Source organism: Streptomyces sp. NRRL F-525 (assembly GCF_000716605.1).
Classification (GTDB): domain Bacteria; phylum Actinomycetota; class Actinomycetes; order Streptomycetales; family Streptomycetaceae; genus Streptomyces.
This window is the reverse complement of record NZ_JNXE01000008.1, coordinates 113,393-226,533: the sequence shown is the minus strand read 5'-3', so window position 1 is coordinate 226,533 and position 113,141 is coordinate 113,393. Positions and strand designations below refer to the sequence as shown.

Here is a 113,141-nt window from a genome sequence, read left to right as displayed (position 1 = left end):
GATCGCCGCCGCGCGCTCCAGGCCCGAGGCCTCGGTCTTGCCGTCCCGCGCAGTGGGACTCTTCTCTTGTTCCCCGGGGGTCATGCCGGTCACGCTAAGGCTGTCCCCGCCCGGCGGACAAGGGGAGGGCTCGGCCACGCCCCTCCCCGCCGGCGGACAGGGGGCGGACTCTGGAGGATGCCAACATCATGCGGACAGCATTGGTCGGCGGCGGTGCGAGCGGTATCGGCCACGCGGTCGCCGAGCGCCTGGCGGGTTCGGGCGACCGGGTGGTGATCACCGGTCGGAGGGCCGACGCCCTCGAAGCGGCGGCCGCGCGGCTCGGCGGCGCGCCGCGCGAGGTGCACGCCCTGGTCAGCGACATGGCCGATCCGGACTCGGCCGTAGCCGCGATGGAGGAGATCGACGACCGGTACGGCGGCCTCGACGTGCTCGTGCTCAACGCCGGCGGTCCGCCGCCCGGCGGGATCCTCGACCTCGACGACGCGCGGTGGCGGGAGGCGTCCGAGCTGTTGCTGCTCGGCCCGCTGCGGCTGGCACGCCTCGCGATGCCGGGCATGGCGAAGCGGGGCTTCGGACGGGTGGTGTTCGTGACGTCCACGGCGGTACGGCAGCCCCAGCCCGACCTGGCCGCGTCGGTGGTGCTGCGCTCGGCGGTCACGGCCGCGGCCAAGCTGCTCTCCCGCGAGTTCGCGGCCCAGGGCGTGACCGTCAACTGCGTTGCCCCCGGCGCCACTTCGACCGAGCGGCGGACGCAGATCCTCACCAACCGGGCACGCGCCGCCCACCGCGGCTTCGACGAACTCGACGCGCAGGACCTCGCGCACATTCCGGCCGGGCGGGCCGCGCTGCCGGCGGAGATCGCGGCGGCCGTGGCGTTCCTGGCCTCCGACGAGGCGGCGTACATCAACGGGACCGTGCTCACGGTCGACGGCGGAAGGACGGAGACGATCTGATGGCGGACTCAGGATCCGGCTTCACCATGGGTGATTTCCTCGGCTCGATCCACGACACCGTGCAGCCCGGTGCGGCGCGTCCGGTGGTCGTGCACGCCGACGAACTCGCGCCCCTGCCGGCCGACCAGGTGCACAACCCGACCGTGCTGGCGATCGCCGGACTGCTGCCGACGGCCAGTTTCGAGCTCTTCCGCCAGACCATCCCGGCGGGTCTCAGCTCGGACATGCAGCGCCACCATCACGAGACGGTGCACTTCGTCATCAGCGGGAACGGCCACAGCGAGATCGAGGACGACACCGAACCCTGGGCCACCGGCGACTTCATCTACACCCCGCCCTGGACCTGGCACCGCCACTACAACGACTCCGACACCGAGCCGGTCGAGTTCCTCACCATCGAGAACTCCCGCCTGCTGAACCTGCTGGGCGTCGGACGCCGGCAGAGCGCGGGCCTGGTCACGGTCGCGGAGGCCCGCGCACGATTCAAGGAGGAGCAGGCATGAGCCCGCTGCCCGCCCACATCGGCATCTGGGGCGAACTGTCCGACGTGGAGCACGAGTTGCGCTTCGTCGACGTCGCCGGCGTCCGCACCCGCGTCCTGCGCGCGGGGTCAGGCCCCGACCTGATCCTGCTGCACGGCACCGGCGGACACCTGGAGGCCTACGCCCGGGACATCGCCGGGCTCGCCGCCGACTTCCGGGTCACCGCCTACGACATGGTCGGCCACGGCTGGTCCGACCTGCCGGACCGGCCGTACACGATCGACGTGCTCTCGGATCATCTCCTCGGCCTGATGGACGAGTTGGGGATCGACGCGGCGCACCTCTCCGGCGAATCGCTCGGCGGCTGGGTCACCGCGTGGACCGCGGCGTACCACCCCGACCGCGTCGAACGGCTCGTGCTCAACACCCCCGGGAACATCGCCAACAAGCCCGAGGTGATGGTCAAGATGCGCGAGAGCACCCTGGCCGCCGTCCGCGACCCGAGCGACGAAACCGTGCGCCGCCGCGTCGAGTTCCTCTTCCACGACACGTCGATGGTCACCGACGAGCTGGTGAACCTGCGCCGCGCGGTCTACGGCCGCCCCGGCTTCCTGCGCGCGATCGAGAACACCTTGGTGCTCCAAGACCCGGAGGTACGCAAGGAGTTCGCCTGGGACCCGGCCTGGGTCGGCCAAGTCACCGCACCCACCCTGCTGTTGTGGACCGACCACGACCCGACCGGCGGACTCGACGAGGCGGCGATGCTCCAGAGCTGGCTCCCCGACGCCCGCCTGCACGTCATCGAGGACGCGGGCCACTGGCCGCAGTGGGAGAAGCCCGCCCAATTCCTGCGCGCCCACCGCGACTTCCTCCTCCTCGGCAAGGACCCGGTATGAGCGACATCCTCGGCCTGGTCGCCCTGTCCCACTCCCCGTTCGCCACCCTGCTGCCGCCCGACGGCCCCGAACAGCCCGGCGGCCGCTTCCTCGCGGAGGCGGCCCGGCTCTCCCGCACGGTCGCCCGGCTCGCACCCGACGCGGTCGTGGTCATCGGCCCCGACCACTTCCACGCGAACTTCTACGACGCGATGCCGCCGTTCCTCATCGGCGTCGAACACGCCGTGGGATTCGGCGACTTCGGCAGCAGGCCGGGCCCGCTGCCCGTCGCGCGCGACCTGGCCTGGTCCGCCTACGACGGGCTCACCCGCGCGGGCTTCGACCTGTCGCTGTCGTACTCGCTGACCGTCGACCACGGGCTCGTGCAGAGTTACGAGATGGTGTGCGGCGGCGCCGACATCCCCATGGTGCCGCTCGTCGTCAACACCGCCGCTCCCCCACTGCCGACCATGGAGCGCTGCATCGGCTTCGGCCGGGCGCTCGGCGACGCCCTGCGCGACGACGGCGCCGCCGGCCGGGTCCTGCTCATCGCGAGCGGCGGACTCTCCCACTGGCTGCCCACCAACGACCCGCGCGATCCGGCGATGGCCGAGGACCGCCGCCACTCGGTGATCCACGGCCGCGAGGACGCCCAGGCCTTCGCGGCCGCCCGCGAACCCCGGGTCCGGGCGATGGGTGGCGACCCGCACGCGCACGTCAACAGCGCGTGGGACCGCTGGTTCCTGAAGCAGTTGGGGACCGGGGAGTCCGAGCCGATCGCGGCGCTCGGCGACGCGGGTCTTGAGGAGCAGGCGGGCAGCGGCGGGCACGAGATCCGTACGTGGCTGATCGGGCAGGCGGCGGTACGGGCGCCGCTGGTGTGGAGTGCGTACGAGCCGGTTCCGGAGTGGATCACCGGGATGGGGATCGGGGCGACCTTCGAGGTGGAGTGAGGTGCCCGGTTCGGCGGCGGCGTCGCGGGCTGGTCTCAACTGGGCTTCGCTCAGACCGAGTTGGACGTGCCCGGGCGTGGCGCCCGGCCTAAGATCGACACGACGGAAGTGGAGAAACGAAAGGAAACCGCGTGTCCGCGTTCCCCGACAACCTCCGGAAGGCGATCTCGACCCATGATCTCGAAGCGCTGGTCGCCTGCTTCACCGAGGACTACCGCTGCGACATGCCGACCCACCCGGCGCGGAGTTTCGTGGGACAGGAGGTCGTACGCAAGAACTGGACCGGCCTCTTCGCCCGCGTCCCGGACATCGAGGCGCGCGTGCTGCGGTCCGTGCGGGACGGGGACGTCGTCTGGAGCGAGCGGGAGATGTCGGGCACCGCTGTCGACGACACGCGTTTCCTGGTGAGGGGTGTGGTCGTCGCGCACACCGAGGGCTCCCGGGTCGCGCAGGCGAACTTCTATCTGGATCCGGTCGAGCGGGACGGTGCGTGAACTTCCCGCCGGTCAGCGGAAGATGGAGGGATCACGCTCCGAAAATCCGTGCCCGCATCCGTACCTCTCAGCGACCGCCGAGCCGTTCCGCCTGGCGCAACGGCCCTTCGCCGGAGTCCATGGAGAGGCCGCCGAATCGATACACCCTCGACGGCACTTCACTCCGTCGGCCACCACAACCGTCCGATCGAATTGTTGCCAACTCCGATCACTTGTGACCGTTTCCGATGAGGGGGTTTAGGCGCTCGTCCGGGCCGTGCAGGATGGGACCGTGTTAGGCAATCTCCCAGTGATGACGACCAGCTTTGTCGGCCGCGACAGCGAACTCGACACAGTCAAAACGGCGTTGACGCGGCAGCGATGCGTCACGCTCACCGGTGGCGGCGGGGTCGGGAAGAGCCGGCTGGCGCTGCGTGTCGCGGAGCAGGTCCGGGGGCAGTACGCCGACGGGGTCTGGTGGGTCGACCTGTCCAACCTCTACGACGACCGGCTGTTCACCGCGACGGTCTGCGACGCCGTAGATCTCCTGGACCACAATCCGCGCGCCCCGGTCGAGGCGCTGTGCGAGTGGCTGACCGGCCGGCAGATCCTTCTCGTCTTCGACTGCTGCGAACGCGTGTTGGCCTCCTGCCTGCTCCTGGTGAGCGAACTCCTCGCCGCGGCACCGCAGTTGACCGTGCTCGCCACCAGCAGACAGGCCATCGGGGTCCGGGGGGAGCACCGTGTCGAGGTGGCTCCGCTCTCCATGGAGGAGGGTGGCAGCGGAGACGCCGTACGGCTGTTCCGGGAGCGCTGTGCCACGGCCGCGCCCGCGCTGTCCCTCGACTCCCCCGGTTCCGCCGAAGCCGTCGATGCCATTTGCCGCCGGCTGGAGGGAATCCCGCTCGCCGTCGAACTCGCCTGCGCGCGCCTGCGGGAGAGCAGCCTCGCGGAGATCGCCGAGCGACTTGGCTCGCGGCTGGACACGCTCGTGGACGAGACGGTGTGGCCGCGGCGGCACCGGGCGCTGCGTACGGCGATCGGTTGGAGCCATGAACTGTGCTCGCCACTGGAGCGGTTGCTGTGGGCCAGGCTGTCCGTCTTCCGCGGCCCCCTCGACGTGGCCGACGCGCAGTCCGTCTGCGCGGGGGGTCCGCTCATCGCGGACGACATCCCGTGGCTCCTCGAGCGGCTGGTCGACCAGTCGGTGCTCCAACAGGTGGGCACCCGCTTCCGGATGCTCGACACACTGTGCGAGTACGGCGCCATGTGGCTCGCGGAACTCGGTGAGGAGGACGCCCTCGCCCGGCTCCACGCCGAGCACTTCGCCGCGATGCTGGCCGAGGCCGAGGCCGGCTGGCTCAGTGACCAGCAGGTCGCCTGGTACGCGCGGATCTCGGCGACCCACGCCGACGTACGCGCCGCACTCGACCACCTCATCGAGGCGGATCCCGACGCCGCCGTCGAGATGGCGGGCCGCACGGGCCTGTTCTGGCCCTGCTGCGGACACCTCCACGAATCCCGCGACTATCTCGAACGCGTCCTCGCCCTCGACACCCCCAAAGGCCCGTCCCGCACCCGCGCGCAGTGGGCCCTGGGCATCACGCTCACCCTCCAGGGCGACCACCGGACCGCCCTGCGCATCGGCGAGGAGTGCACCGAGGCGGCACGGGAGGACGGCACCCCGCAGTCCGAGCTCTTCGCCGCCCACACCCTCGGCCTCACCCACCTCATGGCGGGCCGCCCCGAGGCCGCTTACGACGTGTGCGACCAGGCGCTGATCAGCCACGGCACATCACCGCCGTCGGGCGCGCCGCAACTGTGCTGCATGGTGATCCGGACCTTCGCCCACTCCGCGCTGGGCCGCCTGGCCGAGGCCTACGAGGCGGCCATCGCCCTGCGCCGGCTCAGCGTCCGGTACGGCGAGCACTGGGCCCGGTCGTACGCGTTCCACCAACTCGCCTTCATAGACCTCCTCCAGGGCCGCGCGCACGACGCCGAACTCCATGCCCGGGCCATGCTCACCAGCAAGCACAACCTCAACGACAACCTCGGCATCGCCCTCGCGCTCGACCTCCTCACCGGGGCGAACGCGGTCCAGGGCAACGGCATCGCGGCCGCGCGCACGTCCGGCACCGGGAACACGTTCTGGCGCATGCTCGGCCACCCGAACCACGGCACCCCCGAACTCTCCGAGGTCCGCGACCAGTGGGAGCTGCAGGCCCGCAAGTCGGTCGGCGACGACGCCTACGACAAGGCCTTCACCAACGCCCTGAACGACGACGCGGAACAGGGCCTCGCCCTGGTGATGCAGGGGCCGCTCGCCTCCTGACCACGGGCTTCGCGGTCAGGAGGCGAGCGGGAGCCTGCCGTGCGCCACGCAGGAAGCCGAGGGGAGAGCATCTGCTCCTATGCCCTGTGCGGCTTCCGCGATGGGTCACACGCGGTTCAGGGGTAGCAGCGCGAGCGGATGTCGATACGGATACCGTTCACGTAGCCGTAGGGCGGGATGCTCAGATAAGCCCGGCGTCCCGGTTCGACGCAGCTGGTGTAGCCACGGCTGTAGTGGAAGTACGCGGCACCGTAGCGCCGGGCGTTGTAGGCGTACGTGACGTCGGTACGCCGGAAGGGCTGCCAGTAGCCCGCGTCTTTGTAGTTGCCCACCATGATCTGGCCCGAGTACACGCAGACGTACGGATGCCAGCATGGACTGAGCGACGAGGATGAGGCCTGAGCTGCCGGTCCGGCCACCAGACCTGCCCCTATGAGCAGAGTGGCCGACGCGCACAGCACGGCGAACCGTTGCGCAAGACGATGACGCATGTCGTTTTTCCCCCCCAGTTGTTCGGACGACGAGCTCATCAGTGCTCGGCCTCGAACAGGAGGGCGTGCGCGGGTGGTTCGGAGGTGTGCGTACGGGAGGCGGCCGCCCCCGCGCCCTGCTTCACGCCAGTGCCGTGCGGAAGGTGTTGACGGTTCGTCACGCCTGCGACTGGTCCGTCGCCAGCAGCAGGGCGAGCGTGCCGAGCGCGGCTCCCGTGACGTACCGCTGTATCCGCAGCCAGGCGGGGCGCGCCGCGAGGAAGTTCGAGAGGGTGCCCGCGGCCATGATGATGACCAGGTTCGCGCACACACTCACGGCGACCTGGATGCCGCCGAAGGCGAAGCCCTGGAGGAGGACGTGGCCCGCCCGGGTGTCCACGAACTGCGGCATCAGGGAGAGGTAGAGCAGGGCGATCTTGGGGTTGAGGAGGTTCGTGACGAGGCCCATGACGAAGAGGCGGCGGGTGGAGGTGTCCGCCATCTCTCGCGGGGCGAAGACGGATGCGCCGTCCGATCTGAAGGCCTGCCAGGCGAGCCAGCCCAGGTAGGCGGCGCCCGCGATCTTGAAGGACGTGTACAGCACGGGGACTGTTCTCAGCACGGCCATCAGGCCGAGGTTCGTCACCACCACGAAGACCAGGGCGCCGACCGCGACCCCGCCCAGCGACACCACCCCGGCCCGGCGGCCCTGGGCGATGCTCCGCGAGACCATGTACATCATGTTCGGCCCGGGAGTGATCACGACGCCGAGGGATATCGCGGCCACGCTGATCCCGTTGCCCAGGTTCACCGTCGGTGCTCCGCGCCGGCGTCGGAAGGCCGCGCTCCACCCCGGTGAACGGGCTTCCAGGCCAGTTTCCCGGAGTCGTGCACGACCGCGTTGCCGGTGATGCGAGCGGCCGTCGAGGGGAAGTCCTCGCGGTGGTGCGCTCCGCGCGACTCCTCGCGGAGCAGCGCGGCCTCGACGATCAGCCGGGAGGCCAGCAGGAGGTTCTCCAGGTCGAGACACGTCTGTACCTGGCCCGCGGCCCGGGGCCCGGAGGCGATGTCCAGCTTCTCCCGGCGCTCCTCCAGCGCCGCGACCGTGTCGGTCATCGCCAGGAGGTCACGGGCCGTACGGATCGGGCCGGCCTTCAAGTACATCTCCCGCCGCAGGAGTTGGAGCAGGGCCTCGGGGCAGGCGCCGTCCGGCGAGACGTCCATGCGGTAGGGCCCGGTGACCCGGATGTGTTCTTCCTTCCGCCCCGTACCACCTCCGAGGGCCGCCGCGTGCCGACCGGCGATGCGACCGAAGACGAGGGCTTCCGACAGACCGTTCCCGCCGAGGCGGTTGGCACCGTGGACGCCGCCCGCGGTCTCGCCCGCCGCATACAAGCCGGGGATCGTGGTGCGGGCCGAACTGTCGGTCCGGAGTCCGCCCATCAGGAAATGCGCGGTGGGACGGACGGCGAGTACCGACGCGTCCGCCGAACCGAATCCGGGGTTGATCAGGCAGAGACGTTCGTACAGGGCCGGATAGCGCTCCGGGATCAGATGCGCGCAGGCACCGAGATCCAGCCGGACCGTTCCATCCGCGAAACCGCGCCCCTCCATGATCTCGCGGTACGCACCGCGCGACACCTTGTCCCGGGTGGCCTGTTCGCCCAGCGGGTCGTAGCGCAGCATGAACCGCTCGCCGTCACGGTTGAGCAGGGTCGCGCCGTCGAACCGTACGGCTTCCTCGACCGGCATTCCGTCGTACGTCGGTACGTCCGACGCGAGCCCGGTGGGATGGAACTGGACGTACTCCATGTCGATGGCCTCGGCGCCGGCCCGCAGGCCGAGGGCGAGACCGTCGCAGGTCTTGTCCGTGGAGGCGGCCGACGGCGCGTACATCGAGGTGCCCCCGCCACTCAGCACTCAGCACTCAGCCGAGAGAAGCGAGATACCCCTGAACCCGCCCGAGCGCCCACACCTCGCCGATCTTGTGTCTGATGTCGAAGAGGTTCGCCGCGTGGATGTCGGGATCCCGGTCGCCCACGGCCTCCTCGACCACGACCGGCACGAACCCGTACTGCATGGCGTCCAGCGCGGTGGCCCGGACACAGCCGCTCGTCGACAGTCCGCCGATGAGCAGGGTGTCGATGCCGTTGGCCGTGAGATGCGCGGCGAGTCCGGTGTCGAAGAAGGCGCTCGGGCACTGCTTCGTCACGGTCAGTTCGTGCGGCTCCGGCGCCAACCCGTCGATGAACTCGCCGAAGGGGCTGCCCTCCGCGAACACCCCCAGGACCGGCACCTTGCGTAGGAACAGGCCGCCGTCGCTCCCGTCCGCCCGCAGCAGCACCCGCGTCACGATCACCGGGATCCCGGCCCGGCGTGCGTCGGCCAGGAGGAGCCTCATCGCGTCGGCCGCCGGTTCGACGCCGGCGTAGAGCGGGCAGTCCGGGTCGACGTAGGCGCGGGCGGGGTCCACCAGGATCAGGGCCGGGGACGTGCCCGGGGTGAGCCGGCCGTCGAAGCCGGCGCGCTCATAGTCCTCCTGTGCGGAACCGGTCATGTCGATGCCCTTCGTGAAGTGGCGGACTCCGGTGGGGAGTTGACGACGGCCGCGTCGGCAGTACGGGGTGCCCGCAGCGATGTGGGAAACGCCAGGCAGATCACTCCCCCGACCACGACGATGCCCGTGAGGACGAACCCCGTGGCGCGGATGTTGGCGACGAAACGGTCCAACTCGCCCGAGCCGAGGACGTTCAGCGTGTTCAGTGTCCCGTCGTACGCGGCCTGCCGGGCCGGTTCGCTCAGCCCGGTCGTCGTGAACGCGAGCGCGAGGGCCGTACTCAGGAGGTAGCCCACGTTCTGCGTGGTCGACCGCAGGCCGTTGGCCATGCCACGCCGGTCGGCCGGCGCGGACAGCATCAGCGCGCTCGTGCTCGGCGTCATGAACAACCCGGTGCCGGCCCCGACGAGGAAGAGGAACGGGGCAACGGCCAGGAACGGCACGGTCGTCGTCGAGAGTGTCAGCGAGAAGCCCAGCAGTCCGCACGCCGTCACCGCCATGCCCGTTGTCGTCAGGGCGCGCGGGGTGAAGCGGTCGAACAGCGAACCCGCGGCGGCCGAGGTGAGCAACGTGCCCACCGCGACCGGTGTCACCAGCACCCCCGCCTCCAGGGAGGTGGCGCCACCGACCGCCTGTTCGTGCAGGGACGCCAGGAGGACGACGGCGTAGCTGCCGACGGCGTTGGCGAGGACGGCCGCGAGCACAAGGGCGATCGCGCGGGTGCGCAGCAGCGCCACGTCGACCAGGGGATGCGCGCGGCGCGTCTGGACCGCGACGAAAGCCGTGAACAGGGCGAGGGTCGCGGCGCCGCAGGCCCACGGCAGCCAGGAGGCGACAGTGGACGTGACACCGGGTGTGAGGGTGAGGACGAGGGCGGTCAGCATGGCCGTGGACAGCAGGGCGCCCGGCAGGTCGAACGGTTCACGGGCCCTGCCGACCCGCTCCACACCCGCCGGAACCGACAGGACCGACGCGCCGATCGCGACCAGCCCGATCGGTACGCAGACGACGAACAGCCCACGCCAGCCGAGGAGTTGGGTCGCCGCGCCGCCGACGACGGGTCCGGCGACCTGGGCCGTGGCGGCCACGGTGACGTTCCAGCCGAGGGCCCGGCCCAACGTGCGTGCTGGGAACACGTCGGTCAGCAGGGCCGTGTTGTTGGTGATCACGGCGGCGGCGCCCACGCCCTGCACGACCCGGGCCGCGATCAGGAACCCCGCCGACGGGGAGAGCGCCGCGAGCCCGGTCCCGGCGGTGAAGACGACGAGCCCGGCGAGATACAGGCTGCGGCGGCCGACGATGTCGGCGAGCCGGCCGAAGACGAGGATCAGGGCGGTGGTGACCAGCATGTAGCCGAGCAGGATCCAGTCGGCCTGCCCGGGGTCGGCACCCAGCTCCCGGGTGATGGTGGGCAGCGCGACGGCGAGACCGCTCATGTTGAGGAACACGGCCACCACCCCCACGGCGGTGGCCGCGAACACCCGCCACGGACTGCGGCCGACGGTCACGACCGCCCGCCCGGACCGTCCGGAGCGACGGTCACCCGGCCTGCGACCGTGACTTCATCAGCGGCTGGATGCGCGTGCCGAAGTTCTCCAGGCCCACGAGGAAGTCGTCGAAGACGAGCATGATCCCCTTGGTGCCCTCGACCTCGGCGACCTCGTCGAGCAGCTTCGCGACGGTCTCGTACGAGCCGACCAGCGTGCCCATGTTGAAGTTGACCGCGCCCTCGGGCAGCACGATGGTCCGGGCGGTGGAGGTGTCGTCGGCGGTGGTGTCAGTGGCGGATTCGCCGGCCATGTACGCCAGCGCCGCGTGGTCGGCGTTGTCGTGGTAGTCCTGCCACTTCGCCCGGGCGGCCTCGTCGGTCTCGTCGGCGATGATCATGAAGAGGGAGAGCGCGCCGACGTCACGGCCGGTCCCCTCCGCCGCGTCCACGAGCGAGGCCACGGTGTCCGACAGGGCAACGGGGGTGTTGACCCCGCTGCCCAGGATGAAGTTGTACTCGGCGTGCTCGGCGGCGAACCGGATGCCCGTGGGGCTCTGCCCGGCCGCGACGATGTCGATGTGCCCGTCCGTCGGGCGCGGCGAGAGCACGCAGTCGTCCATCTCGTAGAACTCGCCCTTGAAGTTGCTGACGCCCTCGCTCCACAGCTCCTTCATCACCGTGACGTACTCGGCGGCGCGGGCGTAGCGGTTGCCGAAGTGTTCGTCGCCCGGCCACAGGTCCATCTGGGAGTACTCGCCGGGTGCCCAGCCGGTGACGATGTTGATGCCGAAGCGGCCGGGGGCGATGGAGTCGATCGTGGTGGCCATGCGCGCGACGATCGCCGGGGGCAGGACGAGGATCGGGGTGGAGGCGTACAGCTTGATCCGTTCCGTCACGGCGGCCAGGCCCGCCATCAGCGTGAACGACTCCAGGTTGTGGTCCCAGAACTCGGTCTCGCCGCCGAAGCCCTTGAGTTTGATCATCGACAGCGCGAAGTCGAGCCCGTGCTCCTCGGCCTTCTGCACGATGGCCTTGTTGAGCTCGAAGCTCGGCAGGTACTGGGGTGAACTCTTCGATATGAGCCAGCCGTTGTTGCCGATGGGGATGAATACGCCGATGTCCATGCCGCTCCTGTGTGACGGGTGGGCGGGGGTGAGTCTGACGGGGTGACAACGTCCGGACATGATCAAGGGGTTCCATACCCCGTTCACGACACCCCGTTCCCCCGGATGCCGAGTATTGTCACCCGAGCGAACACGGGTGGACGACCGGGGCAACTCGGTCTGGACCGCTGCCTGTTGAGAGCCGTGTGCGAGAGCGGGAGTCAAAGGTGAGAGTCCTGCGCAGCACCGCGTTATGTGAGGCGGGAACGGTAAAATTTACGGTATGAACGCACGTCTGGCCCTGCTCGGCACCGTGGACCCCGGCGTCACCGAGAGCGAGGTCTTCCGGCTGGCACTGCAGCACGCGGTGGGCGAGCTGGGCGCGCTTGGGGGAGCGATTCATCTGCGCGGCCCGATGTCCGCGCTGCGGCTGGTGTCGTCGACCGGTCTGCCGCCCGCCCTCACCCGCCCGTGGGAGATCATCGACCAGGAGGGCCCGACGGCCCCGGCCCGGGCCCTGCACCAGGGCAGCGGGGTGTGGGAGCCCGTGTCGTCCGCGCCCACGGGGCGCGATCTGACCTGGCCCGGTACCGGTCTGGCCGCCGTACCGGTGTCCGGCGGGGACCGCAGCATCGGCACGCTCACGGTCCTCATGGGGGACCAGGGCGAGCCCACCCCGCGGCAGTGGAACTTCCTGCGGGACCTGGTCGCCTGGACCGAAGAGCGCATGCGCCAGGCACCACCGCCCTCGCGGCCCTTCCAGCCGGAGCTCAGCGGCCACCGTGACCGGCTTCGCCAGGCGCTGAAGGAGGTCAGCGTCGGCTCGTGGGACTGGGACATCCAGGGCGGCGAGCTGATCTGGGACGAGGCGGCCCTGGAGCTGTACGGCACCAGGCCCGAGGACTACACGGCCCGGGTCGAGAACTGGATGGCGTGCGTCCACCCCGACGACCTGGCGCCGACGCTGGACGCGGTGGACCGGGCGATCCGCGAGCACGGCGTGTTCGAGGCCGAGTACCGGGTACGGCGCCTGGACGGCACGTACGGCTGGACGCAGGCCCGCGGCCGGGCGACCTACGACGAGCAGGGCGAGCCCCTCCGGATGATCGGCGTGGGCTGGGAGAGCAACGAGTCCCGCACCGCCCGGGACGCGCTCAGCCGGGCCCTGCGCCACATGAGCGACGGCTTCCTCGCCGTGGACGACGAGTGGCGGATCACCTTCGCCAACCTGGAGGCGGAGCGCACGCTGGGCCTCTCCGAGGAGGAGCTGTTCGGGCGCCTGCTGTGGGAGCTGCCCACCGTACGGAACGTCCCGGGTCTGGAGGACCGCTGCCGGAAGGCCGCAGCCGAGGAGACGCCCGTCGGCTTCGACGCGCAGTTGGAGGGCACCGGCCGCCGTCACCACCTGCGGCTGGTCCCGGGTCCCGACGGAGTCACCCTCTACCTCACCGACGTGACCGAGAAGCGGCAGCACGAGGAGGAGCGCCGGGCGTCCGAGCTGGCGGTGGCCCGACGGGCGGTCCGGATGGGCGAGTTGACGGCCGCCCTCGCCAAGGCGACGACCTCGCAGGACGTGGTGGCCGCGGTCGCCCGCCGCGTGCTGCCGCCGTTCGCCGCCGCCGGGCTCCTGGTGCAGGCCGTCGAGGGCGACCGGCTGCACACCGTGGGCGCGGACGGTTACCCGGACGACTTCCTGGCCACCGTCGACGGCCGTGTCCGGACACCCGGTGAGCCGGGCTGGGACGTGATCGCGACCGGTCTGCCGATGTTCCTCTCCTCGACCTCGGAGTACGCGGCCCACTACCCCGAGCTGGCCGCCAGACCGGAGCGGGCGGGCAAGGAGGCGTGGGCGTTCCTCCCGCTGACCGCGTCCGGCAAGACCTTCGGCGTCTGCGTCGTCGCCTTCGACCGCGCCCGCCGCCTCACCGACGAGGAACGCACCCTGCTGACCACGATCAGCGCCCTCGTCGCCCAGGCCCTGGAACGAGCCCGGCTCTACGACGCCGAGCACACCCGGTCCCGCGAACTCCAGCGCAGTCTGCTCCCCCGGGCCCTGCCCGAGCTCCCGGCGTGCACCGCGGCCGCCCGCTACCTTCCCGCGGGCCAGGGCATGGACGTCGGCGGCGACTGGTACGACATCATCCCGCTCTCCGGCGGCCAGGTGGCCCTCGTGGTGGGCGACGTCATGGGCCACGGCCTCCCGGAGGCGGCGACGATGGGCCGCCTGCGCACCGCGCTGCACACCCTCGCCGACCTGGAGCTGCCGCCCGACGAGATCATGAGCCACCTCAACGAACTCGTCGCCGGCATGGGCGAGGAGTCGTACGTGACCTGTCTGTACGCGCTCTACGACTCGACGACCCAGATCTGTTCCATCGCCGGGGCCGGTCATCCGCCACCGGCGGTGGTCCACCCGGACGGCACCGTGCACTTCCCGCAGCTGTCGGCCGACCCGCCGCTCGGCGCGGCTGAACCCCCTTTCGAGACAGTCGAGTTGAAGGTCCCCGAGGGAAGTCTCCTCGTGCTCTACACCGACGGTCTGGTGGAGTCGTCGAAGCGCGAGATGGACGAGGGCATGGCGGACCTGGCCCGCCTTCTGAGTACGGCGATCCGGTCCGAGTCCGGCGCGGAGGCGGACCTGGAGGACCTCTGCGACACCCTCACCGCGGGCCTCCTCCCCGCCGAGCACTCGACGGCCGACGACGCCGCCCTCCTCGTCGCCCGCCTGCACGCCCTGACCAGCGACAAGATCGCCTCCTGGCCGCTCCCCCAGGACCCACGCGCGGCAGGCCAGGCCCGCCGTCACGTCCGGGAGCAGCTGCGCACCTGGGGTCTGGAGGACCTGACCCCGACCACGGAACTCCTGGCCAGCGAGCTGGTCGGCAACGTCGTACGCCATGCCAAGGGCCCGGTCAGCCTGCGCCTCCTGCACGGCGCCGAACTGATCTGCGAGGTCTTCGACGGCAGCCTGACGATGCCCCGTATCCGCCGCGCCACGGAGACGGACGAGGGCGGTCGCGGTCTGCAACTGGTCACCGCCCTCTCCCAGCGCTGGGGCACCCGCTACACGCCCACCGGCAAATGCATCTGGACGGAACAGACGCTGGCCGCTCCCGGAGCCCGGCAGGAACTCCCCGACGACGCCCTGGAGTTGATGTTCCCGACCGCCGTGGACTTCACCGGGGACCTCGACTCGCTGCCGTTCGGGGACGAGGACTGACGCGGGTCAGGCATGCAGGCGGCTGCCGTTGACGGCGACCCGGCGGCCCTCGCGGGTGTGCGGGAAGTAGTCCCAGACGGCGTGGTGCTGGACGCTGCGGTTGTCCCAGAGGACGAGGGTGCGCTCCTGCCAGCGGACCCGGCAGTGCAGCAGCGGAGTGCGGGCTATGTGCGCGTACAGCATCTCCAGCAGGGCGTCGCTCTCGACGCGGGACAGCTGGGTGATGTGCGAGGTGTAGGGGGCGTTGACGAAGAGGAGCCTGCGGTCGGTCTCCGGGTGGCGCGCGATGACCGGCTGTTCGGTGCGCGGCACCTCGTACTCGGGCGGCGGGGTCTGTCCGGCGGCGGTCCAGGGCAGGGCTCCGTCGTGGACGGCGGTGAGGCTTTCGAGGAAGGTCCGCATCGCCGGTGAGAGCAGTTCGTAGGCGAGGTGCATGTTGGCGAAGACGGTGTCGCCGCCGCTGCCGCCCTCGGGGACGGTGGTGATGTACAGCAGCGAACCGAGGGAGGGTTCGGCGTCGGCGGTCCCGTCGGCGTGCCAGCCGTTGCCGGCCACGGCCTTGGACTCCTTGGTCGCCTTGATGTCCAGGATGTACGGGTCCGATCCCTCGGGCGCGAGGGCAACGGGGTGCAGTTCGCCGAAGACGCCCGCGAACCGCTTGTGTTCCTCGGGAGTGATGTCCTGGTCGCGGAAGACGAGCACGTGGTGGGTCTGGAACGCGTGCTTGAGTTCCTTCTCCTGCTGGGGTGTCAGCTCCTGGGAGAGGTCAAGGCCGGTGACCTCGGCGCCCAGCACCGGGGTGATCGGGGCGACGGACAGGGTGTCGTAGGGCTCGGCGGGGCGGGTGGTGATCCGCTCGACGGCCTTGAGTGCGTAGTCCTCCATGAGGGACCTCCGGGGCATCGGTGGGGGCGGGGGTGAGGGGGAACCGGTGCGGGGCTGCCGCACGGTGACCTCCTCAGGATCTTCCGGCGGGGTGGGGCAGGGCGGCGACGGCAGCTCGGGTGTGAGGTGGGGCCGCTGCTAGCGCGGCAGCAATCGCTTCCACGTGGGGTTGCGCGACCAGTTCGTAGTGGGTGGCGTCGACGTGGTGGAGGCGGACGGGGCGGGTCAGATGGGCGTCCCACGCGTCGGGGGCGGTCGGTTCCGGGGCCAACACCCCTTCTTCTACGGGGCGTTGGGCGAGCCATACCTCGGCGGGCGTCCGGTGCAGTCGCGGCAGCCGGTGTTCGGCCATGGCGGCGAGGTTGGTCCGGCAGCACTGCGCGAGGCGTTCGGCGTAGGCGCGGCCGGACTCGGACAGCTCTCCGCCGTCACCGCCGCCGTTGCCGCTCAACTCGCGGGCGAAGACGGCGTCCACCTGTTGTTCGTCGTACGCGGCGAGCCGTCGTCCGGCGCCGGGTGGCGGCGGGTCGAGGAGATGGACGGCGTCGATGGGTCGGCCGTCCGCCTCGGCAAGTGCCGCCATGGACAAGGCGGTCCAGGCACCGAACGACCAACCCGCAAGGCTCAGGCGGTGGTCGGGGTCCGGGAACGCGGCCCGGACGGCTTCCAGGTAGTGCGCGGCGCGGTCGGCGATCGAGCGGGCGGGCTGAGCCGGGTCGCGTAGTTTCGGGTCGGCGATGAGGCAGACGGTCAGCTCGTCGGGCAGGGCCGCCACCAGAGGCCGGTAGGCCTGGATGTCGCCACCGACCGGATGGACCAGGCACAGCACGTCCGGACCCGGTCCGCGCTGCCACACCTCGACGTCCACCGCGGCGGCGGACGCGCGGGTGCCGGTGTCGAGGTGGCCGAGGATCTCGGTGAGGCTCACCCGGTGGCTCAGCCGGGACAGGTCGATGTCGGTGCCGTAGCGGCGTTTCACCTCGTCGATGAGTTCCAGCAGGGCGAGCGAGTCGGCGCCGAGGTCGTACAGCGCGGCCTCCGGGTCGACGGTGTCCACGCCGAGCAAGTCGACCAGGATCTCGGTGAGTTCGGCCGTGGGGTCGCCCTGCACGGGGTGCGCGGAGGGCACCGGCTCGTGTCGGGAGTCGGGGTCCGGCTCGTAGAAGTAGCGAGCCTCAGTCAAAGGCGTGGTGTTGACCATCAGGTGCGGCAACTGCAGGTGCAGGGCCCGTTCGAAGATCGCGGCGCCGTCCTCGGGGGTGAGCGCCACCTTGAGGTGTTCCTGGTGGCGGGCGTCGGCGGTCAGGGCATGTTGCGCCATGCCGACGTCCCGCCAGGCGTCCCAGCCGATGCTCATACGGACGGTGGTGGCGTCGTCGCCGGGCGGAGCGTGGTGGGCGTAGGCGTCGAGGCAGGCGTTGGCCGCCGCGTAGTCGAACTGCCCAACTCCCCCGAACCGGGCCGCCATTGACGAACAGTAAGCCGCGTAGTCGGGATCGTGCTCGGCGATGAGCCGTTCGACGAGCAGGGCGCCACGCAGTTTCGCGGCCGTGGCGCGGCGGGCGGTGGCGGGGTCGCGGCGGGCGAGGAGTCCTCCGGCGGCCGTGCCCGCGGCGTGGACGATGCCGGCGAGGCCGTCCAGATGCGGGGCCAACCGGTCGGCAATCGTGGTCAGTTCGTCCGTTGCGAGGTCGGCGTGTACCAGTGTGACGCGGTCCTGGTACGGCCGTAGCGCGGGCGGTGTCTCGGTCCCTCTGGCGACGAGGACCACGTGGTTGCCGGGGTGCTCCAGGAGGCGTGCGGCCAGGGTGGCGCCGATGCCTCCGGTGCCGCCGAGCACCAGGTGGGTGCCGGGGGCGGCCGAACGGACGGCGGGTGGCGGGGAGTTGAGGACCGGGACCGGTTGAAGTGTGCGCTGCCACCAGAAGCCGTCGCGCAGCGCGGTCGCCGGTTCGGTGATCGTGTCGTCCAGGAGGAGGTCGGGCAGGTGGGCCGCCCAGTCGGCCGGGCGGGGTCCGGGCAGGTCGGTCCAGCGCAGGGTAACGCCCAGTTCCTGCCGGGGTACTTCGACAGCGGCGGCGAGCAGGCCCGCCTCAGGGGTGCGGACGGGGCCGGTGACCGGTTGCGCCCCGTGGGACAGCAGCCAGGCCCGTGGCCGTACGGTGTCCGGTACGTCGGCCAGGGCGCGGGCGAGCGCCGCGACGGTGTCGAGGCAGGCCAACTGGGCAGCTTCCAGGGCGTGTTCATCGAGGCTGCCGTCGAGAGCCAGCGGCAGCGCGTGCAGCCAGTCGACGCCGGGGCCGCCGGAACGGGTGACCCGCTCCAGCACAGCGGCGAGTTGCCCGGGGTCGGCGGGATCGGCCTCATAACGGTCCTCGTCGTGACGGGCGAAAGTCTCCCCGGCGCACACGGTCACCACCCGGGCGTAGTGCCGCTCCAGGAACCGCCACGACTCGGCCCTCGCATCCGTGACCACCACGGCGGTGCGGCGCGGTTCGTGCGCGCCGGTGCGGGCGCGGCGCAACCGCGTCCACTGCGGCTGGTGCAGCCACTGGTCGGCGGGCAGCCGCTGCGGTCCGGTCGGCGGCGCCAACACAGGCGTACGCGGGAAGTCGTACTCCGCCGTGTCGAAGGCGGGCGGCGGGAAGTCCCAGGGCGCGGACGCGGAACCCTCGGGCCATACGAGGGTGTGCCCGGCGGTCCATGCCTCGGCGAGGGCGTGCGGGTCCCGGTTCTCGGTCGGGCTGCCGGTCAGCGGGTGCGGGGCCGTGATGTCGGAGAGCGCCTCGAGCCACGCGACGGCGGAGTCTGCGTCCGGGCAGACCGCCGCCGCCCGGTGGCCGAGCGCGGGCCGTCCGGCCTGGAGGTGGCGCAGCACCTGCGGATAGGCGTCGGGCCGCGCCCTCAGGTAGGCGGCGATACGACGTCCGTCCGCGCGTACGGCGGCTTCGGAGCTGCCGGACAGCACCAGGCACGGCACCAACTCCTGCACGGTATGCGCGACTTGGGCCGCATCCGGGTGTTCGAGGAGCAGGTGGGCGTTGGTCCCGCCGATCCCGAAGCTGCTGACGGCGGCGACTCGCGGCCCGTCCTGCGGCCAGGCTTCGGCAGCGACCGGTATGCGGAACGGGCCGTCGTCGATCTCGGGGTTGAGCCGGTCGAAGTCCGCCGTCGGCGGGACGATCCCGTGGTGCACGGCGAGCACGGCCCGCACCATTCCCACGACTCCCGCGGCGGCGCCCAGGTGTCCGATCTGGCTCTTCACCGAGGACAGCGCCACGCGCGCGTCGTCCGCCAGTCCGTACGCCTGCCGCAGCGCGGCCGCCTCCACCGGGTCGCCGAGGCGGGTCCCGGTGCCGTGTGCCTCCACATAGCCGAGATCGGTGCCGCTACGGCCGCTGCGGTGCAGGGCGGTGCGGATCGCGGCGCGCTGTCCGGCCAGGGCGGGGGCGCTGTAACTGAGCTTGTCCGAGCCGTCGTTGTTGATGCCCGAGCCGGTGATGACGGCGTAGACGGTGTCCCCGTCCCGGCGGGCGGCGGCGAGGGGCTTGAGGACGACGACGCCGGTTCCGCTGGCCCCGACGGTGCCGGCGGCGTCCGCGCTGAAGGGTCGGCAGTGGCCGTCCGGGGAGAAGATGTGCTGCGGTCGGTAGGTGTAGCCGTCGGTCAGTTCGGTGTCGACGAGGACACCGCCGACGAGCATCACGTCCGCGTCGCCCTGCCGCAGCAGCCCGGCGGCGACGTGTACGCCGACGAGCGAACTGGAGCACGCCGACTGCACGGTGAAGGCGGGGCCGGTCAGGCCGAGGTGGTAGGCGGCCTTGGTGGCCAGGAAGTCCTTCTCGTGGTGCAGCGCGAGCCGGAAGGCGTCCGGCAGTTCGGCCGACTCCGCCTCGCGCAGCATGCGTTGGAAGTAGGTGTTCTCCCCGCAGGCGGCGAGAAGCCCGACCCGCTCGGCCGTCGGGTCTCCGATGCCGGCGTGGGCGAGCGCCTCGACGCAGTTCATCAGGAGGTGCCGTTGCTGGGGGTCCATCAGCCGGGCCTCGTGCGGGCTGATCGTGAAGCGGCCCGGGTCGAAGGCGAGCATCCCCGCCAACTGGCTGCGGGCGCCGACCCGGCCGTCCGTCGCCGGGAAGTGCTCGATGCCCCGGCGGCCGGAGACCACCAGGTCCCAGAAGGCGGCCAGGTCAGGGGCGCCAGGCAGTCGTACGGCCATCCCGATGACGGCGATGGGTTCCTCGGTCCGCTCCCCGGGCAGCTGTGGGGCATGCGGGACGACGACACCCTCCGTTGCGCGTCCCTCCACAAGGCGGGCCAGCGCGCGAAGGCTGACGTGCTCGAACAACTCCGGGACGGTGAAGGCGAGTTCACCCTCGCCCGCGCAGCGGAGCTGGAACCGCATCAGGTCCAGGCTGGTAGCGCCCGCGTCGAAGAACCGCTGTTCCACACCGATCGCCTTGCCGGTCACCGTCTCGAACAGCGTGGCCAGCCGTGCTTCCAGCGGTGAGACGGCCGGGGCGGTCATGCCGACAGAGCGCAGGTCACGGCCCGGCGCGGTGTAGGCCGCCCGGCGGTCCAGCTTGCCGCTGGGCGTACGCGGCAGCTCCGTCAGGCGGCGGAAACGGCTGATGCGCACGTAGGACGGCAGCAACCCGGCCAGGTGGTCCGCGAGTTCGGCCGGATCGGGGTCGCCGCCCCGGCATTGCAGGCAGGCCACCAGCTGCCCGCCCTCCACGGCCGCGACCGCGTGGGTCACACCGGGATACTGCAGCAACGCCGCCTCGACCTGCCCCAACTCCAGCCGGAACCCGCCGAGTTTGACCTGGCTGTCGTCGCGGCCCGCGTAGTGCAGCAGACCCTGCGCGTCGAACCGGGCCAGGTCGCCGGTGCGGTAGAAGGTCCCGAGGTCCGGGTCGTCGGTGAAGCGGTCACGGTTCGGCATGTCGTCGCCGTCACCTTCGCCGACGTAGCAGCGGTTGGCCATGACACCGCCGATCAGCAACTCGCCGGTGACGCCGGGCGGGACGGGGAGACCGCCCTCGTCGACGACGCGCAGGACGGCGTTGGCCACCGGACGCCCGATCGCGGGGCGCAGCGGCCAGTCGGCGGGGTCGCCGTCGAGGCACAGGCCGCTGACGACGTGGGTCTCGGTGGGGCCGTAGTGGTTGAACAGCCGGGCGTCCGGCAGTCGGGCGAACCAGCGGCGGATCGCGTCGGTGCACACCAACTGCTCGCCAGCGGTGACGACTTCGCGCAGCCTGGACGGGAACTGCCCGGTGCGTACTCCATGTTCGGCGAGGAGTTGCAGCGCGACATATGGCAGGAAGATCCGCTCCGCTCCCCCGGTCTCCAACTCTCGCAGCAGGGAGGGGACATCGTGCCGCCAGCCGGGTTCCACCAGGCGCAGCAGGCCGCCGGAGCACAGGGTCGTGAAGATCTCCTGGAAGGAGACGTCGAAGGAGAGCATGGAGAACTGCTGGGTGACGGCGGGCCCGTTCAGGCCGCCGTCGGTGCGCTGCCAGGTCAGCAGATTGCACAGGGTCCGGTCGGGGACCTGGACGCCTTTCGGGGTGCCGGTGGAGCCGGACGTGAACAGGGTGTAGAGCGGGCGCAGCCCCTGATGCGTGGGCAGTTGGGGTACCGCGGCGGGGGTGTCGGCGAGGGTGAGGACGTGCCGGGGCAGGGACGGTGGTGCGATCGCGGCGAGGAGGTGTTCGTCCTCGGGGGTCACGAGTACGCACAACGGGTCTGCCTGGTCGAGCACATGCTGTAGCAAGGGTGGCGGGTACGCGGGGTCGAGGGGTACGACGGTGAGGTTGAGGCGGGCCGCCGCCAGAAGCGCCACGACATGCTCGACGGAAGGCTGGAGGTAGAGCGCCACGGCGGCCGGGGCGGCGGGATCGGCCGGGAGGCGGGTGCCTAGTGCGGGCGCCAACTCGGCTGCCTGTGCGTCGAGTTCGGCATAGGTGAGGGTGGTCTCGCCGGTGGTGACGGCCGGGGCGTGCGGGGTGCGGGCCGCCTGGCTGGCGAAGCCGTCGGCGACTGTGGTGAAGTCCGGTGCCCGCGTGGGGCCTTGGCCGTGGTCGGGCAGGGTGCGGCGGTAGTCGGCGACCAATTCGTGCAGGGTGATGTCGGTGTCCGTGTCGCCGATCAGGTGGTCGAGGGTCTGGCGGAAGAGACGGGCCGCGGCCTGGGCGCGTTCGGCGCCGATGTCGTCGCGGTACTCCCACAGGCAGTCGAACCCGGCCGCGTGCTCCACCACCGACAGCGTCAGGGCGCACTTGGCACCCAGCGGCTCGGGCCACAGCGGCCGCACGTCGCAACCGTCCAGGCGCAGTGCCGAGAAGTCGGTGTTCTCCAGGACGAAGAGGTAGTCGAACAAGGGAGTTCGTTCGCGGAAGGCGGGGTCCGCGAGGAGGTCGGCGAGGGCGACCTCCTGGTCCTGGAGCACGGTGCGCACGGCGTCGGAGTGGGCCGAGAGCTGAGCGTCGAGTGAGCGGTGCGGCTCCAACGGCAGGTCCAGGAGGACGGTGTTGGCGAACATGCCGACCGTGTCCGCGAATTCGGGGCGGGGCCGGTTCACCACCGGCGTGGCGACCAGCGGACGCCCCTGACCCGTCACGCCGTACAGGCTCGCGGCGAACGCGGACACCAGCAACTGGAACCGCGTCAGGCCGAGTTGTGCGGCGCGTCGGTCCAGCGCGCTACGGCGGACCAGGTCGAGCGAGGTGCGCAGCAGGCGGGCTCGGGGCACCTCGGGGGCCGGCAGCGCGGGTGACGGTTCCCCGTCATGGCCGTAGTGGGAGCGCAGCCGGGCGCGGCGGTCCTCGTAGGTAGGGCTCGTGTGCCAACTCCGTTGCCAGCGGGCGAAGTCCAGGGGGGTGAGGGCGGAGTTCGGCCGGGCACCCTGGGCAGCACAGGCGTCGGTCAGGTCGCGGAGAAGGAGGTTGAGCGACCAGCCGTCCACGGCGACATGGTGCAGGTGCAGCAGGAGCAGCCCGCCGTCGGCCTGTGCCACCCAGGCAGCCCGCAGCATCCGGGCGTCGCCGAGGTCGAAGCGGTGGTCGAAGAACCGGTCGGCGGTGTCCTGCCACTGCTCCCCGGGACGGGCTTCGAGACGTTGCCAAGGGTCGTACGGATCGCTGGCCTCTTGGAGCAGCCCGTCCGGCGTGGGGACCAGCCGGGTGCGCAGGGCAACATGCCGTTCCACCAGCGTGCGCACGGCGCGGTGCAGGGCCTCCGCGTCGGCGCGGCCCTCGACGCGGAAGGCCAACGGCACGTCGTAGGAACGGTTTTCGGGCTCGCGTTGATGCAGGAGCCAGAGGCGTTCCTGCTCGCTGGTGGCCGGTGCGGTCGGTTCGGCGGAGGGGGCGGGCACGGGCGGGTGTTCTCCCGCCGCCGTCTCCGGGGCGTGTACGGCGTCGGCGAGGGCGGCGAAGTCGGCCCGCAGGACGAGGTCGTGCGGCAGGTCGACGGCGAAACGGTCGAGGATCTCGAAGCGGAAGCGCAGCGCCTTCAGCGAGTCACCGCCGCTCGCGGCCCAACGGTCACCGGGGCGAAGGCCGTTGACGGCGAGGATGTCCTCGGCGACCTCCAGCACCCGCCGCTGCTCGGCGCTCACGGGCACGTCGCTCTCCTGCGCACCGCGCCACGGGGTCCCGGCGTCGCGCAGAAGGGCAGCCTGGTCGACCTTGCCGTTGGCGTTTCGCGGCAACTCGGCGACGAGGTAGGTGTGGTGAGGGCGCATGTACGAGGGCAGGGCGGCGGCGAGGTGACGGTCGTAGGTGTCGTACGAGAGTTCGTCGCCCAGGACGAGGAAGGCGAGCAGTTCGCTGCGGTCCGCCGCGTCGCGTCGGGTGCCTATGTAAGCCTGGCGGACGGCGGGTTGGGCCAGGATCTGCCGCTCCACCTCGCCCGGTTCTATGCGGAAGCCGCGCACCTTGACCTGGCGGTCGGCCCGGCCGACGTAGGTGATCCGGCCTTCGCCGTCCTGGCGTACGAGGTCGCCGGTGCGGTACCAGCGGCGTTCGCCGTCGTCCTCGTGCGGCAGCCGTACGAAGCCCCGCTCCGTCTGTTCCGGGAGGTTGCGGTAGCCGAGGGCCAACGCCGGGCCGGACAGCAGCAGTTCGGCGACTTCGCCCGGCTCGGCTACGCGGTCGTCCTCAGTGCGGAGCAGTATGGCGGTACCGGGGAGCGGGGTGCCGATCGGGATGGTGTCGCCGGCGAAGTCGCGTGGGATGGGGCCGCAGAGGGCGAAGGTCGTCGCCTCCGTCGGCCCGTACACGTTGTGCAGGACGGTGCGGGACGCGGAGTTGGTCTCGTACCAGCGGCGGACGATGCGCGCGTTGAGCTGTTCACCGCCGACGAGTATCTGTCCGAGGCCGGCGAAGCAGTCGGGTACCTGCTCAACCACCGCGTTGAACAAGGCCGTTGTGATGAACAGCGTGTCGACGCGGCGCTCGCTGAGCACCCTGGCGAACCGGGGCGCACTGTGCACCTCTTCGTCGTCGAGTACGACGCAGACGCCGCCGGTCAGGAGGGGAACCCACACCTCGAAACTCAACGCGTCGAAGGCGGGGTTGGCCAGGCTGGCGAAGCGTGCGCCGGGCCGTAGGTCGAGGTAGCCGGGGCGGGCCAGGCGTAGCACTCCGCCATCGGTGACCTCGACACCCTTGGGGTTCCCCGTACTCCCGGAGGTGTAGAAGACGAAGCCCACGGCCGTGTCGCTGGGCTCCCCCGGAGGCACGGCGGGCGAGACGGGACCGTCACCGGTCAGGAGCAGGTGGGCGTCCAACCCGGCGGTGCACTCCGGCAGTTGGGGTATGTGCCCGCTGTCGTGGACTACGGCGACGGCGCCCGAGTCGTCGAGGATGTGCCGTTGCCGGTCGGGTGGGCTGAGTCGGTCGAGGGGGACGACGGTGGCTCCGGCGCGGCGGATGCCGAGCATGACGCAGACCAGTTGCCAGGAGCGGGGCAGGTGTACGGCGACCGCGTGGCCGGGGCGAACTCCGGCCGCGTGCAGGCGCGTTGCCACCCGAGCGCTGGCTCGTTCGAGTTCCGCGTAGTCGAGCACCCGGTTGCCGTCCTCGACGGCGATGGCGGTGGGAGTGCGGCGAGCCTGGCCCAGTACGGCCTCGGCGAGGGAGACGGACCGCGTAGGGCCCGGGGAAACTCTGTGGGCATGGCGGAGGTCCATCACGCCTCCCGTATCGGCAGAGCCAACTGGGCGCCGTGGTGGGCGAGTTCGGCGGCGAGCAGGGTGCCGACCTGAGCGGCTCCAACGCCCTCCAGGATCTCCCAGTGGTCGCATTCCATCGTCTCGACGCGGTAGTCGCCCTCGGCGCGGCGGCGCCAGAAGTCACGGACCTCGGCGTGAAAGGGGGTGTCGTCGCCGTCCGGTACGGCCTGGGCGAGAACGACGCGTGCCGGGGAGGCCGCCGGGAGGTGCTCGCGGGCGGTGAGGCGGTTGTGGTTGTAGAGGTGGAAGTAGCGGTCGACCTGGGCGTCGTCGATGCCGGGGTACATCCCGTTGAACCTCACGAGTTTGTCGCGGAACTCGGCCGCGTCGACGGCGCCGATCTCCGAGCGTGCGGATGCGTCGTCGGTGGCCTGGGTGTCGAGGAGCACGACGCTGACGGCCCGGTGTCCGGCGCGGGCCAGCAGGCGTCCCATCTCGTGGGCGACGAGGCCGCCGTAGGACAGGCCGGTCAGGACCAGGGGTGATGCGCTGTCGGGTCGGATCAGTCGGAGGTACTCCTCGGCCATGGCCTCCACACTCGGGAGGAGGTCCTCGTCGGGGTTCACTCCCGGGGACTGGATGCCGTACAGGCCGACGCTGTCGGGGAGGAGGGTGGCCAGGGGGAGGTAGCAGAAGGCGGTGCCGCCGGCGGGGTGGACGCAGACGACGCGCGGGCCGGTGCCGGGGCGGAACTCGATGAGGCTGCCGGGGGCGTCGGCTGTGCCGTCCTCGCGCAGCAGCGCGGCCAGTGACTCGATGGTGGGGCGGGTCATCACCTCGCCCACCGGCAGACGGCGGCCGAACGTCTCGGTGACGGCGTGGGCCATCTTGATGGCGGAGAGCGAAGTGCCGCCGATCTCGAAGAAGTTGTCGCTGACGCCTATGTCGGGGTGGAGCAGGATGCGCTGCCATATGCGGTACAGGCCGTGCTCTATGTGGTCGCGCGGGCTGGCGGTGTTGACCTGGGTGGAGGTCGACTCCTGGGCCAGGCGCAGGAGTTGGGGTCGGTCGAGCTTGCCGCTGCGGTTGAGCGGGAGGGTGTCGAGGTCGAGGAAGACGGCGGGGATCATGTAGTCGGGCAGGCGGCGGGCGAGGGCGGTGCGCCAGTCGTGGGTGGTGCGGGCCGGTGCGGTGCCGCGGCCGATGCCGGCGAGCAGGCGGGGCTGGCCGCTCGCGTCGTGGTCGACGAGGACGGCGGCTTCGCGGACGCCGGGCAGCGCCATGAGCGCGGCCTCGACCTCGGCGGGTTCGATCCGGAAGCCGCGGAGTTTGACCTGGTCGTCGGCGCGTCCCATGTAGTGCGCCTGGCCGTCGGGCAGGCGCCGGGCGAGGTCACCGGTGCGGTAGATCCGCTCGCCGGGCTCGAACGGGTCGGGCAGGAAGCGTTCCTTGGTGAGGTCCGGGCGGCCCAGATAGCCGCGGGCCAGCGAGGCTCCGCCGAGGTACACCTCTCCCACCACGCCGGGCGGGACAGGTTCCATGCGGCCGTCGAGGAGGTACATACGGGTGCCGGGCAGCGGGCGGCCGATGGGGCAGGGCCGGTCCAGCGGGCGGGGGTCGTAGTACGCGGTGCTGTAGAGGGTCGCCTCGGTGGGGCCGTAGCCGAAGCAGATCCGCAGGCCGGGGAGGTGCTGTGTCATGCGGTGCAGGGCGGCTTCGGTGAGCGACTCAACTCCCGTGAGCAGCGTGCGCAGTTGGAGTCCGCGCAGGCGTACGGCCGGGTCCTCGTCGATCCACTTGACGTAGGCGGGTGGCAGGAAAGCCTGGGTCACGGCGTGTTCGCGCATCCATGCCAGCAGCTCATCGGGGTCGCCGCGCAACTCCTCGGGGACGATGTGCAGTTCGCCGCCGGTGGTCAGGGGCAGCAGCAGTTCGTGGATCGAGGCGTCGAAGCCGATGCTGGACCAGGCGGAGCCGACCTCGCCGGGGGCGGTGCCCATGCGGGCGTACCAGGTGGCGAAGAGGTTGAGGACGCTGCGGTGCTCCACGGCGACGCCCTTGGGCCGTCCCGTGGATCCGGAGGTGAAGATCACGTAGGCGAGCCGGTCCGGTGCGGGATCGATGCCTGCGGGCGGTTCGTGGCGGGTTGCCCCCTCGGCTTCCACAGCCCTCAAGTCGAGCCATTCCGGGGCGCGTTCGGCGCTGTCGTGATCGCTCAGGACGACGGGGCAGGCCGCGTCCTCGACCATGTTCGCGAGGCGTTCGGCGGGCTGGCCCGGGTCGAGCGGGAGGTAGGCGGCGCCCGCCTTGAGGATGCCCAGGATGCCGACGGCCAGGTCACAGGACCGCTTCGCGTGGAGGCCGACGACGTCGCCGGGGCGGACGGAACGGGCGACGAGGGCGTGCGCGAGGTGGTTGGCGCGGCGGTCCAGGGCCGCGTAGTCCAGCGAGCTGTCGCGGTCGACGACGGCGGTGCGGGTCGGGCGCTCGCGGACCTGGGTCTCGAAGAGCTCGACGAGTCCGGAGGCCGCGTGCGGAGCGGGCCCGGAGGTCTCCGACCGCGTGGCGTCGCCGTCGAGCAGCTCGCGCAGGCGTTCCTGAGGGGCCATCAACTCCAGGGCGCGGACGTCCCGTTCGGGGTGGTGGGCCATGTCGGTGAGCAGGTTCCGCAGATGGCCGGCCCAGCGCTCGGCGGTGGTGTGGTCGAGGAGGGCTGTCGCGTAGTCCAGGTACCCGGTGATGCGGCCGTCGGACTCGGTCGCCGAGACGGCGAGGTCGAACTTGGCCGGGGCGTGGGCGATCGGCAGCGGCTGGGCGTCCACTCCGGGCAGGTGCAGCAGGTCCCGCCGTTCGGGCACCCAGGCCAGCATGGTCTGGAACAGCGGGGTGCGGGAGGCGCTGCGCGGCGGGTTGACCAGCTCGACGATGCGCTCGAACGGCAGGTTCTGGTGGGCGAGTGCCTCGCGCACGACGGCGCGGGTGCGGGCGAGGGCCTCGGACACGGTGAGGGAACCGGACAGATCGATGCGCAACGGGAGGGAGTTGACGAGGAAGCCGATGAGACCGGCCGCGCCCGGGCCGCGCCGGTTGGCGAAGGGGCTTCCGACAACGATGTCCTCCTGCCCGGAGAGCCGCGACAGGAGAATCGCCCAGCCGGCCAGCACGGCCACGAAGGGGGTGGCACCGTGCTGTCTCGCGAGGCCGCGGAGACCGGCGGTGACCTCGGCGTCGAGGCTGAACTCGGCCCGGCCGCCCCCGTATTGCTGTTCCGTCGGCCGTGGCCGGTCGGTGGGCAGGTCCAGGACGGGCGGCGCGTCGCGCAGCGCGCGGCGCCAGTAGTCCTCCTGGGCGGCGAGCCCACCGTCGAGGACGGCTTGTTCCCGGGTCTGCGTGTGGTCGGCGAACTGCACCGTGAGCGGGGGCAGCGGGTTCGGGGCACCGGCCGCGAACGCCTCGTAGAGCTTGCCGAGTTCGTCCATCATGACGTTCATCGAGACGCCGTCGTAGATGCTGTGATGGAACGTCAGCAGGAGGACGTGGCGGTCCGGTCCCAGGGCGAGGAGGCGTCCGCGTCCGAGGGGGCCGGTGTCGAGGTCGAACGGCCGTTGTTCCTCGTCGAGTTGGCGGGCTTCGACGCGCGCCTCGGGGTCATCGGCCCCGGTGAGGTCCTCGAAGGTCAGGGCGAATCCGCCGCCCGGTGGGTCGATGTGCTGGTGCACCTCCCCTTCGGTGGCCACCAGCCTTGTGCGCAGCGTCTCATGACGGTCGGTCAGCTCGTCGAAGGCTCGGGACAGCAGGTCGACGTCGAGCGGGCCGGTCAGGGAGAAGGCGATCGTCTCGTTGTACGCGGCGTTCGCGCCCGGGAGTTGGGCCAGGAACCACAGTCGCCGCTGGGCGAAGGAGGCCGGTCGGACGCGGGGCGCCGACTCGGTGCCGCCGGTGGCCGTTCCGGTGGACGCGCGTGGAGTGGGGACAGGGTGGGGGGTGTTGTGCACCGGCGATACCTGGCCTTCCCAACGATATGGGGCGGGGGTGACATCGAGCGCGACAGGCCGGGATCACCGGACTGCCGACGGGCCGGAAAGGACGCGCTCGCCGTCGAGCGGGCGTCGTGGGAGCGGAGCGCAAGGCCGGTGGGATGAAGGGGTCGGTCCACGGGGTGAGGCGGCCGAAAGCGGCCCGGTGATTCGATAATTCGATTCCCGAAATCGTCGGCCAATTACCTGGTCACGTCGTTTTCCTGCTCACTCGGATTCCCTTCCGGAGCTCCGTGACACAGCCGTAATCATCGATCACAGGCTCAGGACATGTCAATACTCGACATTCCGCAACACCTCACAGAACACCCACAGCGAAAAAGAGTCCCATGAAACTCCCATATAGGAATAAAGGCTCCACAACGTCGCACGTTTTCCCCCGGAGTGCGGCGAAACGCCATTACGGGCAAAGAAGGCCTCATGTTCCGGCGGGCGAACTCGTCCGCTCTTCCTCCTGCGGTACGGCGTATCCAGGCACGGAAGGCCAGCGCACGGTCAGTACCACGGACTCGTCCTCCGCGGTCCAGGAGTGGTCCACTCCCTGGCCCCAGACGACATAGTCGCCCTGTTCTTCCAACAGCACGCTTCGACCGGGGAACTCCATACGGAAGCGACCTGAGATCAGGACCAGGAGAGCCGCGCGCACTTCGCCCTTCACCCACTGCGCCCGCTGGTCGCCACGCGGGTGTACGCCCCATTTGACCTCCACAGCATCGCTGTGGAGAGGACTGCCTTCCTCTTTGAAGTGGCCGAGCAGCCACCCCCGGTCCAGTGCCGCGTCTTTGCCCGCATTACCCACGTACACGCTGTCTTCCATGCGCCGGAACGCTAGCAGCGGACCACCGCGGCAGTGACAGGGTGCGTCCCGGGCCTGCCTCGCTCAGCGGATGGCGTCGAGCAGCAGGTTCGCGGCCACCGCCGCTCCATCGGTGCGGATCCTGCTGCCCAGAGCCCTGGCCCGGGCCCGTGTCTCCGGTGCCAGGGCCGTCTTGAACGCGACGTTCAAGGACTCGGTCGTCGGCGCCGGACTGTCGAGTGCCGCCCCGAGATCCAGGGCTGCCACCTGGCCGGCCCAGTAGGGGTTGTCCGCCAACTGGAGAGGCACCACCACTTGCGGCGCACCCGCCCGGGCGGCCGTCAGCGTCGTGCCCGCACCGCCGTGGTGGACCACCGCGGCCACCCTCTCGAACAGCAGCTGATGGCTGACCTCGCCGATGGCGAGGCAGTCGTCACGGTCGTCGCCCAGGTCCAGATCCGCCCAGCCGCGGGAGACGAGTACGCGGTGATCCTGTGCGCGGATCGCCTCGACGGCCCTGCGGGCGATGTCCGGGGACGGGCGCACGCTGCCGAAACCCACGTAGACCGGCGGCGCGCCCGCGTCCAGGAACGTCAACAGGTCGGCCGGCAGCGGGCGTTCGTCCGGCAGCGTCCACGCGCCCGTCTGCGTCACGTCGAGGCCCGGGGTCTTCCGCCACGGTCCCAGGACCGGGTCCGCCGCCAGCCACGGCCGGTCGGTGAAGACGTGATCACGGACGTTGTCCACCGGCGGCAGACCGAGAAGCGCCCGGTGGCCGTTGAGCGGCTCGGCGAACTGCGCGTTCACCTGGCCGACGTCCAGCTCCCACAGCGTCGGATTGTCGTGCGCCTCCGGCTCCGGCCAGCCCGGCCGCGGTGGCGGCGCGTGGTACGGCGACGGCAGGTTGACCGCCGAATAGCTCGTGTACACGTAGCGGACGCCCGCGGCCTCGGCCACGGACCGCGCGGCGATCTGCGCCAGGCCCGCCGCCACCAGCGCGTCACATCCGTCGAGCGCCGCCGGGAAGATCTCGAACTGCGCGTCGAGCATCTCGGACCGGTACCGGGCCAGATCCGCCGCCGACGGCAGCGTCGACCCGCTCATCAACGCCCGTACCGGTGGCCCGACCGGCACAAGTTGCACCCCGAGACCTGCCAGCCGCCGCGCGAACTCCTCGTCAGGCGGGGCGCACATCCGCACCTCCACGCCGCGCTCCCGCAGCCGCACGGCGAGTGCCACCAGCGGTTCGACATCGCCCCGCGTCCCGTACGTGGACAACAGCACCCGCATTCCGCGTCCTCTTTCGCTCGGTCTTCCGGTGCGTCCCGGCCGGTGCCCGCCCCGGTTTCGAGCGGTTCACGTCGACGGCGAGGGGTCGGCGGCAGCAGTGTACGTCGCGTGATCCTCAACGCGGCAGTGGTCCTCGAACACCGGGAGCCGGTACCCGCGACGCCTCGTCCTCGCCCGGGTGCACACGCAAGTCGGCGCCGTCGTACCGGACTTGGAAGCGTCGGGCTCCGCCCGAGTTCGGCAACGGCGAATACCCAGCGGGCACCTTGGGGACACTCTCGTCGATCAACGTTCGCTCCCTCTCACATGGAGCCGTCGTCGGTGACACAGTCTGAGAGCCACTCCATGCATAGTTCGTCCGTGCCCGTTCCTGACGTTTCGATCATCTTGCCCTGCGCCGGGTTCGCGACGCGTTTCGGGGCGCCCTACTCGAAGGAGCTGCACTGCCTGGCTCCCGGGGTCACCGTGCTGGACCGCAGCCTGGAGACCGTTGTCGAGCTGGCCAAGAGCGGACTCAACGTGCGCCTGGTCGTCGTGTTCGGGGCACACAAGCTGGACACGGTGAGTTATCTCGCGCGGTACGCCGAGACCTTTCAGCTGGTCTTCGTCTACCAGGACCATTCGCTCGAACCGGATCTCGACGGCGCGATCCGGTCCGCCCTCCCGATGACGCAGGGGCCGGTGGCCCTTGTCCTGCCCGACATCGTTGTCTCCGGCGCGGGCAGTACCGGCAGTCTCCTCGCCGCACTGCGCCATGCAGAGGTCGCGGGTTGGAGCGTCGTGGCCGCCGAGGAGCGGAACCCCGACACCCTCCGGCAGATGGGCGCGCTGGCCGTGGTCGAAGGGGACGGCAACATGACCGTCCGGGCGGCCACCGACAAGCCGTCGGATCCGTCGGGCTACAACGCGTTCTGGGGCATGGTGGCAGTCGCCGAGGAGGAGGCACACCGGCTGCCCGACGTGGCGAGCAAGGGGGCGGACAGTCCACTGGCCGGTGCGGTCGCCCTCATCGTGGAGCGAATCGTCAACTACAACACCACCGCGGGCTGACTCCCGGGGCACCGACTTGAGCTCGATGGGAGAACCCGCCACCCCGGCGCCTTCAGCACCGATAGACCCGCGCGGGGTAGCGGGGTAATCGCACCCTCGGCCGGACCAGCCCGACCAACCCCACCGCCACGGCCACTGCGATCCGTCACGCCCTGGAGTCGTCCCGGCCCTCCGCCCGGATGAGCCGCTCGTCCGGGATCACCGCGACCCCCAGGATCTCGATCATCGCCTCCGGCTGCCAAAGCGCCGTCGTGCCGATCCCGGCCATCGCCGGATAGACCGGCCCCGCGAGCTCGCGCCAGACCTTCCCGATCTCCTTGCCGTGCGCCTGGTAGTCGGGGATGTCGGTGAGGTAGATCGTCAGGCTCACCAGGTCCTCGGGGACACCGCCGGCCGCCCGCAACGTGGTGAGCACGTTGCCGAACGCCTGCCGGAACTGCTCGACGATGCCCCCGGGGACGATCCGCATGTCCGCGTCCAGGGCCGTCTGTCCGCCCAGATAGAGCGTGTTGCCGCTCAGCGTGCCGTGCGAGTAGCCGCTCGGCGCGGGGAGCGAGGGCGGGTTCACCGGGATCGGAGTCATTGAGGGGTTCCTCCTCGGGGGGATCGGACGGGGCGACGCAAGCAGCGTAACTCATCTATTGACTGTTTTCGACGGTCGTGAAAATCTCGCTATAACGCACCCCGGACATCCCGACCACCCCGGTCGCTGCGCCCGCCGCCATCACCCCGAGGGAGAACGCCCATGAAGCTCGCCACCGTGACCCACGGAGGCCGCACCACGGCCGCCGTGCTCGACGGCGACCGCTGGCGGGCGCTGCCGGCCGACGACCTCTCGGCACTGCTGGCGACCACGGCGACCGACCGCATCGCGGATCTCGCCGGGGCCGAACTCCCCGGCGCCACCCCCGTGTTGCCGCTGCCCTCGCCCCGCAAGGTGATCTGCTGCGGCCTCAACTACGCGGACCACATAACCGAAATGGGACGCGAACTTCCCGCCCACCCCACGCTCTTCGCCAAGTACGCCGACACGCTCACCGGCCCCGACGACGACCTGGTCCTGCCGCCCGGCCTCGACGTGGACTGGGAGGCGGAACTCGCGGTCGTGGTCGGTGCCCGGATCCGGAACGCGGACCGGAACACATCCGAACGGGCCATCGCCGGATACACGGTCGCCAACGACATCAGCGTGCGCGACTGGCAGAAGCGCACGCTGCAGTGGTTCCAGGGCAAGGCGTGGGACCGTACGACTCCCCTCGGCCCGGTGGTCGTCACGCCCGACGAGCTCGACCCGGTCGCGGGCGTCGAGGTGATCTGCCGGGTCGACGGCGTCGAGCGGCAGCGCGGAAACACGAGCACGCTGGTGTTCGACGCCGCCGACCTGCTCGCCTACGTCTCCACCTTCACGGTCCTGCGCCCCGGCGACATCGTGCTCACCGGCACCCCCGGTGGCGTGGGCTCGGGCATGACCCCGCCGGTCTTCCTCGCCGACGGCGATCTCGTCGAGACCGAGATCCCCGGTATCGGCACCCTGCGCAACCGCTTCCGTCTCACCGACTACCGCCTCACCGACTCCAGGAGCTGATCATGGAACCCGATTTCTCCAAGTACGTCCTAGAGGGCGACAACTCGTCGTACGCCAACGAGTCCGGCCTGGTCGTACCGGTCGTGACGCGCGGTGGTCTGGAGGTCGGCGCGACCGGTCAGTCCGCCGGGGCGACCCGGATCTCCGGCGTCTCCGTACAGCACACGCCGGCCACCAAGCTGTGGTTCGGGAAGGTGAGCAACGAGTCGGGCTACCGCTCGGTGCCCCACCACCACGGCGAGGCCGAGACCGGCGGCTACGTCCTCTCCGGCCGGGCCCGGATCTACTTCGGCGAGCGCTTCGAGGACTACCTCGACCTGTCGGAGGGCGACTGGGTCTTCGTCCCGCCGTTCATGCCGCACGTCGAGTGCAACCTCGACCGCAACAACCCGCTGACCTGGATGACGACCCGCACCCCGGAGAACATCGTGGTCAACCTGGCCGAGGTGGCCGACGCCGACCTGCGCGACTGGCTGGACCGGCCGTGAACGACACCCAAAGCACCAACGCCGACTCCCGCGCCACCGGCGCCGACCTCCGCTCCGTCCCGACCTCGGCCGCCTTCACCGCCGCGATCGCCCTCACCCCCGTCGAGCCCGAGCACTTCGACCTCGCCTTCACCGCGACCACCCAGCCCTGTCCCTGGCCGAAGGCCTACGGCGGTGACATGGTCGCGCAGGCCACGGCCGCCGCGATGCGCTCGGTCGAGGGCAAGACGCTCCACTCGATGCACTCCTACTTCCTGCGGCCGGTCGACATCGGCGCCGAAGTCCGTTACGAGGTCGAGCTGTTGCGCGACGGGCGCGGCTACGCCACCCGGCAGGTCCGCGGCTTCCAGAACGGCAAGCCCGTCTACACCTGCCTCGCCAACTTCGCAGCGGGCGAGCCGGGCGCGACCTTCGCCGCCGAGCCCCCCGCCGGTGTACCGGATCCCACCGAACTCCCCAGCTCCGCCTCGTACTTGCGCGACATCACCGCCCCCCGGGGCACGATGACCGACACCTCCGAGGAGTACTGGAGCGGCGGCCGCAGCTTCGACATGCGGCACGTGCCCGGACCCGTCTACCTCACGGTCGAGGGCGAGCGCGTGCCCCAACAGGCGGTGTGGGTAAGGCCGTTCGACACATTGCGTCCCGTCGAGGGCCTGACCGACGAGCAGCGCGACCTCGCCGCGCTCGCCTACGTCTGCGACTACACGATCCTCGAACCCGTCCTGCGCGTGCTGGACCTGCCGTGGGCACTCCCGGGACTCATCACCGCGAGCCTCGACCACGCGATGTGGTTCCACCGGCCCGCCCCCATGGACGGCTGGCTCCTCTACGCCCAGGAAGCCTTCGCCGCCGACGCCGGTCGCGGCCTCGCCGTCGGCCGGTTCTTCACCCCCACCGGTACCCACCTGGCCACCGTCGTCCAGGAAGGCCTGATCCGCAGCTCTTGACTCCCACGCAGCTCCTGATCCCTGCACGGCCCGCCCCCGGCCTGCGGAAAGGACCCTCCCGATGGACCAGTTGGACCAGAAGGGCCTCTCGCCCTCCGCCTATCCGGACACGTTCGCCCGCGACCACCTCCCGCCGCGCGCGCAGTGGCCGGTCCTGGAGTTCACCACCGACGAGCTCCGCTACCCCGAACGCCTCAACGCCGGCGCCGAGTTGATCGACGTCCCCACCGCCACGTTCGGCCCCGACCGCCCGGCCCTGCGCACACCGGAGGGCGAGGTGTGGACCTACGGCGAACTCCTGCTCCGCGCCAACCAGATCGCCCACGTCCTGACCGAAGACCTGGGCCTGGTCCCCGGCAACCGCGTCCTGCTCCGCTCCCCCAACAACCCCTGGGTCGTGGCGTGTTGGCTCGGCGTCCTCAAGGCCGGCGGCATCGTCGTCACCACCATGGCGGCCCTGCGCGCCCGCGAACTCACCCCCGTCGTCGAGAAGACCCGCCCGACCGTCGCCCTGGTCGACCACCGCTTCACCGCGGACGTCGAGACCGTACGCGACACCGTGCTGCCGGACCTCACGATCGTGGCCTACGGCGGCGACGCGCCCGACGACCTGACACGCCAAGTGGCGTCGAAGTCAGGGGAGTTCACGGCCGTCGACACCGCCGCCGACGACGTCGCCCTCTTCGGACCCACCTCGGGCAGCACCGGCGTACCGAAGATCACCACCCACTTCCACCGCGACATCCTGTCGATCGACAACACCTTCGGCCGCCACACCCTCCGCCTGAAGCCGGACGATCTGGTGTCGTGCACGGCCCCGCTCGCGTTCACCTTCGGGCTCGGCATCCTGGTCGTCTGCGCCCTGCGTGCCGGTGCGTGCGCACTGCTGACGGAGGCCGTGGCGCCGGAGCCGCTCGCCGAGTTGGTCGCCGAGGCGGGAGTCACCGTGCTGGCGACCGCCCCGACGGCGTACCGGCAGATCCTCAAGGCCGGGAAGGCGGACCGGCTGCACGGTCTGCGCGGTGCGGTCAGCGCCGGGGAGCACATACCGGAGGAAGTGTGGGAGCAACTCCGCACCGAGACCGGCATCAAGGTCATCGACGGCATCGGCGCCACGGAGATGATCCACATCTTCATCTCCGCCGCCGGTGACGACATCCGGCCCGGTTCGACGGGACGGCCGGTCCCCGGGTACCGCGCCACGGTCCTCGACCTGGACGGCGAGGAGGTCGGCCCCGGTGTCGAGGGGCGGCTGGCCGTGATCGGCCCGGTGGGCTGCCGTTACCTCGACGACCCGCGCCAGGAGAACTACGTGGTGAACGGCTGGAACGTCACCGGCGACACCTTCGTCCGCGACGAGGACGGCTACTTCTACTACCGCACCCGCACGGACAACATGATCGTGTCCTCCGGCTACAACATCGGCGGCCCCGAGGTCGAGTCCGCGATCAACACCCACCCGGACGTCGTCGAATCGGCGGTGGTCGCCAAGCCCGATCCCGAACGCGGCTCTGTCGTCTGCGCGTTCGTCGTCCTGGCCGAGGGCGTCGTCGGCGACGAGGCCAAGGTCAAGGACATCCAGGACCACGTCAAGGCGCAGCTGGCGCCGTACAAGTACCCCCGGGCGGTGCGCTTCTGTGACGCGCTGCCCCGCAACACCAGCGGAAAGCTACAGCACTTCCTGCTGCGTCGGCTCGTAGAGAACGAGAAGGAGACCCAGGCATGAGGATCGCGATCGTCGGCGGTGGGCCTGGTGGGCTGTATCTCGCCGCGCTGATGAAGCAGCTCGACCCCGCGCACGAGATCACCGTGTGGGAACGCAACGCGCCCGACGACACCTTCGGCTTCGGCGTGGTCTTCTCCGACGAGACCCTCGGCGGCATCGAGAACGCGGACACCGTCGTCCATGACGCGATGGAGAGCCGGTTCGCCCGCTGGACCGACATCGACATCGAGTTCGACGGCCACCCCTTCACCGTCGGCGGCCAGGGCTTCGCGGCGATGGCCCGCAAGGACCTGCTGCACATCCTCCAGGAGCGGGCCGCCGAACTCGGCGTCACCGTGCACTACCGCACCCTCGCCCCGGAGGTCGACGAAATCCGCGGCTCCTACGACCTCGTGGTCGCGGCCGACGGCATCAACTCGGCGGTGCGCACCAAGTACGCCGACGCCTTCGTCCCCTCCCTCGACCAGCGCACCAACAAGTACATGTGGCTGGGCACCGACCGGGTCTTCGAGGCCTTCCAATTCCTGGTCAAGCAGACCGAGTTCGGGACCATGCAGATCCACGGCTACCCCTACTCCGACTCCGGTTCGACGTTCATCGTCGAGATGGCCGAGGACGTATGGCGGAAGGCCGGCCTCGACGCGACGGAGGGCACCCAGTTCCCGCCCGGAGTCAGCGACGAGCGGTCGGTGGCCCGGATCCGCGAGATCTTCGCCGACGAACTCGCCGGGCACAACCTCCTTACCAACAACTCCCGTTGGCTCAACTTCACCACCGTCCGCAACGAGCGCTGGCACCACCACAACGTGGTCCTGCTCGGCGACGCCGCCCACACCGCGCACTTCTCCATCGGCTCCGGCACCAAGCTGGCGATGGAGGACGCCCTCGCGCTCGCCGCGTGTCTGCACGAACACAGCACCGTGGGCGAGGCGTTGACGGCGTACGAGTCCGAGCGCCGCCCGGTGGTGGAGTCCACCCAGCGCGCCGCCCAGGCCTCGCTGGAGTGGTTCGAGAACATCGGCCGGTACGCCGACCAGGACCCCGCGCAGTTCTGCTTCAACCTGCTCACGCGCTCCCGCCGGATCACCTTCGACAACCTCAAGGACCGCGACCCCGGCTTCGCCGACCTCATCGAGCGCGGCTTCGCGGAAGCCCAAGGCCTCACCGAATCAGTCCCGGCGATGTTCCAGCCGTTCACCATCGGCGGCCTGGAGCTGAAGAACCGGATCATCGTCTCACCGATGGACATGTACTCCGCCGTCGACGGAGTGCCGGACGACTTCCACGTCGTCCACCTCGGTTCCAAGGCGCTCGGCGGCGCCGGCCTGGTCATGACCGAGATGGTCTGCGTCTCCCCCGAGGCCCGCATCACCCCGGGCTGCACGGGCCTGTGGAACGACACCCAGCGCGACGCGTGGACCCGGGTCACTGATTTCGTCCACGGCCGCAGCACCGCCAAGATCGGTCTCCAGCTGGGCCATTCGGGCCGCAAGGGCTCAACTCGCCTCATGTGGGAGGGCATTGACGAGCCCCTCACCGAGGGCAACTGGCAGGTCCTCGGCCCGTCCCCGCTGCCCTACGGCACGGGCTGCCACCTGCCCCGCGAAATGACCCGGGCCGACATGGACGCGGTCGTGGCCGACTTCGTGTCCGCGGCCCGCCGGGGCGCCGAAGCAGGCTTCGACCTCCTCGAAGTCCACGCCGCCCACGGCTACTTGCTCTCCTCCTTCCTCTCCCCCGTCGCCAACCACCGCACCGACGAGTACGGCGGCGACCTCACGAACCGGCTGCGCTTCCCGCTGGAGGTCTTCGACGCCGTACGGTCCGCGTTCCCCGCCGACCGCCCGGTGACGGTCCGGATCTCGGCCACCGACTGGGTGCCCGACGGCAACACCGAACACGACGCGATGGAGATCGCGCGGGCGTTCGTCGCGCATGGCGCGGCGGCCGTGGACGTGTCGTCCGGCCAGGTCACCAAGGACGAGAAGCCAGCGTACGGCCGCTCGTACCAGACCCCGTTCGCCGACCGCATCCGGCACGAGGTCGCCGCTCCGGCGGGCGCGGCCGTGATCGCCGTAGGAGCGATCTCGTCGTACGACGACGTCAACTCGATCCTGCTCGCCGGGCGGGCCGACCTGTGCGCGCTCGGCCGTACGCATCTCTACAACCCGCAGTGGACCCTCCAGGCGGCCGCCGAGCAGGAGTACCGGGGCCCGGGCGCCGACTGGCCGACGCAGTTCGCGGCCGGTCGCCGCAAGCCGCCCACCTCACGCACCGACGCGGTCCGTCCGCGGCTGGCGCTACTGCGCGAGACCCCACGGGATGCCGTGCACCTGCGGTGGACCCCGGGCAGGGCGGCGGAATGAGCGGGCCGTTCGGCGTTCACCGGGCCCGGGTGGAGTGGATCGACACCGACGCGGCCGGGATCTACCACAACACCACCGTCGTCCGGTTCGCCGAGGCGGCGGAGGCCGAGCTGATGCGCGCGTACGACATCCCGGGCTACTTCCCGGTCGCGCCTAGGGTGCGCTACGAGGTCGAGTTCGAGGCGTCGATCCGGTTCGGCGAGGAGGTCGAGACACGGGTCGAGCTGATCCGCCTCGGCCGGTCCTCGATGACCTTCGGCTTCGAGGTGTGGCGGAACAGCACGGACGGCAAGCCGAACTGCCGTGCCGCCCACGGCAGTTACGTCACCGTCCACGTCCCCGACAAGGCGACCGGCGGCAGCGCGCCCTGGCCGGACGAATGGCGTACCGCGCTGGGCGGCCGGGCGGAAGCGGACGCCGGACATGCGCACTGAAATACTACGATCGTGACGGCAAGCGATCTCGAAGACGACAGCCCGGGCCAGCCCGCCCCGCCGCGATCCCTGATCGTGACGGTGTACGGCCTCTACGCGCGCGAGGTCGGCGGCTGGATCGGCGTGAGCACCCTGATCCGGCTGCTCGCCGAACTCGACGTCGACGCCCAGGCGGTCCGCTCGTCCATCTCCCGGCTCAAGCGCCGCGAGATCCTGGTGTCCGAGCGCCGGGACGGCCGCGCGGGCTACGCGCTCTCGCCGTACGCCCGTTCCGTCCTGGAGACCGGTGACCGGCGCATCTTCGAACGGCACGCCGTCACCGACGACGGCTGGGTCATCGCCGTCTTCTCGGTGCCGGAGAGCGAACGCCAGCACCGGCACCAACTCCGGTCCCGGCTGGCCTGGTTGGGCTTCGGCACGGTCTCGTCCGGGATCTGGATCGCCCCGGCCCACGCCCTCGACGACACCCGCGACCACCTGCTCCGACACGGCCTGGACCAATACGTCGACCTCTTCCGCGGCGACTACGTGGCCTTCGGTGACCCCGCCGAACAGGTGGGCCGCTGGTGGGACTTGGAGGCACTCCAGAAGCTCTACGACGATTTCGTCGCCGAGTTCACGCCGATGGCCGCGCGCTGGGCCGGGCCCGGCAAGGGGTCCGACCGGGCGGCGTTCATCGACTACGTCCAAGTCCTCACCGCCTGGCGCCGGTTGCCCTATCTCGACCCGGGCCTGCCCAGCTCCCTCCTCCCCGCCACCTGGTCCGGCACGACGGCGGCGGACCTCTTCGCCGAACTCCGGCACACCCTGGCGGACCCGGCGCACGCCTTCGCCCGGAGCCTGCTGGACGACGACCCCTCGTGATCCAGCGAGGTCAACTCCCGAACGCCTGGCGGAACTTGGCGATGTCCTCCGGTGTGGCCTCGATCGCGGCGCACATCGGGACGAAGCCGTCCTCGGCGCCGATGATGTAGTGCCCGCCCTCCGTATACGTCAGCGTCTCCGAGACCTCGGTGTCGCTGCTGAGGACGACCGTCTCCGCGTCGCCGCCCTTGAACCACCGGTCCACGTGGAACGTGGCCGTCGAGCCCTTGACGGAAGTGGCCGTTCCTTCGAAGAGGGTCGGGTACTTGCCCAGGGTGTCGACGCCGGGCACCATGCACTTGCCGGACCCGCCCTCGGCGGTGAGCCGCAGCGCGCCGGCCGGGGCCACCGTCTTGGCCGAGGCCGAATGACCGTTGCCGTCACCACTGTTGGCCATGATTCCTCCGGCGACGCCGCCTCCCAGTACCAGTAGTCCGGCCGCCGCGAGTCCGAAGAGATGACGGCGTCCCCAGCTCGCGGTCGCGATGCCGGCGGCGGTGGTCGCGGACTGCAGCGCGGTGTCGGTGTTCAAGGTGTCCTCCACAAGGCGGTCGATGTCGGGCGGCGGAGCAACTCCGGTCAGTGCCGGGTCCGCGGACTTCAGCCGGGCCAGCAACTCGTCGTCGTTCACTGACTGCTCCTTCCTTCATCCCTCTTGTGTCCGGTCGGTTCGGCATCCTTTCGCCCCAGCCGGTCGGCGAGTCTCGCCTTCGCCCGGTGGAGCCGGATGCTCACCGCGTTGGACGTCAGCCCGGTCGCCTCCGCGATCTGCCGTGGCGCCAGCCCCTCCCACGCCCACAGCCGCACGACCTCGCGGTCCAACGCCCCGAGGTCACCGAGCGCGGCATGCAGCTCACTGTGATCGGCGGCCCCGGCCGGAGCCTCCTCCTGACTCCGGATCAGCCGCTCCACCAGCCGGAGCCTGCGTCCGTCGGCCCGGCGGGCGTTCGCCAGGCACCCCCGCGCCACCCCGTAGCACCACGGCAGCACGTCCCCGGGTTCGGGCTCGGCCCCCTCCTCCAGCCCAGGGACATCGTCGAGTCGACGCCACAGCACGAGCATCGTCTCCGACAGCACGTCATCGACCATGTCGGCGCCCGTCCTTCGCAGCAGATACCGGTGCAGCGGTTCCACCACCAGATGCGCCAGTCCTTCGAAGCGCGCCCGCCGCATCCGGCGCGCCTCCTGTTCCGTCATGGATTCCACACCCCGTACTGTCCGGCAGCCGCCGGTTCCTTTCCGCCGTCGACATTGATTCCAGCTACACGTAAGTGCATAATGTCGTTATGCATAAGCGGGTTATGGATCCAGCGACACCGGCGGTCCCCGAGGCCTCACACGAGACATCGCCCGAGGACCTGATCCTCGCCGTCGAGAGGATGGTCCGCTACGTCCGCCAGAGCGCCGTCACCGGCGGCCTGAGCATGGCCGCCTCCGCCGTACTCGGACGCCTGGGCCGCGAGGGTCCGTGCCGGCTGACCGATCTGGCCCGGGCCGAGGGCGCCACCCAGCCGAACATGACGCAGCTCGTCACCCGGCTGGAGCGCGCGGACCTGGTACGGCGCACCGCGGACCGCAGCGACGGCCGGGGCGTGCTGGTCGAGGTGACCGACACAGGCCTGGAGATCTCCCGACAGCGGCGCGCCGAACGCGCCCACGCCCTCGACCAGCTCATCGCGGAATTGAGCGAGCCGGAACAGCAGGCGGTGCGGGTCGCCCTACCGGCCCTGGCCCGCGCGATCCAGGACCGCCAGGACCGCTCCTGACGTCTCCGCATCCCCTTCAACTCCCTGGAGGACAAGCACACATGAGCGCACCACACGGAAATGCCGCCAGCCCGTTCCGGCAGCCCAGGGCCGTCTGGGCCGTCGCGTTCGCCTGCGTCATCTCCTTCATGGGCATCGGCCTCGTCGACCCGATCCTGCCCGCGCTGGCCGACAGCCTGCACGCCACGCCGAGCCAGGTCTCCCTGCTGTTCAGCAGCTACCTGATCGTGACGGCGGTGGCGATGCTGTTCGTCGGCTGGTTCTCCAGCCGCTTCGGCGCCAAGCGCACCCTCGTCATAGGCCTGGCGGTCATCGTGGTCTTCGCCGCGCTGGCCGGCACCTCCGGTTCCATCAACGGCATCGTCGGCTTCCGCGCGGGCTGGGGGCTGGGCAACGCCCTGTTCATCGCCACGTCCCTGGCCGTCATCGTGGCCTCGGCCAGCGGCGGGTTCGGCGGCGCGATCATCCTGTACGAGACGGCGCTGGGCCTCGGTATCGCCGTAGGGCCGCTGCTCGGGGGCGAGTTGGGCGGCATCAGCTGGCGCGGCCCGTTCTTCGGCGTCGCCGTCCTCATGGCCATCGCGCTCGTCGCCACGGCCGTGTTCGTCCCGGACCTGCCCAAGCCGGAGCGGGTCACCTCGCCCCTCGCGCCGTTGAAGGCGCTGCGCCACCGCGGTCTGCTGACGATGGGCATCATGGCGCTGCTCTACAACTGGGGCTTCTTCACCATGCTGGGCTACGCCCCCTACCCCATGGAACTCAGCGCCCACCAGCTCGGACTCGTGTTCACCGGGTGGGGCCTGCTCGTGGCCGCGTTCAGCGTCTTCTTCGCCCCACGCCTCCAGGCGCGCTACGGCACCGCGCCCGTCCTGTACGTCAATCTGGCCTGCCTCTCCGTGGTGATGGCCGTGATCGCCGCCGGGGTCGCCACGCCGACGGTGGTCATCGTGGCGGTCATTGTCAGCGGCGCGTTCATCGGCATCAACAACACCCTGACCACCCAGGCCGTCATGCTGGTCTCGCCGGTGGAACGGCCCGTCGCCTCGTCCGCGTACGGCTTCCTGCGTTTCATCGGCGGCGGTCTGGCCCCGTACGTGGCGGGCAAGCTCGCCGACGCCACCGATCTGAGCGTCCCGTTCTATCTGGGCGCCGCGACCTTCCTGCTCGCCATCCCGGTTCTCGCGAGCGGCCACAACCTGCTCCGCGAGGCCGAACAGCACGCCGACGAGGGCGAGTCGGTCGCGCCGACCCTCACCCCGGTCGGCAAGGTCGTGAGCGGGAGCACGCCCCGGATCATCGTCGCCGTATCCGCCCACGACCGGGCCCCCGCCATCGTCGACGCGGCGGCCCGGCTCGCCCACGACACCCGCAGCCCGCTGGAGGTCGTGCACGTCCAACTGACCGCCGTGGTCGAGGAATTGGCCGCCGAAACGGAGACACGCGACCAGGCCCGCGCGGCCGTGACCGCCCACCTCGACCGCCTCGCCGAGCAGGGCGTCCCGGCAACCGGCCAGATTCTCACCACCGTCGGCGACCACTCCGCGGCCGGGCGCGTACTGGCCCGGCACGCAGCCGACACGGGCGCCCGCGCCATCGCCGTGGGCCGCTCACCGCACGGTCCTCTCACCCAGTTCGCGGAAGGCAGCTTCACCACCGCCCTCACCCATGCGGCCACCTGCACCGTCGTCCTCGTCGAACCCGACAACGCGCCACGGCAACTGACCTCGGCCACCCTGCCGGCGCTGCGCGACGGAGCCGCCTGACCACCACCGCACACACCGACCTGTGGCGGGCCCGGCAACCGACGGGCCCGCCACAGACGTGTGCGGGCCCTCGCGACAAGCACCCGGGAGCCACCGGTACACGAAGCCGAGGTCAGGTCGCCGGTTCGCGATCTCCCTGACGGTTCGTCATGAAATAACCGTGTTAACTCGGCGCGCGAACCCTTGCCAAGCAGAGATAGTACGTGCTCGGATTATCTCTGTCGGGCGGTACCCCACCGTCCCGAATCCGCTGCTCAACCATGCACCGCGGGGCCTGTTCGCCCTGCCTCCGCTCCCTGACTCTCCCCCTCACCCCTCCCCTCTCCCTCCCTCGCTCCCCCTTTCCTTCACCGCGCCCGGAGCGTGTCCGCGGCATGCCCGCAGCCCTCCGAAGGGCGCGATCGGTACCCCCGGCGACACCTGGAGAAGCCCGTGTTCGATCTCTCGTCCGTCGACCTCCTCGACGCCTTCACCCGCGAGTTGAAGCTCTGCAAGCTGCGCAGCGACGAGCACGTCGTGGTGCTGTCCGAGCCCGGCAGCCGTGGTGACTACGTCGCCGCCGCCTTCGGCGCCGCCAAGGCATGCGGCGCTCACGTCATCTCCGCGACCGTGCCCGGCGGCAGCCCCGCGCCGATGCCGAGCACCCACACCGGTGCGGGTCCCGGCCTGGTCTCCGTGCTCAACGACCGCACCGCGCAGGACCTGTTGAAGTCGGCCGACCTGGTCGTCGACCTGACCCGCGAGGGCTTCATCCACGCGCCGGTCCAGCAGGAGATCCTGCGCGCCGGCACCCGCATCATCTTCGTCTGCGACGCCCCCGACGTGCTCATCCGCAACCTCCCCAAGGAAGGCGACAAAGCAGAGGTGTTGGAAGGCGTCGACCTGCTCAAGCGGTCATCCGTCATGCGGGTCACCTCGGACGCGGGAACCGACCTCACCGTCCAACTCGCCGGTTCCAAGCCGGAGTTCCAGTGCGGCTTCGCCGACGACCCGGGCCGCTGGGACCACTGGCCCAGCACGATGGTGCTGTGCTGGCCGGAGATCTCCGACGGCCAGATCGTGCTCGCCGAGGGCGACATCCTGCTCCCCTTCAAGGAGTACGTCCGCTCCCCCGTCACCCTCCAGATCGCGAGCGGGCACATCGAGAAGGTGTCCGGCGGCGCCGAGGCCGAACTGCTGTCCACGTTCTTCGAGGACGCCCGGGACCAGTGGGCACGCAGCCTCTCCCACATGGGCTGGGGCCTGATGCGCACGGCCGACTGGTTCGCCACCGCGATGTACGGCAAGGACGACCTGATGGGCATGGACGCCCGCGCCTTCGCCGGCAACTTCCTCTGGTCGACGGGCCCGCACCCGGTCCTCGGCCGTGAGTCGTACGCCCACCTCGACATCGCGATGCGCGGCTGCACGGTCACGGTCGACGACATCGAGGTCGTCACCGCCGGAAAGCTCACCGACGGCTGACCGCGTCACTCCTCTCCACCGAACCACCCATAACCGCACGCGAGTTGGAGGAAGTGTGGCGCCCAGCCAGTCGTACGAAGTCACCGTCGTCGGAGGAGGTCTCGGCGGGCTCACCACCGCGTTGGCCCTGCGGCAGCGCGGCCTGCGGGTCACCGTCCTGGAGCAGGCGTCCGAGCTCGGCGAGGCCGGCGCGGGCATCCAGACGGCGCCCAACGCGAGCCGCGTCCTGATGGGGCTCGGGCTGCGCCCGCAGATGGAGGCCATCCACACCGAACCGCTCGACCAGGTGCGGCGGCGGTGGAAGGACGGCCGGATCATCGGGCTGACCTCGCTCGGGCAGCGCTGCAAGGACCAGTTCAACGCCCCGTACTGGCACTACCACCGGGCCGATCTCCACCGCGTCCTGCTGGACGCGTGCGTCGACCCCACCGGCCCCGGCCCCGTCGTGGACGTACACACCGCGAGCAAGGTCGTCGAGTTGGACCGCACCGACCCCGAGCGTCCCATCGCCGTCACCGACGACGGCCGCCGGTACGCCGGTGACGTACTCGTCGGCGCCGACGGCATCCGCTCCCGCACCCGCGATCTGATGGGCGCCCCCGACACCCTGCAGTTTTCCGGCGAGATGGCCTACCGGGCTCTGATCCCAGGGGAGTTGATCGCCGCCGACCCGGCGACGCGCTGGCTCGTGGACCGCTTCCAGAGCACCATCTGGTACGGCCCCGACCGGCACCTCGTGCACTACATGATCCGCGGCGGCGAGTACCTCAACGTCGTGGCCTGCGTGCCCTGCACGGACGAGGTCGCCGAGAAGTGGAGCGTGTCCGCGACCGCGCAGGACCTCGTGGACGCCTTCCCCGGCTGGGACGACCGCGTACCGGCCATGCTCTCCAAGGCGAAGGAGGACGTCTCCGCCTTCGCGCTCCACCACCGGCGCCGCGACCCCGTGTGGACCGACGGCCGGGTCGCCCTCCTCGGCGACGCCTGCCACGCGATGCTCCCCTACCAGGCACAGGGCGCCTCGCAGGCCATGGAGGACGCCGCCGTACTGGCCGAGGAACTCGGCGCGGTCACGGCCGCCGGAGTCGAGGGAGCGCTGCGCCGCTACGTCGACCGGCGCGCCAAGCACGCCGGCATGGTCCAGGACGCCTCCCTGCGCAACAAGACCTTCTACCACCTGCCCGACGGCCCCGAACAGCGGGCCAGGGACGAGAAGTTGAGGAACTTCGACGGCGAGTCCGACCTCTCCTACGACTGGCTCTGGTCGGGCACGCCGCTCAACGACCCGGATCTCGGCGCGTTCTCGTACCAGTTCGCGCGCTGAGTCCCCTCCCCTCTGAAGAGTGCCCATCCGGTCCGCACGCCGGAGCCCCGCGAAAAAGCGCGCCCGCAATCGTGCGGCACGTACCAGACACGCGACACCGTGGAGCGAACGTGAAAACAGGCGATCAGATAGTTCAGGAACTCCCCTGGAAATGGCCCGTCCAGGGAAAGATCTTCATCATCGGCGGCCTCGGGTACCTCTTCGACGCCTACGACATCGCCCTGAACGGCTTCCTCATGCCGCTGGTGGGTGCGCACTTCGACCTCTCCCTGAGCGATCGCGGGTACGTGGCCACGGCCAACCTCGTCGGCATGGCCGTGGGCGCCATCGTCTGGGGCTCGGTCGCGGACCGGATCGGCCGGAAGAAGGCCTTCAGCGTCACGCTGCTGATCTTCGCCCTGTTCTCCGTCCTCGGCGCCCTCTCGCCCACGTACCCCGTCTTCCTCGCGCTGCGTTTCCTCGCGGGCATCGGCCTCGGCGGCTGCATCCCCGTGGACTACGCGCTGGTCAGCGAGTTCTCACCGCGCAAGTACCGGGGTCGGGTGCTGACCGGGCTCGATGTGTGGTGGCCGGTGGGCGTGACGCTGTGCGGGTTCGTGTCGACGGCTCTGCTGTCGGTCGACGGCAACTGGCGCTGGATGCTGACGACAATGGTCCTGCCCGCGCTGCTCCTGTTCTGGGCCCGCCGCGGCATCCCGGAGTCGCCGATCTACCTGGCGAAGAAGGGCCGCGAGGCGGAGGCCAGGCAGGTCATCGACGACCTGGTCGCCCGCACCGGAGCGCCCACCGTGCTGTACACGATCCCGGAACCTGTCGCCGAGACCGGCCCGCGCGGAGTGGCCGCCGCGGCCGAACAGCTGCGCCGCGTATGGCAGTTCAGCCCCCGCATCACCTCGGCCGCGTGGCTGCTGTTCGCCACGATCATGCTGGTCTACTACGCGGCTCTGAGCTGGATGCCGACCATCCTCAAGGACGAGGGCCTCGGCGACACGGCGGCCTTCATGAAGACCACATTGATGAGCGGGGTCGGCATCATCGGTGTGCTGGCGTCCACGGCCCTCGTCGACATCGTCGGCCGCAAGTGGCTCATCGGGATCTCGGCGCCGATCGCCTCCGCCGCGCTCGTCGTGTTCGCGCTGGTGATGAAGATGCCGACGGGGTCCGTCGTGGCCATCGGCGTCTTCGGCTTCCTGATCCAACTCACCATCCCCGCCCTCTACGCGTACGCCTCCGAGCTGTATCCCACCGAACTGCGGGCCAGCGGCTTCGGCTGGGCCTCGTCGGTCAGCCGGGCGCTCACCGGATTCGCCCCGATGCTGTTCGGCTCGCTCATGTGGCCCGCGCTGGGACTGGCAACAACCTTCGCGGTCCTGGGAGTTGCGGTCCTGTTGGCCGTCGTGTGGATGGCGTTCGCGGCACCGGAGACGAAGGGCCGGGTCCTGGACGCCGACGAGGAGGAGCCGTCGGCCCTACCCCGGCTGAGCGTCGCCGAGCAGCCCGCGCTCTGAGGCACGGCCCGCCCGACACCTTACGGAGGACCATGAAGCCCGCCCCCTTCCAGTACCACCGAGCCCGCGATGTCGACGGCGCCGCACGGCTGTTGGCCGAACTCGGCGACGAGGCCAAGGTCATCGCCGGCGGCCAGAGCCTCGTCGCGATGATGAACTACCGGCTGGCCCGCCCGCGCCACCTCGTCGACATAGGCGGCCTGCGCGAACTGGACCGCATGCACCGGACCGCCGACGGCGGACTGCGCATCGGGGCGCTCACCACCCACCACACGGTGGAGACCGACCCGGCCGGGGTGCTGGGGGCGGGCTTCGAGGTCCTACGGCAGGCCATGACCTGGATCGGACACCTCCCGATCCGCACCCGTGGCACGGTCGGCGGCAGCATGGCGCACGGCGACGCCACCGCCGAGTGGTGCCTGCTCGCGGTGACACTCGGCGCGCAGTTCGTGGCACGCGGTCCGCAGGGTGAACGGACCATCCCGGCCGGGGACTTCTTCCACGGCTACTACACGACAGCCCTCGACCCGGACGAGATCCTCGTCGAGATCGTGTTCGCCCGTCCCGCACCGCACGCCGCACTCACCGAATTCGCCGAGCGGCGCGGGGACTTCGCCCTCGTGGCCGCCGCCGTCGACCTCGATGTGGAGGACGGCGAGGTACGCGGGGGCCGGGTGGCACTCGGCGGGGTGGCGTCCGCCGCCGTCCAAGTGCCGCAGGCAGAGGCCGTGTTGGCGAACGGCGGCTCCTTCGAGGCATGCGCGTCGGCTGCGGCGGAGGCTGTGGAGCCACCCGCCGACGCGTCCGGCAGCACGCACTACCGCAAGCAACTCGTACGGACCCTGGTCCGGCGCGCCTGCGAGGAGGCGGTGTCCCGATGAGCAAAGCCCCGGCGCGCGAAGTCCCCTTGAACAAAGGCAAGTTGGTGGGCAAGGCGGTCCGCCGTCGCGAGGATCCCCGCCTGCTCGCCGGGCGCGGCCGTTTCGTCGATGACATCGCACTCCCCGGCATGCTGCACGCACAGTTCGTACGCAGCACGGTCGCCCACGCCGAGCTGGCTTCGGTGGACGTGTCGGCGGTTCGCGAAGTCCCGGGCGTCGTCGCGGTGTTCATGGCCGAGGACCTGTCGTTGGGTGACATCGTCGCCCAACTGGGGCGCCCCCTCTCGGAGTTCGTCCCGACCGCGATGCCGGTCCTGGCCCGCGACAAGGTCCGCTACGTCGGTGAGCCGATCGCGATCGTCGTGGCCCGGGACGCGTACGCGGCGGAGGACGGCCTGGAGGCGGCGAAGGTCTCGTACGCCACGCTGCCCCCGGTCATGTCCGAGGAGGCGGCGTTCGCGGACAGCGCCCCGCTCGTCCACGCCGAGGCCGCGCGCAACACCCTGGTGGACGTCTCCCTGTTCGCCACGGAGGGCATCGACGGGATCTTCGACTCCGCGCCCTGTGTCGTGGAGGTCAACACGAGGACCGGTCGCCAGAACGCGCTGCCGCTGGAGACCCGGGGCGCGGTGGCCCACTGGGACGACCGCGAGGAACAGCTCGTCATGCACACGTGCACCCAAATCCCGCACCAGGTAAGGACGGTGGCGTCCCGCTGTCTCCGTCTCGACGAGCGTGCCGTGCGGGTCGTGGTCCCCGACATGGGCGGCGGGTTCGGCCAGAAGTGCGTCGTCGGCCGCGAGGAGATCGCCGCAGCGGCGGCAGCCCTACGGCTACGGCGCCCGGTTAAGTGGATCGAGGACCGCAAGGACGCCCTGTCCGCGTCGTTCCTCGCCCGCGAGCAGCACTACCGGGCGCGGGCCGCCTTCGACGCCGAGGGCAGGATCCTCGCGCTCGACGCGGACGTGGTCTGCGACATGGGCGCCTACTCCTGCTACCCCTTCACTGCCGGCATCGAGCCGCTGATGGCGTCCGCCGAAATGCCCGGCGTCTACCAGCTCCCCGCGTACCGGGTGCGGGGCCGCGCGGTCACCACCAACAAGGCGCCCACCGGGCCTTATCGCGGGGTGAGCCGACCGCAGTACGTGATGGTCGTGGAGCGGCTCTTCGAGCGTGCCGCGCGCCAACTCGCCCTGGATCCGGTCGAGATCCGCCGCCGCAACGTCATCACGGAGTTCCCGTACAAGGGCGTCAACAGCATCACCTACGACCCGGGTTCCTACCTGGAATCGCTCAACCTCTGTGAGCGGTCGGTCCGGGAGGAGGGTTGGTACGAGCAGCAGGCCGCGGCGGCGGCCGAGGGCCGGCACATCGGCATCGGGTACTCGTGCTTCAGCGAGCGCACCGGCTACGGCTCGGCGGCCTTCGCGCAGCGCAAGATGCAGGTGGTGCCCGGCTTCGACATCTCCGAGGTGCGGATGGACACCAGCGGCGCGGTCACGTTCACCACCGGCACGATGAACCACGGCCAGAGCCACGAGACGACCATGGCCCAGATCGTCGCCGACGAACTCGCCCTGGACATCACCAAGGTGAGGCTCCATCAGGGCGACACCGACCGCATCACCTACGGCTTCGGCACCTTCGCCAGCCGCTCCATCACCATCGGCGGCAGCGCCGTGCGCCTGGCCGCCGCGAAACTCGGCGACAAGCTGCGCGCGATCGCCGCGTCCCGCTGGGGAGTTGCCCCCGAGGAGGTGGAACTGTCGGACGGCGCCGCCCGCCGCCGTGGCACCCAAGACGTCCTCACCTACGAGGAGATCGCCGATATCGCCTATCTCCGGGCCCACTTGCTGCCGAAGGACATCGAGCCGGGGCTGTCCGTCACCGCCACCTTCGACGTCTTCAACGACGGCACCTTCTCCAACGCCACGCACGCCTGCGTCGTCGAACTCCACGCAGGTACAGGGCAGGTGGAGATCCTGCGGTACGTGTGCGTCGAGGACTGCGGGGTGGCCATCAACCCGCAGGTAGTGGAGGGGCAGTGCCGGGGCGGTATCGCGCAGGGCATCGCGGGCGCGCTGTTCGAGCAGGTGACGTACGACGCCCAGGGCGAGCCGTCGGCGACCGGCTTCATGGACTACAAGGTGCCCACCGCGCACGAGATCCCCGACGTGCTGATCCACCACCTGGAAACGCCCTGCGCGTTCACCGAGACCGGCGCGAAGGGCGCCGGCGAGGGCGGCACGATCGGTGCGCCCGCCGCCGTACTCAACGCCGTCAACGACGCCCTGCGCCCGACCGGCGTCGAACTCGACCACACACCGATCACCCCCGAGACCGTGCACCGCGCCCTGAACGGCGCCCTGAGCCTGGAGTCGTCCCCATGAACACCGACCCCGTGGTGACCCACCCGGACCTCCAGCTCATCACCCTCGACGTCAACGGCGAGCGGCAGGACGTGATCACCGAACCCCGCCGCACCCTCGTCGACGTACTCCGCCACGAACTGCGCCTCACCGGTACCCACGTCGGATGCGAGCACGGCATCTGCGGCGCCTGCACGGTCCTGGTCGACGAACAGCCCGTCCGCGCGTGCCTGATGTTCGCGGCGCAGGCCGAGGGGAGTCGGATCCGTACGGTCGAGTCGCTGGCAGAGACCGGCGGGGGTGAACTCAGCGATTTGCAAAGGGCGTTCAGCGAACACCACGCGCTGCAGTGCGGGTTCTGCACGCCCGGGTTCCTGATGCTCGCCGAAGGGTTCCTCGCCGAGCGGCCCGAGGCGACGAAGGAACAGATCCGCGAGGTGGTCGCCTCGAACCTGTGCCGGTGCACCGGCTACCAGACCATCGTCGAGGCGATCGACGCCTGCGCGACGATCCGGCGCCAGACCTGCGCCAACCCCTGCAACAGCCCCATCGGCAAGGAGCACTGACGCATGCAGCTCACCAACACCGTGCCGGTCAAGGCCTCCCCCGACGACGTCTTCGCCCTGATGAACGACGTCGAACGGGTCGCGTCCTGCATGCCGGGCGCCGCGCTCGACGGGCAGGACGGCGACACCTGGCGGGGCCGGGTGAAGATCCGGGTGGGTCCCATCAGCGCCTCCTACGCGGGTACCGTCCGCTTCCTGGAGATCGACGCCGAGCGGCGCCGACTGCGGGTCCACGCGCGCGGTACGGACACCCACGGCAGCGGGGACGCGGAGGCCGAGGTCTCGCTCGACATCCTCGCGGCGCCCGAGGGAGCACTGCTCCAGCTCTCCACGGACCTGGTGATCCGCGGCAAGATCGTCCAGTTCGGCAAGGGCGCGATCGTCACGGTGTCGGACCGGATCATCCAGCAGTTCGCCCGGAACCTGGGGAGCCTGCTGGACCAGGACCGGGCCGTAGGAGCCACTCCTGCGACGCCCATGATCACTCCCGTCACGACGCCACCGGCCGTCGTACCGGACTCCGATCTCGACGGCCTGGCCATGCTGTTGGGCCCGCGAGCCGCGAAGTACGGCCTGGTGGCGGGGGCGTTCGCCGTCGGTGTCCTGGAGGGCTGGCTGCTCGGTCGACTCGGCGCCCAGGCACGGGAGTTGCGCACGCTTCGGAGGTCGTCATGAGCGACGCTCAGTACGGTCGGGAGACGCAACAGACCTACCGGCGGGCGGGGTTCGGCGCGCCGGTTCGCCGCGGCAGCCGACCCGCACTCGTCGTGGTCGACCTGACGCGCGGCTTCACCGAACCGGCCTTCCCCTCAGGGGCGGACCTCACCGAAGTCGTCGCGGCCACCGGCGAGTTGGTCGCGGCGGCACGCCCGGCTGCCGTACCGGTGGTGTTCACCGCGATCGCCTACACACCGGCCGAGGCGGCGGGCGACGCCGTCACCTGGCTGCAGAAGGCACAGGGCATGCGGAGCCTGGTCGAGGGCGGCGAGGAGGTCGCGCTCGACCCGCGGCTGCCTCGCTCACCGCAGGACCATCTGATCGTGAAGAAGGGCGCGTCGGCGTTCTTCGGGACGTCCCTGGCCGCCCTGTTGACCGGCCTCGGCTGCGACACGGTCCTGGTGTGCGGCGCGACGACGAGCGGCTGCGTACGGGCCACCGCCGTGGACGCCGTGCAGTCCGGTTTCCCGGTGCTGGTGCCGAGGGAGTGTGTCGGCGACCGCGCGCAGGGTCCGCACGAGGCCGGCCTCTTCGACATCCAGGCCAAGTACGGCGACGTGATCGACCTCAAGGACGCCGTCGGCTATCTCGACGGACTGCCGAGGACAGCCCCGTAACCCCTACTACTGCTCTGCCCCCTTGGAGAACCCATGCCCCCACCCACTCGCCTACTGGCCCAGTCCGCGCTCGCCGATCTCGCCGACGTCCCTGCCACCAGCCGCTGGATCCGCTCGGGCGGCACCCGCCTGCACGTCCTGGACTACGGCGGTGACGGCGTCCCGCTGGTCGTGCTGCCCGGCATCACCAGCCCAGCCGTGGCGATGGACTTCGTGGCCCGTGAACTGACGCCTCTGGTAAGGCCGTTGGTGGTCGATGTCCGTGGGCGCGGGCTGTCCGACGGCGGCGGTGCGTACGGTCTGGAGGAGTACGCCGAGGACACCGAGGCCGTCGTCGCGGGCCTCGGGCTGCACCGGCCGGTGCTCTTCGGGCACTCCATGGGCGCCCGGATCGCGGCTGTGACCGCCGTCCGGGCGAAGGTGGCACTGCGGGGCACCGTGCTCGGCGATCCGCCGATGAGCGGCCCCGGACGCGGGTCCTACCCCACGCCCCTCGACGCCTTCCTCGACCAACTGGCTCAAGCACGGCGCGGTACCGACGCCGACGAGGTGGCCCGGTCCTGGCCGCGCTGGCCGCGCCGCGAACAGGAACTGCGGGCACGCTGGCTGGCGAGCTGCGACACGGAGGCGGTCACCGCCACGCACCGCGGCTTCGAGAGCGAGGACTTCTTCGACTGGTGGCCCTCGGTTCCCGGGCCCACGGCGCTCCTCCACGGCGCGGACAGCCCGGTCGTCACCGCGCAGGGCGCCGCGGAGGCGGTCCGGCTGCTGCCGTCGGCCGTACTGGCGGAGATCCCGGACGCCGGTCACATGCTGTTCTGGGACAACCCGTCCGCCGGGCTCGCGGCCCTGCGGCAAGTGCTGCGGCCGATGCTGGTGTGACGCCGGCGCGCGGGTTCCCCAAGATCGCCGGTCCGGCTGCCGAGTCGGTCTAGTGCCGTGCTTAAGTGGGCTCCATGGGTGACGAAACCGCAACCCCGACGTCCACGCCCGCCGGACCGCCCCCGGCGCTCACCGCCGCGCCCGGCTACCAGGTCCGCCGTCTGTACCAGGCGTATCTCGCGGCCTGGATCCGTGCCGTCGACCCGACACTCACCGGGCCCCAGTTCGCGGTGCTCCAGGCAGTGGAGGCGGCGCCCGGGAGCGATCAGCGGTCCATGGCGGCCGCGGTCTCCCTGGACACGTCGACGATGGCGGACGTCGCGCGGCGGCTGGAGAACCGGGGTCTGATCGTGCGCAGGACGGCCGCGGACGACGGCCGGCGCAAGCTGCTCCATCTGACGGAGGAGGGCGAGCGGACCCTCCACGACGCGAACCTCCGCGCCCGCAGCCTCGACGAACGGCTCCTCGCGCCGTTCGGACCGGAGCGGCGCGAGGACATCATGCATCTGTTCACGTCCCTCGCCGATCACTGGGAGGGACTGGCCGAGGAGTCCTGACCCCGCGGTGGCGGTCGGCGGCCCCTCGGTCTCCGACAAGCGCGGGCAGCTCACCCGCGCCGCACTCCCCCGGAGGACTCCATGCCCGATCACCACATCGGCATGATCGTGCCCAGCTCGAACCTGACCATGGAGACGGAGCTGCCGCGCATGATGCGGCAGCGCGAGTCCCTGATCCCGGAGAACAGGTTCGTCTTCCACAGCAGCCGGATGCGCATGCGGCACGTGACGCCCGAGCAGCTGCGCGCGATGAACGCGCAGACCGGGCGCGCGGCACTGGAACTCGCCGACGCCCGGCCCGACGTGGTCGTCACGGCCTGCCTCGTCGCGATCATGGCGCAGGGGCCGGGCTACCACTGCACCGCCGAGGACGAGATCACCGGTGTGCTGCGCGCCGAGGGCTCCCGGGCCCCCGTGGCATCGAGCGCGGGCGCCCTCCTCGACGGCATCGAGGCCCTGGGCGCCCGGCGGGTCGCGATCGTCACGCCGTACATGAAGCCGCTCACGCGGTTGGTGGCGGACTACATCGAGGACGCGGGCGTCGAGGTGGTGGACGCGCTGAGTCTGGAGGTGCCGGACAACCTGGCCGTCGCCCGCCTCGACCCGGCCGACCTGCGCGAGCACTGGCGACGCCTGGACCTGTCCCGGGCCGACGCGCTCGTCCTGTCGGCCTGCGTCCAGATGCCTTCCCTGCCGTCGATCCAGCCGGTGGAGGACGCGTGCGGGCTGCCGGTGCTCTCGGCGGCGACCGCCACGACGTACCGCATCCTTGCCGAACTGGGCCTGTCCACGGTTGTTCCCGGCGCGGGCAGGCTGCTCAGTGGTGAGGTTGGGGCCTGAGGGCGGAGCGGGGAAGATCTGGGGCTGCCGCGAAGGACGACCGGACTGGAGACTACTCAAGAAGGCCCATGAGAGGTCAATCTCCAAGCTGAGACCACCGACAAGATCGTGCTACGAGCCTTACGTTCTCGGCAGCCTGCGCGGCTTGCGCGGTCTGCCCCAGCTGCCGTGTGGCCGGTTCCGCGACTGGGCCCTGTCGGTCACTGCTCGCGGTTCAGGTACGAGCACGGTCGCAGTCGACGTCCACGGCACCGCCGAGGCCCAGCCGACCAGCGGCATGGTCTCGTCGTAGTGCGGAGCGAACTCGGCGACGGTGATGGTGGGCATCTGATGGTTCAGGCCGCGGACGTGCTCGACGAACACGTCGGGCAGCGAGACGTGGTGTGTCTCCAGGTAGTGCGAGAAGTCCTGGCGCCACAGCCACGCCCCGTCGGTCACCAGGGAGGAGCATCCAGCGGAGTTCCGGTGGGCGTCGCCGGTGATGACGTCGTGTCCGGCTTCCATGACGTCGATCAGGACGTGCCCGGCGTCCAGGTAGGCCACCAAGTCCGCCTCGTCCGGCTCGCCGACGGGTCGGACGGCAGCGTGTATCGATCCGTTCGGTCGACCGGAACGGTTGTCGAACTCGTCGTAGAAGCCCAACAATCCCAGCACTGCGTCTCCTTCGGCGTCTTCGCGTCCTGCCGGCACTCGTGGATACGGCCACTATTGATCATCGGTGCACGAGGTCGGGCACTCACGCGATGATCGCAGGTCACAGCGTAGACATGATCCGGCCCCACAAGGTCGGGTCCAACTCCGGCCCGGCGATGGTCAGTTCGAGAGGCCGGACCGGCGGCCGTTCGGAGGGCGGGCTCAGAGGGGTGCCATCTCCAGTTCCCCGATGACCCGCAGGCCGACCTGTGCCGCCAGCCAAGGAGCCCGTTCGGCCTGGACCTGCGTCACGTGGACGTACAGCGTGTGGTCCGGTGTGGGTTCCTCGAGGTCGAGGTCGCGCGCGTTCACGCACACCGTCACGTAGGCGCCTCTGGAACCCCCGCAGCCGAGGCCCACCTCCGGAGCCTCGGGCCAGCCTCTGAAGTCCCAGCGGACCATGGCCGGGACATTCCCCGTCGCAGCCAAGAACGCGTCTACAGCTTCCGGGGCCATGCACCATCTGCGCATGAAGATCGGGAGGCACTCCGACGGAACGCCGCCATCCCTTGAGGAGCCGTGTCGGTCGGCTCCGTAGGACCACCACTCGGCATCGGGCATCACCCCGCTCAACCGCTCCAGCTCTCCGGGCGTGGAGACCCTTGCCTCGAAGTCGACTTCGAGTTCCGTGGTGTCGGCGAGTTCGAGCAGTCGCCCGGCGGCGCGCAGTGCCTCGGCAAGATCCGTTGTCCTCAGCACTGCCTGCGCATACGAGTTGGCCATGCCGAGCAGTCTGCCAAGTCGGGCACCCTGCCTGCCGATCATTAATGACCGGACTCCGGCGTCCGAAAGGCAACGCCAGAGCAGCGCCAACCTGTGCGCAACATGAGAATTTGTGTGATCCGCGCAGTCGTGGGCAGACGCCGCCGTTATGAGCACCCTCCATCGGAGCACGGTAGACGAGGCCACGGAACAGAGCCCTGACGTGCGGGCGGCGCCGCCGCTCGCGCCCGCGTCCGCGGAACGCGGCAGAGGTGGCGGGCGGGGATTCTCGTCGGCGCTGCGTGGTGGTGGGCGGGTCGCGGGGCTGGACGGACTGCGGACGGTCGCGGTGGTGCTGGTGATCGTCTACCACGTGGAGCCGGACCTGGTGCCGGGCGGCTCGGTGGGTGTGGACGTGTTCTTCACGATCAGCGGTTTCGTCATCACGCGGCTGCTGGTCGGCGAGTACGCCCGTACCGGTGGCATCGGGCTGTGGTCGTTCTACCGGCGCCGGTGGGTACGCCTCATGCCCGCCCTACTGGTGATGTGCGCGGTCACCGCGCTGCTGTCCGTGACGTTCGCGCTGCCGCTCTTCCGCGGGGCGTGGGTGGCCGCCGCCCTGGCCGCGGGATCGGTGGTGAATCTCGTGCGGGCCGGGAACGACGGGGCGTACTCCGATCTCACCGCACCCCTCAGCCACACCTGGTCCCTCGGCGTGGAGGAGCAGTTCTATCTCGCCTGGCCGCTGCTCCTGCTCGTACTGCTGCGGCACGCGACGGCACGCGCGGTGCTGGCCTGCGTGGCGGTGCTCTGCGTCCTGCCGGTGCTCTGGCGGACCATGCTCTGGGACCCGACAGCGGCACACCGTATCTACAACGGCCCCGACACCCGCGCCGACCAACTCCTCATCGGCGCCCTGCTCGCCCTCGTCCTGGCCCGGCTGCGCGCCGACGACCCCCGCCTGGCCTCGCTGCGCCGCTGGGCGAGCCGGCTCGTCTGGCCCGCGCTCGCGGTGCTCGGGCTGATCGCCTGGCAGATCCCGATCACCGAGGTCAGCGGGTGGAATCCCGTCTGGTACACGGTCGGTTTCCTGGCCGCCGCCCTGCTGACGGCCTGTGTGGTCGCCGCGCTGGCACTGTGCCCCGACTCGTGGCCCACCCGCCTGCTGTCGCTGTCCACGATGGTCTGGATCGGGCGCAACCTCAGTTACGGGATGTACCTCTGGCACTACCCCGTCATCCGGCTGCTGCACGACCTCGGCGTGCGCGGCGACGCCCTGCTCCAGACCGGCCTCGCGGCCACGTTCGCCGCGGCCCTCGCCTCGTACGCCCTCGTCGAACGGCCTCTGCTACGACGGGACCGGCCCCGCGCGAGCCGGGTGGAGCCGGTTGCCGCCTCGGGACCGCGTTCACCGGTCCTGTGACCGACGACCGGCTGCCCCCTGCACTACACCGGGTCCGCCGCCGCGGTGCTCGGCGCCTGCGTCCCCGTACCGCCGAACCGGATCCCCTTGGCCTCCTTGCCGACCGCGCTCAGCACAATCACCAGGACCAGAGCGGGAGTTACGGTCCACGCCATCGCCACCGGATAGCCGTGATGGTCGGCGATGGCCTCCTGGATCGGCAGGTTGAGGGCGGCGATCAGGTTGCCGAGTTGGTAGGTGACACCGGGATAGAAGCCCCGGATCGTGTCCGGGCTCATCTCGGTGAGGTGCGCGGGGATGACGCCCCAGGCTCCCTGTACGCACAGTTGCATCAGGAACGAGGACAGCATCAGCCAGCCCACGGCGGTGGACAGGACGAAGAAGGGCACCACGACCAGGCCCGCGGCCGCCGCGATCATGATCGTGCGGCGGCGCCCCAGCCGCTCGGAGTACGCCCCGAGCACCATGCCGCCGATGATGGCGCCGATGTTGTAGACCACGGCGATCGCGATCGCGGTGTCCGGGGACAGGCCCAGGCCCTTCTTCACGAAGGTCGGGTAGATGTCCTGGGTGCCGTGCGACATCCAGTTGAAGGCGGTCATCAGCGCGACCAGGTACACGAACCGCCGTAGGACAGCGGGGTTCTTGAACACCTGGTAGGCGGGCGTGCGGTTGAGTTTGACGCTCTTCTCCCACACCTCGCTCTCCTCCACCCGGGCGCGCACCCACAGCGAGACGAGGGCGGGCACCAGGCTGAAGGCGAACAACCCCCGCCAGCCGAAGGCGGGTTCGATGACGAAGAACGCCACCGCGGCGAGCAGATACCCCAGCGAGTAGCCGCTCTGCAGCAGCCCCGACCAGAAACCGCGCCGCTCGGCCGGGATCTTCTCCATGGCCAGCGCCGCGCCCAGGCCCCACTCGCCGCCCATGCCGATGCCGTAGAGCAGGCGAAGTACCAGCAGCACGGCGTAGTTCGGGGCGAAGGCGCAGGCGAATCCGATGACCGAGTAGAAGGCCACGTCGACCATGAGCGGGGTGCGGCGGCCTTTGCGGTCCGCCCACAGGCCGAAGAGGAGGGCGCCGACCGGCCGCATCACCAGGGTGGCCGTGGTGAGGAAGGCCATGTCGGTGAGGGAGACATGGAAGTCGTCGGCGATCTCGCTGTAGACGAGGACGACGAGGAAGTAGTCGAAGGCGTCCATCGCCCAGCCCAAGTAGGCGGCGACGAAGGCGTTGCGCTGATCCTTGGTGAGTCCCGCGGCCTGTTCCCGGACGGTGTTCAGCATCCCGACCCTCCCATGGTCCGCAGGTCAGGGTAGGTCGGAGTGGTGGAGTGGACAACGCAAGGACCGGCAAAACACCAGCCACAATTAGCCAAAGGGAACGCCGTGACACGCTCGCGCAAAGCGAATGCGTCACGGCATCACACGGGCGAGGTCAGTCGCCGCGCCGCTCGCTCACGAAACTGTGGTCGCCCGGGCCCAGGTTGGACACGGTGACCGTTCCGTCGGCCACGCTCACGTCACGGCTCGACGCCCGCCGCCCGTCCCACAGCGTCCGCCGGCCGACACTCACGCGCAGACCGCGCGCGTCACCGGGGAGGACGACCGAGCCCTGCGTGTGCCGGGGCACGTGAACCGTGAGGCGGAAGACACGGCTGCTGTTCTCCCACTCCACGCCCAACGGGCCGTGCGGGGTGGGGAGTTGACCTGTCGCCCAGTCGACGTCACCGGGTTGCGGACGTACCTCCCAGGTGGCGAACCCGGGTGAAGTCGGGCGTGCGCCCAGCAGGTTGTTGGTCAGCGCCGGCAGGACACCGGTGGACCAGCCGTGGGCCATGCTGGTGTAGGCGTCCTCGTACAGCGAGCCGCCCGGGCCGATGCCCTCCCAGTGGGTGATGCCGGGGTCGTTCTTGTCCATCCAGCCGTACATACGGCGGATCTGGTCCAGCGCGGACCCGGCCTGCCCGCTCAGGAAGCGGGCCTCGATCTCCGGGTACGAGGTGAAGGCGTAGACCCGCTGGGACGCCTGGTCGAAGATCGTGTCGTTGTCCATGAAGGCGTTCCCGTACGGCCGTTTCGTCGTCGCGTCGAGATGCGCGAGGGCCGAGGTGGCGCGGGCCGCGTCGGCGATCCCGGTGACGACGGCCAGGGAGTTGCCGTCCTGGGCGTGCCGTACCGCGCCCGTCCCGGAGTCGAGGTAGGCGCCCGCATCCGCGTCCCACAGAAGGGAGTTGACGGCCTGCGCCACTTTGTCGGCCCGCGTGCTCCAGCGTGCGGCGTCGGCCTGCTGCCCCAGCAGGCGCGCCAACTGGGCCGCGTTCTGCAGGGCTTGGACGTAGAGCGCGTTGTAGTAGGTGACGCGGCCCGTGCGGCCCAGGAAGGCGTAGTCGCCGTATCCGCCGGTGCCGTTGAGGCCCTTGCTCAGCAGGCCGGCGTCGTCCGTGACGCTCGGGTACCAGGTGTCCAGGACCTTCAGCAGGTTGGGGTAGTAGCGCGTCGCGTACTGCCGGTCGCCGGTGTAGAGGACGTAGTCCCAGCTGCAAGTCACCCAGTACAGCGGGTAGTCGAAGAGCGGGAGGGTGTAGTTGCCGATCGACGCGGGCGGGATCCAGCCGTCGGCGCGCTGGTGGTCGGCGAGGTCGGCGAGGACGTTGCGGGCCGCGGCGGCCGCGTCGTCGTGGGTCAGGTAGAGGGTGCGCGCGGAGACGGCGAGGTCGCCGACGTACGGGTCGCGGTCGCGCTTGGCACCGTCCTGGAGGACCAACTTCCCCTCCAGCGTGGCGCTCCACGCGTTGCGGGGGTCGACGTCGTCCTGGCGGAAGGTGTCGGTGACGAGTTCGTTGGTGTACGCGGCGCCGTACCAGTAACGATTCAACTCGTTGTCGGAGCACAGGAACCAGCCGCGGTAGGTGCTCGGCGTGCCCACGTACGCCGTGAACTGGAGCGCCACGGAGTCGATTTCGACCGTGCCCCAGGGCTGGGCGGCGGGGCTGTCCGAGGCGAGTGCGTCGAGGCTGATCTTGAGGTACCGGAATCCGTGCAGGCCGTCCGCGAAGACCTTGTCGCCGGCCTGGAACCCTTTGTGGTCGGTCCAGTTGGCACCCTTGGCGGGGACCGCGAACTGGTCCGTGCCCCCTCCGGCGCCGCCCGCCTGGTCGGCGCGGGTGAAGTCCGAGCGGTCGGTGAGGAATTGGCGGGTTTCGGAGAACGCCACCCGCACACCGGGCGAGTTGGCGGAGGCCGAGGTGAACTTGATCTGCGGGTATCCGACGACGACCTTGCCGAAGTCCACGGTGACGGTCGGTATCGGGATCGGCTCGACCGGTGCGGGCCAGACCTCGTTGATCCGGGTGAAGTTGCCGTGCGAGGTGTCCTGGGCGTGGGTCACCGTGATGCGGACGCGGTCGGTGCTGACCTTCTCGGTGAACGGAACGGCCTTCTGCACCGCGTCGTTGGCGGTGACCGTGGCGGCGGTGTGCCAGTCGCCGTCGCTCCACACGTCGACGGTGTAGTCGGTCGGCACGCCGTCGCTGTTGGAGATCACCGTGATGCCCTGCAAGGACGTGACCTGCGGCGCGGTGATGGTGAGGACGTCGGGGAAGACGCCCAGGGTGTCGTCGTTCCAGAACGTGTCCGGGTTTCCGTCGATCGCGTTGGAGGCGTCGTAGGTACGCGGCTGGCCGTCGTTGCCGTTGTTGCCCGCGTGGGCCGAGGACGCCTCGGCGGTGGTCCCGGCGGGCCAGGCCGGAGCCGCCGCGGGCTGTGGGCGCCGCAGGACGGATCTGGCTCCGCCGGGCTTGAGCAGCGCGCCGGGGTTCTTCACGTCTCCGGTCGACGTGGTGATCCGCACCGGGCGGACCGTGCGCGAGGACGGGCCCTGGACGTAGCGGTGCCAACTGCCGGAGCGGCGCGACGGGTTGCCGGTGAGGGAAGCGGAGGCGTCCGCCGCGGGGAGTGCCTCCGCCGAAGGGAGTCCGGTGGAGAGGGACACCGCGGTGAGTCCGACGGTGCCGGCTGCTGCGAGAGCCACGCGACGGGAAATGCCTTTGTCAGGTGTGTTGTTCGACGCCATGCTGTCCCCTTGAGCGCAGTGGATTGAATCGTTTCACTCAGCAGCTGCGTGGTGACGCTATCCCGAACAGCGGATGCCCGTACAGCGTTGGGACAGAAGTAGTCGGCGATGCGCACGGTCCGGAACGAGGTGCCGTGCAACGGGAGGGACACCAGACAGGACGCTGATCGGTCGCTGACAGGATCTTCATACGGGGACGGCACGTTGCCGGCATGTCCTCCTCCACCTCTTCCCTCCGCAACGGCGTCACCGCTCCCCTGCTGACCGTCGTCGCCTCGGGTGCGACCCTCGTGCTGCTCGGCGCCTGCGGTGGTGGCGGGGGCGGTATCCATGACGAAGGTGTCGCCGCCGTCGCGACCCCCTCCGCGCACGCGGCGACCACGGCCGGCCCGGACACCAGGCACCTACGGATCCGGCTCGACATGGGTCTGCCCAAGTTCGACGAAGACCGGGTCCAGTGCCGGGTCGAGTCCTTCAGGAACGGCGGCTGACGGACGAGGACGGTGCGGGGGCGAGCCCGCGTGAGGCGCGGACCGTACGACTTTGGTCGTTCGTGGATGCGACGAACGGATGCTGTGCGCGCGGGCATTGGTGCATACCGTTGGCGCGTGAACGCGAAGACGATGGCCCTCGATGTCCGGAGCCGACTGGGCGCGGCAGGTATGTGGTCCCGGCGGCAGATCGTCGGCGAGACGGTGCTGACAGTCGTCCTGGGCCTGGGCATGGCCATGACCCAGGTGAGCGAGGGCGCTCTGCGGATGGTCGCCGTCGGGGTGGTCTCCGCGGTGATCTCCCTGCTGCGGCGGGCGTTCCCCGCCGGCACCCTGCTCGCCACCGGCGCGATCTCCGGGGTGCTCGGCGGTCTCGGATTCGTGCTGATCGTGGTGAGCTGGTCGGCGGGCGCGCGGATCGAGGCGCCGCGTCGGGCACTCGCGTTCTTCACGTCCGCCTACGTCCTCTACGCCGGGCTGTCCCTCCTTCATCCGTCGCAGCCGCTGTTCGCCGCACAGACGCTGGTGTTCATCACGCTCGGGTTCCTGGTGACGGCGGTCGTGCCCGGCCTGGCCAGCCGCAACCGTGCCCAACGCCGCACGCTGCTGCGGGCGTTGCACGAGCACAACGCCCAACTCCTGCGCGAGCGCGAGATGATCGCGTCCCACTCACGCCTGCGCGAACGCCAGCGCATAGCGCAGGACATGCACGACAGCCTCGGCCACCAACTGGCCCTGATCGCCGTCCACACCGGCGCGTTGGAGGTCGACCGCGAGCTGACGAACCGACAGCGCGAGGTGGTCAGCGTGCTACGGGAGGCGTCCGTGTCCGCGATGCACGAACTGCGCGAGGCGGTCGGCATCCTGCGTGACGGCACCCCCGATCAACTGCGGGACAACGAGGGCGAGTTGGAGGCCCAGGCCAGGGGTGTGGCGGGGATCGACGGCCTGGTGGAGGCATCACGGGGCGCGGGGACGGTCGTAGCGCTGCGGCGTACGGGCCAGGCACGTCCGCTGGCTCCCGCGGCCGACCACGCGGCGTTCCGGATCGTGCAGGAGGCGCTGACCAACGCCCTGAAGCACGCGCAAGGTGCCGCGATAGCCGTCGAACTCCGTTACGAGCCGGACTCCTTGGTTGTCGAGGTCGCCAACGGGCCGGTACCCGCGCTGACTTCGGCCGTACGGCGGACCGTGGTGAGCGGCGGGCAGGGGCTGACGGGGCTGCAGGAACGGGCCCGGCTGGTCGGGGGCATGGTGCACGCGGGGCCCGGGGCGGACGGCGGGTTCCGTATCGCGGGCGTGCTGCCCTACGGTCCCGGGTCGCCGCGCGCGTCGGAGGGCGGCCGGTGGCCGGCGGACCCGGGGCCGGACGGAGCGACCTTCGTCGATGCGGCGAACGACTTCCGGGGGCAGAGCGAGGGGGCGGTGCCCGGCGACGGTGGTGCGGACATCGACTGGTCCGGTGCGCCGGACAGGCAGAAGGAGTTCGACATCGCCATGGGACGCAAGAAGAAGGGCTTCATGATCGGGTGCGGCAGCGCCGTGCTGGCCTTCGTGGTTCTCGGGGTGCTCGCCGTCGTGCTGGTCGTCAACCTGGTGGGGAAGGAGGGCGACAGGATCATGCTCGATCCGAAGGTCTACGAGTCGGTGAAGGTCGGGGACTCCGAGACGGCCGTACGGGACAAGCTGCCGCACGGGAAGGCGTACCTGGGGCCGGCCCTGGACGACCAGGCGCCCGCCAAGCCGCGGGGGGCGACCTGCTCGTCGTATCTCTCCAAGAAGGACTGGCCGGCCGAAGGAGGGCACATGCCCGCCTTCCGCTTCTGCTTCAAGGACGGCAGACTGATCGAGAAGCGGACCTTCGTGACCAAGTCCTAGTCCTGGGCCGCCCGTCGCCCCCGTCGCACGTCCTGCAGGAGAATCGTGATCAGAGTCCTCGTCGCGGATGACGAACCCCTCATCCGGGCGGGCATCAGGATGATTCTCACCTCCGCCGACGACATCGATGTCGTGGCGGAGGCGGCCAACGGCCGTGAGGCGGTCGATCTGGTCCGCGCCCACGCCGTCGACGTGGCCCTGCTCGACATCCAGATGCCCGTGCTGGACGGGCTGTCGGCACTGGCGGAGCTGCGGCGGGCGGCACCGTCCGTACGTCCGTTGATCCTGACGACGTTCGGCGAGCGGGAGAACGTCCTGCGGGCGCTGCGGCAGGGCGGCGCCGGATTCCTGCTGAAGGACTCGGCGCCGGCCGAACTGATCCAGGCGGTACGGGCGGCCGCGGCCGGGGACGCGTATCTGTCACCGGCCGCCACCCGTCACGTGGTCGACCAGCTCGCCTCGGGCCGGGCGGCGGCGCGCGGCGAGGAGGCGCGCCGGCGTCTGGAGTCGCTCAGCATCCGGGAGTTGGAGGTGCTCGCGCTGCTCGGCGAGGGCCTGTCGAACGCCGACGCGGGCGAGCGGATCCATGTGAGCGAGGCGACCGTGAAGACGTACGTCAGCCGGATCCTGACGAAGCTGCGCTGCGAGAACCGGGTCCAGGCGGCCCTGTTGGCGCGGGACGCGGGGCTGGGACCGAGCTGATCCGCGGGCCGTCAGCCGCCGGGCCTCGCTCCCAACTGCTCCATCAGGGAGAAGAGGTTGGCCACACCCCAGTGCTCGGTGATCCTCCCGTCGACCACGCGCATCGCGTCGACGGTCTCGAACTCGATCGCCTTGCCGGTGGGGGCGATTCCGAAGAACTCCCCTTCGTGCGTGCCGTGGTAGGTCTTGTACGTGGTCACGAGGTTGCCGTCGGCCGCCTGCCAGTGGATCACCGCGTGGAAGTCGGGGAACGCGGCCCGCAGCACCTTGTACAGCTCCAGGGCACCGGCCTTGTCGGGGGTACGGCCGGGCTGCGGGGTGTGGTCGACGAAGTCGTCGGCGAACAACTCGTCGTACAGCGCGTAGTCACCGCCTCCTTGGACCTCCTCGGTGTTGCGCCGGACCACTGCTTTGGCGGCCTCGCTCACGTCGGTCACGGTCATGGAGCTCTCCTGGTCGTGGGGGGGGGAGATGAGGGGGTGAGGTGCTACCGCTTGCCGACGGTGTACGTCAGGTGGGTCACCCGGGACGAGGCGTACGCGCGTGTCTGGTCCAGCGCGAGGCGGTCGGGGTCCACGTGGTCGAACAGGCGGATCCCGGTGCCGAACAGCACGGGCGCCAGCGCGATCGAGAACTCGTCGATCAGGCCGCCGTCCAGGTACTGCTGGATCGTCTCGGCGCCGCCGGCGATGCGCACGTCACGGTCACCGGCGGCCTCGCGGGCCTGGTCAAGGGCGCTCTCGATGCCGTCGTCGACGAAGTGGAAGGTGGTGCCGCCCGGCCGCTCCCACGGGTCACGCCCGGTGTGGGTGAGGACGAACACCGGGGTGTGGAACGGCGCTTCCTCCGGCCAGGCCAGCTCGCCTGCGTCGAACATGCGCCTGCCCATGACGCTCGCGCCGGTGCGCTCGAACGTCTCCCGCGCGATGTCGTTGTCGCGGCCCTCCTCGCCGCCGTCGCCCAGGTTCAGGTTCTCCCGGAAGAACCGCAGCGGGAACACCCACGCCTGCAGCTCCGACCACTTCGCCATCCAGCGCTGGACCCTGGGGTCGTTCTGGCCCCCGGGTGAGAAGACGTCCTCGACGGGCACGGCGTCCGGCGCCATGAAGCCGTCCAGGGACATCGTCACGCTGAAGAACACCTTTCCGGCCATCAGCTCTCAGATCCCTTCAAGTCGGTCTCGTTCCGGGTGAGTTCGGCGACGTAGGCCGCGAGGTTGCTCAGCGTCTGCTCGCCGCCCTCGATCGCGTGGTACTTCTCCACGGCCTCGTCGCGGAGTTCCTTGGTGGGGAAGAGGGTGCGCATCACGATCCGGGTCCCGTCGCCGGCCGGCTCGAAGGTCAGGAGCGACTCGAAGGCGTTGGGGTCGTCGCGGGACTCGCCGTGCAGGAGCGCGATCCGCTCCGGCGGGACGATCTCCCGATAGGTGATCCACTCCTGGTAGTCGGTGCCGTCGGGCCCGTGCATCACGAAGTCCCAGGCGCCGCCGACGCGGAACTCGAAGGACCGCGTCGTAGTGGTGAAGCCTTCCGGTCCCCACCACCGCGACAGGTGCCGGACTCGCGTGAACGCCTCGAACACCAGCTCCCGCGGGGCGCCGATCAGCCGGGAGATCACGATCTCGCGGTCCGCCGCCAGGGGTGCGGCCTCGCCGCCGCTACTGGTCGTCGCCATCGTCTGGTCCCTCCTGCTTCTCCCGCTTCAACTCCTGCACGTACTCGTCCAGCCGGTCGAAGCTCCCGCTCCAGAACCGCTCGAAGCCGCCCACCCATTCGTGGACCGGCCGCAGTCCGCGGGCGTCCAGGTCGTACAGCCGCTGCTTGCCCGCCCCGCGCACCCGCACCAGCCCGACCTCGCGGAGGACCCGCAGGTGTTTGGACGTCTGCGGCTGGGTCATCCCCAGGTCCCGCGCCAGGTCGTTCACCGGCCGCTCGCCGCCCCGCAGGAGCAGCAGGATCTCCCGCCGCTGCGGTTCGGCTATCGCGTTGAACGCGTCCGAGGTAGTCGCCGCTCGTGCCATGCCGTCATCGTATGCCTATATCGGAATGTGTCAACGCGCCACGGCACGACTACCTCAGAGAAAATGCACACTTGTGCATTTATTCCCACCTGTATAACGTGCTGGCATGCAGCTCGAACCACTCCAGGAATCCGGCACCCAGGACAGAAGGGTCCGCCGCTCCCGCGCGGCCCTGATGGCGGCCGCGGTGCGTCTCGTGTCCGAGCGCGGCACCACGGACATCCCGGTCACCGATCTCGCCGAGGCGGCGGACGTCAGCCGGCGCCTCGTCTACCTGCAGTTCGGGGACCGCGACACCCTCCTCACAGAAGCCGCGATCGACCTGGTGAGGCGGGAGCTGCTCCCCCGGGCCGGAGACGGTGGCGACACCTCCGAGGGGGTAGCGGCGCTGGCCCAGCACTTCGCCGCACACCGCTCCTTCTACCGCCCGATGCTGACCGGCTCCTGCGCCTTCGCCATGACCAGCACGCTCAACAAGCTCTTCGGCTCCCTCAACAGGCCCGCCGTCCGCGAGCTGTTCGGCGACCTGGACCGGCAGACGGCGGACGACCTCTCGGAGTTCATCGCGGGCGGGGCAGCCACGCTCGTCAACAACTGGGTGATCGACGGCACGGACCCCCTCGACCCCGAGGACTTGACGACCCGTCTGCTTCGCCTCGCGTCCACCCTCACCTTCAGCCACCGAGCCCCGGCGGACGGAGACCACCCCCGATGAACCTCCGCAGCCATCTCGCCCAGCGCCTCCTGCACCTGCCCCCGCCCTCCACCAGAGACCTCACCGTCGAGCACGAACTACGGGTCCCGATGCGCGACGGAGCCGTCCTCCTCGCCGACCGCTGGACCCCGGAATCCGGCCCCGCCGGCCTCCCGACCGCGCTCATCCGCATCCCCTACGGCAGGGCGGGCATGATCGCCGCGCAGCTGGCCAGGCCGCTGGCCGAGCGGGGATTCCAGGTGCTGATCCAGAGCACCCGCGGCACCTTCGGCTCCGGCGGCGACTTCGACCCCCTGCGCCACGAACGCGAGGACGGCCTCGACACGGTGCGCTGGCTCGTCGAGCAACCCTGGTGCGGCGAGGCGGTCGTGCTCTACGGCGGCAGCTACTTGGGGTTCGCCCAGTGGTCGATGGCAGGCCAACTCCCGCCGCAGGTCAAGGCGTTGATCCCCTCGGTCTCCGAATCCGCCTTCACCCTGGAGTTCCTCCGCAAGGATTCGTACGGCCTGGAGGCGACCTTCGGCTGGGGCCTCCAGGTCGCGGGCCAGGAAAAGCGGGGAGCGATGCTCCGCCAAGCGCTACGGCTCCGGAAGGAACGGCGCGCCTGGTACACGTTGCCGCTGAACGAGGCCGACACGGCGGTGATCGGCCGCCGCTCCGACTACTTCCAGAACACCCTCGACCACGACGCCGACTCACCGTTCTGGTCCGTGCTCGACCACAGCTCCCGGGTCGCCGGCCTCACCGTGCCGGTCAGTACGGTCGGCGGCTGGTACGACATCTTCCTGCCCGGCCAACTCCGCGACTTCCAGGCGCTGCAGGACGCGGGACGTGAGGCCCGGCTCACGGTCGGACCGTGGGCGCACATCTCCATGGGTGTCGGCGTGACCGCATCCGCCGAGGCCCTCGACTTCGGCCTGGCCCATGCCCGCGGCGAGAAACCGTCCGACCGCGCCCCAGTGCGTCTGTTCGTGATGGGCGAGGAGACCTGGCGCGACTTCCCGTCCTGGCCGCCGCCGGGCTACGCCCCGCAGCGCCTCCACCTCCACCCCGCCGGCGCCCTGGCCGCCGACCCGCCGGACGAGTCCGCCCCGGACACCTACCGCTACGACCCGGCCGACCCCACGCCTGCCGTCGGCGGCGTCCGCATGGCTGTCGGCGTCAAGTCGGGGCGCGTCGACAACACCGGTCTGGAAGCCCGCGCGGACGTCCTCACCTACTCAACTCCCGCCCTGGACAAGGACGTAGAGGTCGTCGGAGAGGTGAGCGCCGAGATCTGGTTCCGCTCCAGCCTGCCGTACGCCGATGTGTTCGTCCGTCTCTGCGACGTGGACGGGAAGGGCCGCTCCACGAACGTCTGCGACGGCCTGATCAGCCTCACCGACGCCGACGACACGACCTGCGCGAGGGTCCAACTCTGGCCCACGGCCTACCGTTTCCAGCGCGGCCACCGCATCCGCGTCCAGATCTCCAGCGGCGCCTTCCCCCGCTACAACCGCAACCTCGGCACCGGCGAACCCCGGGCGACCGCCACCACCCTCCGGGCCGCCGACCAACAGGTGCTGCACACCCCGGCCCACCCCTCCGCGGTGATCCTGCCGATCGGGCGACCGAACTGATCCAATCTGGTGGGCTGTTGGCGTGCTAGGGGAGATACCGGAGATACGTTCCGGGCATCCCTTACGACCTCAGGCCGATGTGGCTCGTGGGGCCGATGGGCTTCAATGGCCACCTCGTCAGAATGTGACCAACTCCCCGAACAGGTACGGAAGATGCCCGAACTACAGCCGCTCCGCGCCGAGCACGCCCCGGCGGTCCTCGCCTTCGAGGTGGCCAACCGCACCTACTTCGCCGGCACGATCTCCGACCGCGGCGACGCCTACTTCGACGAGTTCACCGCCCGGTTCGACGCGTTGCTGGCCGAACAGAAGGCCGGCGTCTGCGCCTTCTACGTGCTCGTCGCCGAGGACGGCTCGGTCCTCGGCAGGTTCAACCTGGTCGACATCACCGAGGAGCACATGGCGGTACTCGGCTACCGGGTGGCGCAGCACGTAACTGGTCAGGGCGTGGCGACCTCGACCGTCAAGGAACTGTGCCGACTGGCAGCCTCCCAGCACGGCCTGCGCACAATCAGAGCGGCCACCTCCCACGGGAACATCGCATCCCAAAGGGTGCTGACCAAGGCCGGCTTCAGCCCGGACGGCCCTGCCCACCCCTCGAACCTCGGCGGCAAGCAGGGCACTTGGTACCAGCGCGACCTCTAGACGACCGCGGTCAGCCCGCGGCGAGGAGTTCGAGCGTGTCGATCACACGGTTCGAGAAACCCCACTCGTTGTCGTACCAGGCGACGACCTTCACATGGCGGCCGTCGACACGGGTGAGGGCGGAGTCGAAGATCGACGACGCCGGGTTGCCGGTGATGTCCGAGGAGACGAGCGCGTCTTCGGAGTACTCGAGGACACCGGCAAGGGGGCCCTCGGCCGCGGTGCGGTAGGCGGCGAGCACGTCCTCGCGGGTCACGTCCCGGGAGACGGTGGTGTTGAGCTCGACGATCGAGCCCACCGGTACGGGCACGCGGATCGAGTCGCCCGACAACCTGCCGTCCAGGTTGGGCAGTACATGGCCGATCGCCTTCGCGGCGCCCGTCGTGGTCGGCACGATGTTGACCGCGGCGGCACGGGCACGGCGGGCGTCGCGGTGCGGGCCGTCCTGGAGGTTCTGCTCCTGCGTGTAGGCGTGCACCGTGGTCATGAAGCCGTGCTCGATACCGGCGAGTTCGTCGAGGACCGCGGCGAGGGGTGCCAGCGCGTTGGTCGTGCAGGAGGCGTTCGACACGATGGTGTGCGTGGCCGGGTCGTAGGCGTCGTTGTTGACCCCGAACGCGAGGGTGACGTCGGCGCCGTCCGAGGGCGCGCTGACGAGTACCTTGCGCGCGCCCGCGTCGAGGTGGGCGCGGGCGGCCTTGGCGGAGGTGAAACGGCCGGTGGCCTCCAGCACAAGGTCCACTTCGAGCTCGGCCCAGGGCAGGTCGGCCGGTTCGCGCTCGGCCAGGACCTTGATGCGCCGGCCGTCGACGACAAGGGTGTCCCCGTCGACGGTCACGGGGCGGCCGAGCCGCCCGGACGTCGTGTCGAAGGCGAGCAGCCGCGCCAAAGTGGCGGGCTCCGTAAGGTCGTTGACGGCGACGACCTCGAGGTCGGTGTCGCGTTCGAGCAGGGCGCGCAGCACATTGCGTCCGATGCGGCCGAATCCATTGATGGCAATGCGAGTCATGAGGTAAGTCCCTTCGGTTCCCCACCAGGCTCGCGCGCGGCGACCGTCGCGGACAGTGGCGCGATCGCCATGGTTCAAAAGGATCCCGCCACACCGCGGGACAGGGCCGGGCTACTCCCCCTGCGCGAAGGTCCGCCGGTATTCGCTCGGCGTCGTACCCAGAAGCCGGTGGAAGTGCAGCCGGAGGTTCGCGCCGGTGCCGAGACCGACGTCGGCGGCGATCTGCTCGACGCTGCGCTCGGATCGTTCGAGCAGCTCGCGGGCCATGTCGATACGGGCGCGCATGACCCACTGCATCGGCGTGTAGCCGGTCTCGTCGACGAAGCGCCGCGAGAAGGTGCGCGGCGACACCGCGGCCTGTCGCGCCAACGTCTCCAGGGTGAGGGGCTCGCCGAGCCGGTGCAGTGCCCACTCGCGGGTGGCGGCGAACCGTTCACCGAGCGGCTCGGGCACACTGCGCGGCACGTACTGCGCCTGACCGCCGCTGCGGTAGGGGGCCGCGACCAGGCGCCGGGCCGCGTGGTTGGACGCGGCCACTCCGAGGTCGCCGCGCAGGATGTGCAGGCACAGGTCGATGCCCGAGGCGGCGCCCGCCGACGTCAGCACGCTGCCCTCGTCGACGAACAGGACGTTCTCGTCGACCTGGACGAGCGGGTACTTCGTCGCGAGCGCCCGCGTGTAGTGCCAGTGCGTCGTGGCACGCTTCCCGTCGAGCAGCCCCGTCGCGGCGAGCGCGAAGGCCCCGGTCGAGATCGCGGCGAGCCGCGCGCCCCGGTCGTGCGCGGCGATCAGCGCGTCGAGGACGGCCGTCGGCGGATCCTCGCGGTCCGGAAAGCGATACCCGGGCAGGAAGACGATGTCGGCCCAGGTCACCGCGTCGAGACCGTCGGCGACGTGGTACGACAGCCCGTCGCCACCCGTCACCAGCCCGGGCGCCGCACCGCACAACCGCACCTCGTACGGCATGCTCGCCCGCGTGGTGAACACCTGCGCGGGGATCCCGACGTCGAGCGGCTTGGCGCCTTCGAGGACGAGGACGGCGACGCGACGCAGACGGGCGGTGGACACGGGGACAGCCTACGCAGGTGAACGAACGGCCCGCTGCAGGTCAGACCTTCCAGGAGCGCAACTGGTCGGCGACGGCGAGGACTCCGACACGGGTGTCGCGGATCTTGCGCACGAGGTCGGAGAGGGCGCCGTAGGGCGGGTCGATCCCCTCGCCGGACTGGCCCATGTACTGGGCGGCGACGAACGCGGCGTAGAGGCTGTTGCGGTGCGGCAGCGGCTCCAGGCGCACGATGGTGTGCATGAGCGCGGCAGCCCGCCACGCGGCGTCCGGGTCGGCCGCGGCGAGGGTCGGCAGTTTGGTCTTGTGCCGCGATACGGCGGCCACGAGCGCGGAGTAGTCGGAGACCGACATGTCCTCGCGGCCGAGGGCGGCCTCCTGGACGTCGAGCAGCCAGGAGACGTCGATGTACAGGTGCATCAGGCGGCCGCGGCCCCGTCACGCTCGGCGGGCGGCACCTCGTCGGGGAAGGCGTCGTCGAACTCCCCGCGCAGCCGCTCGGCCCACACGGAGGCCCCGGCGACGAACTGACCGCGCTGCATCTCACGCACACCGAGGTCGTGCAGATACTGCTTGAGACTCTTCCCCTCGGCGGCGGCGGCCGCGCGCACTCCCTCGAGTTCCTCTTCGGTGAAGGACACATTCAGTGATGGCATACCGCGATGGTACCTAGTTGGTGCCACCGGTGCGAGGGCCCTGCCGCCCGTAGCGGTCGCGCATGGCGTCGCTTGCCGCGGGGCCGGCCGTGAAGACGTACGTGTCGCTGTCGTCGAGCCGGCGGCCCGTCCTGGCATCGACCACGACGGGCTCGACCTCCTCGCCGCTCCGCGCGTCGACCAGGATCATGCTGCGATCCTCCGGCGCGAGGCGGGAATTGCCCCACGCGGCCAGGGCCACGACCACCGGCCGAAGGGAGTGTCCGAGCCCGGTCAGCACGTACTCGTGGCGGACGGGGTTGGTCTGGTACGGCCTGCGCTCCAGCAGCCCGTCCTCGACGAGGGTCCTCAGCCGGGTGGTGAGCATGCTGGAGGAGATGCCCAGGCTCTCCTGGAACTGGTCGAAGCGGCGGTAGCCGTCGAAGGCGTCGTGGAGGATCAGCAGCGTCCACCACTCGCCGACATGCTGCACCGTCGTGGACAGCGGGCACTCCCGGTCCTCCAGCCTGATCCGGCTTGCCACGGCGACCATCCCCTCAGTTACTGCTAAAGTCGAAGTCAGTAGCTTCTATTTTAGCAGTAACACCTGGGCCGACCCCACCGTCCGAACCCGCCACCACCGTAGGGACCGTCATGTACGACGACCGACTGCAGGACATCGCCCCGAACGCGCTGCCCCCGGCGATCACCCGCTACCTGAACGCACACCGCGCCCACGACACCGCCTCCGCCGTCACCGCGTTCACCCACGACGCCGTGGTGATCGACGACGGGAACACCTACGAGGGCATCGCGGCGATCGAGCGGTGGCTGGGGCGAGCCGCGTCCGAATTCACGTACACCATCCGTCTCACCGGCGCCCAGCAGGCCGACGCCGCCCACTACGTCGCCACACACCACCTCGAAGGCAACTTCCCCGGCGGCACCGTCGATCTGCACTACCGGTTCACGCTCCGCGACGACCTCGTCGAACGCCTCGTCATCGAGCCCTGAGCACGGCCGGAACAACAAGGTCGCCGATCGAGGAGCCACCTCCTAAGCTGCCGGAATGATCTCCAGCGACTACCTCTCCGAACTCTTCTCCCTGGACGGCCGGGTCGCCGTCGTCACAGGCGGCAGCTCCGGCATCGGCCGGGCCGCCGCCGGAGCGCTCGCGCGGGCGGGGGCCCAAGTGGTCGTTGTGGCACGCAGGGAGAAGGAACTGGCCGCCACGGTCGACGAGTTGACGGCGGAGGGCTGCCGAGCGGCGTGGGTGAGCGGCGATCTGGCCACCCGGGACGGCGTCCGAGCCGCGGCACAAGCGGCAGCCGAGGTCTTCGGCGAACCGGACATCCTCGTGAACAGCGCCGGCATCAACCTGCGCCCGCCGATGGGCGAGTTGAGCGACGAGGTGTGGGACACCACGATGGCCCTGAACCTGGAGGCGCCCCACCTCCTGGGCCGGCGCTTCGGCCCCGGCATGGCCGAGCGGGGCTTCGGCCGCATCATCCACATCACCTCCCAGCAGGCCCACCGAGCGTTCGCACAGAGCGGCGCCTACGGGGTCTCCAAGGGCGCGTTGGAGTCCCTGGCCCGCTCCCAGGCCGAAGCCTGGTCGCCGCACGGGGTCACCTGCAACACCCTGGTCCCGGGTTTCGTGATGACCCCGCTCAACGAACGGCTGTCCTCCGACCCGGAGATGGTGAGGGCCCTGGCCGCGCGCACCCTGATCGGCCGCAACGGCCTTGCCGAGGACTTCGCGGGCGCGGTGGTGTTCCTGGCGAGCCGCGCCTCCGCCTATGTCACCGGGCAGTCGGTGTTCGTGGACGGAGGATTCTCCGCCCACTAGCCCAACCCCGGCTCCGCGTCGGCAAGTTGGAGCCCGCCGCTACGGCGTTCCGCTCCCCCGCCGCAGGAACCGGATCACCGGATGCCCGGGGTCGTGGCCGACCTCGGCGCGGACCCCGTAGACGTCCTTGATGAGGGCCGGGGTGAGGACCTCGGTCGGGGTCCCCTCGGCCACCGTGCGGCCGGTGTCGAGGACGAGCAGGCGGTCGCAGTACATCGCGGCGAGGTTGAGGTCGTGCAGGGCGATCACGGTGGTGACCGGGAGGTCGGCGATCAGGTCGAGGAGGTCCAACTGGTGCTGGATGTCCAGGTGGTTGGTCGGTTCGTCGAGGAGCAGTTCGCGGGGTTCCTGGGCCAACGCGCGGGCGATCTGGGCGCGTTGGCGTTCTCCTCCGGAGAGGGTGTGCCAGGACTGGGCGGCTCGGTCGGCCAGTCCGGTGCGTTCCAGGGCCTCGGTGACGGCGCGGGCGTCGGCGGCCGACGCCGGTGACCAGGCGCGGCGGTGCGGGATGCGGCCGAGGGCGACGACCTCGCGGACGGTCAACTCGGTCTGGGTGTGGGTGTGTTGCTCGACGGTGGCGATACGGCGGGCGGTCGCGCGGCGCCCGACCTCGGGGAGTGGCCGCCCGTCCAGCGTGACGACTCCGGTGGAGGTCGGCAAGACACCGGCCAGCAGACGCAACAGTGTTGATTTTCCTGACCCGTTGGGGCCCAGGAGGCCGACGGTCTCTCCAGGGCGCAGGACGAGGGTGACGCCGTCGACGATGAGTCGGCCGTCGGTGCGGCGGGCCACCCGGTCCGCGTGCAGGCCGGTGTCCGGAGCGGGGGTGCTCATGCCTTCCTCCGGCCCCGGTGCAGCACAACTACGAACGCCGGTACGCCGATCAACGACGTCACCACCCCCACCGGCACCTCCTGGGGATCGACGACGGTACGGGCGAGGGTGTCCACCCACACCAGGAAGACGGCTCCGGTCAGCGCGGTGACCGGCAGCAGCCGCACATGCCCGGAACCGGTCAACGCCCGGGTCACGTGCGGCAGGACCAGGCCGACGAAGCCGATCGCCCCGGCGCAGCTGACCAGGACGGCGGTGAGCAGTGCCGTGGCGCAGAGCAGGATCAGCCGGGCGCGGGCGACATTCACGCCGAGCCCTGCTGCCGCCTCCTCGCCGAAGGCGAACGCGTCCAACGTGGTGGCATGGCCCAGGCAGACGACCAGCACGAGCGCCAACGCGCCCGCACACAGGGCCACTTGCCCCCAGTCGGCGCCCGACAACGAGCCGAGGAGCCAGAACAGCACACCCTTGGTGGTCTCGGCGTCAGCCGAGGTCAGCACCGTGAACGAGGTGAGCGCGGAGAAGAGTTGCATGGCCGCCACGCCGGACAGCACGACCCGGTCCATGCTCGCGCCGAGGCTGTGGCTGAGCAGCATCACCAGCCCGAAGGAGAGCAGGGCACCGACGAAGGCGCCCGCCGACAGCGACACGGCCCCGCCGCCCACCCCGAGCACGACGACAGCGACCGCCCCCGTGGATGCCCCGGAGGAGACGCCGAGCACGAACGGATCGGCGAGCGGATTGCGCAGCAGGGACTGCATGACCGCACCGCACAGCGCGAGCCCGGCGCCGCAGACGGCGGCGAGCAGCGTGCGGGGCATGCGCAGGTCCCAGACGATGCCGTCCCGCAGCGGGGCGAGCGAACTCTCACCGCCACCGAGGTGGGCCGCGACCGACGCCCACACGTCGGCCGTGGAGATGTCGGCGGGTCCGATGGTCACCGCGAAGGCCACGGAGACCAGCAGCGCGACCAGGCCGCCACCCGTCAACAGCAGGGTGCGGACGGTCACTTGGCGAGTCCGAAGTCGCGCAGGCCGGCGGCGACCTGCTCGATCCCTTCGACGGTGCGGATGGAGGGGTTCATCGCCTGGCCGCTGAGCAGGATGTACCGCTTCTTCTTGACGGCGGTGAGGTTGCGGGTCGCGGCGTTGGTCTCCAGGAAGTGGATCTTCGCCTCGGCTGTCTCGGCGGTCTGCGACTTGCGGGTCAGATCGCCGAGGACGATGACGTCGGGGTCGCGGTCGGCGACGGTCTCCCAGTTGATCTGGGGCCACTCGTCGTGGGTGTCGGAGAAGGCGTTCTCGGCGCCGACGGCGCGGGTGATGGCGCCGGGGGCGCCGCAGCAGCCGGCCAGGTAGGGCGACTGGGAGTTGGCGAACCAGTACATGAGGGAGGTGCCGGAGGCGTCAAGTCCCCTGGTGGCCTTGGTCACCCGCGCCTTCAACTGGGCCACGAGCCTGTCGCCGCGCGCCTTCACGCCCATCGCCCGGGACAGGTCGCGTATCTCGCCGTAGACGCTGTCGAGCGTGAGCGGTGTGCTGCGCGAGCCGTCGCCGCCGCTGTCGTTGTCCTTGCCCGCGCAGTCGGACGGCGAGACGTACGTCGGCACGCCCAGCTTCTCGAACTGTTCGCGGGTCGCGACCCCGCCCTTGCCGAGCGTCGAGACGAAGGAGGCCGTGACGAAGTCGGGTTCGGCGTCGAGGACCTTCTCGAAGGAAGGCGCGTTGTCGGCAAGGCGCGGCACCGTCGCATTCGCCTTCGCCAGGCCCTTGAGCACCGGGTCGGTCCAGGTGGCGGTACCGGCGATACGGTCGGCGAGGCCGAGCGAGAGCAGGATCTCGGTGGTGCCCTGGTTGAGGGAGACGACCCGCTCGGGGGCCGACTTCAACGTGACCTTCTGCCCGCAGTCGGTGAGGGTGAGCGGGAAGCCCGCGGCGGACTTCTCCGTCTCGCCGTCGGCACTGTCGCCGTCGGTTCCGCCGCACGCAGTGAGCAACAGGGCGGGCGCGACGAGGAGGGCCGCGGTACGGCGGCGCAGCGGGACGGGGGCGGTACGGATCACGGGCATGCCTTGCCTGTCGGGGCTCGAACGCGGAGCCTGGCCTACGAACTCCCCCTCGCCGAGGGCGAGAAGGCGCCAGCAGGTCTTCGGACTCGGGTTCGTCCGGACGGGGCGCCTTCCCGGCGCGTCACGCCCGGCTCCTTCGGCCGGCCCGTGTCGCCCCAGTGGCGTCTGATGCCCCGCCCGTCCCCCTCACCGCTGCGCGTCAGTTCCGGATTCCCACCGGATTCCCTGGCCTCGGTTGTGGCACGACTGGCCCGCACAACGTATCAAGATCGGCGCTCCGCTCCCGCTGCGGGGTGCGGCACGCAGGTGCTCCTGAGCCGCTGCCGCTCTGTACCGGTACCGCTGGACTTTCGTCCGGTTGTGTCCAACCCCTGTGCGGCACGCCCCGCACGGCGGATCGTGGAGGCCTCCACTCGCCCGCACGGAGGTCCAACGGCCATGCCCCAACTGATCGTTGTCGGTGTCGACGGTTCCGCGGACAGTCGCGTCGCGGCCGACTGGGCAGCGACGGAAGCCGAGTTGTGCGACCTTCCCCTGCGAGTCGTGCACGTCTCGACGCTCCCCGACGACCAACTCCTCACCACCTGGCCCTACTTCCGCGAGCCCTCGCCCGACGCCCTCCTCACGTCACTCACGAAGGACCACCCCGAACTCCGGGCCGAGGTGATCACCCTCACCGGAGAGGTCGTACCGGCCCTGCTCCCCCTGACCGCCGAGGCCGACCGCACGGTCCTCGGCCTGCGCGGTACGGGCGGTTTCGCGGGCCTGGCCCTCGGTTCCGTGGCGCACGGGGTCGCCGAGCGCTCCGAGGGGCCGGTGGTGCTGGTGCCGAGCGGGTTCGTCCACCATCACCGCGGGCGGTCACCGTACGGCGTGACACTGGGCGTCGACGGCGGTGAACTGCCCGGCGCCGTCGTCGGCTTCGCCTTCGACGCCGCCCGCCGACGCGACACCGGCCTGCACGTCGTACACGCCTGGCGACTGCCCTCGCCCGCCGAGCACTGGATGCCGTACGCACCGCCGGAGAAGGACCGGGGACGCTGGGAGGACCAGGAGACGCAACGCTTCTCGGACGCGTTGCGGCCCTGGCGGGAGAAGTACCCGCACGTGGGTGTCTACGAGGATCTCCGCCTCCAGAGCCCGGCGGCCGCCCTGGTCCAGGCGTCGGTCTCGGCGTCGGCGGAACTGCTGGTGACCGGCCGCGCGGGCCGGACACTCGGCCCCACCCTGCACGCCGTACTGGAACACACCGCGTGCCCGGTGGCCGTGGTCCCGCACCACCTGTGAGGACAGCTCCGCCCGTTACACTCGCGGGCCTGAACTCACCTCGTGACAAAGGCCGTTGGGCAACAGGAGAACCGAAGTGACGGACGCAGGATTCAGCGCGGACGACGTGGACACCGGCAAACCCCAGTCGGCCCGCATGTACGACTACTTCCTCGGCGGCAAGGACAACTACCCCGTCGACTGGGAGGCCGCCGAGAAGGTCATCTCCTTGTTCCCCGCCGTCAAGCAGATGGCGCGGGTGAACCGCGACTTCATGCACCGGGCCTCGCGGCTGCTGGCGGAGCGGGGAATCAGCCAGTTCCTGGACATCGGCACCGGAATACCCACCCGGCCGAACCTGCACCAGGTGGTCCAGGCGATCAACCCCCGTGCCCGCGTGGTCTACGCGGACAACGACCCGATAGTCCTCAGACATGCCGAGGCGCTTCTCCACAGCACGCCGGAGGGCAGCACCACCTACGTCCAGGCCGATGTGCGCGAGCCGGGAAAGATCCTCGCGGCGGCGAGGGAGCAGCTGGACTTCGAGCAGCCGATCGCCCTGTCCCTGGTGGCCCTGCTGCACCTGGTGGCGGACGAGGACGATCCCCATCGCATCGTGGGTGAACTGCTCGACTCCCTGACGTCCGGGAGTTACCTGGCCCTGTCCCACGCGACGGGAGACTTCGATCCGGAGACCTGGGCGCGCGTCGTCGAGGTCTACCGCAGGGGCGGCACACCCGCCCAAGTGCGCTCACGCGGCGAATTCACCAGTTTCTTCGAGGGACTTGAGCTGGTCGCCCCCGGCATCGAACTCGCCGCGGGCTGGCACCCCGAGCCCGGAACACAACCCGGCGAAGCCGACCGGATCCCGCTGTACGTCGGAGTCGCCCGCAAGCCGTGAAGCCCAACTCACGGACCGAGCGCGGTGATCGCATCGATCACCGCGCTCGCCGTGGAGGACGTGGAAGAACCAGTTACGCCGCGACGGGGTCCGGCTCCTGCGACGGTGTGGTGGCGTCGGGGCGCGCGGGGTTGAGGAGGCGTTCGGCGAGGGGGGCGAAGATCAGGCCGAGGGCCGTCCAGAGGACGAGCTGGGCCGCGACCGAGTAGAAGCGGAAGTTGAAGAGCACGTCGGCGGGGAAACCCGGGTAGACGATGGTGCCCTTGTCGTCCTTCAGCGGGAGCGGTGTCTCGGTGGCCTGGTTGCCGAAGTTGGCCTTGTTGTACGAGAGATGGCCCAGCTGCGGCAGGAGCAGCATGACGATCCCGATCGCGACGACGAACGCGGCGCCGGCGAGGAGGGTCGCGTTCCAGTTGCCGAAGCGTGCCTGGAGGTGCTTGCCGAGGTAGACGGCTCCCGCGAGGAAGGCGACGGAGCACACGACCATGATCAGGTACAGGGCGCTGCGCTGCTGGATGGTCTCTTCGTGACCGATCGCGGGCGGGTTGGCCGGGTACTTCAGGAACGGCACCAGGTACATGCCGAGGAAGCCCCCGCCGGCGACGAGCAGAGCCAGGTTGCGTGCCCGCAGCCCGCCGGTGCGGCCCAGGCAGACGGCGTAGGCGACGGCGAACAGGGCGCCCATCGCCATGCCGAAGAAGATCATGCCGACGCCGATACCGACGTTGGCCTGGATGGTGCGGCTGAAGAGTTCATGTTCGTGACCCTCGACGGGCAGGCCGGCCGCCTTGTCCAGGGCGTTCTGGGCGGCGTCACGGCCGCTCTCGTAGTCGATGGCCTTGGCGATCTGCGGCTCGGCGAAGATGCGCGCGAACACGAAGGCGAGCAGGCCCGCGACTGCGCCGGCGAGTATGCCGCGCAGTATGAGCTTCTTTTCCATGTCGAGTTGTCCGTACGTCCGGGTGCCGGCGGAGGGTCAGTGGCAGGGGAAGCCGAGGAAGTGGCGGGCGTCGTGGACGAACTCGTGGACGTGCATGTCGTTGCCGAACACCGACACGGCACCCTGGTCGACACCGACGAAGTAGTAGACGGCCAGCGCGATCAGCGCGGTGCCGACCAGCCAGACGATCGACTTCGAGACCGGCAGGACAACCGGCGTGGACACCGGACGGGTGGTGGAAATGCTGCTGCTCAAGGTGAGCCCTCCTTCGGGATCGTGCGTCCCTTGCGTGTACGGGCGAGTGAAGGTTCAGTGTCTGACTCGCCCTCCACCTTCCGGCGGCGGGCTCACAGTGGCGCGACCGTGCTGGAATTCCACCAGCTTCCTTATGCCATCACTACAGGGGGAGAGTACGGCGCGTCTCTCCGGGGCGTCAATCAGGCCCGTTGCCCGTACTGCTCCTGACAGGCCGTCCCCGCGTGGGGAGTTGCCCGGCAGCGCCCCTCTCGTCACCGCTTCGACGTGAGCCTCAGGTCGACCTCCTGTTCCTGGTCCCCGGACGCCGTGCCCTGCTCGTCCACGGCGAACGTGACGCCCAGCGCCTCACGCAGCTGGCCGACGGCGACGTAGCCGCCCTGGAGCGTGGCGGAGACCGAGCCCTCCAGGGGGATGGGGTCGGTCGGGATCCATTCCTGCGTCGGTTCGAACTCGGCGGTCCATACGGCGGCGCGGTCGCCCGGCTGTTCCTGGGGCACGTCGTCGGCGGGCCGGTCGGTGGGGAACGCGGTCCGCAGCACGCCGAAGACGGTGGCGGCGTCCTCCTTGGACGCTCCGGTGAGGGACACGGTGGCCATCGGGGTCACTCTCCTTGGGGTCATCGAGTAGGGCGACGGTCGGCCGGATTCAGTAGCCGAGCGCCTTCGCCAGTTGCTGCTTGTTCATCGACGAACGGCCGTCCACACCGCGCTTCTTGGCCTCCGCGTAGAGCTGGTCCCTCGTCGGTCCCCGCGCTCCGCTGTGGGAGCGCTCGCCGCCGCGCTGCGGGGCGGACTTCGGGTCCCGGGTGGACGTCCTGCTCGCGGTCGCGGACTCACCGGCGCGGGCGCGCTCCTTGTTCACGGTGCGGGCGGCGATCTCCTTCGCCCTGCTCTCGGAGACGCCTCGTTTCTCGGCGCCTTCCTTGATGTGCTCGTACTGACGCTCGCGCTTCGCGCTGGACCCTCGCGGCACGGCGCTCACCTTCCTTTCCTCGCGGGTGGGCCCGGCTCGGCCGTACCCGACCCGTTTTCCGGCGATTTCCCAGGTACCCGCCGCCCGGCGCTTCTCACGCGGCCCCCGCGACGCGCTGCTCCCATCAGATGTGCGGCCCGTGCGCGGTGCGAGCAGACGGCCACCGAACGGATGAGCGTGCGGGCCCCGGGCCGCGGGCCGGGGTCACACGGGTGGCGTACTCGCGTGGCGTGGTGGCGGGCGGCCGCCTAGTAATGGACTGGATCAGCTTGTTCATCGCGCATCGGGGGGCGATAGCAGCATCACCCTCTTCATGGAGCCGAGCATGACCATCCGCTCTTTCTCGCCCAGCCCGGACCAACCCGACATACCTCACGGCACTGCGGCCCACGGGTTCGAGCCCTCCGACGGAGGGCCGGCCGACCCAACGCCGCCGACGTCACGTCCGACGCAAGAGGGTCCCGCTCCAACCGGCCCCGAGGGCGAGAACGTCGATCCGATGCACCGCCTGGTGCATGCCGCCGTCGCCGACCGGCCGCTCGACGAGGTGCTCCAGCTCATCACCTTGCTGGAGCAGTCACCGAAGTACGCGCAGGCCACCGTCGACGCCCTGCGGGCGGTCGGTGAGGACCGGTCGGTGGAAGACGTCACGCGTCTTGTGACGCTGCTGACCCAGCCGCCGCGCAGTCCCGACTGCGCCGACGAGGCGATCCGCGCGGCCGCCGAGAACCGGCCCGTGGAGGACGTCACCCGGCTGATGGCCCTGCTGCAGCGGGCTCCGCTGGAGCCGCACTGCGGCGAGGAGGCGGTACGGGCCGCGGCCGGCCGGCCCGTCGAGGACCTCGTCCAGTTGATCGGCCGCCTGGCCGAGGAACAGGACGCGTCCGCCCGGGCCCCGGGACCGGCCGCCGACAGGTCTACGGCTCCGCTGCACGAGGCGTCCGGCCGGACCCCGGCGGACACGCACGAGCCGGAACCCGCGGGTGACCGCCCGGCCGCTCGTCAGCGCCGCGCGCGACGCCCGCGTACGACGACCCGCCGCGGCACTCCCCCGGTCTGGCCGAGGCTGATCGCGTCGGCGGCGCTCATCCTGTGCGGGCTGTCGTACTTCCCGCTGCACCGTGACGGAGCCTCCGCCACCGCCTACGGGTTCGCGCTCGGTGTCTCGATCCTGTGCGTCCTGCTGGCACCGGCGCTGGTCCTCCACGGCGGGCTGTTCGTGCTCGCGGTGTCCGTGGTGGTGCCGGCCGCGCTGGCCGCCCTCCAGTTGTTCGACGGGCGGTTCCACTCCTCACGCCTCTCGCAGGCGTTGCGGATCACGGCCGCGCCGCCCTGGTTCGCGGGGCTGATCGCCGTACTAGCCGCACTGGCGGCGCTCACGGCACTGCTCGCGCTCCTCGCCACGCGGAGGTTCGGCCGCCAGCTGGACCTTCCCGGCCCTCCCGATCACCGGGCGCTGGCCGACGCGAACCAGACGCCTCAGTAGGGTCGGCCCCGCTCAATTCGCGGTGGCGTCGGAGGTGTTCTCGACGTCACCGCTCGCGGACGGCACGCTCGACGCCGAGGCCACGGGGCTGGAAGCGGCACTGTGACTCGGTTTGGCACCGGAGCCGGCGCTGTTCTCCGGCTCCGCGCTCGCGGACGGCGAGGCGGTGCCGCCCGAGTACGACCCCGTGCTGCTGGACGTGAGCGGTGTAGGTGTCGGGCTGTGTGCGGGGGCGCTCTTTCCGGCCGAACCGCCGCCCAGCGACGTTCCGTTGCCGGACTCGTTCCTGACCGCGGCCGCTATCGGCTTGCCCAGGATGAGTTCGCCCGCGGTCACGGTGACCATCGCCAGGGCGAACACCAGGCCTGTGGCGAGGGCGTACCTCTTCCAGCCGATGGACCTCCAGAAAGATCCGGACGTGGTCCGGTAAGTGGTCACCGACTCGTCATCGGCGGGATCGTCGGAGGGGTCGTCCGCCGTTGTCGCCGCACCGGTCGAGGTGCCGTCCCGTAAGGCGAACGCCGCCCGGGCGTCCGCGCGTTGGACCTCCCGCTCCTCACTCGGCGTCAGGGCCATGGCCACCGACGGCACCCTTCTGCGGATCCCCTCCCCCGTCCGTCGGAAGGCGTGCTGGAAGACCGCGGCGCCGGTGGTGGCGCTGGCGCTGACCACCGCGGCGCCGATGATCGTCCCGGCCACCCCCAACAGGGACGCGATCACCGCGCCCACCACGGTGGCGAGCGCACTCGCCACCACCTGCACAGCGGTCAGATCGAGCACCTTGCGCTTCGGCTCCTGCTTCTTGTCATCCTTTTTGTGACTCTCCATCAATGTCCTTCAATATCCTTTGACAGTTCCGGAGCACGACAGCCATCGAAGAGGCATGTGCAAGGTGTCGACTGCCCTGTCGGCGGTGTTTCACCTCAACTGGAAGCAACAGGGCTGGACTTCGCCGGTGCCGTCAGTCCGACGACTGCCCCGTGAGCGCCTCGGTGAACGGTGTGACCGGGCGCTCCACGGCGTCTCCGTCCACGAAGATGTCGACCGCCTCGTTGTAGAAGGCGAGCAGATCCTTCACGGCACCGACCGCGGGCAGCGGCTCCGGGTAGCTCCAGACGATGTTCGGCGGGACACCGGGAACGCCGGTCCGGCCGCGCCACGACCAGTACGTGGCGGTGCCCTTGTAGGGGCACCCGGTGCTGTGGTCGGTCGGCTCGAACAGGTCGAGGCGGACGTCTTCGCGCGGGATGTAGTACCGGGTCGGCAGGCCGGTCTCGAAGAGCAGGACCGGACGGTGGGTGTCCGCGACGACCGTGCCGTCGATCTCGACCCGGACGTGGCGGCTGCTGGGGATGGCGTCGACCCGCTTGTGCGGGTCACGGGGGTGGATGAAGATCTCTTCCTCCTCCTCGTACCAGTGGTCCAGGCCCCGCCCGACCCGCCGGAACCACTCGAAGGCGATGTGCCCGGCCAGGTCGTCGGCGGGGTAGGTCCAGGCCGCGTTCTCCACCAACTGGCCGGCAATCTCGAGGTCGTAGAAGATCCGTGATCCGGTGTGCGCGCCGGTCGGCGGGTTCTTCGCCGGGCGGAGCAGGTCCTCGCGGACCTCGTCGTGCGGGAAGGCGTACGTCGGTACGGGTACGGCCGGTTCCCATACGAGGACGGGGTGCCTGCTGTCCACGACGGTGGTGTCGCCCTTGCGGCCGCGTACCCAGCGTGGGCACGGCTCCCAGAGGAGGCCTTCGGGGGTGGTCCTGACGTCTCGTGCGGTGGGGAAGGTGCTCATACCGTTGCTCCCTGATCCGTGGGTTGTGCGGCCGGCCGCTGCTTGCCAGTTTCCGGTGGCGGAGGGTTCACTGGTCGGGTGCCGACCTTCACCACCACGCTGACGGGCTTCTGGCCCTCGCGTCGTGTCCACGTCTTCGACGTGTTCTGTCGCCGTGCGCTGTCGTCCCCGACTCCCGCACCGCACCTCTGAGAACACACGAGACGAGAACCGAGGTCCACCATGTCCGTGACCGATGAACTGCTGGCCAACAACGCCCGTTACGCCGAGACCTTCGACGGCCCGCTGCCCCTGCCGCCCGCCAGCCACCTCGCCGTCGTGGCCTGCATGGACGCCCGCCTCAACGTGTACGCGATCCTCGGCCTGAACGAGGGCGAGGCCCACGTCATCCGCAACGCGGGCGGTGTCGTCACGCAGGACGAGATCCGCTCGCTAGCGATCAGCCAACGGCTCCTGGGCACCGAGGAGATCATCCTCATCCACCACACGGACTGCGGCATGCTGACCTTCACGGACGACGGCTTCAAGGCCGCGGTCGAGGAGGACACCGGTATCCGCCCGTCCTGGGCGGCGGAGGCCTTCACCGATCTGGACGCCGACGTACGGCAGTCGATCGCCCGCATCAAGGCCGACCCCTTCATCGTGCACAAGGACCGCATCAGGGGCTTCGTCTTCGACGTGGCGACCGGGAAGCTCAACGAGGTCGGCTGAGAACCGTCCAGCCGACCTGATCGAAAATGATCGAAGGGGAGATATGGCGCCCTTTTCGACCCTGAAAAGGATCGGCTCGCGACGGAATTAGGCGCCCCCTGACCGCGATGTTCAGTACGCAGAATGACTTTGCATGGAGGGCCGGGACAGCTCAACTGCCCGGCCCTGCGCGGTAGTTTCCTTTCGGGGCCACAGCGGACCCGTCCGGGAAAGTGCTCATTCACATCCCGGGGGACGAAGCAGATCGACAAGGAAACAACGAAATGGACCAGCCGATTCGTCGAGGGCGTGTCTTTCCCCCTTTCCGCACCCGAAATCGCGGCATTGCGCACCGGGATCGACTCCCCGTCATCGGCGGTTGATCCGGTGATCGCGGACCTCGGTTTCGCGGCCTTCGCCGAACGGAACCGCCCCCGCTACACGCTCTACACCCGGGCTCGGCTGTCCGCGGTGGCCCGTTCCACGGCTGTCGTGGAGGCCACGCTGGTGTCCGCCCACGAACGCTGGCAGTGGCTGATGTGGCAGCCCTGCCCCGCGGCCGAGGTCTGGGAAGAGCTCCGCCGTCAGGTAGAGCGGCGGGGCGAGCGTGCCGCGGCGCAGGACCCGGTTCTGGCCATGCTGTACCAGCGGCTCCCCAACGCCTGCGCGGACAGCGTGGTGTTGTGCCGCCGACTGGGCTTCTCTCTCGCCGAGGCCGCCGAGTTGATGGGTGTCGAGCCGTCCGCGGTCGAAGCTGCTCTCGCCGCCGCGCGGCGGACCTTCCCCCAACTCATCGGTGCGGAGGCGCCCTTGAGGCGTCTCTGACCCCGCCGGTATCCCTCCCGGCGTACGCGGTCTCCTCGCGGACGCTCCGATCCGCCACCTTCCGCCAACCTGCGCCACGGTTCACCCGAACCAGCGGTGGTGCGGCCGTATGCCGCCCTCCTAGGATGGGCAACTCCACTTCGGATGGGGCGGATTCGGCGAGGGGACGGGCCGTTGGTGGAGCACAATCATGTCGATCTGTCGTTGCCCAGCGCGGCGCGGATGTACGACTGGCTGCTGGGCGGCAGCAACAACTTCGAAGCAGACCGGAATGCCTGCGAGTTATTGCTGGAGGTGGCACCCACCTCGCGTGAGATCGCGCTGAACAACCGGTGGTTCCTCCAGCGCGTGGTCAGAGTGCTGGCCGAGCAGCACGGGATAAGGCAGTTCATCGATTTCGGCTCGGGCCTTCCCACGCAGCGCAATGTGCACCAGATCGCGCAGGAGGTCGATCCCGAGTCCCACGTCGTCTATATCGACAACGATCCCGTGGTCCTGTCGCTGGGCCAGTCCCTGCTGAACGAGAACGACAACACGGCGATCCTGTCGGTCGACATGACGGACACCGACACCATCTTCGGCCACCCGGACTTCACCCGGCTCATCGACTTCGCCGAGCCGGCGGCCGCCCTGTTCATCTCCGTACTGCACTGTCTGCCGGACAGCGCCGAACCAAAGGCCTTTGTGGAAAGGGTCGTTGACCAGCTCGTCCCGGGCAGCTTCGTCGTCCTGTGCCAGCTCGTGAGCGACGACGCCAAGGTCCGCGACGACGTCACCGAGCTCATGCGGGTCCAGACCGGGGGCAATTGGGGCAGGGTCCGGGAGAAGGCGGACGTCGACGAGATCTTCGAGAGGCTCGTCGTGGAGGACCCGGGACTCGTCGACGTGACCGACTGGCGGCCCGACTCCGAGCTCCAGCAGCGCCGGCGCAGCATCGAGTGGACGGAATACGGCGGGCTGGGGAAAGTGCCGCCCCGGCGATAGGGCCGGCCCAACTCAGGGACAGCGCCTAGGAGTACCGCGCGACGGCCTCGTCCAGCATGCGCCGGCTTTCCATGGGCGAGGCACACGCCTCGCCCTGGATGCGCAGCAGGAGCTGGAGGTGCCGCTCGAAGTCGTTCTCCTTCGTCGGCCAGGGCTTCGCCCGCTCCTCGGCGCTCAGCGCGGGCTTGTTGTAGTAGTCGGCCTTGCGGTAGCCCTCGACGTAGACGAGGTCGGGCAGGCCGCCGCGGCCGAACTGGAGGTGGGCCATGCCACCCGCCATCGACGCCTCGTTGCCCGCGATCATCCGGTCGAGGAGCACGAACCGGACGGTGATGTGCGGGAGTTGGGCCATCTCCCGGAGGTGGAGCATCTGCTCGCGCATCACCTGGTCCGAGCCGGCCCGACGCAGCAGGACGGACTCGTCCATGAGGAACACGCAGCGCGGCGGCTCGGCCTGGCCGAACACCCGCTCCTGCCGCTCCCGGCGCATGGCGACCCTGAGCTCCATCTCGGGACTGTCCCACTCTGTGAGGTGCAGGCCCGTGCGGAGGATGCAGCTCGCGTACTCGGGAGTCTGCAGCAGGCCCGACACCAGGCGTACGTCGTACGTGGTGAGCCCGATGGCGACGGATTCGAGGCCGAGGAGCCGCCGCAGGTAGTCGGGGGTGCAGTCGTCGAATCTGTTCTGGAACCATTCCGGTTCCTGGGCGCGGGAGAACAACATCGCCAAATTGTTCCGTGCCGACTCGTCGAGTTTCAGATATGTCATCACCGCTTCGACCGTGCGCCCCTCGGGCGTGGAATCGGCATTCTCCAGGCGGCTGATGGTCGAGTTCGAAACGTGGGTGGCCTTCGCGAGTTCTTTCTGTGTCAGACCGGCTTCGTCGCGCAAATCCCTGACGGCGAGGCCGAGCATGATGGTGGCCGCCGTCTTTGTCGTGTCCGGCCCGGCCGTATGCCGGGCCAGACGATTGATCGGAATCGGATCCGGGGACACGCCTTCTCCTCACAACGGGCAGTCACCTTCACATGATGACACGCCCGGGCCGGAGGCGTTGCCCGAACTTATGTACTCCGACGCCTAGTTGAGAGTACCGAGGCCGTCGAACTCCCCCTTCTTCGCACCGTCGAGGAATGCGCTCATCTCCTCGGCGGTAAAGATCAGCGCGGGTCCGCCGGGATCGGTCGAGTTACGTACGGCCACTCCGCCGCGGGGCAGCGCGGCCACCTCGACGCACATGCCGTTCGCTTCGGACATGCGGCTCTTCACCCATGTTCCCGGGATGTGGTTGGCGGACATTCCGTTCGTGAAGTTCTGCATCAGAGACGAACCCTCTCCGTTCGACAAAACCACTTTTCCGACCGTTTCCATCGCGGCCTCGAAACCGTACAGGTGGAAGCCCCATGAAATCCCGTCATGCAATTTCATGGATCGACGTGAAGGAAATGCTAGCGGCTGGAAATCGAACAATGCCGTCCCACGTACGGGTGGACGGTGGCCCGCCGGGTGGTACGGGGAGCGGAGGAGCGCGCGGTGGTCCGCACCCGGTGCGGCCCGACATGAAGCTGTCACACATGGACCGGAATCCCCCGCCGGGCGGCCGGGGTTGGCACTGGTACGACCCCGCTTCGAGGCCGGGCCCCGCACGACGAAGGAGCGACGACCATGACCGTTGACCTGACCACGACCGACCTCCAGGCCTTCACCCAGGACTGGCTGGAGTGGTACCGCGGGCAGGAGGAACGGCTCGCCGCTCCGCACGGATTCCTGGCGATCACCGGGCTGCACTGGCTCGACGACCGGCCGCAGCGCTTCCCGGACGCGCCCGGCGCCTGGTGGACCGACGCCGACGGGGTCGCCGTAGCCCTCGACGAAGGCGAGGAACTCGTCGTGGACGGAACGCCGGTGCGGGGTGAGCACCACTTCGGTGTGCTGCCCGAGCGCGGCGGGGTGAACGCGGTCTGGGGTGACGCCGTGATCGAGGTGGCCAGGCGGGGCGGGAACGACATCCTGCGGCCCCGGCATCCGGACGCGCCGCTGCGCACCGACTTCGCCGGTACGCCCGCCTACGCGCCGGATCCCCGCTGGGTGGTCCGGGGACGGTACACGGCCTTCGAGACGCCGCGTCCGACGACCGTGGGCGCGGCGGTCGAGGGGCTGGAGCACGTGTACGACGCGCCGGGCCGGGTCGAGTTCCAGTTGGACGGGCAGTCGCTGGCCCTGACCGCGTTCCCCGGACGGGGGCCGGGCGGACTGCTGGTGCTCTTCACCGACGCGACCTCCGGGGTGACCACGTACGCCGCGAACCGGGCCCTCGCGCTGGCCCCACCGGACGCCGACGGCACGGTCGTCCTGGACTTCAACCGTGCGACGAACCTGCCCTGCGCCTACACCGACCTGGCCACCTGCCCGCTGCCGCCGGCGGAGAACCGGCTGCAAGTGTCCATCGAGGCCGGGCAGAAGACACCCCGTGAGCGGGGAGGGCTGGCCTGACCGTCGCCCCGGCAGCAGCCGGGCTCATGGAACCCGGCTGCTCGCCGACACGCGGTACGTCCATCCCTTTCCCGTCGACAACCATGCGCACCCCTCAGTCGTCCCCATTAATGACGCGCTGGTTTCCGCGCGGCCGTACCCCCCACCGACACTGCGCACGGACGACGCGCGGGAAAGAGGCCGCATGCTCCGTATCCACTTCACCTCCGAGGACCTGCAGAGCATCCGGGTGGCCCGCCAGCCCCACGCTCTCTGGGAACTCGTGTGCGGTGTCTGCCGGTTGGACGCGCGGCAAGGGGCGCTGGAGTTCGGGCACTGGCGCCGGTCGGTGCGCGAGGGGCTGGCGAAGGATCCGCGGGCCAGGCGGGCTCTGTTGCCCTTACAGACGCTGATTCCTCCGGTGGGGTACATCCCCGACTTCCTCACGCCGTCGGTCACGGGCGGCGGGCTGGCCGTCGGCCTCGACCAGGTGCGGTCCACCTCCCGCACCCGGCTGACCCATGAGCTGTCCCGGCTCGCCGAGTCGCGTCCGCTGCCGTCCTGGGTGTCGACCCTCGACAGACCGGGACCGGGCGCCAAGGCCCTGGGGACGTTGGCGCGGGCCCTGGAGCTGTCCTGCGAGACGCTGCTGGAACCGTACTGGCCCCGCATCCAGACGGCCGTCGGCGACGACGTCGAGCTGCGGACGCGCGCGCTCCTCGACGGCGGCACCTCCGCGCTGCTCAACGCGCTGCGCCCGCACGCCCGTTGGCACGCTCCGGTCCTCGAGGTGGACTATCCGGTCGACCGCGAGCTGCACCTCGACGGGCGCGGCCTGCTGCTCATCCCGTCGTACTTCTGCTGGCGCAGGCCGACCGCCCTCGCGGACCCCACGCTCGGGCCGGTGCTCGTCTACCCGGTCGCCAAACAGCCCCTGGAGATCGTCCGGGCGAGCAGGGACGGGCTGGAGCGGCTGCTGGGCCGTACCCGGACGGTCGTCCTGGCGGATCTGGCCAGCCACGGAGCGCGGACGACGTCCGAAGTGGCCACGGCGGCCAACATCGCGCTGCCCAGCGCCAGTTACCAGCTCGGCGTGCTGCGCGACGGAGGCCTGGTCGCCAGCCACCGCCAGGGCCAGTTCGTACGGCACTCCGCAACTCCGCTGGGCCTGCGCCTGCTTGACGAGCGGTGACCGGGCAAACCTTCCCGGTGTCGATTAGAGGGGTTTCTAATTCATTGCCGCCATGTGCCCCTCGCCGCCATCGTTTGTGACGGTCGCCGTGGGGGTCACGGCGACGCCGGGCCGGGACGGCCGGGCGCGGTGGCCACCGGACACAGGGGGACGGTGGGCACCGCGTCCGCGGTGTCGGGGACTCAGCCCGTGGTGGTGCGGTGGGTGAGGGGTGCGCGCAGGTTCAGGTGCTCGCGCAGGGTCGTGCCGGTGTACTCGGTGCGGTAGACACCGCGTTCCTGGAGTGCGGGGACGAGGTGGTCGACGATGTCGTCGAGGCCGTCGGGGATCAGGTACGGCGTGACGTTGAAGCCGTCGACGGCGCCGTGCCGGACGAAGTGGGCGAACTTGTCGGCCAGGCCCTCCGGGGTGCCGACGTGGCCGCGCTGGGGGCCGAGCGCGATGACGGTCTCGCGCAGGGACCAGCGGTTGGCGTCGGCCTTCTCCCGCCATTCGGCGACGACTTGGCGGGGATCGGCGATCCGCCGCGCTCCGAAGGAACCGTCGTTCTCGGCGACGACCGGGTCCTCCTTGGGCAACGGCCCGTCGGCGTCGCGGCCGGAGAGATCGATGCCCCAGAGGAGTCCGGCGATGCCCAACGCGGTTGCCGGGGTGACCTGTTGGAGGCGGATCCAGCGCTTCTTCTCCAGGGCCTCCTCCTCCGTGGCGCCGATGATGATCTCGGTACCGGGGAGGATGCGCAGGTCGTCGTCGGGTCGGCCGACGGCCCTCAGACGGCGCCGCAGATCGTCGGCGAAGGCGAGCGCGTCGTCGAAGTCGTTGCCGTGCGCGGAGAAGATGACGTCGGCGTTGCGGGCCGCGAAGTCCCGGCCCTCGCCGGAGTCCCCGGCCTGGAAGATCACCGGGTGTCCCTGGGCGCTGCGCGGCAGGGTGGGTGCGAGGTCGACGTCGAACTGCGGTCCCTGGTGGCGGACTTGGCGTACGGCATCGGGTGCCGCCCAGGCCGGGGCGTCGGCCGAGCCGGACACGGCCGCGTCCGCCCAGCTGTCCCAGATCGCGCGGGCGACGGTGAGGAACTCCTCGGCGCGACGGTAGCGGTCGGCGTGGTCGAGGTAGCCGCCGCGACGGAAGTTGGCGCCGGTCCAGGCGTTGTCGGTCGTCACCACGTTCCAGCCGGCCCGCCCCTCGGAGAGCAGGTCGAGGCCGGAGAGACGGCGGGCGAGGTCGGCGGCTTCGTTGAAGGTGGTGTTGGACGTGCTGACGAGACCGATCCGGTCCGTCACCGCTGCCAGCGCGGCGAGTTGGGTGATGGCGTCGGGCCGCCCGGCGACGTCGAGGTCGTGGATCTGGCCGTCGACCTCGCGCAGCCGCAGCCCCTCCCCCAGGAAGAACGCGTCGAACAGGCCCCGCTCGGCGGTCTGCGCGACGCGTCGGAAGTTGGCGGGGTCGATCTGGGAACCGCTGGCCGGGTCCGACCAGACGGTCCAGTGGTTGACGCCCTGGAAGAAGACACCGAAGTGGAGTTGGGCGTCGGGGCGGGGGACGTCGAGGGGGTCGGTGCGGGTCATCGGACGTCCTCCTGCGCGGCTGCCGCGACGGCGTAGCGGTTGGCGGGCCGGTCGAGACCCAGGTGGGTGCGCAGGGACGCACCGGCCAACGGGCGTACGGCGTCCCGTCGTTCGAAGAGATGGGGCAGGACGAGCCGGGACACTTCCGGGAGATCCTCGTCCAACACCAGCGGGTGCAGGCGCACTCCGTCCACCACGCCCCTCAACTCCCCCAGCAGCGCGGCGAGTCCGGCGGCGGAGCCGATGTGGCGCAGGCGTCCCCGGTCGCTCCACGTCCCGTGCTGCTCAAGGTCCTCGACGCGTTCCTCGGCCGTGGCGTGGGCGGTGTCGAGGGCGACTTCGACCTCGGCGAAGGTGCGCGGTGTTCCGGCGGCGGACGCGCTCGCGGTGACGGCGGCGAGGTCGCGGCCCTCGACGAAGGCCACGTCGAGTTGGTCGGCGGGGACGCGCTCCGGGCTGCCGAGCACGACGAGTTGGCCCTGTGGTGGACGCGGCACGATCGCCGGGCCCTTCACCGTGTAGGTGTCGCCGGTGAAGTCGACGTAGTGCAGCCGGTCGCGGTCGAGGTAGCGGCTGGTGGCGACGGAGCGGATGACCGCGTCGTCCTCCCAGGAGTCCCACAGTTCGCGGACGACCTCGACCCCGTCACGCGACTCGCGGGCGCGGGCCGCGGTCCCGTCGACGAGCGGGCGCCCCCAGACGGAGGCCGCCTCGGGCCGCGCCTCCTCGCTCACCACCCACCCGGCGCGTCCGACCGAGATGTGGTCCAGGGACGCCAACTGGCTTGATACGTGGAAGGGTTCGGCGTAGGTGAGCGGCACGACCGGCGCGATGCCGACGACACTCGTCGACGCGGCGATGAACGCGGCCCGCTCCACCGCGCCGATCCGGCCGACCACGTCGGGGCCGCTACCGGGCGGGAGCGCGCCGTCGTCCAGGGTGAGCAGGGTGAACCCGGCGTTCTCCGCGGCGGCGGCGACACGGGCCACCCGGCGCGGGCTCAGCAGCTGGTCGGGAGAGTGGGCGGCGCGGCGCCAGGCCGCGGGATGGGCGCCGTCGCCGTCGCCGTCGATTTCGAGGGCGAGCCGCAGGGCGGGGCCGGACATGGGAGTTCCTTCCGAGAACACGTCGAGACGGCCGGCCCGAGGGGGCCGACAGGGGTCAGGGGCGTGCGGAAGGACAGACGGCGGAGGCGGTACGGCAGTAGTCGACATGCCGCCGGATGATCAGCCACGCGCCCGGGACGGCACCGTGGGGTACGGCGTCGCGTACGCGCATCGGGGCCTCCACCCGTCCGGGAACGATCGCCTCAACCTTGGGCGTCGGCCCGGGAAGATGTCAAGAACATTAGATGTACGCGCATGCAGCAGCGCCGAGACGGAAAAGCGTTGGCAGCGACGACAACCGTGCTGCTACCTTGCCGTTGGCCGTGACACCGCATGAGGAGGTGAGACCCATGAACGCAGTATCCAGGTGGGTGCTCCCCCTCTTCTCCACGGTTGGGCCAGCGGCATAGGTGTCGCCGGGAGCGCCTCACACGAAGGCGATCCCGAAAGGCAACACCATGGAACTCCCCCAGCATTCACCGCACTTCACCGCTGAGACATCGTCGAACGGTGTCCTTGTCCGCGACTTCGCCGTCGGCGAGGTCACCGGCGCGCTCTGGTCGCCCGCAGCCGCCGCCTCCGTACGCGCTCCCCTGGTCCTGATGGGCCACGGCGGCGGCAACCACAGCAAGGCACCGGCCATGGCGGGCCGTGCGGAGCGCCTCGTGAACGGCGGCGGCTTCCACGTCGCCACCATCGACGCCCCCGGCCACGGCGACCGACCGCGCACACCGCACGACGAACGCGAAATCGCCCTGATGCAAAGGAAGATGGCGGCGGGCGAACCGGTCGGCGAGATCGTCGTCCGCTACAACGCCCACCTCGCCGAGCGCGCCGTACCGGAGTGGCTGGCGACCCTGGACGCCCTCCAGGAACTCCCGGAGATCGGCACCGAAGGACCCGTCGGCTACTACGGCCTCAACATGGGCACCGCGATCGGAGTACCGCTGACGGCCGCCGAACCCCGCATCACCGCCGCGGTGTTGGGCCTCTTCTGGTACGACGAGTCCCTCGCCGAGTCGGCGCGGCGGATCACGGTCCCGATCGAGTTCGCGCTCCAGTGGGACGACGAGCACATCCCGCGCCCGTCGGGTCTCGCGCTGTTCGACGCCTTCGCCTCGAAGGAGAAGTCGTTGCACGTCAACTCGGGCTCACACAAGGAACTGCCGAGGTTCGAGGCGGACAGCGCGGTCCGCTTCTTCGCCCGGCACCTGACCGTCAACGGCCTGACGGTGTAACGCCTCAAGGCTGCCGAGGCCCGGCGCCTTCTCCGAAGTCCATGCCCGTCATGAGTTCGGAGAAGGCGCCGGCCGCGGCAGCGGACGTGAAGAGCCGGTCGAGCTGGGCGCGGGCCAAACTGCGGTGAAAAGAACCGGAGTTGGTGGCGTCACCGGCGTCATGGAGCATGCGGGTCATCCAGTGCGAGAACTCCTGGTCGCTCCAGACGCGGCGCAGACACCGCTCCGAGTAGGTGCGCAGGGCGGTGTCGTCCTGGTCGTGGACGGCGTCCCGTACGGCGCGGGCGAAGAGATCGGCGTCGTAGAGAGCGAGGTTCATCCCCTTGCCGCCCATCGGCGAGACGATGTGGGCCGCGTCGCCGACGAGGAAGAGGCGGCCGTACTGCATCGGGTCGTGGACCAGGCTGCGGAGCCGGAAGATCTCGCGGTCGGTGATCGGGCCGGAGACGAGGGCCGGGTCGCCGAGCCGGGTGCGCAGCGCGTCCCAGACGCGGGCGTCGGACCAATCGTCGGGACGGTCGTCCGGCGGGCACTGGAGGTAGTAGCGGCTGGCGTACGGGCCGCGCGGGAAGTGCGCGGCGAAGCCCTGCGGGCTGACGGCCAGGAGCGGGTGGGCGGGCGGCGGCGCGTCGGCCATGACCGTCAGCCATCCGATCCCGTGATCGAAGGCGTACGGCGTGAGGGCTCCGTCGGGAACCGCGCCGCGGCTGACGCCGTGGTCGCCGTCGCAGCCCGCGACGTAGGAGCAGGCGATCGTACGGAGGCCGCCGTCCGCGGTGCGGTAACGGACGGCGGGGTGGTCGCCGGCGAGGTCGTGCAGGGAGACGTCGGCGGCCTCGAAGCGCAGGTCGCCGCCGTCCTCCAGGTACGCGGCGGTGAGCTTCTGGACCAGCATCTGCTGGGGGCAGAGGCGGGCCGTAGGGCCTTCGGAGCCGTCGTAGTCGTTGACGAGATGCGTCTCGCCGTCGACGCGGAGCTCCAGGATGCCGTCGTGCGGGGCGCCGCCCAGGACGCGGTCGGCCAGGCCCCAGGAGTCGAACATGCGCACGGCGCGGGTCTCGACGATGCCGGCCCGCTGACGCTGTGCCACGTACTCGCGGGTCCGGCGTTCCAGGACCACGCAGTCGATCCCGCCGCGTCGCAACAGGTTCGCGACGGTGAGCCCGGCCGGGCCCGCGCCGATCACCACCACGGTCGTGGATTCCGGCGGCTCGCTCAACTCCCGCACTCTGTCGGTCACTTGACCACCTCCGGAATCACCCTACCGACGCGACCCGCCGCAGGGTCACTTCACCTCGATCGTCACCTTCCAGGTCTCGACGAGCAGGGGGCAGAGGCTGCCGGGGTCGGGGACGCAGCGGCGTTGCGCGGTGACGGTGGCGGCGCCGGCGGATGCCGCGTGGAAGACGGCGGTGGCGTCTCCGGACGGGTAGGTGGCGTCGGAAGCATGCCCGAGCACCGCGGAGTTGCCGGACTCCGGAGCGGTCCAGGTGTAGGTGAACCCGCGCTCGCGGGTGTGGGTGAGCCGGATCTCGACATCACCGCCCGAACTCGCGGGCACCGTCCGGCCGTTGTCCGTGTTGGTGAGGACGACGCGTCCGGCCAGGTGTGCGTGCGGCGTCCGCCCCTGGGCGGTGGCCGATGCCGCGACGGCCACGAGGACCAGTCCCGCGGCTCCAAAAGCCGTGGACCACTTCGTTGCTCCCATGATTTCCTCTCCTCGCACCCGCCGGGTGGGCGGTCTCCGGAAGCGGCGAGCGTGCCGCCCAGCGGCACAACGTGGTGGAGGAGGGCGGGTCACAGACAACCACCCGTTCGTGCGGACCTGTGCCCAGACAATGCGTGTGTTATGAATCTTCACGCGTGACCGATATGACAAGACCACAGACAACCGTTCGACCGGCCCCACGGGTGAGGACCGGTCGGGGTCGCCGATGCCGGGGTCCGCTCCCCGGGCTGCGGTGATCTTCCTTCCCAGGAGGACCTCCCGCATGTTTCGACGTATAGGCACCGGGGTCGTCAGACATCCCGTCTGGACCATCGTGGCCTGGCTGATCGCCGCGGTGGCGATCGTCGCCACCGCGCCCGGCCTGCCCTCCAACAGTGACGAGAGCAGTTTCCTGCCCAAGAGTTACGAGTCCATCAAAGCTGCGGATCTGCAGGTGAAGGCGTTCCCCAGCGCCTTCACGCCGTCCGCGATCGCGCTGTACCAGCGCACCGACGGCGGCAAATTGACCGCCGCCGACAAGAAGGATGTCTCCCGGATCACGACCGAGCTGGGCAAGAAGCACATCGACCAGGTGCAGAAGGTGGTCCCCGGCCCGCCGTCCAAGGACGGCAGGTACACCATGACCCTGGTTCAGATGGACAGCAAGAAGGCCGGTCAGCCGGTGCAGGCGGACGCCGCGAAGGTGTTGCGCGACGACGTCAAGCAGCTGGCCAAGGGCACGGACCTCGACGTGAAGCTGGGCGGTTCCGCCGCGCAGGCCCTCGACCAGCAGGACTCCTCGAAGCGCGGCGAGGCGCTGATCGGCATCGGGACCTTCCTCATCATCCTGGTGACCTTGCTGATCATCTTCCGGGCGCCGATCCTCGCGTTCCTTCCCCTGGTCCTGATCGGTGTGGTGGCGTCCATCGCCAACGGCCTGATCGCCTACGCCACCAAGCTGTTCGGTCTCCAGGCCAACAGTTCCGTCTCGTCGATCCTGATCGTCGTGCTGTTCGGCGTGGGCACGGACTACTTCCTGTTCCTGATGTTCCGGTACAGGGAACGGCTGCGGGCGGGTGACGAACCGAAGCAGGCCATGGTCAACGCGGTCGCGCGGGTCGGCGAGGCCATCGCCTCGGCCGCCGGCGCGGTCATCATCGCGTTCCTCGCGCTGGTGCTGTCCACGCTGGGCTTCCTCAAGCAGATGGGTCCGGCGCTGGCCATCTCGGTCACCGTGACGCTCATCGCGGGCCTGACGCTGATCCCGGCCGTGGTGTCGCTGATCGGGCCGAAGGTCTTCTGGCCCTCCAAGTCCTGGCAACAGGAGCCGCAGAACGCCCGGTTCGCCGCCCTCGGCCGCGGTGTGCAGCGCCGCCCCGCGCTGACGGCCGCGCTCTCCGGGCTCGTCCTCGTCGCGCTGTCGCTGGGCACCCTCGGCTACAAGGCCACCTTCGACCTCGCCTCGGGCTCCATGCCCAAGACCAAGGAGTCGATGGTCGTTCAGGACGAGATGCAGAAGGCGTACTCGGCGGGCGCCGCGGCCCCCACCGACGTCTACCTCTCCAGCACCGACGGCAAGCCGCTCGACAAGTCCGCCTTCACGGCCTACGCCGAGAAGCTCGGGGCCGTCGACGGTGTCGCGAACGCCCGTATGAGCCAGGTCAACAAGGACGGCACCACGGCGGACTTCACCGTCACGCTGAAGTACGAGGCTTCCACGGAGAAGGCGATCGACGCCGTGGGCCGGGTGCGGGACGTCGCGCACTCCTCGGCGCCCGACGGCACCGAGGCGCTGGTAGGCGGCATGTCCTCGATCTACAAGGACATCAACGCGGCGGTCAACCACGACTACCGGACCGTGTTCCCCGTCGCCGCCCTGCTGATCATGCTGATCCTGGGACTGCTGCTGCGCAGTGTGGTCGCGCCGTGGTACCTCATCGCCTCGGTGGGTCTCGGCTTCGGCGCCACCCTCGGCGCGACCGTCTGGATCTTCCAGGACGCTCAGGGACACCCGGGGCTGATGTTCATGCTCCCGGTGATCATGTATCTCTTCGTGGTCGCCATCGGCACGGACTACAACATCCTCATGATCGCCCGGCTCCGCGAGGAGGCCCGCGAGGGCCGCGATCCACGCGAGGCGGCGAGCATGGCGCTACGGCACGCGGGACCGACCGTGGCCGCGGCCGGTTTCATCCTCGCGGCGACCTTCGCCACGATGATGCTGGCCGGCAACGCCCTGCTCACGGAGATGGGTTTCGCGGTCTCCTTCGGCATCGCCGTCGCCGCCTTCGTCATGGCGATGTTCTTCACGCCGAGCCTCACCGCCCTGATCGGCCACGCCGCCTGGTGGCCGGGCCACGCCGACCGCGCCCAGGAAACCCCGGGCGGCACCGGTTCCGACACCTCCGGGCCGGCCTCCGGCACAGGGGACCAGGACTCGGTCAGCCACGGTCCGGCGGGCCGTCGCAACTAGCAACTAGCAACTAGCAACTAGCAATAATGCGGGGCCTGTTCGCCGATCACTACGATCGGCGGGCAGGCCCCGCACCCATATCGGTCAGCCGTCAGCGTGCCCGCGCAAGCAATCGATCAGCGTATTCAGGGACGCTTCGAGGGCGAAGCGGTCGGGGTCGATCCGGCCGGGCAGTTCACCGCGTGCCCGCATCGCGCGCAGCCCGTCCCGCAGCGCCCCCTCCCAACGGCTGAACCCGGCCAGCAGATCGGCCCGCGCCTCCGGGGTGGACCGGGACAGTTCGCTGCTCAACCTGCCCATCGGACAGCCCCTGACCGACGAAGAGCTGGACGCCAACCGCCGTGACGCCACTGCCGACTTGCTGGCCCACCCGCTCAACGGCCGGTTCTACAGGGCACGTTCGGCGGACCTGCCGAAGATCACCGTTCCGCTGCTGTCGGCCGCCAACTGGGCGCACGGGTTGCACAGTCGGGGCGGCTTCGAGGGCTGGGCGCAGGCGTCGTCGGTGCAGAAGTGGCTGGAGGTGCACGGCCTCGGGCACGTCACCGAGTTCTACACCGCGCACGGACTGGAGCTGCAACGCCGGTTCTTCGGGCACTTCCTCAAGGGCGAGGACACCGGCTGGGACCGGCAGCCGCCCGTCCAGCTCAACGTCCGCCACGTGGACGGCGGTTTCGAGCAACGCGCCGAGCGGGAATGGCCGTTGGCGCGCACCGAATGGACGAGGTCCTATCTGGACCCCGGTGACGGTTCGCTGACCACCGAGCTCTTCGCCGAGCCGACGGAGATCACCGGCCCGGCCGCGGCACGGCTCGTCGTCGCGTCCAGCACCACCGACGCCGACCTCTTCCTCACTGTGCGCGTCCTCGACCCGGCCGGTGTCGTCGCGCACGGCTGGCTGCGCGCCTCGCACCGGGCCCTGGACGCCGAGCGGAGTCGCCGTACCACCCCTGGCACCCGCACGACCGCCTCGACCCGCTGACCCCGGGGGTGGCCGTCCCGCTGGACATCGAGATCTGGCCGACCTCGGTGGTCGTCCCGGCGGGGTATCGCCTCGCGGGGACCGTCCAGGGCCGTGACTTCGAGTTCGCCGGGGAGGGCCCCTGGCCCAGGTCGTTCGGCGTGGAGATGAAAGGGCACGCGGTCTTCCTGCACGACGATCCCGACGACCGGCCGACCGATCTCTTCGGTGGCGTGACGACCCTGGTCTCCGGCGGCGACGAACCCTCCTATCTGCTCCTGCCGGTGGTCCCGCAGAGCCCGGAACGCATCGAGGGCGTGCGTCGCGGCCCGGTGCCCGAACGCGCCTGAACTGCTGGACGGGGCAAGGCACATCGCGCGGGCCGGATTCGTCTCGGACCGTACGCCGGATCTGTTGCGGACCCTGCACCGGACCTGTTTCGGACCCTACGGACGGGGCACAAGCGTGCGCAGTCCAGTGCTTCGGCAAGCAGGCACGCTTTCTTCCCGTGCGAGGAGTGTCATCGTGCCCTTTCCCTCTTGTCGCGACCGCGTGTCGACGAGTCCGGGTTCCGCCGAGAACGTGGAGGCCTGACGTGATCGTGCCGAACCCGGCAGTACTGCAACAGGCGGTCGACCGCTACCTGGCCCTCGCGGCCGACGGGGACATGGCCGTCGCCGTCCCCCTCCAGAACGCCGCTTACACCCTGTGCGTGCTGACCGGCACCCGCACGGTGGAGGAGGCCATGGCGGCCGTACGCCTGCTGGACTCCCCCGGTGCCTCACACGGGCGGCGGACGTTCACCGCCTCCTCGGGCGGAAGCGCGCCCGGGGAACGGGAGTTGGTGTCATGACGGAGGGCTCGGGCGGTGTTCCGCTGCGGGTCGGCACGACCGGGTTCGTGGTGCTGGCCGATGGTGAAGGAGCCATCGTCGCGGCGGAGTTGGTGTACCGGCCGGACGACTGTCTGGCGGTGCGCCTGGTGCTGCTCGGGCCCGACGGTATGGAGGTCACCTGGACCTTCGCCTGGGAACTGCTCGCGCTGGGGCTGATGTTCCCGGCGGGCGACGGGGACATCACCGTACGACCCGCGCCGGGGCCGCTCGCGGGCGTCGAGGTGATCCTCGTGTCACCGTCCGGAGCGCGCGTGTGGCTGCCCGCGGAGAAGGCCGCGGACTTTGTGCGGAAGGTACGGAAAAGAGTCGGTCGCGACGTCAGCGGTATAGCCCCTGCGCTCGACCTCGAACTGGCCGCGATCACGAGCGAGGCATAGGAGACGCCCCGCGTCGGCACGGCCTACGCGCTCGGGTCCCAGGCCAGGAGCAGGTCGAAGAGACGCGGGTCGCCGTCCACCTTCAGGGAGTTGACCGGGATCCGGGCGTACAGGGCCAGGACCAGCTCACCGGCCGTGCCCTCGAGGGTGGCACCGGCCGCGTCCGACCCGGTCTCCGTGGCGGGCACGGGGAGTTCGGTGGCCCGGGCGCCGTCGGCGGAGAGCGCCAGGCGCCAGGAACGGCCCTCCGTGGCGTGGTACTCGACGGCGGCGGGCTCGTGCGGCCAGGGGTCCGTGCCGGCGCAGCAGGTGGACAGGAACTCGTCGATGCCGTCGAGTGCCGCCTCGTCCGGCAGCGGCCGCGGGGCACCGACGGTGATCTGGGCGTCGTAGGCGTGCACCATGAGCTCCTGGACCTGGTGCCGGCCCACGGCGCCGGAGGTCTGCGGAGACTGCGAATCGCCCCACCAGGTCCAGCAGCCGCGATCGGGGCCGAACTCCCGCAGCGAGCCCAGGAGTTGCTCCGTGGACTCGGCCGACCAGGCCAGCAGCGCGGCGCGCTCCTGCGGCGCCTCCGAGACCGTCACGTCGGGGCGGGCGTCGGCGGGCCCGGCGGCGACGATGGCGGCCCAGCTGCGCTGTACCCCGCCCAGGTGCTGCACGAGGTCGCGCAGCGTCCACTCCGGGCAGGTCGGCACCTGTGCGTCGAGGCTCGGCGCGGAGGCGACCGCGGCCCGGAACGCCTCCGACCGTTCGTCGATCAGCCGCAGCAGGACGGGGAACTCCAGGGTCTTGGTCACCCGGAGTGCCTATCACCGTGTCCTGACAACCCGCCAGCGGATTTCACGGCAGCCCCGACACCCAGCACGCTCTCTCCCCCCAACGGTCAGCTTTCGAGGGCCTGTTGGACCGTCGGGTGGCAGCCGATGAATCCGTCGATGCCGACGAGCTGGATGATGCGCAGCACAGGTGGGGCGGCCCCGGCGAGCCGCAGCCAGCCGCCCGCTTCCGCGAGAATCGTCTGCACGGCGATGAGAATGTTGATGCCGCTGGAGTCCATGAAGGAGACGTCGCGCAGGTCGATGACAACGCGCGGTGCGGCGCCCTCCGGCAGCTTCAGCGCCTCCCTCAGTGAGCCGCCCGTCTCCTGGTCGATCTCTCCGGCAACAGCCACGACCAAGGTGCCGTCGACGACGTCGGTCCTGACCGACAACCGCCCCGGCTGCCCCGCGTGTTCGGTGTCCACCATCTGTCCTCATACACAAGTCGGTGAGCGCTACGGATCAGGAATTTCATCCGAAGTGCTGCCCCGCATCGTACGGTTGATGCTTGTGTCCGGTGGAGCTCTCCGCTGGACCCGGCGGAGATCGACGGAGTGCGCGTTGCTTCACGGGGTATGCGCCGGGCACGCGGAAGGCGGTGAAACGATCCGGATGGAACCAGATTCATCGGAGGACGACGACGCAGCGCCGCAGGCCCGGGCCCTGCGGTCGACCGTGGCGCTGGACGGGGACGGCTCCTGCATCGCCGAGGCCCGTCGGCTGGCCGCCACGTTCCTCACCCGGGCCCAGACCGAATACGGGTTGCCGGTGTCGGCCCGTGCCATGGATCTCACACAGCTGGTCGTCAGCGAGTTGGTCACCAACGCCCGTAAGTACGCGCCCGGACCGGTGCTGATGGATCTACGGATCGTCGGTGCCTTGGTCGAGGTGGAGGTGTGGGACTCCGACCCGGTGCTCCCGGTCGCCCGTGCCGCCGACGCCCAACGGGTGGGGCAGCACGGGCTGGAGATCGTACGGGCCGTGGCGTGGGGCTTCGAAGCACAGCGCGAACCCGTCGGCAAGCGGATCACCGCCCGCATCCCTTTGACGGACGCCCCGGACACCCCGGACGGCGCGGCGGGTGGGACGCACATGCCGTAAGTACCCTTTCGCACCGCCCAGTTGAGGCGGCTACGGCGTCGGCGGCACGCGGTAGACGGAGACGTGGTCGCGCGACTCGGCGGTGAACTCGGCGCCGGACCAGTCCCCATGCCTGCTCTCCAGCTCGAACCCGGCCAGCTGGGCCATGAGATCGAGCTCGGCAGGCCAGATGTAACGGTGAGGGCTGCGGTACAGCCGCGCCTGCTCGGTCCCGTCGATCCGGAAGTGGTGCGACACGGCGTGCTGCCGCAGGACGTCGTAGGTGTCCAGGCCGATGTAGTCGGAGTCGGTCCGCCAGACAGTGGCCTGCCGCCCCGGCGGAAGCGTGCGCAACTCCGGAACCCAGAGCTCGATCACGAACCGTCCGCCAGGCGTGAGATGCCGGGCGGCGTTGCGGAAGCACTCGACCTGCTCGGCCTGGGTGAGCAGGTTCGAGATCGTGTTGTAGACGAGATAGACGAGGCTGTACGTCCCGGGCGCGACGGTGGTCGCCATGTCCCCGATGACGACGGGGATCGTCGCTTCGTCGGCCTTGGTGCGCAGTCGCGCCACCATCGGCTCCGACAACTCGATCCCGGTGACCGGCACGCCACGCTCGGCGAGCGGCACGGCGACCCGCCCGGTCCCGATGGCGAACTCCAGCGCGGCCCCGTCGCCGGCGAGATGCGCAAGGCGGTCCACGGTCGGCCCCAGCGTGCCGGGCGCGAACATGCCGGTACCGGGCGTGTCATAGCGCTGGGCGGCGTCAGCGTCCCAAAGCGTCTCCTGTCCCATTCCGACAACGCTGGCTGCCGACCGAAGCGTTGTCCAACGAATTCCCCACCGCGAGGCCAACTCCGGCGCCTGGGTGGCACCCCGGGTGCCCGTCCGCAACTACCTTGCCTGCCCGGCGAGTTGAGGGGCACCCCCGTCAGCAACCGCTGCAATACCCCCTTGCATACTGACGCCCATGCAGACAACGGAGCACACACTCAAACGCGCGTGGCAGACCACAGCGGCGGGCTCCGACCTGCTCGACGACGCCATGTTCCCGCCCACCGGCACCTCGCGGGACCAGTACATGCAGCGGGTGAGCCGCGTCGGTGACCTCTTCCTCGTGGTGGACGAGGACGGCACCGTGCGCGGTCACCGCGGCTCCGGCCGGGAGGACTTCGCCACCCGGGACCACGACCAGGTGCTGTACTTCGTCGCGGAGCAGGCGGTCCATGATCTCGCCGAACACATCGTGGCCCACTCCCCCGGCCGCGGGCCCGCCGTCAATCTGGTCAGCGGGCAGGCCGAGTTGCTGGACCGGATCAACCCCGCGTGGGGAAGCAGATACCGCGACGGCGGGATGAGCGACCTGGACGGTACGCGGACGGACCGGCCGTGTGGACGTGACCCGCTGGAGCGCTTCGCCTGGGTCGCCCGTGAATGGCGCGACCAGGACCCCTACACCGTCCTCGCCTTCTTCCGCGGCGAGAACGTCAGCGCCGAGCAGATCGCCCTGCTCCACGGAGCCGACCCGGATCAAGTCGCCACCGGGACCCGCCTGTTGGACCTGCGCGACAGGGACGACTTCGGCCGCGAACACTGGGAGACCGCCTGGGAGACCTTCTGCTTCGGGGAGGCGGGCGGTTGGGCATTTCTGCTGTACAACGAGACACCGGACGGCGTTGAGGCCGACAGCGCGGCTCTGGCCCGACTCGGAGTCACGGAGACCGTGGAGCTGACCGCCACCTCCGCGAAGGCCATCTACACCTTCGACTACGTACGCGACGGCCGCCGTGTCGACGACGACCGGGGCGTGCTGGAGTTGATCTGGTACAAGCGGGGCCGAGCCCCCTACTACCGGGGCGGCCAACTCGACTTCTTCAACAGGGCGTTGCGCCGAGCCGAACTGGACCACCCCGAGCTGTTCCACGACTTCGAGCTGTACTTCCACGCGTTGGAGGTCTCACTGGGCCTGCAACTCCCCCGGCAGGACATCAAGGAGGGAACGGTCCGGGCCGCGCAGTGGGCACGCGACGACGCGGACCGGCGTTGACGCTCAGGCTGTCACCTTCTCCACGTGGTGCACGAACTCGCTGATGCGGTCGGCGAGTTCGGGCCACAGTTCCTGCGGAAGGCTGTGGCCCATTCCCTCCAGGATCACCAGGTCGGCGCCGGGGACGGCGGCGGCCGTGGCGCGACCGCCGCTGACGTCGCACACGATGTCGTCGGCGCCGTGCACCACCAGCGTGGGCACCCGCAGTGCCCGCAGCCGTTCGGTGCGGTCTCCCGTGGCCACCACCGCGAGGCCCTGACGCTGGATGCCGAGGGCGTCGTAGCCCCGGTCGAAGACGCGTCCGGCCCGCTCGGCCGCGGCGGTCGCGTCGAAAAGGAAGCCGGGGGACGCGGCGAGCCGCAGGGCGCGCACCTGCCACTCGACGAAGGCATCCCGGTCCTGCGGCGGTGCTCCCAGTCCGGCGAAGACGGAGAAGTCGGCCTCGCCGACGCCGGGCTCGCCGGTCGTGGACATCATCGAGGTGAGCGAGCGGGTCCTCTCCGGGTACTCGATCGCGATCATCTGGGCGATCATTCCGCCCATCGAGGAGCCGACGAGGTGCGCCCCGGTGAGGCCGAGAGTGTCGAGCAGGCCCACGGTGTCGGCCGCCAGGTCGGAGAGCGTGTAGGACGCCGTGGAGAGGTCACCGGCCAGGGCCGCCGGGAAGTCCGGTACGGGTGCGCCGGGGAAATGGGTCGAGCGGCCGGCGTCCCGGGTGTCGAAGCGGATCACGTGCAGACCCCGGTCGGTCAGTGCCTGGCAGAATTCCTCCGGCCAATTGATCATCTGGGCACCCGCTCCCATGATCAGCAGGACCGGCGGTGCCTCGGGATCACCGAAACGTTCGTAGGCGATCTCGATTCCGGACGGGCCGACGTTCCGTGCTGTCAGTTCTGGCATGGCCGAAACGGTAGCCATAGCACGGGCGCGAGAGATCGAACCACGGTCTGACGTTTTTCGCCCCGCCCCCGGGTTACGGTGGAAGCGGCCGGGAATTCGCTCGACACGCGGAAGTGCCCGGCCTCCCCTAGAGTGTTGTGGTCGACGTGCTCATTCCGGTCGCCTCTCGCCGCTGACCCTTCGCCGTCGTCGAATCTCCGTATGACGTACTCAAACAGTTCGATCATTTCGGGAGGAACACACCATGCCTTTCGCCACCAGTTCGGACGGCACGCAGATCTTCTACAAGGACTGGGGATCGGGTCAGCCGGTCGTCTTCTCCCACGGCTGGCCGCTGACCGCCGACGCGTGGGATCCCCAGCTGAAGGTGATGGCCGACAACGGCTTCCGGGCCGTGGCCCACGACCGGCGTGGAGGCGGGCGTTCCGGTCAGCCCTGGGACGGCAACAACCTCGACACGTACGCCGACGATCTCGCGTCGGTCATCGAAGCCCTGGATCTCCGTGACGTGATCCTGGTCGGGCACTCGACCGGCGGCGGCGAGGTCACCCGCTACCTCGGCCGGCACGGTTCCGGCCGGGTCGCCAAGGCCGTCCTGCTCGGCGCGATCCCGCCGCTCATGCTCAAGACGGACGCGAACCCGGAAGGGCTGCCGATCGACGTCTTCGACGACATCCGCAAGGGCGTCGAGACGGACCGCTCGCAGTTCTACAAAGATCTCAGTGCCGCGTTCTACGGCGCCAACCGGGACGACTCCACCGTCACCCAGGGAACCCGCGACGAGTTCTGGCTCTGGAGCATGACCGTGGGAATCAAGGGCGCTTATGACTGCGTCAAGGCATTCTCCGAGACCGATCTCACCGAAGATCTCAAGAAGATCGACGTTCCGACATTGATCGTGCACGGCGACGACGACCAGATCGTTCCCATCGTGGCCTCCGGCGACAAATCGTCGAAGCTCGTCAAGGACGCGATCTACAAGGTCTACCCGGGCGCCCCGCACGGCCTGGCGATGGTGCCGAAATTCGCGGAGCGGTTCAACGCCGATCTCCTGGAATTCGCCCGGAGTTGATCGCACGGTCCTGGTGCCGAGTCCACCCGGCGGAGTTTGAGTCCGTGCCCGGCGGGGACCCGAACGGTTGGCTCAAGGGACCGCACATTTCACACAGAGAGAGAAGTTGAAGCGCCGTGACCGCGCGCACCGCGAAGAAGGAAGACCTGCAACTGCCGCCCGAGACCGGTTGGGCGAAGGCCCGTCGCCACAGCGGGAAGGCCGTACGCACCTGTATCCCGCCCGTCGACGACAGCAGCGTGACACCGCCTCCGCAGACACTCACCGAGGGCAACATCGTCAGAGGAGACGACTGACGAGTCGCGGGGACAGGCCGGACAACGGGCCGGAGGCCGAGGCTTCCGGCCCGCGGCATGTCGTGGGGGCGACTTCCGGGGTACCCGTAGGCCCGTACCGGACGGACATCCCCCACCGGAAGGACCCCGCCCATGGCCACCAAGGTCTCCGACCACCTCCTCGAGCGCTTGCGCGAGTGGGACGTCACCCACGTCTTCGCCTACCCGGGCGACGGCATCAACGGCCTCCTCGCCGCCTGGGGCCGCGCGGAGGACAACCCTCGCTTCATCCAGGCCCGGCACGAGGAGATGTCCGCGCTGGAGGCCGTCGGCTACGCCAAGTTCTCCGGCAAGGTCGGTGTCTGCGTGGCCACTTCGGGCCCCGGCGCCATCCATCTCCTCAACGGCCTCTACGACGCGAAGCTCGACCACGTCCCCGTCGTCGCGATCGTCGGGCAGACCAACCGCAGCGCCATGGGCGGCAGTTACCAGCAGGAGGTCGATCTGCTGAGCCTCTACAAGGACGTGGCCTCCGACTTCTGCGAGATGGTCACCGTCCCGGAGCAACTGCCCAACGTCATCGACCGAGCCATGCGCACCGCGATGGCGCGCCGCTCGGTGACCGCGGTGATCATCCCGCTGGACGTACAGGAACTCGACTACACGCCGCCCGAGCACGCCTTCAAGATGGTGCCGTCCAGTCTGGGCATGCCGCACTCCACGGTGGTGCCGGACGACGACGATCTGCGGCGGGCCGCCGACGTGCTCAACTCCGGTGGAAAGACTGCCATCTTGATCGGGCAGGGTGCGCGGGGTGCCCGTGCGGAGGTGAAGGCGGTCGCCGACCGGCTCGGTGCCGGGGTCGCCAAAGCCCTGCTGGGCAAGGACGCGTTGGACGACGACCTGCCCTATGTCACCGGCTCCATCGGGCTGTTGGGCACGAAACCGTCGTACGAGATGATGCGCGAGTGCGACTCGCTGCTGGTGATCGGGTCGTCGTTCCCCTACGCGCAGTTCCTGCCGAAGTTCGGGAAGGCGCGGGGCGTGCAGATCGACATCGATCCGCACATGGTGGGGCTGCGCTATCCCTTCGAGGTGAATCTCGTCGGTGACGCCGGGGCGACGCTGCGCCGGCTGCTGCCGTTGCTGGAGCAGATGGACGACCCGTCGTGGCGGATCAAGATCGAGGCCAATGTTGCCAGTTGGTGGGAGGTCATGGAGCGGCGGGCCGCTGTCGAGGCCGATCCGGTCAACCCGGAGTTCGTCGTGCACGCGCTCAATGGTCTGCTGCCGGACGATGTGATCCTGTCCGCCGACTCGGGTTCGGCCGCCAACTGGTATGCCCGGCACCTGAAGTTGAGCGGTGCGATGCGCGGCTCGCTGTCGGGGACGCTCGCCACGATGGGTGCGGGGGTGCCGTATGCCATCGGTGCGAAGTTCGCGCACGGTGACCGGCCGGCCATCGCGCTCGTCGGGGACGGGGCGATGCAGATGAACGGCATGGCCGAGCTGGTCACCGTCGCCAAGTACTGGCAGGAATGGGCGGATCCGCGGCTGATCGTCGCCGTGCTGAACAACCGCGATCTGAATCAAGTGACGTGGGAGATGCGGGCCATGGAAGGCGCTCCGCAGTTCCTGCCCTCGCAGTCGATCCCGGACGTCGCCTACGCCGACTTCGCCCGCTCCCTGGGTCTGACCGGTATCCGGGTGGAGAAGCCGGACGAGGTGACCGGCGCCTGGGAGAGCGCGCTCGCGGCCGACCGGCCGTGCGTGCTGGACTTCGTGACCGACCCCGCCGTACCGCCGATCCCGCCGCACTCCACCCTGGAGCAGATCGAGGCCGCCGCGTCCTCCGTCCTCAAGGGCGACAGCGATGGCACCGCCATGGTCAGGCAGGGGTTCAAGGCGAAGATCCAGGATCTGCTGCCCGGCGGACGGCACTCGGGCCATTCGTGACGTATCGCTCAGCGACGGGATGTCTGACCTCGCCGGACAGGGGCACCCGTGAGCAGGTAAGGAACCGCACGCTCCACCCGATGACCAGAGGTGAACCATGACCAAGGAGATCAAGGACCTGACCCCGAAGTACACCGTTCCCGGGATCCAGCGCGAGGCCGCGGGCCGGCTGATCGGCGTGCTGCGGCTGCGGCTCCACTCGCTGAACGATCTCCACCTGACGCTGAAGCACGTGCACTGGAACGTCGTCGGGCCGCACTTCATCGCCGTGCACGAGATGATCGACCCGCAGGTCGACCAGGTACGCGAGATGGCCGACGACGTGGCCGAGCGCATCGCCGCGCTGGGCGGCATCGCGCCGGGCACGCCGGGCGCGATTGTGGCCGAGCGCACCTGGGACGACTACTCGATCGGGCGGGCCGACGCCATCGCGCATCTCGGCGCGCTCGACCTCGTCTACACGGGGCTGATCGAGGACGTCCGGGCCGCGGTCAAGGAGGCGGGCGACATCGACCCCGCCACCGAGGACCTGCTGATCGGACAGCTGCGCGACCTGGAGCAGTTCCAGTGGTTCGTGCGGGCGCACCTGGAGAGCGCGGGCGGCTCGCTCGCCACCGGTGACGCGCACTCCGAGTCGGAGGCGGCCGCGAAGGGCGCCGAACTCGGCTGACCGGCCTCCCAACCTGCACCGAACCTCCCCCGCTCGACCACACGTCGGCGTCGACACCCGTGAAACTTGCCGTTTGACAACTATGGCCATGAGGCAAGAAAGTAGCGGGTGTTGTCGCAGCAGGGGGAAGGATCTGGGATGTCCCGGTCGGCGGAGGCCACTCCGTGCACCGGCCACGAACAGCGGACAGCCGCCCACCGGGCGGCTGTCGGGCGGCTCGGTCAGGCGGTACGGCTGCCGGAGGAGTCGTCGTGGTCGTGTATCTGCGCCGCGGCCACCGCACAGAACGCCTCGAGGCCGGTGAGGAGCGCGCTGCGCCCGGCGGCCGGCATCTGCTCCAGCACCGCCCCGAGCGCCTCCTCGCGCCGGGCCCGCAGGTCCGACAAGAAGGAACGCCCCAGGCTGCTGAGGTACAGACGCACCTCGCGCCGGTCCGTGGGGCTCACCTCGCGGTCGACGAAACCGGCGGCCTGCAGTCGGTCGCACAGCCGGCTGGTCGACGGAGGCGTCGAGGCGAGGTGGTCGGCGAGGGTGCGCAGATTGATGCCCTCGTGGTGTTCCAGGATGAACAGGACCCTCAGCTGCGAGGCGGACGCCGGCGCCGTCGAGGCGCGCCCCCACAGGACTTCCAGCAGTTCCGCGGCCGTAGAGGTGACGCGCGCGACCTCGTCGGGTTCGGGGCGGGGGTGGAAGGACGTCACGGTCACACTCTCGCAGGCACAGGGACGGGCCCCAGCCTACTAGGCGCGCGCAACGGACACGGATGGACGAGACGACACACGGCGCCGGGGCCGTACGGCCCACCGCAGAGCGGGCGACGCGTGCCTCGGGTGAGAGATTGGCATACCTACGATCGTGAACAGATTCCTGGCTGTCGAGCGCGCCCTGCGCACGGCGGCCCCCCATGAGCTGCCCGACGTCGTCGGCCGCGAACTGGGCAGGCTGTACGGGGCTGACTCCGTGGACCTGCTCATGGCCGACTACGGCCTGACCGTGCTCCAGCCGGTGACCGACCTGCCGCACACCCTGCCGCCGGTCTCCGTGCACAACACCCCGGCGGGCCGGGCCTTCGGTGCCCAAGAGCCTTTTGTGGAGGGCAACTTGGGCGACGGCAGTGTGCGTGTGCACCTGCCGATCAGCGTGCGCGGTGACCGTCTCGGCGTGCTCTCGGTGACGCTGCCCGGCGGCGAGCACGTACGCGAGTGCCTGCCCGAACTGACCGAGCTGGCCGAGGTGTTGGGGCACGAGGTGCTGGTCGCCGAGCGCGACACGGACCTGTATCTGCGGGCCCGGCGCAAGGACCGGCTCACGCTGGCGGCGGAGATGCAGTGGCAGCTGCTGCCCGGCCGCTCGTGCTCGCGCTCCGAGTTCGACCTGGGCGCGCAGCTGGAGCCCGCGTACGCGATCCACGGGGACAACTTCGACTGGTCCGCCACCGCCGACCACCTCACGCTCTACGCCTCGAACGGCATGGGCGAGGGCATAGAGGCATCCCTCCTGACGAACCTGACGGTCAACGCCCTGCGCAACGCGCGCCGGGCGGGCATCCCCCTCGCCGACCAGGCGGCCCTCGCGGACCAGGCCGTGTACGCGCACTACCAGGGCCGTAGCCACATGTCGGTGTTGATGTTCGACTTCGACCTCACCACCGGGCGGGCCCGGGTGGTGGACGCCGGATCGCCGCAGACAATGCGGCTGCGGGACGGAGTGGTGGAGCGGATCGAGTTCGACGCGCAGCTGCCACTGGGCATGTTCGAGGAGACCGACTACGTCGAGCAGGACTTCCTGATCGAGCCCGGGGACCGGCTCCTCTTCGTCAGCGACGGGGTGTACGCCGTCGCCTCGCCGAAGGGTGAGGCCTACGGCGACGCGGCGCTGGCGCGGGCGATCCAGCACACGAGGCTGCTGCCCGCCGCCGAGGTGCCGCGGGCCGTGCTGCGCGAGCTGACCGGCCACCGCGGGACGCCGACTCCCGACGACGACGC

General features: G+C 70.3%; 108 protein-coding genes and 2 riboswitches (2 of these 110 running past the window's edge). Of the genes, 58 read left to right on the top strand and 50 right to left on the bottom strand.

Annotation, left to right across the window (positions count from 1 at the left end; translation table 11 throughout):
- Positions 1–84, bottom strand: the 5' portion of a protein-coding gene (locus OO69_RS14900) for an IclR family transcriptional regulator (protein ID WP_033281148.1). Its footprint begins 702 nt before the window's first position; only the first 84 of its 786 coding nucleotides appear in the window; its start codon is at positions 82–84; its stop codon lies beyond the left edge, outside the window.
- A gap of 104 nt (positions 85–188) precedes the next feature.
- Here OO69_RS14900 and OO69_RS14895 point away from each other — a divergent pair, with 104 nt between their 5' ends.
- The 6 genes from OO69_RS14895 to OO69_RS14870 all read left to right on the top strand — a co-directional run bounded on the left by OO69_RS14895 (position 189) and on the right by OO69_RS14870 (position 6,071).
- Positions 189–956, top strand: coding sequence for an SDR family oxidoreductase (locus OO69_RS14895; RefSeq protein ID WP_033281070.1), 768 nt, complete (start codon positions 189–191; stop codon positions 954–956).
- Positions 956–1,459 carry a cupin domain-containing protein gene (locus OO69_RS14890; RefSeq protein ID WP_033281069.1) on the top strand — a complete coding sequence of 168 codons (504 nt, stop codon included), beginning with the start codon at positions 956–958 and terminating at the stop codon, positions 1,457–1,459. Before OO69_RS14895 ends, OO69_RS14890 begins: the two co-directional genes overlap by 1 nt.
- Complete coding sequence (locus OO69_RS14885; protein WP_033281068.1) at positions 1,456–2,334, top strand: alpha/beta fold hydrolase; 879 nt, start codon at positions 1,456–1,458, stop codon at positions 2,332–2,334. The genes OO69_RS14890 and OO69_RS14885 overlap by 4 nt, the downstream gene beginning before the upstream one ends.
- The gene (locus OO69_RS14880; RefSeq protein ID WP_033281067.1) at positions 2,331–3,266 is read left to right on the top strand and encodes a 2,3-dihydroxyphenylpropionate 1,2-dioxygenase; all 936 of its coding nucleotides are present in this window, start codon (positions 2,331–2,333) and stop codon (positions 3,264–3,266) included. Before OO69_RS14885 ends, OO69_RS14880 begins: the two co-directional genes overlap by 4 nt.
- Before the next feature lie 131 nt (positions 3,267–3,397).
- Positions 3,398–3,760: a nuclear transport factor 2 family protein gene (locus tag OO69_RS14875; protein ID WP_033281066.1), complete on the top strand. Its 363-nt coding sequence runs from the start codon at positions 3,398–3,400 to the stop codon at positions 3,758–3,760.
- A gap of 292 nt (positions 3,761–4,052) precedes the next feature.
- A complete protein-coding gene (locus tag OO69_RS14870) occupies positions 4,053–6,071 on the top strand; it encodes an ATP-binding protein (protein ID WP_078652431.1) in 2,019 nt (672 codons plus the stop codon).
- A gap of 116 nt (positions 6,072–6,187) precedes the next feature.
- Here OO69_RS14870 and OO69_RS51935 read toward each other — a convergent pair whose 3' ends face one another.
- Genes OO69_RS51935 through rutA form a run of 7 tightly spaced genes read right to left on the bottom strand, consistent with a single transcriptional unit; the run spans position 6,188 to position 11,711 of the window.
- Positions 6,188–6,562, bottom strand: a complete 375-nt coding sequence (locus OO69_RS51935; RefSeq protein WP_158713392.1) for a hypothetical protein — start codon at positions 6,560–6,562, stop codon at positions 6,188–6,190.
- A gap of 38 nt (positions 6,563–6,600) precedes the next feature.
- Positions 6,601–6,723: a hypothetical protein gene (locus tag OO69_RS53540; RefSeq protein WP_267885202.1), complete on the bottom strand. Its 123-nt coding sequence runs from the start codon at positions 6,721–6,723 to the stop codon at positions 6,601–6,603.
- A complete protein-coding gene (locus OO69_RS14860; protein WP_033281063.1) occupies positions 6,720–7,352 on the bottom strand; it encodes a LysE family translocator in 633 nt (210 codons plus the stop codon). Before OO69_RS14860 ends, OO69_RS53540 begins: the two co-directional genes overlap by 4 nt.
- Positions 7,349–8,437, bottom strand: coding sequence for an FAD-binding protein (locus OO69_RS48840; RefSeq protein ID WP_158713391.1), 1,089 nt, complete (start codon positions 8,435–8,437; stop codon positions 7,349–7,351). The genes OO69_RS14860 and OO69_RS48840 overlap by 4 nt, the downstream gene beginning before the upstream one ends.
- Before the next feature lie 31 nt (positions 8,438–8,468).
- Positions 8,469–9,098 carry an isochorismatase family protein gene (locus OO69_RS14850; protein WP_033281062.1) on the bottom strand — a complete coding sequence of 210 codons (630 nt, stop codon included), beginning with the start codon at positions 9,096–9,098 and terminating at the stop codon, positions 8,469–8,471.
- On the bottom strand, positions 9,095–10,606 hold the full coding sequence (locus OO69_RS14845; RefSeq protein WP_033281061.1) for an MFS transporter: 1,512 nt from the start codon (positions 10,604–10,606) through the stop codon (positions 9,095–9,097). Before OO69_RS14845 ends, OO69_RS14850 begins: the two co-directional genes overlap by 4 nt.
- A 31-nt stretch (positions 10,607–10,637) precedes the next feature.
- Positions 10,638–11,711 carry a pyrimidine utilization protein A gene (gene rutA / locus OO69_RS14840; RefSeq protein WP_033281060.1) on the bottom strand — a complete coding sequence of 358 codons (1,074 nt, stop codon included), beginning with the start codon at positions 11,709–11,711 and terminating at the stop codon, positions 10,638–10,640.
- Between the two features lie 262 nt (positions 11,712–11,973).
- On the opposite strand from rutA, the gene OO69_RS14835 reads away from it, so the two are divergent.
- Positions 11,974–14,910, top strand: a complete 2,937-nt coding sequence (locus OO69_RS14835) for a SpoIIE family protein phosphatase (RefSeq protein ID WP_033281059.1) — start codon at positions 11,974–11,976, stop codon at positions 14,908–14,910.
- A gap of 6 nt (positions 14,911–14,916) precedes the next feature.
- On the opposite strand, the gene OO69_RS14830 is transcribed toward OO69_RS14835, so the two are convergent.
- The 5 genes from OO69_RS14830 to OO69_RS14810 all read right to left on the bottom strand — a co-directional run bounded on the left by OO69_RS14830 (position 14,917) and on the right by OO69_RS14810 (position 31,096).
- On the bottom strand, positions 14,917–15,795 hold the full coding sequence (locus OO69_RS14830) for a TauD/TfdA dioxygenase family protein (RefSeq protein ID WP_033281058.1): 879 nt from the start codon (positions 15,793–15,795) through the stop codon (positions 14,917–14,919).
- Positions 15,796–15,868: 73 nt separating this feature from the next.
- Complete coding sequence (locus tag OO69_RS14825) at positions 15,869–24,991, bottom strand: non-ribosomal peptide synthetase (RefSeq protein WP_033281057.1); 9,123 nt, start codon at positions 24,989–24,991, stop codon at positions 15,869–15,871.
- Complete coding sequence (locus tag OO69_RS14820) at positions 24,991–28,968, bottom strand: non-ribosomal peptide synthetase (RefSeq protein ID WP_078652430.1); 3,978 nt, start codon at positions 28,966–28,968, stop codon at positions 24,991–24,993. Before OO69_RS14820 ends, OO69_RS14825 begins: the two co-directional genes overlap by 1 nt.
- 460 nt (positions 28,969–29,428) lie before the next feature.
- Positions 29,429–29,827, bottom strand: coding sequence for a hypothetical protein (locus tag OO69_RS14815; protein ID WP_033281056.1), 399 nt, complete (start codon positions 29,825–29,827; stop codon positions 29,429–29,431).
- Positions 29,828–29,890: 63 nt separating this feature from the next.
- Positions 29,891–31,096, bottom strand: coding sequence for a glycosyltransferase (locus OO69_RS14810; protein ID WP_033281055.1), 1,206 nt, complete (start codon positions 31,094–31,096; stop codon positions 29,891–29,893).
- A 360-nt stretch (positions 31,097–31,456) separates the two neighbouring features.
- Between OO69_RS14810 and OO69_RS14805 the strand changes: the two genes are divergently transcribed.
- Positions 31,457–32,146 (top strand): hypothetical protein, encoded by a 690-nt coding sequence (locus tag OO69_RS14805; RefSeq protein ID WP_106971044.1) that lies wholly within the window; start codon positions 31,457–31,459, stop codon positions 32,144–32,146.
- Between the two features lie 145 nt (positions 32,147–32,291).
- On the opposite strand, the gene OO69_RS14800 is transcribed toward OO69_RS14805, so the two are convergent.
- Positions 32,292–32,729, bottom strand: coding sequence for a RidA family protein (locus OO69_RS14800; RefSeq protein WP_033281053.1), 438 nt, complete (start codon positions 32,727–32,729; stop codon positions 32,292–32,294).
- A 162-nt stretch (positions 32,730–32,891) separates the two neighbouring features.
- On the opposite strand from OO69_RS14800, the gene OO69_RS14795 reads away from it, so the two are divergent.
- From OO69_RS14795 to OO69_RS14765, 7 genes are all read left to right on the top strand, one after another.
- Positions 32,892–33,731 carry a fumarylacetoacetate hydrolase family protein gene (locus OO69_RS14795; protein ID WP_033281052.1) on the top strand — a complete coding sequence of 280 codons (840 nt, stop codon included), beginning with the start codon at positions 32,892–32,894 and terminating at the stop codon, positions 33,729–33,731.
- Positions 33,732–33,733: 2 nt separating this feature from the next.
- Entirely contained in the window at positions 33,734–34,219 is a 486-nt protein-coding gene (locus OO69_RS14790) for a cupin domain-containing protein (protein ID WP_033281051.1), read from the top strand.
- On the top strand, positions 34,216–35,169 hold the full coding sequence (locus OO69_RS14785; RefSeq protein WP_033281050.1) for an acyl-CoA thioesterase: 954 nt from the start codon (positions 34,216–34,218) through the stop codon (positions 35,167–35,169). The genes OO69_RS14790 and OO69_RS14785 overlap by 4 nt, the downstream gene beginning before the upstream one ends.
- A gap of 61 nt (positions 35,170–35,230) precedes the next feature.
- A complete protein-coding gene (locus tag OO69_RS14780; protein ID WP_033281049.1) occupies positions 35,231–36,895 on the top strand; it encodes an AMP-binding protein in 1,665 nt (554 codons plus the stop codon).
- Complete coding sequence (locus OO69_RS14775; RefSeq protein WP_033281048.1) at positions 36,892–39,261, top strand: bifunctional salicylyl-CoA 5-hydroxylase/oxidoreductase; 2,370 nt, start codon at positions 36,892–36,894, stop codon at positions 39,259–39,261. The genes OO69_RS14780 and OO69_RS14775 overlap by 4 nt, the downstream gene beginning before the upstream one ends.
- Complete coding sequence (locus OO69_RS14770; protein ID WP_051801032.1) at positions 39,258–39,695, top strand: acyl-CoA thioesterase; 438 nt, start codon at positions 39,258–39,260, stop codon at positions 39,693–39,695. Before OO69_RS14775 ends, OO69_RS14770 begins: the two co-directional genes overlap by 4 nt.
- Before the next feature lie 12 nt (positions 39,696–39,707).
- Positions 39,708–40,559, top strand: coding sequence for a PaaX family transcriptional regulator C-terminal domain-containing protein (locus tag OO69_RS14765; RefSeq protein WP_033281046.1), 852 nt, complete (start codon positions 39,708–39,710; stop codon positions 40,557–40,559).
- A gap of 10 nt (positions 40,560–40,569) precedes the next feature.
- On the opposite strand, the gene OO69_RS14760 is transcribed toward OO69_RS14765, so the two are convergent.
- Both OO69_RS14760 and OO69_RS14755 read right to left on the bottom strand, forming a co-directional pair.
- On the bottom strand, positions 40,570–41,190 hold the full coding sequence (locus OO69_RS14760; protein WP_033281045.1) for a hypothetical protein: 621 nt from the start codon (positions 41,188–41,190) through the stop codon (positions 40,570–40,572).
- Positions 41,187–41,756, bottom strand: coding sequence for an RNA polymerase sigma factor (locus OO69_RS14755; RefSeq protein ID WP_234444440.1), 570 nt, complete (start codon positions 41,754–41,756; stop codon positions 41,187–41,189). The genes OO69_RS14760 and OO69_RS14755 overlap by 4 nt, the downstream gene beginning before the upstream one ends.
- A gap of 104 nt (positions 41,757–41,860) precedes the next feature.
- Here OO69_RS14755 and OO69_RS14750 point away from each other — a divergent pair, with 104 nt between their 5' ends.
- The 13 genes from OO69_RS14750 (at position 41,861) to OO69_RS14690 (ending at position 55,813) form a co-directional block, all read left to right on the top strand.
- A complete protein-coding gene (locus tag OO69_RS14750) occupies positions 41,861–42,325 on the top strand; it encodes a MarR family winged helix-turn-helix transcriptional regulator (protein WP_033281043.1) in 465 nt (154 codons plus the stop codon).
- A 41-nt stretch (positions 42,326–42,366) separates the two neighbouring features.
- A complete protein-coding gene (locus OO69_RS14745) occupies positions 42,367–44,088 on the top strand; it encodes an MFS transporter (RefSeq protein ID WP_033281042.1) in 1,722 nt (573 codons plus the stop codon).
- 432 nt (positions 44,089–44,520) lie between these two features.
- A complete protein-coding gene (locus OO69_RS14740; RefSeq protein ID WP_033281041.1) occupies positions 44,521–45,552 on the top strand; it encodes a hypothetical protein in 1,032 nt (343 codons plus the stop codon).
- A gap of 55 nt (positions 45,553–45,607) precedes the next feature.
- On the top strand, positions 45,608–46,876 hold the full coding sequence (locus tag OO69_RS14735; protein WP_033281040.1) for an FAD-dependent oxidoreductase: 1,269 nt from the start codon (positions 45,608–45,610) through the stop codon (positions 46,874–46,876).
- A gap of 110 nt (positions 46,877–46,986) precedes the next feature.
- Entirely contained in the window at positions 46,987–48,384 is a 1,398-nt protein-coding gene (locus OO69_RS14730; protein WP_033281039.1) for an MFS transporter, read from the top strand.
- Between the two features lie 32 nt (positions 48,385–48,416).
- Positions 48,417–49,265 (top strand): FAD binding domain-containing protein, encoded by an 849-nt coding sequence (locus OO69_RS14725; protein ID WP_033281038.1) that lies wholly within the window; start codon positions 48,417–48,419, stop codon positions 49,263–49,265.
- A complete protein-coding gene (locus OO69_RS14720) occupies positions 49,262–51,655 on the top strand; it encodes a xanthine dehydrogenase family protein molybdopterin-binding subunit (protein ID WP_033281037.1) in 2,394 nt (797 codons plus the stop codon). The genes OO69_RS14725 and OO69_RS14720 overlap by 4 nt, the downstream gene beginning before the upstream one ends.
- Positions 51,652–52,200 (top strand): (2Fe-2S)-binding protein, encoded by a 549-nt coding sequence (locus OO69_RS14715; RefSeq protein ID WP_051801017.1) that lies wholly within the window; start codon positions 51,652–51,654, stop codon positions 52,198–52,200. The genes OO69_RS14720 and OO69_RS14715 overlap by 4 nt, the downstream gene beginning before the upstream one ends.
- A 3-nt stretch (positions 52,201–52,203) precedes the next feature.
- On the top strand, positions 52,204–52,875 hold the full coding sequence (locus OO69_RS14710; protein WP_033281036.1) for an SRPBCC family protein: 672 nt from the start codon (positions 52,204–52,206) through the stop codon (positions 52,873–52,875).
- Positions 52,872–53,534, top strand: coding sequence for an isochorismatase family protein (locus OO69_RS52490; protein ID WP_033281035.1), 663 nt, complete (start codon positions 52,872–52,874; stop codon positions 53,532–53,534). Before OO69_RS14710 ends, OO69_RS52490 begins: the two co-directional genes overlap by 4 nt.
- A 33-nt stretch (positions 53,535–53,567) precedes the next feature.
- Positions 53,568–54,416, top strand: a complete 849-nt coding sequence (locus OO69_RS52485; RefSeq protein ID WP_033281034.1) for an alpha/beta fold hydrolase — start codon at positions 53,568–53,570, stop codon at positions 54,414–54,416.
- 74 nt (positions 54,417–54,490) lie between these two features.
- Entirely contained in the window at positions 54,491–54,973 is a 483-nt protein-coding gene (locus OO69_RS14695; RefSeq protein WP_033281033.1) for a MarR family winged helix-turn-helix transcriptional regulator, read from the top strand.
- 81 nt (positions 54,974–55,054) lie between these two features.
- Entirely contained in the window at positions 55,055–55,813 is a 759-nt protein-coding gene (locus tag OO69_RS14690) for an aspartate/glutamate racemase family protein (RefSeq protein ID WP_033281032.1), read from the top strand.
- A 120-nt stretch (positions 55,814–55,933) separates the two neighbouring features.
- Here the strand turns inward: OO69_RS14690 and OO69_RS14685 are convergent, their stop codons facing one another.
- Together OO69_RS14685 and OO69_RS14680 are read right to left on the bottom strand one after the other, a co-directional pair.
- A complete protein-coding gene (locus OO69_RS14685; RefSeq protein ID WP_033281031.1) occupies positions 55,934–56,467 on the bottom strand; it encodes a hypothetical protein in 534 nt (177 codons plus the stop codon).
- A gap of 201 nt (positions 56,468–56,668) precedes the next feature.
- Positions 56,669–57,229, bottom strand: coding sequence for a hypothetical protein (locus OO69_RS14680; RefSeq protein WP_033281145.1), 561 nt, complete (start codon positions 57,227–57,229; stop codon positions 56,669–56,671).
- Between the two features lie 148 nt (positions 57,230–57,377).
- Between OO69_RS14680 and OO69_RS14675 the strand changes: the two genes are divergently transcribed.
- Positions 57,378–58,631 carry an acyltransferase family protein gene (locus OO69_RS14675; RefSeq protein WP_051801016.1) on the top strand — a complete coding sequence of 418 codons (1,254 nt, stop codon included), beginning with the start codon at positions 57,378–57,380 and terminating at the stop codon, positions 58,629–58,631.
- Positions 58,632–58,654: 23 nt separating this feature from the next.
- Here the strand turns inward: OO69_RS14675 and OO69_RS14670 are convergent, their stop codons facing one another.
- Positions 58,655–59,917: an MFS transporter gene (locus tag OO69_RS14670; protein ID WP_033281030.1), complete on the bottom strand. Its 1,263-nt coding sequence runs from the start codon at positions 59,915–59,917 to the stop codon at positions 58,655–58,657.
- A 151-nt stretch (positions 59,918–60,068) separates the two neighbouring features.
- Entirely contained in the window at positions 60,069–62,663 is a 2,595-nt protein-coding gene (locus tag OO69_RS14665) for an alpha-L-rhamnosidase C-terminal domain-containing protein (RefSeq protein WP_234444439.1), read from the bottom strand.
- A gap of 254 nt (positions 62,664–62,917) precedes the next feature.
- Between OO69_RS14665 and OO69_RS14660 the strand changes: the two genes are divergently transcribed.
- From OO69_RS14660 to OO69_RS14650, 3 genes are all read left to right on the top strand, one after another.
- Complete coding sequence (locus OO69_RS14660) at positions 62,918–63,196, top strand: hypothetical protein (protein WP_033281028.1); 279 nt, start codon at positions 62,918–62,920, stop codon at positions 63,194–63,196.
- A gap of 132 nt (positions 63,197–63,328) precedes the next feature.
- On the top strand, positions 63,329–65,074 hold the full coding sequence (locus OO69_RS14655) for a histidine kinase (protein ID WP_078652429.1): 1,746 nt from the start codon (positions 63,329–63,331) through the stop codon (positions 65,072–65,074).
- 45 nt (positions 65,075–65,119) lie between these two features.
- On the top strand, positions 65,120–65,776 hold the full coding sequence (locus OO69_RS14650; RefSeq protein ID WP_033281026.1) for a response regulator transcription factor: 657 nt from the start codon (positions 65,120–65,122) through the stop codon (positions 65,774–65,776).
- A gap of 11 nt (positions 65,777–65,787) precedes the next feature.
- Here the strand turns inward: OO69_RS14650 and OO69_RS14645 are convergent, their stop codons facing one another.
- The 4 genes from OO69_RS14645 to OO69_RS14630 are packed head-to-tail and all read right to left on the bottom strand — an operon-like array spanning position 65,788 to position 67,796.
- Positions 65,788–66,219 carry an ester cyclase gene (locus tag OO69_RS14645; protein WP_078652428.1) on the bottom strand — a complete coding sequence of 144 codons (432 nt, stop codon included), beginning with the start codon at positions 66,217–66,219 and terminating at the stop codon, positions 65,788–65,790.
- A 44-nt stretch (positions 66,220–66,263) separates the two neighbouring features.
- Entirely contained in the window at positions 66,264–66,929 is a 666-nt protein-coding gene (locus OO69_RS14640) for a dihydrofolate reductase family protein (protein WP_033281025.1), read from the bottom strand.
- Positions 66,929–67,450: an SRPBCC family protein gene (locus OO69_RS14635; protein ID WP_033281024.1), complete on the bottom strand. Its 522-nt coding sequence runs from the start codon at positions 67,448–67,450 to the stop codon at positions 66,929–66,931. Before OO69_RS14635 ends, OO69_RS14640 begins: the two co-directional genes overlap by 1 nt.
- Entirely contained in the window at positions 67,434–67,796 is a 363-nt protein-coding gene (locus OO69_RS14630; protein ID WP_033281023.1) for an ArsR/SmtB family transcription factor, read from the bottom strand. Before OO69_RS14630 ends, OO69_RS14635 begins: the two co-directional genes overlap by 17 nt.
- 106 nt (positions 67,797–67,902) lie before the next feature.
- On the opposite strand from OO69_RS14630, the gene OO69_RS14625 reads away from it, so the two are divergent.
- From OO69_RS14625 to OO69_RS14615, 3 genes are all read left to right on the top strand, one after another.
- Positions 67,903–68,511: a TetR/AcrR family transcriptional regulator gene (locus tag OO69_RS14625; protein WP_033281022.1), complete on the top strand. Its 609-nt coding sequence runs from the start codon at positions 67,903–67,905 to the stop codon at positions 68,509–68,511.
- Positions 68,508–70,130 (top strand): CocE/NonD family hydrolase, encoded by a 1,623-nt coding sequence (locus OO69_RS14620; RefSeq protein ID WP_033281021.1) that lies wholly within the window; start codon positions 68,508–68,510, stop codon positions 70,128–70,130. The genes OO69_RS14625 and OO69_RS14620 overlap by 4 nt, the downstream gene beginning before the upstream one ends.
- 153 nt (positions 70,131–70,283) lie before the next feature.
- The gene (locus OO69_RS14615; RefSeq protein WP_033281020.1) at positions 70,284–70,775 is read left to right on the top strand and encodes a GNAT family N-acetyltransferase; all 492 of its coding nucleotides are present in this window, start codon (positions 70,284–70,286) and stop codon (positions 70,773–70,775) included.
- Between the two features lie 10 nt (positions 70,776–70,785).
- Here the strand turns inward: OO69_RS14615 and gap are convergent, their stop codons facing one another.
- The 5 genes from gap to OO69_RS14590 all read right to left on the bottom strand — a co-directional run bounded on the left by gap (position 70,786) and on the right by OO69_RS14590 (position 74,038).
- Complete coding sequence (gene gap / locus OO69_RS14610) at positions 70,786–71,784, bottom strand: type I glyceraldehyde-3-phosphate dehydrogenase (RefSeq protein ID WP_033281019.1); 999 nt, start codon at positions 71,782–71,784, stop codon at positions 70,786–70,788.
- A gap of 111 nt (positions 71,785–71,895) precedes the next feature.
- Positions 71,896–72,852: a GlxA family transcriptional regulator gene (locus OO69_RS14605; RefSeq protein ID WP_033281018.1), complete on the bottom strand. Its 957-nt coding sequence runs from the start codon at positions 72,850–72,852 to the stop codon at positions 71,896–71,898.
- 40 nt (positions 72,853–72,892) lie between these two features.
- Positions 72,893–73,270 (bottom strand): hypothetical protein, encoded by a 378-nt coding sequence (locus OO69_RS14600; protein WP_033281017.1) that lies wholly within the window; start codon positions 73,268–73,270, stop codon positions 72,893–72,895.
- Positions 73,270–73,506, bottom strand: coding sequence for a hypothetical protein (locus OO69_RS14595; protein WP_033281016.1), 237 nt, complete (start codon positions 73,504–73,506; stop codon positions 73,270–73,272). The genes OO69_RS14600 and OO69_RS14595 overlap by 1 nt, the downstream gene beginning before the upstream one ends.
- Positions 73,507–73,519: 13 nt before the next feature.
- Positions 73,520–74,038 (bottom strand): winged helix-turn-helix transcriptional regulator, encoded by a 519-nt coding sequence (locus OO69_RS14590; protein ID WP_199810947.1) that lies wholly within the window; start codon positions 74,036–74,038, stop codon positions 73,520–73,522.
- Positions 74,039–74,139: 101 nt separating this feature from the next.
- On the opposite strand from OO69_RS14590, the gene OO69_RS14585 reads away from it, so the two are divergent.
- On the top strand, positions 74,140–74,499 hold the full coding sequence (locus OO69_RS14585; RefSeq protein WP_033281015.1) for a nuclear transport factor 2 family protein: 360 nt from the start codon (positions 74,140–74,142) through the stop codon (positions 74,497–74,499).
- Positions 74,500–74,554: 55 nt separating this feature from the next.
- Positions 74,555–75,334 carry an SDR family NAD(P)-dependent oxidoreductase gene (locus OO69_RS14580; protein WP_033281014.1) on the top strand — a complete coding sequence of 260 codons (780 nt, stop codon included), beginning with the start codon at positions 74,555–74,557 and terminating at the stop codon, positions 75,332–75,334.
- Positions 75,335–75,373: 39 nt separating this feature from the next.
- Here OO69_RS14580 and OO69_RS14575 read toward each other — a convergent pair whose 3' ends face one another.
- The 3 genes from OO69_RS14575 to OO69_RS14565 are packed head-to-tail and all read right to left on the bottom strand — an operon-like array spanning position 75,374 to position 78,236.
- Positions 75,374–76,168 (bottom strand): ABC transporter ATP-binding protein, encoded by a 795-nt coding sequence (locus OO69_RS14575; protein WP_033281013.1) that lies wholly within the window; start codon positions 76,166–76,168, stop codon positions 75,374–75,376.
- Positions 76,165–77,178, bottom strand: coding sequence for a FecCD family ABC transporter permease (locus OO69_RS14570; RefSeq protein WP_033281012.1), 1,014 nt, complete (start codon positions 77,176–77,178; stop codon positions 76,165–76,167). The genes OO69_RS14575 and OO69_RS14570 overlap by 4 nt, the downstream gene beginning before the upstream one ends.
- On the bottom strand, positions 77,175–78,236 hold the full coding sequence (locus OO69_RS14565; RefSeq protein ID WP_106971032.1) for an ABC transporter substrate-binding protein: 1,062 nt from the start codon (positions 78,234–78,236) through the stop codon (positions 77,175–77,177). Before OO69_RS14565 ends, OO69_RS14570 begins: the two co-directional genes overlap by 4 nt.
- Positions 78,237–78,289: 53 nt before the next feature.
- Positions 78,290–78,502, bottom strand: a riboswitch (cobalamin riboswitch).
- A gap of 172 nt (positions 78,503–78,674) precedes the next feature.
- Between OO69_RS14565 and OO69_RS14560 the strand changes: the two genes are divergently transcribed.
- Together OO69_RS14560 and OO69_RS14555 are read left to right on the top strand one after the other, a co-directional pair.
- The gene (locus OO69_RS14560) at positions 78,675–79,523 is read left to right on the top strand and encodes a universal stress protein (RefSeq protein WP_033281011.1); all 849 of its coding nucleotides are present in this window, start codon (positions 78,675–78,677) and stop codon (positions 79,521–79,523) included.
- A gap of 76 nt (positions 79,524–79,599) precedes the next feature.
- Positions 79,600–80,403: an SAM-dependent methyltransferase gene (locus tag OO69_RS14555; protein ID WP_033281010.1), complete on the top strand. Its 804-nt coding sequence runs from the start codon at positions 79,600–79,602 to the stop codon at positions 80,401–80,403.
- Between the two features lie 73 nt (positions 80,404–80,476).
- Here OO69_RS14555 and OO69_RS14550 read toward each other — a convergent pair whose 3' ends face one another.
- From OO69_RS14550 to OO69_RS14535, 4 genes are all read right to left on the bottom strand, one after another.
- The gene (locus OO69_RS14550) at positions 80,477–81,343 is read right to left on the bottom strand and encodes a CbtA family protein (RefSeq protein ID WP_033281009.1); all 867 of its coding nucleotides are present in this window, start codon (positions 81,341–81,343) and stop codon (positions 80,477–80,479) included.
- A gap of 36 nt (positions 81,344–81,379) precedes the next feature.
- On the bottom strand, positions 81,380–81,598 hold the full coding sequence (locus OO69_RS14545) for a CbtB domain-containing protein (protein ID WP_234444438.1): 219 nt from the start codon (positions 81,596–81,598) through the stop codon (positions 81,380–81,382).
- A 57-nt stretch (positions 81,599–81,655) separates the two neighbouring features.
- Positions 81,656–81,729, bottom strand: a riboswitch (cobalamin riboswitch).
- Between the two features lie 123 nt (positions 81,730–81,852).
- Complete coding sequence (locus tag OO69_RS14540; RefSeq protein WP_051801015.1) at positions 81,853–82,197, bottom strand: hypothetical protein; 345 nt, start codon at positions 82,195–82,197, stop codon at positions 81,853–81,855.
- 49 nt (positions 82,198–82,246) lie between these two features.
- The gene (locus OO69_RS14535) at positions 82,247–82,573 is read right to left on the bottom strand and encodes a hypothetical protein (protein ID WP_033281007.1); all 327 of its coding nucleotides are present in this window, start codon (positions 82,571–82,573) and stop codon (positions 82,247–82,249) included.
- 499 nt (positions 82,574–83,072) lie between these two features.
- On the opposite strand from OO69_RS14535, the gene OO69_RS14530 reads away from it, so the two are divergent.
- Positions 83,073–84,059 carry a hypothetical protein gene (locus OO69_RS14530; RefSeq protein WP_234444437.1) on the top strand — a complete coding sequence of 329 codons (987 nt, stop codon included), beginning with the start codon at positions 83,073–83,075 and terminating at the stop codon, positions 84,057–84,059.
- A 12-nt stretch (positions 84,060–84,071) separates the two neighbouring features.
- Here OO69_RS14530 and OO69_RS14525 read toward each other — a convergent pair whose 3' ends face one another.
- Both OO69_RS14525 and OO69_RS14520 read right to left on the bottom strand, forming a co-directional pair.
- Complete coding sequence (locus OO69_RS14525; RefSeq protein WP_051801013.1) at positions 84,072–84,887, bottom strand: hypothetical protein; 816 nt, start codon at positions 84,885–84,887, stop codon at positions 84,072–84,074.
- Between the two features lie 133 nt (positions 84,888–85,020).
- Positions 85,021–85,845 (bottom strand): DUF427 domain-containing protein, encoded by an 825-nt coding sequence (locus OO69_RS14520; protein ID WP_033281006.1) that lies wholly within the window; start codon positions 85,843–85,845, stop codon positions 85,021–85,023.
- Between the two features lie 222 nt (positions 85,846–86,067).
- Between OO69_RS14520 and OO69_RS14515 the strand changes: the two genes are divergently transcribed.
- From OO69_RS14515 to OO69_RS14505, 3 genes are all read left to right on the top strand, one after another.
- Complete coding sequence (locus OO69_RS14515; RefSeq protein ID WP_033281005.1) at positions 86,068–86,556, top strand: beta-class carbonic anhydrase; 489 nt, start codon at positions 86,068–86,070, stop codon at positions 86,554–86,556.
- 288 nt (positions 86,557–86,844) lie between these two features.
- Positions 86,845–87,360, top strand: a complete 516-nt coding sequence (locus OO69_RS14510) for a sigma factor-like helix-turn-helix DNA-binding protein (protein WP_033281004.1) — start codon at positions 86,845–86,847, stop codon at positions 87,358–87,360.
- Positions 87,361–87,537: 177 nt separating this feature from the next.
- Positions 87,538–88,344 (top strand): SAM-dependent methyltransferase, encoded by an 807-nt coding sequence (locus OO69_RS14505; protein ID WP_033281003.1) that lies wholly within the window; start codon positions 87,538–87,540, stop codon positions 88,342–88,344.
- Between the two features lie 25 nt (positions 88,345–88,369).
- Here the strand turns inward: OO69_RS14505 and OO69_RS14500 are convergent, their stop codons facing one another.
- The gene (locus tag OO69_RS14500) at positions 88,370–89,341 is read right to left on the bottom strand and encodes a helix-turn-helix domain-containing protein (RefSeq protein ID WP_051801011.1); all 972 of its coding nucleotides are present in this window, start codon (positions 89,339–89,341) and stop codon (positions 88,370–88,372) included.
- A gap of 84 nt (positions 89,342–89,425) precedes the next feature.
- Positions 89,426–89,665, bottom strand: coding sequence for a DUF397 domain-containing protein (locus OO69_RS14495; protein WP_033281002.1), 240 nt, complete (start codon positions 89,663–89,665; stop codon positions 89,426–89,428).
- A gap of 345 nt (positions 89,666–90,010) precedes the next feature.
- Here OO69_RS14495 and OO69_RS14490 point away from each other — a divergent pair, with 345 nt between their 5' ends.
- Together OO69_RS14490 and OO69_RS14485 are read left to right on the top strand one after the other, a co-directional pair.
- The gene (locus OO69_RS14490; RefSeq protein ID WP_033281001.1) at positions 90,011–90,838 is read left to right on the top strand and encodes a DUF1684 domain-containing protein; all 828 of its coding nucleotides are present in this window, start codon (positions 90,011–90,013) and stop codon (positions 90,836–90,838) included.
- A 184-nt stretch (positions 90,839–91,022) separates the two neighbouring features.
- Entirely contained in the window at positions 91,023–92,009 is a 987-nt protein-coding gene (locus OO69_RS14485) for an ArsR/SmtB family transcription factor (RefSeq protein ID WP_033281000.1), read from the top strand.
- Between the two features lie 182 nt (positions 92,010–92,191).
- Here the strand turns inward: OO69_RS14485 and OO69_RS14480 are convergent, their stop codons facing one another.
- Positions 92,192–93,577 carry an NtaA/DmoA family FMN-dependent monooxygenase gene (locus tag OO69_RS14480; protein WP_033280999.1) on the bottom strand — a complete coding sequence of 462 codons (1,386 nt, stop codon included), beginning with the start codon at positions 93,575–93,577 and terminating at the stop codon, positions 92,192–92,194.
- Positions 93,574–94,683, bottom strand: coding sequence for an LLM class flavin-dependent oxidoreductase (locus OO69_RS14475; RefSeq protein ID WP_033280998.1), 1,110 nt, complete (start codon positions 94,681–94,683; stop codon positions 93,574–93,576). Before OO69_RS14475 ends, OO69_RS14480 begins: the two co-directional genes overlap by 4 nt.
- A 458-nt stretch (positions 94,684–95,141) precedes the next feature.
- Between OO69_RS14475 and OO69_RS14470 the strand changes: the two genes are divergently transcribed.
- Positions 95,142–95,921 (top strand): alpha/beta hydrolase, encoded by a 780-nt coding sequence (locus OO69_RS14470; protein ID WP_033280997.1) that lies wholly within the window; start codon positions 95,142–95,144, stop codon positions 95,919–95,921.
- A 4-nt stretch (positions 95,922–95,925) separates the two neighbouring features.
- Here the strand turns inward: OO69_RS14470 and OO69_RS14465 are convergent, their stop codons facing one another.
- Entirely contained in the window at positions 95,926–97,161 is a 1,236-nt protein-coding gene (locus tag OO69_RS14465) for a 4-hydroxybenzoate 3-monooxygenase (RefSeq protein WP_051801010.1), read from the bottom strand.
- A 45-nt stretch (positions 97,162–97,206) separates the two neighbouring features.
- Complete coding sequence (locus OO69_RS14460) at positions 97,207–97,629, bottom strand: hypothetical protein (protein WP_158713390.1); 423 nt, start codon at positions 97,627–97,629, stop codon at positions 97,207–97,209.
- Between the two features lie 283 nt (positions 97,630–97,912).
- Between OO69_RS14460 and OO69_RS14455 the strand changes: the two genes are divergently transcribed.
- Positions 97,913–100,102: an MMPL family transporter gene (locus OO69_RS14455; RefSeq protein ID WP_033280995.1), complete on the top strand. Its 2,190-nt coding sequence runs from the start codon at positions 97,913–97,915 to the stop codon at positions 100,100–100,102.
- An 84-nt stretch (positions 100,103–100,186) separates the two neighbouring features.
- Here the strand turns inward: OO69_RS14455 and OO69_RS52480 are convergent, their stop codons facing one another.
- The gene (locus OO69_RS52480) at positions 100,187–100,393 is read right to left on the bottom strand and encodes a hypothetical protein (RefSeq protein ID WP_199810946.1); all 207 of its coding nucleotides are present in this window, start codon (positions 100,391–100,393) and stop codon (positions 100,187–100,189) included.
- On the opposite strand from OO69_RS52480, the gene OO69_RS52475 reads away from it, so the two are divergent.
- From OO69_RS52475 to OO69_RS14440, 4 genes are all read left to right on the top strand, one after another.
- Entirely contained in the window at positions 100,368–101,084 is a 717-nt protein-coding gene (locus OO69_RS52475; RefSeq protein ID WP_051801009.1) for a CocE/NonD family hydrolase C-terminal non-catalytic domain-containing protein, read from the top strand. The genes OO69_RS52480 and OO69_RS52475 overlap by 26 nt on opposite strands.
- Before the next feature lie 8 nt (positions 101,085–101,092).
- Positions 101,093–101,413 carry a CocE/NonD family hydrolase C-terminal non-catalytic domain-containing protein gene (locus tag OO69_RS52470; protein WP_051801008.1) on the top strand — a complete coding sequence of 107 codons (321 nt, stop codon included), beginning with the start codon at positions 101,093–101,095 and terminating at the stop codon, positions 101,411–101,413.
- A gap of 245 nt (positions 101,414–101,658) precedes the next feature.
- Positions 101,659–101,916, top strand: a complete 258-nt coding sequence (locus OO69_RS14445) for a DUF5133 domain-containing protein (protein WP_033280994.1) — start codon at positions 101,659–101,661, stop codon at positions 101,914–101,916.
- Positions 101,913–102,335, top strand: coding sequence for an SsgA family sporulation/cell division regulator (locus tag OO69_RS14440; protein WP_051801007.1), 423 nt, complete (start codon positions 101,913–101,915; stop codon positions 102,333–102,335). Before OO69_RS14445 ends, OO69_RS14440 begins: the two co-directional genes overlap by 4 nt.
- Positions 102,336–102,358: 23 nt before the next feature.
- On the opposite strand, the gene OO69_RS14435 is transcribed toward OO69_RS14440, so the two are convergent.
- Positions 102,359–103,135, bottom strand: coding sequence for a maleylpyruvate isomerase family mycothiol-dependent enzyme (locus OO69_RS14435; protein WP_033280993.1), 777 nt, complete (start codon positions 103,133–103,135; stop codon positions 102,359–102,361).
- Positions 103,136–103,221: 86 nt separating this feature from the next.
- On the bottom strand, positions 103,222–103,584 hold the full coding sequence (locus OO69_RS14430; RefSeq protein ID WP_033280992.1) for an STAS domain-containing protein: 363 nt from the start codon (positions 103,582–103,584) through the stop codon (positions 103,222–103,224).
- A gap of 184 nt (positions 103,585–103,768) precedes the next feature.
- On the opposite strand from OO69_RS14430, the gene OO69_RS14425 reads away from it, so the two are divergent.
- Positions 103,769–104,257 carry an ATP-binding protein gene (locus OO69_RS14425; protein ID WP_033280991.1) on the top strand — a complete coding sequence of 163 codons (489 nt, stop codon included), beginning with the start codon at positions 103,769–103,771 and terminating at the stop codon, positions 104,255–104,257.
- Between the two features lie 30 nt (positions 104,258–104,287).
- Here the strand turns inward: OO69_RS14425 and OO69_RS14420 are convergent, their stop codons facing one another.
- Positions 104,288–105,031, bottom strand: coding sequence for a class I SAM-dependent methyltransferase (locus OO69_RS14420; RefSeq protein ID WP_033280990.1), 744 nt, complete (start codon positions 105,029–105,031; stop codon positions 104,288–104,290).
- A gap of 175 nt (positions 105,032–105,206) precedes the next feature.
- Between OO69_RS14420 and OO69_RS14415 the strand changes: the two genes are divergently transcribed.
- Complete coding sequence (locus tag OO69_RS14415) at positions 105,207–106,283, top strand: hypothetical protein (RefSeq protein ID WP_033280989.1); 1,077 nt, start codon at positions 105,207–105,209, stop codon at positions 106,281–106,283.
- 3 nt (positions 106,284–106,286) lie between these two features.
- Here OO69_RS14415 and OO69_RS14410 read toward each other — a convergent pair whose 3' ends face one another.
- The gene (locus OO69_RS14410) at positions 106,287–107,183 is read right to left on the bottom strand and encodes an alpha/beta fold hydrolase (RefSeq protein ID WP_033280988.1); all 897 of its coding nucleotides are present in this window, start codon (positions 107,181–107,183) and stop codon (positions 106,287–106,289) included.
- Between the two features lie 244 nt (positions 107,184–107,427).
- On the opposite strand from OO69_RS14410, the gene OO69_RS14405 reads away from it, so the two are divergent.
- The 4 genes from OO69_RS14405 (at position 107,428) to OO69_RS14390 (ending at position 111,156) form a co-directional block, all read left to right on the top strand.
- Positions 107,428–108,255, top strand: coding sequence for an alpha/beta fold hydrolase (locus tag OO69_RS14405; protein ID WP_033280987.1), 828 nt, complete (start codon positions 107,428–107,430; stop codon positions 108,253–108,255).
- A 116-nt stretch (positions 108,256–108,371) separates the two neighbouring features.
- Positions 108,372–108,551 (top strand): hypothetical protein, encoded by a 180-nt coding sequence (locus OO69_RS14400; RefSeq protein ID WP_033280986.1) that lies wholly within the window; start codon positions 108,372–108,374, stop codon positions 108,549–108,551.
- Between the two features lie 132 nt (positions 108,552–108,683).
- Entirely contained in the window at positions 108,684–110,486 is a 1,803-nt protein-coding gene (locus tag OO69_RS14395) for a thiamine pyrophosphate-requiring protein (protein ID WP_033280985.1), read from the top strand.
- Positions 110,487–110,583: 97 nt separating this feature from the next.
- Positions 110,584–111,156, top strand: a complete 573-nt coding sequence (locus tag OO69_RS14390) for a Dps family protein (protein WP_033280984.1) — start codon at positions 110,584–110,586, stop codon at positions 111,154–111,156.
- A gap of 221 nt (positions 111,157–111,377) precedes the next feature.
- On the opposite strand, the gene OO69_RS14385 is transcribed toward OO69_RS14390, so the two are convergent.
- A complete protein-coding gene (locus tag OO69_RS14385) occupies positions 111,378–111,863 on the bottom strand; it encodes a MarR family transcriptional regulator (RefSeq protein ID WP_033280983.1) in 486 nt (161 codons plus the stop codon).
- Between the two features lie 148 nt (positions 111,864–112,011).
- On the opposite strand from OO69_RS14385, the gene OO69_RS14380 reads away from it, so the two are divergent.
- Positions 112,012–113,141, top strand: the 5' portion of a protein-coding gene (locus tag OO69_RS14380; protein WP_033280982.1) for a PP2C family protein-serine/threonine phosphatase. It continues 34 nt past the right edge of the window; only the first 1,130 of its 1,164 coding nucleotides appear in the window; the start codon lies at positions 112,012–112,014; the stop codon falls past the right edge of the window.

Excerpts from the sequence above, each read along its gene's own strand:
- OO69_RS14895 (WP_033281070.1), top strand. The coding sequence starts at position 189 with ATGCGGACAGCATTGGTCGGCGGCGGTGCGAGCGGTATCGGCCACGCG.
- OO69_RS14890 (WP_033281069.1), top strand. The coding sequence starts at position 956 with ATGGCGGACTCAGGATCCGGCTTCACCATGGGTGATTTCCTCGGCTCG.
- OO69_RS14885 (WP_033281068.1), top strand. The coding sequence starts at position 1,456 with ATGAGCCCGCTGCCCGCCCACATCGGCATCTGGGGCGAACTGTCCGAC.
- OO69_RS14880 (WP_033281067.1), top strand. The coding sequence starts at position 2,331 with ATGAGCGACATCCTCGGCCTGGTCGCCCTGTCCCACTCCCCGTTCGCC.
- OO69_RS14870 (WP_078652431.1), top strand. The coding sequence starts at position 4,053 with ATGACGACCAGCTTTGTCGGCCGCGACAGCGAACTCGACACAGTCAAA.
- OO69_RS51935 (WP_158713392.1), bottom strand. The coding sequence starts at position 6,562 with ATGCGTCATCGTCTTGCGCAACGGTTCGCCGTGCTGTGCGCGTCGGCC.
- OO69_RS48840 (WP_158713391.1), bottom strand. The coding sequence starts at position 8,437 with ATGTACGCGCCGTCGGCCGCCTCCACGGACAAGACCTGCGACGGTCTC.
- OO69_RS14850 (WP_033281062.1), bottom strand. The coding sequence starts at position 9,098 with ATGACCGGTTCCGCACAGGAGGACTATGAGCGCGCCGGCTTCGACGGC.
- rutA (WP_033281060.1), bottom strand. The coding sequence starts at position 11,711 with ATGGACATCGGCGTATTCATCCCCATCGGCAACAACGGCTGGCTCATA.
- OO69_RS14835 (WP_033281059.1), top strand. The coding sequence starts at position 11,974 with ATGAACGCACGTCTGGCCCTGCTCGGCACCGTGGACCCCGGCGTCACC.
- OO69_RS14830 (WP_033281058.1), bottom strand. The coding sequence starts at position 15,795 with ATGGAGGACTACGCACTCAAGGCCGTCGAGCGGATCACCACCCGCCCC.
- OO69_RS14825 (WP_033281057.1), bottom strand. The coding sequence starts at position 24,991 with ATGGACCTCCGCCATGCCCACAGAGTTTCCCCGGGCCCTACGCGGTCC.
- OO69_RS14815 (WP_033281056.1), bottom strand. The coding sequence starts at position 29,827 with ATGGAAGACAGCGTGTACGTGGGTAATGCGGGCAAAGACGCGGCACTG.
- OO69_RS14810 (WP_033281055.1), bottom strand. The coding sequence starts at position 31,096 with ATGCGGGTGCTGTTGTCCACGTACGGGACGCGGGGCGATGTCGAACCG.
- OO69_RS14800 (WP_033281053.1), bottom strand. The coding sequence starts at position 32,729 with ATGACTCCGATCCCGGTGAACCCGCCCTCGCTCCCCGCGCCGAGCGGC.
- OO69_RS14795 (WP_033281052.1), top strand. The coding sequence starts at position 32,892 with ATGAAGCTCGCCACCGTGACCCACGGAGGCCGCACCACGGCCGCCGTG.
- OO69_RS14790 (WP_033281051.1), top strand. The coding sequence starts at position 33,734 with ATGGAACCCGATTTCTCCAAGTACGTCCTAGAGGGCGACAACTCGTCG.
- OO69_RS14780 (WP_033281049.1), top strand. The coding sequence starts at position 35,231 with ATGGACCAGTTGGACCAGAAGGGCCTCTCGCCCTCCGCCTATCCGGAC.
- OO69_RS14775 (WP_033281048.1), top strand. The coding sequence starts at position 36,892 with ATGAGGATCGCGATCGTCGGCGGTGGGCCTGGTGGGCTGTATCTCGCC.
- OO69_RS14770 (WP_051801032.1), top strand. The coding sequence starts at position 39,258 with ATGAGCGGGCCGTTCGGCGTTCACCGGGCCCGGGTGGAGTGGATCGAC.
- OO69_RS14755 (WP_234444440.1), bottom strand. The coding sequence starts at position 41,756 with ATGACGGAACAGGAGGCGCGCCGGATGCGGCGGGCGCGCTTCGAAGGA.
- OO69_RS14750 (WP_033281043.1), top strand. The coding sequence starts at position 41,861 with ATGGATCCAGCGACACCGGCGGTCCCCGAGGCCTCACACGAGACATCG.
- OO69_RS14745 (WP_033281042.1), top strand. The coding sequence starts at position 42,367 with ATGAGCGCACCACACGGAAATGCCGCCAGCCCGTTCCGGCAGCCCAGG.
- OO69_RS14725 (WP_033281038.1), top strand. The coding sequence starts at position 48,417 with ATGAAGCCCGCCCCCTTCCAGTACCACCGAGCCCGCGATGTCGACGGC.
- OO69_RS14720 (WP_033281037.1), top strand. The coding sequence starts at position 49,262 with ATGAGCAAAGCCCCGGCGCGCGAAGTCCCCTTGAACAAAGGCAAGTTG.
- OO69_RS14715 (WP_051801017.1), top strand. The coding sequence starts at position 51,652 with ATGAACACCGACCCCGTGGTGACCCACCCGGACCTCCAGCTCATCACC.
- OO69_RS14710 (WP_033281036.1), top strand. The coding sequence starts at position 52,204 with ATGCAGCTCACCAACACCGTGCCGGTCAAGGCCTCCCCCGACGACGTC.
- OO69_RS52490 (WP_033281035.1), top strand. The coding sequence starts at position 52,872 with ATGAGCGACGCTCAGTACGGTCGGGAGACGCAACAGACCTACCGGCGG.
- OO69_RS52485 (WP_033281034.1), top strand. The coding sequence starts at position 53,568 with ATGCCCCCACCCACTCGCCTACTGGCCCAGTCCGCGCTCGCCGATCTC.
- OO69_RS14695 (WP_033281033.1), top strand. The coding sequence starts at position 54,491 with ATGGGTGACGAAACCGCAACCCCGACGTCCACGCCCGCCGGACCGCCC.
- OO69_RS14690 (WP_033281032.1), top strand. The coding sequence starts at position 55,055 with ATGCCCGATCACCACATCGGCATGATCGTGCCCAGCTCGAACCTGACC.
- OO69_RS14680 (WP_033281145.1), bottom strand. The coding sequence starts at position 57,229 with ATGGCCAACTCGTATGCGCAGGCAGTGCTGAGGACAACGGATCTTGCC.
- OO69_RS14675 (WP_051801016.1), top strand. The coding sequence starts at position 57,378 with ATGAGCACCCTCCATCGGAGCACGGTAGACGAGGCCACGGAACAGAGC.
- OO69_RS14670 (WP_033281030.1), bottom strand. The coding sequence starts at position 59,917 with ATGCTGAACACCGTCCGGGAACAGGCCGCGGGACTCACCAAGGATCAG.
- OO69_RS14660 (WP_033281028.1), top strand. The coding sequence starts at position 62,918 with ATGTCCTCCTCCACCTCTTCCCTCCGCAACGGCGTCACCGCTCCCCTG.
- OO69_RS14655 (WP_078652429.1), top strand. The coding sequence starts at position 63,329 with ATGGCCCTCGATGTCCGGAGCCGACTGGGCGCGGCAGGTATGTGGTCC.
- OO69_RS14645 (WP_078652428.1), bottom strand. The coding sequence starts at position 66,219 with ATGACCGTGACCGACGTGAGCGAGGCCGCCAAAGCAGTGGTCCGGCGC.
- OO69_RS14640 (WP_033281025.1), bottom strand. The coding sequence starts at position 66,929 with ATGGCCGGAAAGGTGTTCTTCAGCGTGACGATGTCCCTGGACGGCTTC.
- OO69_RS14635 (WP_033281024.1), bottom strand. The coding sequence starts at position 67,450 with ATGGCGACGACCAGTAGCGGCGGCGAGGCCGCACCCCTGGCGGCGGAC.
- OO69_RS14630 (WP_033281023.1), bottom strand. The coding sequence starts at position 67,796 with ATGGCACGAGCGGCGACTACCTCGGACGCGTTCAACGCGATAGCCGAA.
- OO69_RS14625 (WP_033281022.1), top strand. The coding sequence starts at position 67,903 with ATGCAGCTCGAACCACTCCAGGAATCCGGCACCCAGGACAGAAGGGTC.
- OO69_RS14620 (WP_033281021.1), top strand. The coding sequence starts at position 68,508 with ATGAACCTCCGCAGCCATCTCGCCCAGCGCCTCCTGCACCTGCCCCCG.
- OO69_RS14615 (WP_033281020.1), top strand. The coding sequence starts at position 70,284 with ATGCCCGAACTACAGCCGCTCCGCGCCGAGCACGCCCCGGCGGTCCTC.
- gap (WP_033281019.1), bottom strand. The coding sequence starts at position 71,784 with ATGACTCGCATTGCCATCAATGGATTCGGCCGCATCGGACGCAATGTG.
- OO69_RS14600 (WP_033281017.1), bottom strand. The coding sequence starts at position 73,270 with ATGCACCTGTACATCGACGTCTCCTGGCTGCTCGACGTCCAGGAGGCC.
- OO69_RS14595 (WP_033281016.1), bottom strand. The coding sequence starts at position 73,506 with ATGCCATCACTGAATGTGTCCTTCACCGAAGAGGAACTCGAGGGAGTG.
- OO69_RS14590 (WP_199810947.1), bottom strand. The coding sequence starts at position 74,038 with ATGGTCGCCGTGGCAAGCCGGATCAGGCTGGAGGACCGGGAGTGCCCG.
- OO69_RS14585 (WP_033281015.1), top strand. The coding sequence starts at position 74,140 with ATGTACGACGACCGACTGCAGGACATCGCCCCGAACGCGCTGCCCCCG.
- OO69_RS14580 (WP_033281014.1), top strand. The coding sequence starts at position 74,555 with ATGATCTCCAGCGACTACCTCTCCGAACTCTTCTCCCTGGACGGCCGG.
- OO69_RS14575 (WP_033281013.1), bottom strand. The coding sequence starts at position 76,168 with ATGAGCACCCCCGCTCCGGACACCGGCCTGCACGCGGACCGGGTGGCC.
- OO69_RS14565 (WP_106971032.1), bottom strand. The coding sequence starts at position 78,236 with ATGCCCGTGATCCGTACCGCCCCCGTCCCGCTGCGCCGCCGTACCGCG.
- OO69_RS14560 (WP_033281011.1), top strand. The coding sequence starts at position 78,675 with ATGCCCCAACTGATCGTTGTCGGTGTCGACGGTTCCGCGGACAGTCGC.
- OO69_RS14550 (WP_033281009.1), bottom strand. The coding sequence starts at position 81,343 with ATGGAAAAGAAGCTCATACTGCGCGGCATACTCGCCGGCGCAGTCGCG.
- OO69_RS14540 (WP_051801015.1), bottom strand. The coding sequence starts at position 82,197 with ATGGCCACCGTGTCCCTCACCGGAGCGTCCAAGGAGGACGCCGCCACC.
- OO69_RS14530 (WP_234444437.1), top strand. The coding sequence starts at position 83,073 with ATGCACCGCCTGGTGCATGCCGCCGTCGCCGACCGGCCGCTCGACGAG.
- OO69_RS14525 (WP_051801013.1), bottom strand. The coding sequence starts at position 84,887 with ATGGAGAGTCACAAAAAGGATGACAAGAAGCAGGAGCCGAAGCGCAAG.
- OO69_RS14520 (WP_033281006.1), bottom strand. The coding sequence starts at position 85,845 with ATGAGCACCTTCCCCACCGCACGAGACGTCAGGACCACCCCCGAAGGC.
- OO69_RS14515 (WP_033281005.1), top strand. The coding sequence starts at position 86,068 with ATGTCCGTGACCGATGAACTGCTGGCCAACAACGCCCGTTACGCCGAG.
- OO69_RS14495 (WP_033281002.1), bottom strand. The coding sequence starts at position 89,665 with ATGCAGAACTTCACGAACGGAATGTCCGCCAACCACATCCCGGGAACA.
- OO69_RS14490 (WP_033281001.1), top strand. The coding sequence starts at position 90,011 with ATGACCGTTGACCTGACCACGACCGACCTCCAGGCCTTCACCCAGGAC.
- OO69_RS14485 (WP_033281000.1), top strand. The coding sequence starts at position 91,023 with ATGCTCCGTATCCACTTCACCTCCGAGGACCTGCAGAGCATCCGGGTG.
- OO69_RS14480 (WP_033280999.1), bottom strand. The coding sequence starts at position 93,577 with ATGACCCGCACCGACCCCCTCGACGTCCCCCGCCCCGACGCCCAACTC.
- OO69_RS14475 (WP_033280998.1), bottom strand. The coding sequence starts at position 94,683 with ATGTCCGGCCCCGCCCTGCGGCTCGCCCTCGAAATCGACGGCGACGGC.
- OO69_RS14470 (WP_033280997.1), top strand. The coding sequence starts at position 95,142 with ATGGAACTCCCCCAGCATTCACCGCACTTCACCGCTGAGACATCGTCG.
- OO69_RS14460 (WP_158713390.1), bottom strand. The coding sequence starts at position 97,629 with ATGGGAGCAACGAAGTGGTCCACGGCTTTTGGAGCCGCGGGACTGGTC.
- OO69_RS14455 (WP_033280995.1), top strand. The coding sequence starts at position 97,913 with ATGTTTCGACGTATAGGCACCGGGGTCGTCAGACATCCCGTCTGGACC.
- OO69_RS14440 (WP_051801007.1), top strand. The coding sequence starts at position 101,913 with ATGACGGAGGGCTCGGGCGGTGTTCCGCTGCGGGTCGGCACGACCGGG.
- OO69_RS14430 (WP_033280992.1), bottom strand. The coding sequence starts at position 103,584 with ATGGTGGACACCGAACACGCGGGGCAGCCGGGGCGGTTGTCGGTCAGG.
- OO69_RS14425 (WP_033280991.1), top strand. The coding sequence starts at position 103,769 with ATGGAACCAGATTCATCGGAGGACGACGACGCAGCGCCGCAGGCCCGG.
- OO69_RS14420 (WP_033280990.1), bottom strand. The coding sequence starts at position 105,031 with ATGGGACAGGAGACGCTTTGGGACGCTGACGCCGCCCAGCGCTATGAC.
- OO69_RS14415 (WP_033280989.1), top strand. The coding sequence starts at position 105,207 with ATGCAGACAACGGAGCACACACTCAAACGCGCGTGGCAGACCACAGCG.
- OO69_RS14410 (WP_033280988.1), bottom strand. The coding sequence starts at position 107,183 with ATGCCAGAACTGACAGCACGGAACGTCGGCCCGTCCGGAATCGAGATC.
- OO69_RS14405 (WP_033280987.1), top strand. The coding sequence starts at position 107,428 with ATGCCTTTCGCCACCAGTTCGGACGGCACGCAGATCTTCTACAAGGAC.
- OO69_RS14395 (WP_033280985.1), top strand. The coding sequence starts at position 108,684 with ATGGCCACCAAGGTCTCCGACCACCTCCTCGAGCGCTTGCGCGAGTGG.
- OO69_RS14390 (WP_033280984.1), top strand. The coding sequence starts at position 110,584 with ATGACCAAGGAGATCAAGGACCTGACCCCGAAGTACACCGTTCCCGGG.